This window comes from Ruegeria sp. BJ5 (assembly GCF_056537865.1).
The window spans coordinates 171,740-287,082 of record NZ_JBQFSH010000004.1; the positions used below are offsets into that span (position 1 = coordinate 171,740).

The 115,343-nt window shown below is 60.2% G+C and carries 90 protein-coding genes, 1 tRNA gene and 1 pseudogene (2 of these 92 running past the window's edge); 47 read left to right on the forward strand and 45 right to left on the reverse strand.

The features are described from left to right. The 5 genes in view from ACR0NY_RS14470 to ACR0NY_RS14490 are tightly spaced (at most 13 nt apart) and all read left to right on the forward strand, a layout consistent with a single transcriptional unit that may run on beyond the window. Window positions 1–58, forward strand: partial view of a carbohydrate ABC transporter permease gene (locus ACR0NY_RS14470; protein WP_093963211.1) — the 3' portion only. The gene continues 809 nt to the left of window position 1, outside the view; the window shows 58 of its 867 coding nt (coding positions 810–867); its start codon lies off the left edge, out of view; the stop codon is at window positions 56–58. A gap of 13 nt (window positions 59–71) precedes the next feature. After that, on the forward strand, window positions 72–902 hold the full coding sequence (locus ACR0NY_RS14475; RefSeq protein ID WP_093963212.1) for a carbohydrate ABC transporter permease: 831 nt from the start codon (window positions 72–74) through the stop codon (window positions 900–902). A 10-nt stretch (window positions 903–912) separates the two neighbouring features. Continuing rightward, on the forward strand, window positions 913–1,917 hold the full coding sequence (locus tag ACR0NY_RS14480; protein WP_170369496.1) for an ABC transporter ATP-binding protein: 1,005 nt from the start codon (window positions 913–915) through the stop codon (window positions 1,915–1,917). Further along, window positions 1,914–2,687, forward strand: a complete 774-nt coding sequence (locus ACR0NY_RS14485; protein WP_170369498.1) for an L-iditol 2-dehydrogenase — start codon at window positions 1,914–1,916, stop codon at window positions 2,685–2,687. Before ACR0NY_RS14480 ends, ACR0NY_RS14485 begins: the two co-directional genes overlap by 4 nt. After that, complete coding sequence (locus ACR0NY_RS14490; RefSeq protein WP_170369499.1) at window positions 2,687–4,189, forward strand: mannitol dehydrogenase family protein; 1,503 nt, start codon at window positions 2,687–2,689, stop codon at window positions 4,187–4,189. Before ACR0NY_RS14485 ends, ACR0NY_RS14490 begins: the two co-directional genes overlap by 1 nt. 12 nt (window positions 4,190–4,201) lie before the next feature. On the opposite strand, the gene ACR0NY_RS14495 is transcribed toward ACR0NY_RS14490, so the two are convergent. Further along, the gene (locus ACR0NY_RS14495) at window positions 4,202–4,903 is read right to left on the reverse strand and encodes a GntR family transcriptional regulator (protein WP_170341735.1); all 702 of its coding nucleotides are present in this window, start codon (window positions 4,901–4,903) and stop codon (window positions 4,202–4,204) included. A 102-nt stretch (window positions 4,904–5,005) separates the two neighbouring features. Here ACR0NY_RS14495 and ACR0NY_RS14500 point away from each other — a divergent pair, with 102 nt between their 5' ends. The 6 genes and pseudogenes from ACR0NY_RS14500 to queF all read left to right on the forward strand — a co-directional run. After that, a complete protein-coding gene (locus tag ACR0NY_RS14500; protein WP_170341733.1) occupies window positions 5,006–5,608 on the forward strand; it encodes an amino acid synthesis family protein in 603 nt (200 codons plus the stop codon). Next, window positions 5,580–6,395: an alpha/beta fold hydrolase gene (locus ACR0NY_RS14505; RefSeq protein ID WP_170369501.1), complete on the forward strand. Its 816-nt coding sequence runs from the start codon at window positions 5,580–5,582 to the stop codon at window positions 6,393–6,395. The genes ACR0NY_RS14500 and ACR0NY_RS14505 overlap by 29 nt, the downstream gene beginning before the upstream one ends. Beyond that, on the forward strand, window positions 6,392–7,306 hold the full coding sequence (locus ACR0NY_RS14510; RefSeq protein WP_170369503.1) for a flavin reductase family protein: 915 nt from the start codon (window positions 6,392–6,394) through the stop codon (window positions 7,304–7,306). The genes ACR0NY_RS14505 and ACR0NY_RS14510 overlap by 4 nt, the downstream gene beginning before the upstream one ends. Before the next feature lies 1 nt (window position 7,307). Further along, window positions 7,308–8,345, forward strand: a complete 1,038-nt coding sequence (locus ACR0NY_RS14515; RefSeq protein WP_170369505.1) for an LLM class flavin-dependent oxidoreductase — start codon at window positions 7,308–7,310, stop codon at window positions 8,343–8,345. Window positions 8,346–8,356: 11 nt separating this feature from the next. Beyond that, window positions 8,357–9,820: an aldehyde dehydrogenase gene (locus ACR0NY_RS14520; RefSeq protein WP_170369507.1), complete on the forward strand. Its 1,464-nt coding sequence runs from the start codon at window positions 8,357–8,359 to the stop codon at window positions 9,818–9,820. Window positions 9,821–9,996: 176 nt separating this feature from the next. Beyond that, window positions 9,997–10,365, forward strand: a pseudogene (queF, locus tag ACR0NY_RS14525) (preQ(1) synthase); the annotation flags it as partial. 62 nt (window positions 10,366–10,427) lie between these two features. On the opposite strand, the gene ACR0NY_RS14530 reads toward queF, so the two are convergent. The 4 genes from ACR0NY_RS14530 to ACR0NY_RS14545 all read right to left on the reverse strand — a co-directional run bounded on the left by ACR0NY_RS14530 (window position 10,428) and on the right by ACR0NY_RS14545 (window position 17,605). Beyond that, window positions 10,428–11,348: a hypothetical protein gene (locus ACR0NY_RS14530; protein ID WP_170369511.1), complete on the reverse strand. Its 921-nt coding sequence runs from the start codon at window positions 11,346–11,348 to the stop codon at window positions 10,428–10,430. A 155-nt stretch (window positions 11,349–11,503) separates the two neighbouring features. Then, on the reverse strand, window positions 11,504–14,650 hold the full coding sequence (locus tag ACR0NY_RS14535; RefSeq protein WP_170369513.1) for an adenylate/guanylate cyclase domain-containing protein: 3,147 nt from the start codon (window positions 14,648–14,650) through the stop codon (window positions 11,504–11,506). Between the two features lie 509 nt (window positions 14,651–15,159). After that, window positions 15,160–16,227 (reverse strand): ParB/RepB/Spo0J family partition protein, encoded by a 1,068-nt coding sequence (locus ACR0NY_RS14540; RefSeq protein WP_170369514.1) that lies wholly within the window; start codon window positions 16,225–16,227, stop codon window positions 15,160–15,162. Next, window positions 16,220–17,605: an AAA family ATPase gene (locus tag ACR0NY_RS14545; protein ID WP_170341760.1), complete on the reverse strand. Its 1,386-nt coding sequence runs from the start codon at window positions 17,603–17,605 to the stop codon at window positions 16,220–16,222. Before ACR0NY_RS14545 ends, ACR0NY_RS14540 begins: the two co-directional genes overlap by 8 nt. A gap of 582 nt (window positions 17,606–18,187) precedes the next feature. Here ACR0NY_RS14545 and ACR0NY_RS14550 point away from each other — a divergent pair. Then, window positions 18,188–19,462 carry a replication initiation protein gene (locus ACR0NY_RS14550; protein WP_170341716.1) on the forward strand — a complete coding sequence of 425 codons (1,275 nt, stop codon included), beginning with the start codon at window positions 18,188–18,190 and terminating at the stop codon, window positions 19,460–19,462. Window positions 19,463–19,483: 21 nt separating this feature from the next. Here ACR0NY_RS14550 and ACR0NY_RS14555 read toward each other — a convergent pair whose 3' ends face one another. Further along, on the reverse strand, window positions 19,484–21,790 hold the full coding sequence (locus ACR0NY_RS14555) for a Tex family protein (protein WP_170369516.1): 2,307 nt from the start codon (window positions 21,788–21,790) through the stop codon (window positions 19,484–19,486). Window positions 21,791–22,087: 297 nt separating this feature from the next. Here ACR0NY_RS14555 and ACR0NY_RS14560 point away from each other — a divergent pair, with 297 nt between their 5' ends. The 5 genes from ACR0NY_RS14560 (at window position 22,088) to ACR0NY_RS14580 (ending at window position 28,686) form a co-directional block, all read left to right on the forward strand. After that, entirely contained in the window at window positions 22,088–24,301 is a 2,214-nt protein-coding gene (locus ACR0NY_RS14560; protein ID WP_170369519.1) for an NADP-dependent isocitrate dehydrogenase, read from the forward strand. A 318-nt stretch (window positions 24,302–24,619) separates the two neighbouring features. Continuing rightward, window positions 24,620–25,405, forward strand: a complete 786-nt coding sequence (locus tag ACR0NY_RS14565) for a metallophosphoesterase family protein (RefSeq protein ID WP_170341711.1) — start codon at window positions 24,620–24,622, stop codon at window positions 25,403–25,405. A gap of 1 nt (window position 25,406) precedes the next feature. Further along, window positions 25,407–26,441 carry an ATP-grasp domain-containing protein gene (locus ACR0NY_RS14570; protein ID WP_170369521.1) on the forward strand — a complete coding sequence of 345 codons (1,035 nt, stop codon included), beginning with the start codon at window positions 25,407–25,409 and terminating at the stop codon, window positions 26,439–26,441. Next, window positions 26,438–27,325, forward strand: a complete 888-nt coding sequence (locus ACR0NY_RS14575; protein WP_170341707.1) for an NAD-dependent epimerase/dehydratase family protein — start codon at window positions 26,438–26,440, stop codon at window positions 27,323–27,325. The genes ACR0NY_RS14570 and ACR0NY_RS14575 overlap by 4 nt, the downstream gene beginning before the upstream one ends. Window positions 27,326–27,516: 191 nt before the next feature. Beyond that, the gene (locus tag ACR0NY_RS14580) at window positions 27,517–28,686 is read left to right on the forward strand and encodes an O-antigen ligase family protein (RefSeq protein ID WP_217358652.1); all 1,170 of its coding nucleotides are present in this window, start codon (window positions 27,517–27,519) and stop codon (window positions 28,684–28,686) included. 9 nt (window positions 28,687–28,695) lie between these two features. Here the strand turns inward: ACR0NY_RS14580 and ACR0NY_RS14585 are convergent, their stop codons facing one another. From ACR0NY_RS14585 to ACR0NY_RS14650, 14 genes are all read right to left on the reverse strand, one after another. Next, entirely contained in the window at window positions 28,696–30,138 is a 1,443-nt protein-coding gene (locus ACR0NY_RS14585; protein WP_217354954.1) for a hypothetical protein, read from the reverse strand. Window positions 30,139–30,180: 42 nt separating this feature from the next. Continuing rightward, the gene (locus ACR0NY_RS14590; protein WP_170341703.1) at window positions 30,181–30,900 is read right to left on the reverse strand and encodes a class I SAM-dependent methyltransferase; all 720 of its coding nucleotides are present in this window, start codon (window positions 30,898–30,900) and stop codon (window positions 30,181–30,183) included. 252 nt (window positions 30,901–31,152) lie between these two features. Then, window positions 31,153–32,091 (reverse strand): UbiA family prenyltransferase, encoded by a 939-nt coding sequence (locus ACR0NY_RS14595; protein WP_170341701.1) that lies wholly within the window; start codon window positions 32,089–32,091, stop codon window positions 31,153–31,155. Between the two features lie 75 nt (window positions 32,092–32,166). Beyond that, complete coding sequence (locus tag ACR0NY_RS14600; RefSeq protein ID WP_170369525.1) at window positions 32,167–33,339, reverse strand: hypothetical protein; 1,173 nt, start codon at window positions 33,337–33,339, stop codon at window positions 32,167–32,169. Window positions 33,340–33,740: 401 nt separating this feature from the next. Beyond that, entirely contained in the window at window positions 33,741–35,582 is a 1,842-nt protein-coding gene (locus ACR0NY_RS14605; RefSeq protein ID WP_170341697.1) for a GumC family protein, read from the reverse strand. Window positions 35,583–35,891: 309 nt separating this feature from the next. Continuing rightward, window positions 35,892–36,332 carry a GtrA family protein gene (locus tag ACR0NY_RS14610; protein ID WP_093963237.1) on the reverse strand — a complete coding sequence of 147 codons (441 nt, stop codon included), beginning with the start codon at window positions 36,330–36,332 and terminating at the stop codon, window positions 35,892–35,894. Between the two features lie 106 nt (window positions 36,333–36,438). After that, window positions 36,439–37,854 (reverse strand): ArnT family glycosyltransferase, encoded by a 1,416-nt coding sequence (locus ACR0NY_RS14615; RefSeq protein ID WP_170341693.1) that lies wholly within the window; start codon window positions 37,852–37,854, stop codon window positions 36,439–36,441. A 271-nt stretch (window positions 37,855–38,125) separates the two neighbouring features. Beyond that, the gene (locus tag ACR0NY_RS14620) at window positions 38,126–39,469 is read right to left on the reverse strand and encodes a hypothetical protein (protein WP_170369527.1); all 1,344 of its coding nucleotides are present in this window, start codon (window positions 39,467–39,469) and stop codon (window positions 38,126–38,128) included. Window positions 39,470–39,598: 129 nt separating this feature from the next. Next, window positions 39,599–41,545 carry an asparagine synthase (glutamine-hydrolyzing) gene (gene asnB / locus ACR0NY_RS14625; protein ID WP_170341690.1) on the reverse strand — a complete coding sequence of 649 codons (1,947 nt, stop codon included), beginning with the start codon at window positions 41,543–41,545 and terminating at the stop codon, window positions 39,599–39,601. Window positions 41,546–41,557: 12 nt separating this feature from the next. Continuing rightward, the gene (locus tag ACR0NY_RS14630; RefSeq protein WP_170341688.1) at window positions 41,558–42,676 is read right to left on the reverse strand and encodes a glycosyltransferase; all 1,119 of its coding nucleotides are present in this window, start codon (window positions 42,674–42,676) and stop codon (window positions 41,558–41,560) included. Between the two features lie 78 nt (window positions 42,677–42,754). After that, window positions 42,755–43,936 carry a DegT/DnrJ/EryC1/StrS family aminotransferase gene (locus ACR0NY_RS14635; RefSeq protein WP_170369529.1) on the reverse strand — a complete coding sequence of 394 codons (1,182 nt, stop codon included), beginning with the start codon at window positions 43,934–43,936 and terminating at the stop codon, window positions 42,755–42,757. A 13-nt stretch (window positions 43,937–43,949) separates the two neighbouring features. After that, a complete protein-coding gene (locus ACR0NY_RS14640; RefSeq protein WP_170369531.1) occupies window positions 43,950–44,645 on the reverse strand; it encodes a PIG-L deacetylase family protein in 696 nt (231 codons plus the stop codon). Beyond that, entirely contained in the window at window positions 44,642–45,556 is a 915-nt protein-coding gene (locus ACR0NY_RS14645; RefSeq protein ID WP_170369533.1) for a methionyl-tRNA formyltransferase, read from the reverse strand. Before ACR0NY_RS14645 ends, ACR0NY_RS14640 begins: the two co-directional genes overlap by 4 nt. Continuing rightward, a complete protein-coding gene (locus ACR0NY_RS14650; RefSeq protein WP_217354955.1) occupies window positions 45,553–46,179 on the reverse strand; it encodes a sugar transferase in 627 nt (208 codons plus the stop codon). The genes ACR0NY_RS14645 and ACR0NY_RS14650 overlap by 4 nt, the downstream gene beginning before the upstream one ends. Before the next feature lie 667 nt (window positions 46,180–46,846). On the opposite strand from ACR0NY_RS14650, the gene ACR0NY_RS14655 reads away from it, so the two are divergent. The 11 genes from ACR0NY_RS14655 to ACR0NY_RS14705 all read left to right on the forward strand — a co-directional run bounded on the left by ACR0NY_RS14655 (window position 46,847) and on the right by ACR0NY_RS14705 (window position 61,209). After that, on the forward strand, window positions 46,847–48,067 hold the full coding sequence (locus ACR0NY_RS14655; protein WP_170369535.1) for a polysaccharide biosynthesis/export family protein: 1,221 nt from the start codon (window positions 46,847–46,849) through the stop codon (window positions 48,065–48,067). A 63-nt stretch (window positions 48,068–48,130) separates the two neighbouring features. After that, window positions 48,131–48,997: a sulfotransferase family protein gene (locus ACR0NY_RS14660; protein ID WP_170341719.1), complete on the forward strand. Its 867-nt coding sequence runs from the start codon at window positions 48,131–48,133 to the stop codon at window positions 48,995–48,997. A 474-nt stretch (window positions 48,998–49,471) separates the two neighbouring features. Beyond that, window positions 49,472–51,595 (forward strand): polysaccharide biosynthesis protein, encoded by a 2,124-nt coding sequence (locus ACR0NY_RS14665; RefSeq protein WP_170369537.1) that lies wholly within the window; start codon window positions 49,472–49,474, stop codon window positions 51,593–51,595. Between the two features lie 164 nt (window positions 51,596–51,759). Further along, window positions 51,760–53,382 (forward strand): hypothetical protein, encoded by a 1,623-nt coding sequence (locus ACR0NY_RS14670; RefSeq protein WP_170341674.1) that lies wholly within the window; start codon window positions 51,760–51,762, stop codon window positions 53,380–53,382. 106 nt (window positions 53,383–53,488) lie between these two features. After that, entirely contained in the window at window positions 53,489–54,298 is an 810-nt protein-coding gene (gene rfbF, locus ACR0NY_RS14675) for a glucose-1-phosphate cytidylyltransferase (RefSeq protein WP_093963249.1), read from the forward strand. A gap of 7 nt (window positions 54,299–54,305) precedes the next feature. Continuing rightward, entirely contained in the window at window positions 54,306–55,433 is a 1,128-nt protein-coding gene (rfbG, locus tag ACR0NY_RS14680; RefSeq protein WP_170369539.1) for a CDP-glucose 4,6-dehydratase, read from the forward strand. Between the two features lie 19 nt (window positions 55,434–55,452). After that, window positions 55,453–56,667, forward strand: coding sequence for a DegT/DnrJ/EryC1/StrS family aminotransferase (locus ACR0NY_RS14685; protein WP_170369541.1), 1,215 nt, complete (start codon window positions 55,453–55,455; stop codon window positions 56,665–56,667). Window positions 56,668–56,882: 215 nt separating this feature from the next. Beyond that, window positions 56,883–57,836: an NAD-dependent epimerase/dehydratase family protein gene (locus ACR0NY_RS14690; protein WP_170341668.1), complete on the forward strand. Its 954-nt coding sequence runs from the start codon at window positions 56,883–56,885 to the stop codon at window positions 57,834–57,836. Next, window positions 57,833–58,834, forward strand: coding sequence for a glycosyltransferase family 2 protein (locus tag ACR0NY_RS14695; protein ID WP_170369542.1), 1,002 nt, complete (start codon window positions 57,833–57,835; stop codon window positions 58,832–58,834). The genes ACR0NY_RS14690 and ACR0NY_RS14695 overlap by 4 nt, the downstream gene beginning before the upstream one ends. After that, complete coding sequence (locus ACR0NY_RS14700) at window positions 58,831–59,964, forward strand: glycosyltransferase family 4 protein (RefSeq protein WP_170369544.1); 1,134 nt, start codon at window positions 58,831–58,833, stop codon at window positions 59,962–59,964. The genes ACR0NY_RS14695 and ACR0NY_RS14700 overlap by 4 nt, the downstream gene beginning before the upstream one ends. 51 nt (window positions 59,965–60,015) lie before the next feature. Next, window positions 60,016–61,209, forward strand: coding sequence for a glycosyltransferase family 4 protein (locus ACR0NY_RS14705; RefSeq protein ID WP_217354956.1), 1,194 nt, complete (start codon window positions 60,016–60,018; stop codon window positions 61,207–61,209). Window positions 61,210–61,438: 229 nt separating this feature from the next. Here the strand turns inward: ACR0NY_RS14705 and ACR0NY_RS14710 are convergent, their stop codons facing one another. Next, complete coding sequence (locus ACR0NY_RS14710) at window positions 61,439–62,452, reverse strand: sulfotransferase (RefSeq protein ID WP_170369546.1); 1,014 nt, start codon at window positions 62,450–62,452, stop codon at window positions 61,439–61,441. Window positions 62,453–62,741: 289 nt separating this feature from the next. Here ACR0NY_RS14710 and ACR0NY_RS14715 point away from each other — a divergent pair, with 289 nt between their 5' ends. Together ACR0NY_RS14715 and ACR0NY_RS14720 are read left to right on the forward strand one after the other, a co-directional pair. Next, window positions 62,742–64,058, forward strand: coding sequence for a lipopolysaccharide biosynthesis protein (locus tag ACR0NY_RS14715; protein ID WP_170369548.1), 1,317 nt, complete (start codon window positions 62,742–62,744; stop codon window positions 64,056–64,058). A 64-nt stretch (window positions 64,059–64,122) separates the two neighbouring features. Then, the gene (locus ACR0NY_RS14720) at window positions 64,123–65,283 is read left to right on the forward strand and encodes a glycosyltransferase (protein WP_170369550.1); all 1,161 of its coding nucleotides are present in this window, start codon (window positions 64,123–64,125) and stop codon (window positions 65,281–65,283) included. A gap of 12 nt (window positions 65,284–65,295) precedes the next feature. Here ACR0NY_RS14720 and ACR0NY_RS14725 read toward each other — a convergent pair whose 3' ends face one another. After that, the gene (locus ACR0NY_RS14725) at window positions 65,296–66,873 is read right to left on the reverse strand and encodes a carbamoyltransferase C-terminal domain-containing protein (RefSeq protein WP_170369552.1); all 1,578 of its coding nucleotides are present in this window, start codon (window positions 66,871–66,873) and stop codon (window positions 65,296–65,298) included. A gap of 476 nt (window positions 66,874–67,349) precedes the next feature. Here ACR0NY_RS14725 and ACR0NY_RS14730 point away from each other — a divergent pair, with 476 nt between their 5' ends. After that, window positions 67,350–69,125, forward strand: a complete 1,776-nt coding sequence (locus ACR0NY_RS14730; protein WP_280525658.1) for a carbamoyltransferase family protein — start codon at window positions 67,350–67,352, stop codon at window positions 69,123–69,125. Then, on the forward strand, window positions 69,122–69,985 hold the full coding sequence (locus ACR0NY_RS14735) for a polysaccharide deacetylase family protein (protein WP_170369554.1): 864 nt from the start codon (window positions 69,122–69,124) through the stop codon (window positions 69,983–69,985). Before ACR0NY_RS14730 ends, ACR0NY_RS14735 begins: the two co-directional genes overlap by 4 nt. Window positions 69,986–70,035: 50 nt before the next feature. On the opposite strand, the gene ACR0NY_RS14740 is transcribed toward ACR0NY_RS14735, so the two are convergent. The 12 genes from ACR0NY_RS14740 to ACR0NY_RS14795 form a co-directional block, all read right to left on the reverse strand. Beyond that, the gene (locus ACR0NY_RS14740; RefSeq protein ID WP_170341645.1) at window positions 70,036–71,145 is read right to left on the reverse strand and encodes a transporter substrate-binding domain-containing protein; all 1,110 of its coding nucleotides are present in this window, start codon (window positions 71,143–71,145) and stop codon (window positions 70,036–70,038) included. Between the two features lie 44 nt (window positions 71,146–71,189). Continuing rightward, window positions 71,190–72,440: a transporter substrate-binding domain-containing protein gene (locus ACR0NY_RS14745; protein ID WP_170369556.1), complete on the reverse strand. Its 1,251-nt coding sequence runs from the start codon at window positions 72,438–72,440 to the stop codon at window positions 71,190–71,192. A 22-nt stretch (window positions 72,441–72,462) separates the two neighbouring features. Continuing rightward, window positions 72,463–73,248 carry a PP2C family protein-serine/threonine phosphatase gene (locus ACR0NY_RS14750; protein ID WP_170341641.1) on the reverse strand — a complete coding sequence of 262 codons (786 nt, stop codon included), beginning with the start codon at window positions 73,246–73,248 and terminating at the stop codon, window positions 72,463–72,465. Window positions 73,249–73,251: 3 nt separating this feature from the next. Further along, window positions 73,252–74,259, reverse strand: a complete 1,008-nt coding sequence (locus ACR0NY_RS14755) for an FHA domain-containing protein (RefSeq protein ID WP_170369557.1) — start codon at window positions 74,257–74,259, stop codon at window positions 73,252–73,254. 207 nt (window positions 74,260–74,466) lie between these two features. Next, window positions 74,467–76,608: a serine/threonine-protein kinase gene (locus ACR0NY_RS14760; RefSeq protein WP_170369559.1), complete on the reverse strand. Its 2,142-nt coding sequence runs from the start codon at window positions 76,606–76,608 to the stop codon at window positions 74,467–74,469. Window positions 76,609–76,948: 340 nt separating this feature from the next. After that, entirely contained in the window at window positions 76,949–78,232 is a 1,284-nt protein-coding gene (locus ACR0NY_RS14765; RefSeq protein ID WP_170369561.1) for a dynamin family protein, read from the reverse strand. Beyond that, the gene (locus tag ACR0NY_RS14770; protein WP_170367236.1) at window positions 78,229–80,271 is read right to left on the reverse strand and encodes a dynamin family protein; all 2,043 of its coding nucleotides are present in this window, start codon (window positions 80,269–80,271) and stop codon (window positions 78,229–78,231) included. The genes ACR0NY_RS14765 and ACR0NY_RS14770 overlap by 4 nt, the downstream gene beginning before the upstream one ends. A gap of 71 nt (window positions 80,272–80,342) precedes the next feature. Beyond that, window positions 80,343–81,197, reverse strand: a complete 855-nt coding sequence (locus tag ACR0NY_RS14775; RefSeq protein ID WP_254432961.1) for a hypothetical protein — start codon at window positions 81,195–81,197, stop codon at window positions 80,343–80,345. A gap of 26 nt (window positions 81,198–81,223) precedes the next feature. Continuing rightward, complete coding sequence (locus ACR0NY_RS14780) at window positions 81,224–81,625, reverse strand: hypothetical protein (protein ID WP_170341629.1); 402 nt, start codon at window positions 81,623–81,625, stop codon at window positions 81,224–81,226. A gap of 126 nt (window positions 81,626–81,751) precedes the next feature. Then, window positions 81,752–83,470, reverse strand: coding sequence for a dynamin family protein (locus ACR0NY_RS14785; RefSeq protein WP_170369565.1), 1,719 nt, complete (start codon window positions 83,468–83,470; stop codon window positions 81,752–81,754). Between the two features lie 7 nt (window positions 83,471–83,477). Further along, a complete protein-coding gene (locus ACR0NY_RS14790) occupies window positions 83,478–85,490 on the reverse strand; it encodes a dynamin family protein (protein ID WP_170341625.1) in 2,013 nt (670 codons plus the stop codon). A gap of 2 nt (window positions 85,491–85,492) precedes the next feature. After that, entirely contained in the window at window positions 85,493–85,921 is a 429-nt protein-coding gene (locus ACR0NY_RS14795) for a hypothetical protein (RefSeq protein WP_170341997.1), read from the reverse strand. Between the two features lie 739 nt (window positions 85,922–86,660). On the opposite strand from ACR0NY_RS14795, the gene ACR0NY_RS14800 reads away from it, so the two are divergent. After that, window positions 86,661–86,745, forward strand: a tRNA-Leu gene (locus ACR0NY_RS14800). A 44-nt stretch (window positions 86,746–86,789) separates the two neighbouring features. Here ACR0NY_RS14800 and ACR0NY_RS14805 read toward each other — a convergent pair. Beyond that, window positions 86,790–87,311, reverse strand: coding sequence for a winged helix DNA-binding protein (locus ACR0NY_RS14805; RefSeq protein ID WP_170341622.1), 522 nt, complete (start codon window positions 87,309–87,311; stop codon window positions 86,790–86,792). A 180-nt stretch (window positions 87,312–87,491) separates the two neighbouring features. Here ACR0NY_RS14805 and ACR0NY_RS14810 point away from each other — a divergent pair, with 180 nt between their 5' ends. From ACR0NY_RS14810 to ACR0NY_RS14835, 6 genes are all read left to right on the forward strand, one after another. Next, complete coding sequence (locus tag ACR0NY_RS14810) at window positions 87,492–88,463, forward strand: TRAP transporter substrate-binding protein (protein WP_170369567.1); 972 nt, start codon at window positions 87,492–87,494, stop codon at window positions 88,461–88,463. A 64-nt stretch (window positions 88,464–88,527) separates the two neighbouring features. Then, window positions 88,528–89,079 (forward strand): TRAP transporter small permease, encoded by a 552-nt coding sequence (locus ACR0NY_RS14815; RefSeq protein WP_367646363.1) that lies wholly within the window; start codon window positions 88,528–88,530, stop codon window positions 89,077–89,079. 9 nt (window positions 89,080–89,088) lie between these two features. Continuing rightward, on the forward strand, window positions 89,089–90,384 hold the full coding sequence (locus ACR0NY_RS14820) for a TRAP transporter large permease (RefSeq protein WP_170369569.1): 1,296 nt from the start codon (window positions 89,089–89,091) through the stop codon (window positions 90,382–90,384). Window positions 90,385–90,392: 8 nt separating this feature from the next. Next, on the forward strand, window positions 90,393–91,121 hold the full coding sequence (locus ACR0NY_RS14825) for a 5-oxoprolinase subunit B family protein (RefSeq protein WP_170369571.1): 729 nt from the start codon (window positions 90,393–90,395) through the stop codon (window positions 91,119–91,121). Further along, complete coding sequence (locus ACR0NY_RS14830) at window positions 91,118–92,134, forward strand: 5-oxoprolinase subunit C family protein (RefSeq protein ID WP_170369573.1); 1,017 nt, start codon at window positions 91,118–91,120, stop codon at window positions 92,132–92,134. Before ACR0NY_RS14825 ends, ACR0NY_RS14830 begins: the two co-directional genes overlap by 4 nt. 16 nt (window positions 92,135–92,150) lie before the next feature. Then, window positions 92,151–92,924: a LamB/YcsF family protein gene (locus ACR0NY_RS14835; protein WP_170369575.1), complete on the forward strand. Its 774-nt coding sequence runs from the start codon at window positions 92,151–92,153 to the stop codon at window positions 92,922–92,924. 22 nt (window positions 92,925–92,946) lie between these two features. Here the strand turns inward: ACR0NY_RS14835 and ACR0NY_RS14840 are convergent, their stop codons facing one another. Further along, entirely contained in the window at window positions 92,947–93,960 is a 1,014-nt protein-coding gene (locus ACR0NY_RS14840) for a LacI family DNA-binding transcriptional regulator (protein ID WP_093963281.1), read from the reverse strand. Between the two features lie 219 nt (window positions 93,961–94,179). Between ACR0NY_RS14840 and ACR0NY_RS14845 the strand changes: the two genes are divergently transcribed. From ACR0NY_RS14845 to nadC, 8 genes are all read left to right on the forward strand, one after another. After that, window positions 94,180–95,487 carry an extracellular solute-binding protein gene (locus ACR0NY_RS14845; protein WP_480771289.1) on the forward strand — a complete coding sequence of 436 codons (1,308 nt, stop codon included), beginning with the start codon at window positions 94,180–94,182 and terminating at the stop codon, window positions 95,485–95,487. Window positions 95,488–95,550: 63 nt separating this feature from the next. Continuing rightward, entirely contained in the window at window positions 95,551–96,432 is an 882-nt protein-coding gene (locus ACR0NY_RS14850; RefSeq protein ID WP_093963282.1) for an ABC transporter permease subunit, read from the forward strand. 36 nt (window positions 96,433–96,468) lie between these two features. Further along, window positions 96,469–97,353, forward strand: coding sequence for an ABC transporter permease subunit (locus ACR0NY_RS14855; RefSeq protein WP_093963283.1), 885 nt, complete (start codon window positions 96,469–96,471; stop codon window positions 97,351–97,353). Window positions 97,354–97,363: 10 nt separating this feature from the next. Continuing rightward, entirely contained in the window at window positions 97,364–98,404 is a 1,041-nt protein-coding gene (locus ACR0NY_RS14860) for an ABC transporter ATP-binding protein (protein ID WP_170341612.1), read from the forward strand. After that, window positions 98,404–99,414, forward strand: coding sequence for an endonuclease/exonuclease/phosphatase family protein (locus tag ACR0NY_RS14865; protein WP_170369615.1), 1,011 nt, complete (start codon window positions 98,404–98,406; stop codon window positions 99,412–99,414). Before ACR0NY_RS14860 ends, ACR0NY_RS14865 begins: the two co-directional genes overlap by 1 nt. 143 nt (window positions 99,415–99,557) lie before the next feature. Beyond that, on the forward strand, window positions 99,558–100,610 hold the full coding sequence (gene nadA / locus ACR0NY_RS14870) for a quinolinate synthase NadA (RefSeq protein ID WP_170369577.1): 1,053 nt from the start codon (window positions 99,558–99,560) through the stop codon (window positions 100,608–100,610). A gap of 8 nt (window positions 100,611–100,618) precedes the next feature. Further along, window positions 100,619–102,211, forward strand: a complete 1,593-nt coding sequence (locus tag ACR0NY_RS14875; protein WP_170369579.1) for an L-aspartate oxidase — start codon at window positions 100,619–100,621, stop codon at window positions 102,209–102,211. Further along, window positions 102,184–103,032, forward strand: a complete 849-nt coding sequence (gene nadC, locus ACR0NY_RS14880; protein ID WP_170341608.1) for a carboxylating nicotinate-nucleotide diphosphorylase — start codon at window positions 102,184–102,186, stop codon at window positions 103,030–103,032. Before ACR0NY_RS14875 ends, nadC begins: the two co-directional genes overlap by 28 nt. Window positions 103,033–103,039: 7 nt before the next feature. On the opposite strand, the gene ACR0NY_RS14885 is transcribed toward nadC, so the two are convergent. The 9 genes from ACR0NY_RS14885 to ACR0NY_RS14925 all read right to left on the reverse strand — a co-directional run. Next, window positions 103,040–103,858 carry a M90 family metallopeptidase gene (locus ACR0NY_RS14885; RefSeq protein WP_170341607.1) on the reverse strand — a complete coding sequence of 273 codons (819 nt, stop codon included), beginning with the start codon at window positions 103,856–103,858 and terminating at the stop codon, window positions 103,040–103,042. Between the two features lie 41 nt (window positions 103,859–103,899). Continuing rightward, window positions 103,900–105,744, reverse strand: a complete 1,845-nt coding sequence (locus ACR0NY_RS14890) for an amidohydrolase (RefSeq protein WP_170369580.1) — start codon at window positions 105,742–105,744, stop codon at window positions 103,900–103,902. A 96-nt stretch (window positions 105,745–105,840) separates the two neighbouring features. Next, window positions 105,841–106,572: an amino acid ABC transporter ATP-binding protein gene (locus ACR0NY_RS14895; RefSeq protein ID WP_170359545.1), complete on the reverse strand. Its 732-nt coding sequence runs from the start codon at window positions 106,570–106,572 to the stop codon at window positions 105,841–105,843. Next, a complete protein-coding gene (locus tag ACR0NY_RS14900) occupies window positions 106,572–107,405 on the reverse strand; it encodes an amino acid ABC transporter permease (protein WP_170369582.1) in 834 nt (277 codons plus the stop codon). Before ACR0NY_RS14900 ends, ACR0NY_RS14895 begins: the two co-directional genes overlap by 1 nt. A 1-nt stretch (window position 107,406) precedes the next feature. Beyond that, entirely contained in the window at window positions 107,407–108,222 is an 816-nt protein-coding gene (locus ACR0NY_RS14905) for an ABC transporter substrate-binding protein (protein ID WP_170369584.1), read from the reverse strand. 105 nt (window positions 108,223–108,327) lie between these two features. After that, on the reverse strand, window positions 108,328–109,743 hold the full coding sequence (locus ACR0NY_RS14910) for an FAD-binding oxidoreductase (protein ID WP_170369586.1): 1,416 nt from the start codon (window positions 109,741–109,743) through the stop codon (window positions 108,328–108,330). Window positions 109,744–109,848: 105 nt separating this feature from the next. Next, window positions 109,849–110,106: a DUF4242 domain-containing protein gene (locus ACR0NY_RS14915; RefSeq protein ID WP_093963294.1), complete on the reverse strand. Its 258-nt coding sequence runs from the start codon at window positions 110,104–110,106 to the stop codon at window positions 109,849–109,851. A gap of 30 nt (window positions 110,107–110,136) precedes the next feature. Beyond that, window positions 110,137–113,697: an AAA family ATPase gene (locus tag ACR0NY_RS14920; RefSeq protein WP_170369588.1), complete on the reverse strand. Its 3,561-nt coding sequence runs from the start codon at window positions 113,695–113,697 to the stop codon at window positions 110,137–110,139. 88 nt (window positions 113,698–113,785) lie between these two features. Further along, window positions 113,786–115,343, reverse strand: the 3' portion of a protein-coding gene (locus ACR0NY_RS14925; RefSeq protein ID WP_170341597.1) for a SulP family inorganic anion transporter. Its footprint extends 179 nt past the window's final position; 1,558 of the gene's 1,737 nt are visible here — the last part of the coding sequence; its start codon lies beyond the right edge, outside the window — the gene reads right to left on this strand; its stop codon occupies window positions 113,786–113,788.

Here is a 115,343-nt window from a genome sequence, read left to right on the forward strand (position 1 = left end):
TGCCAATATCGTCGCCATCTTCCTGATGCGCATCGTCGGCAAAAACCTGGACGCGTGAGGAGGACGACATCATGGCCCGCACCGTCACCACACAACGCAAGCTGATCAATACCGCCTTTGCTTGGGCTGTCGGCCTGCTGATCTTCTTTCCGATCCTCTGGACGATCCTGACCAGCTTCAAGACCGAGGCCCAGGCCATCGCCAGCCCGCCGATCTTTCTGAACTTCGACTGGACGCTGGAAAACTATGCGGTGGTTCAGGAACGGTCGAACTACACGCGGTTTCTGTGGAACTCGATCATCATCGCGGGCGGGTCCACCCTGCTGGGCGTGATCGTCGCGGTGCCCGCCGCCTGGGCCATGGCCTTCGTGCCCTCGGCGCGCACCAAAGACATCCTGCTGTGGATGCTGTCCACCAAGATGCTGCCAGCGGTGGGGGTTCTGTACCCGATCTACCTGCTGTTCATCCAGCTGGGCCTGCTGGACAGCCGCGCCGGGCTGGTGGTGGTGCTGATGCTGATCAACCTGCCGATCATCGTCTGGATGCTGTACACCTATTTCCGCGAAATCCCCGGCGACATTCTGGAAGCCGCGCGCATGGACGGCGCCACGCTGAAAGAGGAAATCCTCTACATCCTGACGCCGATGGCGGTCCCGGGCATCGCCTCGACCGTGCTGCTGAATTTCATCCTGGCCTGGAACGAGGCGTTCTGGACCCTGAACCTGACCGCCGTCGACGCGGCCCCGCTGACCGCGTTCATCGCCAGCTATTCCAGCCCCGAGGGCCTGTTCTTCGCCAAGCTCAGCGCGGCATCGACCATGGCCATCGCCCCGATCCTGATCCTTGGGTGGTTCAGTCAGAAACAACTGGTCCGCGGCCTGACCTTCGGCGCCGTGAAGTAAGGAAAGACACATGGGACGCATCGTACTTGAGAAAGTCAGCAAGAGCTTTGGCGACGTGGAAGTCATTCCCCCGCTGAATCTCGAAATCAACGACGGCGAATTCGTGGTGTTCGTGGGCCCCTCGGGCTGCGGGAAATCCACCCTGCTGCGCCTGATCGCGGGGCTTGAGGACGTCAGTGGCGGCCGAATCCTGATCGACGATCAGGACGCCACCGCGGTGCCGCCGGCCAAGCGGGGCCTGGCCATGGTGTTCCAGTCCTATGCACTGTATCCGCACATGACCGTGCGCAAGAACATCGCCTTTCCGCTGCGGATGGCCGGGCTGGACAAGGCCGAGCAGGACCGCCGCGTGGAACAGGCGGCCGAGGTTCTGAACCTGACCGACTATCTGGACCGCCGCCCCGGCCAGCTGTCGGGCGGCCAGCGCCAGCGGGTCGCCATCGGCCGCGCCATCGTGCGCGAACCGGCGGCCTTCCTGTTCGACGAGCCGCTGTCGAACCTGGACGCCGCACTGCGCGTGGGCATGCGGCTGGAGATATCCGAGCTGCACAACCGGCTGGAAACCACGATGATCTACGTCACGCATGACCAGGTCGAGGCCATGACCATGGCCGACAAGATCGTGGTCCTTCAGGCGGGGGTGATTGAACAGGTGGGCTCGCCGCTCGAACTGTACCGCGCGCCGCGCAACAAGTTCGTGGCCGGCTTCATCGGCTCGCCCAAGATGAATTTCATCGAAGGCCCCGAGGCCGACAAACACGGCGCCCACACGATCGGCGTCCGCCCCGAGCACATTGCCGCCTCGCCCAGCGAGGGCCTGTGGAAAGGCACGGTCGGGGTGTCCGAACATCTGGGCTCGGACACGTTCTTTCACGTCCATGTGGACGGCTTCGCCGAGCCAATGACCGTACGCGCCGGCGGCGAGGTCGGCCTGCGCCACGGCGACACAATCCATCTGACGCCGGAGGAGGACAAGATCCACCGGTTCGACGCGGCGGGGCTGCGGATCGCATGAACCGGCTGGTGGGAAAACGGGCCCTGATCACCGGGGCGGCGCGGGGCATCGGGCTGGCCTTTGCCCGGGCCTATGCCGCCGAGGGCGCGCAGGTGGCGCTGGCCGACATCGACGTGCAGCAGGCGCGCAAAGCCACGCGCGAGATCGGGCCTCAGGCGATTGCGGTCGAAATGGATGTCTCGCAGCAGGACAGCATCGAGGCGGGCGTGGCCGACGCCGCGGCGCGGATGGGCGGGATCGACATCCTGATCAACAACGCCGCGATCTTCACCGCCGCCCCGATCGTGGAAATCACCCGCGCGGATTACCAGCGCGTGTTCGACATCAACGTCGCCGGCACCCTGTTCACGATGCAGGCAGTCGCGCGCCAGATGATCGAGCAGGGTACCGGCGGCAAGATCATCAACATGGCCAGCCAGGCCGGCCGCCGGGGCGAGCCGCTCGTGGCGGTCTATTGCGCCAGCAAGGCGGCGGTGATCAGCCTGACCCAATCGGCGGGGCTGAACCTGATCAAACACGGGATCAACGTGAATGCCATCGCCCCCGGCGTGGTGGATGGCGAGCACTGGGACGGCGTCGATGCCTTCTTTGCCAAATACGAGGGCAAGGCGCCGGGTCAGAAAAAGAAGGAAGTGGGCGAAGCGGTGCCCTTCGGCCGGATGGGCCGGGCCGAGGACCTGACCGGAATGGCGGTCTTTCTGGCCTCGTCCGAGGCCGATTACATCGTGGCCCAGACATACAACGTGGATGGTGGAAATTGGATGAGCTGATGGTGGAGCGCCCTGCGGATACCCGACCGGTCCGGTTGTGTCAGGCCAATTTGGACGCGTTGCCCAAGGGCGTGCTGCGGCCCGAATACGATCGCGCGGCACTGACGCCGGGGATCGTGCATATCGGGGTGGGCAATTTTCATCGCGCGCATCAGGCTTGGTACCTGCACCGGCTGATGCAACAGGGCGCGGCGCAGGATTGGGCCATCATCGGCGCCGGCGTGCGCGCCTATGACGCCGAGATGCGGCGCAAGCTGCTGGCGCAGGACTGTCTGACCACGCTGGTCGAGCTGACCGAGGGCCAGCGTCGTGCCGAGGTGACGGGCGCGATGATCGATTACCTGCCCCCGCAAGAGGACAACGGCCCGCTGATCGCGCAACTGGCCGATCCGGCGATCCGCATCGTCTCGCTGACCGTGACCGAGGGCGGCTATTTCGTGCACCCTGTGACCAAAGGGCTGGACACCGACCACCCCGACATCCGCCACGATGCCGCCAACCCCGACCGTCCGCGCACCGCCTTCGGTGCCATCGTCGCGGGCCTGCGACGGCGGCGCGATGCAGGCGTTGGTCCGCTGACCGGGCTGAGCTGCGACAACCTGATCGGCAACGGGCAGGTTCTGCGTCAGGCGGTGGTGGGGCTGGCGCGACTATCGGACGTGGATCTGGCCGACTGGATCAACACGCAATGCACCTTTCCCAATTCGATGGTCGATTGCATAGTGCCCGCCACCGGCCCGACCGAGCTGGAGCTGGTGCGCGCGCTGGGGATCGACGACGCCGCCCCTGTCACCCATGAAAGCTTCCGCCAATGGGTGATCGAGGATGCCTTCTGCGCCGGGCGGCCGGATTGGGACAAGGTCGGCGCCACATTTACCGACCGCGTTCATGACTATGAGGTCATGAAGCTGCGCATTTTGAACGCGGGCCACCAGGTTCTGGCCAATGTCGGCGATATCCTGAATCTGGGCACGATCGCAGACTGCATGGCCGATCCACTGGTTTCAGCATTCTTCCGAAAGGTTTTGGTCGAAGAAATCGCGCCTTTCGTGCGTCCGGTGCCCAATCAGTCGGTTGCGGACTACGTAACCTTGATCGAGGAGCGGTTCCGCAATCCAGCCATCGTCGACACCACGCGTCGCGTTGCTTTTGACGGATCATCCCGGCATGTGGGTTTTGTACTTCCCACCGTCTATGATGCGTTGGCTGCCAGCGCGCCGGTCAATGGGCTGGCCCTGGTCGAGGCGCTGTGGGCCCGCATGTGCGCCGGCACCCGCGAGGATGGAAGTGTCATCGAACCCAACGATCCCAACTGGTCCGATCTGGTCACCTCGGCCAACGCGGCCCGCGACAACCCGACCACCTGGCTTGAGCAGACCCAGTACTATCAGGACCTGTCACAATCCGGCGCGTTTCGCGATGCGTTTGACCGTTGGCTCAGGGTGATCTGGGATCAGGGAGCGCGTCAGGCCCTGACGACGTATCTGGGCGCCCAACTCTGACCGGTGCATGATCTAGCTGTTTGCGGCTTTGCCCAGGCCCTCTTCTGCATCGAACAGGGATTCGGCAACCGACGCCGCATCGTCCAGATGCCGTTCGACGGCTCGGCGCGCGGCGGAAGGGTCGCCTGACTGAATCGCGGAACAGATGGCCTCCATATGCTCGATCCCGGGGCGGTCGCGTTCTGTTGCCGTCAAGGTCATCATCCGCAACCGGCTGATCCGACCGTTCAGGCGCTGGACCACATCCCAGGCCACATTATGCCCTGCCCCCTCAAAAATCTCTGAGTAGAAATCGGAAGTGGCGCGGAAGATCGAGCCCGGCGTCTTGTCCACGAAGCCCTGCTTGAGCCGCACCAGCGCCCCATGCAGGCTACTGGCCCTGTCTGATGTGATGTTGCGCGCGCAGTTCTCGGCGGCCGCGGTTTCCAGCATGCGGCGGATATCGTAGATCTGCCGTGCCTCATCCCGTGTGATCGAAGCCACGATCGGCCCGCGCCCGGGCAGAATTTCGACCAGGCCTTCGGCCTCGAGGTAGCGGATCGTTTCCCGGATGACTGTCCTGCTGACACCAAGCTGATCACATAGCGGACGTTCCACCAGCCGTTCGCCGGGCTGGAAGACACCTTCGATGATGGCCTCGCGCATGCGCTCCTGCACCATGTCGCGCAGGGTTGCCCGTGGATGATCGATCTTGGTCAGTCTTGGCGATGTCATGGACGGGAATCTATCGGTCGCGCGTTGCCTCAGCAAGGTATGATTGACATCCTGTCTTATGGTATACCATCATGCCAGAAACGGAATCACAGGACCTTTGCGATGCCCGCCACCATTCGTAAAACACTGCTGCATGTCGAAAACACGCTGATCGAAGGTGGCAAAACCGCCGAGCGCCCTCTGACCTTGATCGCGGCGGTCGCCGTTGTGACCAACCCCTGGGCCGGCCGCGGCTTTGTCGAAGATCTGCGTCCAGAGATACACGATTGCGCTCCGGGGCTGGGCCACATGCTGACCGAGATGATTCTCGAGGCATCCGGCGGCGGTGACCGGGTTGAAGCCTATGGCAAAGCCGCCGTTGTCGGAGTGAATGGCGAGGTCGAGCACGGGTCGGCCCTGATCCATACCCTGAGGTTTGGAAATGCCTATCGCGAGGCGGTCGGCGCAAAATCCTACCTTGCCTTCACCAACACGCGCGGACCGGCGAATGCGGCCATGCAAATTCCCCTGATGGACAAGAATGATGGTGGGCGGCGCAGCCACTATCTGACCATCCACCTGCAGGTCGCCGACGCTCCGGCCCCGGATGAGATCATGATCGCTTTGGGTGCTTCGATCGGAGGGCGCCCGCATCACCGTATCGGAGATCGTTATCAGGATCTGAAGGATTTGGGACATGACGTCGACAATCCGGCAGCTGTCTGAACCATTCGGGCGCCTAGGCTTGCGCTTCGCCGGCCCCCCCGATGGCGAACCTTTGGTCCTGTTGCACGGGGTCGGTATGCAGTCGGAGGCCTGGGTACCGCAGATCGATGCCTTGTCCGACTTGCACGCGGTCTACGCACTGGATCTGCCAGGGCATGGCCAGTCCGGCCCGATCGCTGCGGGGGCGCAGTTACCAGCATTTGTGGAGTGGCTGCGGGCGGCGCTGGACGCTTTGAACCTGGATTGCGTGAACCTTGCCGGTCATTCGATGGGCGCACTGATTGCCGGCGGGTTTGCGGTCGAACATCCCGATCGGGTCCGGCGCGTCGCCTTGCTGAACGGAGTGTTTCGTCGGGACGATCAGGCCCGGGACTCTGTGCTGGCGCGCGCCGGCTTGATCAGCGCCGGAAGGTTTGATCTGGAAACCCCACTGCAACGCTGGTTCGCAATCGGTCCGGCCGACCGCGCCGCTCGGGACAGAGTCGCCGCATGGTTGGCCGCGGTCGACATAGACGGCTATGCGACGGCCTACGATGCCTTTGCCCGGGGCGACATGGTCTACGCCGATCGCTACCCTCAGATCTCTTGCCCCTTGCTGGCGTTGACGGGTGCTGAGGATCCGAATTCCACACCCGATATGGCCCGCGCCATCGCCGCGGCCGCCAAGGGGCAGGCGGTTGTCGTCGAGGGTCATCGGCACATGGTGAACCTCACTGATCCAAAGACTGTCAACGCGGCCCTTGTTCAATGGCTGAAGACCCCAACGCACGAAAGGTCGCCCGCATGACCGATTTCGACCCTCGCGCCCTGCGCAGCGCGTTCGGAACCTTTCTGACCGGTGTCACGGTGGTCACGACCCATGACAAATCCGGCCGACCGATCGGCTTTACCGCCAATTCCTTTTCCTCGGTTTCGCTGGACCCTCCGCTGGTATCGGTCTGTCTTGCCAATACCTCCAGCAATTTCAACACATTCTCTGAAGCCGCCGGTTTCGCCGTCAACATCCTGTCGGAGGATCAGATCAGCGTTTCGAACGCCTTCGCACGCCCTTCACAGGACCGGTTTGCCGGTGTCGAGTGGAAGCCCGGACCCAACGGCGCACCAATTCTTGCCGGGGTTTCAGCCTGGTTTGACTGCTCGGTTTTCAAGACGGTCGAGGCCGGCGACCACCTGATCCTGATCGGTCGGGTCGAGGCCTTCGACCACTCGATCGCACCGGGCCTGGGCTATGCCCGCGGCGCCTACGTGACGCCTGCCGCCGAAGCCCGGGTGCTGAACCGTCGCGCGGGCGTCGTGGTTTCCGCGCTGATCGAGCGGGACGGCCAGATTCTGCTGCTGGACGATGGCAACGGCGGACTGACCATTCCGGCAACCGAGGACATGGCGAACGGCGCCGATACTGCGCTGGCCCAGCTGATCGCGGGATGTGGGATCAAGGCAGAACCGGGCTTCATCTATTCGGTCTACCAGGACAAGTCGCGACGACAGCATATCTCGTTCCTTTGCCAAGCCGAGGACGGCACCCCAGCTAACGGGGCTTTTACGCAGCTCGTCGTGTCGACGCTGATGGATGTCGCGGACCCGGCCATCTGTACGATGCTGGAACGTTTTGCCCGAGAAAGCCGTTTGGGCAATTTCGGCATATACTACGGAGATGAAACCAGCGGACGGGTCAAACCGTTGGTTCGGGGGAGTTGAAATGAAGTTCTCGCTGTTTGCGCATATGGAGCGGATTTCGCCAGAGCAGGACCAGAAGCAATTGTATGACGAGTTCATCCAACTGTGCAAAATCGCCGACGACGGAGGGATGCATGCCGTCTGGACAGGCGAACACCACGGGATGAACTTTACAATCGCGCCCAACCCTTTCCTCAGCCTGATTGACGTGGCTCGGCACACCCGGAATGTCCGGCTGGGCACCGGCACCGTGATCGCGCCGTTCTGGCATCCGATCCGGTTGGCAGGCGAGGCCGCGATGACGGACATCATAACCGACGGACGGCTGGATCTGGGCATTGCCCGCGGTGCCTACAGTTACGAATACGAACGCATGATGCCTGGCATGGATGCCTGGGAAGCCGGACAGCGCATGCGCGAACTCGTCCCCGCCGTGAAACAGCTCTGGCAGGGAGACTACGCCCATGACGGCGAATTCCACCAATTTCCCAGGACCACCTCGTCGCCCCTGCCCCTGCAACCTGGTGGGCCGCCCATCTGGGTGGCCGCACGCGACCCCAACAGCCACGAATTCGCCGTACGCTCAGGGTGCAACGTACAGGTCACGCCATTGTGGAACGGCGACGACGAGGTCATCGACCTGATGGCCAAGTTCAATGCCGCCTGTGCAAAGTATCCTGACACGCCGCGCCCCAAGATCATGTTGCTGCGCCACACTTATGTGGCCGAAGATCAGAACGACGTGAAACAGGCCGCCATCGAGTTGAACCGGTTCTACTGCTATTTCGGCGCATGGTTCATGAACAAGCGTGACGTTACCCAGGGGCTGATTGCCCCGCTGAGTGATGCCGATATAGCCGAGCATCCGTTCTATTCGCCCCAGAACATGGAGCGCGACCTTGTCATCGGAACAGCCGATACCGTTATCGACCGGCTTCGGAGATGCGAGGAATTGGGGTATGACGAGTATTCATTCTGGATCGACTCCAGCATGCCGTTTGAACGCAAAAAGGCCTCGTTGGAGCGTTTCATCAAGGATGTGATGCCGGCCTTTCAATAGGGGATTTCTGGATGCAACGGTTTCAGAACTATATCGGCGGCACTTTCCGCGATGGCGACACCTGGTTCGAAAGTTTAGATCCATCCACAGGTGAGGCATGGGCGCAGATGCCCGCCGCCAGCCAAGCCGATGTGGACCAGGCCGTGATGGCTGCGGACAAGGCCTTGAATTCCCCGGAATGGGCGTCATTGACCGCAACTGCGCGGGGCAAGCTGCTATTCCGATTGGCAGATCTGATCGCCGAAAACGCGCCCGGACTGGCCGAGCTGGAAACCCGCGATACAGGCAAAATCATCCGCGAAACCTCGGCGCAGATCGCCTATGTCGCGGATTACTATCGTTACTACGCGGGACTCGCGGACAAGATCGAAGGCGCCCACCTGCCCATCGACAAGCTAGATATGGAGGTTTGGCTGCGGCGAGAACCCGTGGGGGTTGTCGCTGCGATCGTGCCCTGGAACTCGCAATTGTTCCTGTCGGCGGTCAAGATCGGCCCGGCCCTGGCGGCCGGTTGCACTGTGGTGCTGAAGGCCTCGGAGGAGGCCCCTGCCCCAATGCTGGAATTCGCGCGGATTTTTCACAAGGCCGGATTTCCCGAAGGCGTTCTGAATGTCCTGACGGGCGGGCCCGATGTCGGCGCTGCCTTGACCCGGCACGAAAAAATTGCCCATGTCGCCTTTACCGGCGGGCCGGAAACGGCACGGCATATCGTGCGGAACTCGGCGGAAAACCTGGCGTCGACCTCGTTGGAGCTGGGTGGAAAGTCACCCTTCATCGTGTTCGAGGATGCGGATCTGGACAGTGCGGTCAACGCTCAGGTCTCCGGAATTTTCGCAGCGTCGGGTCAAAGCTGCGTTGCCGGGTCGCGGCTTGTGGTTCAAGCATCGATCAAGGACGCGGTCCTGGACCGTCTGCGGCAAAAGGCCGAATCGGTCGTGATCGGCGCACCGGATGAGATGGCGACCGAAGTCGGACCTCTGTGCACGCAGCGACAGCAGAATTGGGCCGCCGAACTTGTCACCCGGTCTCAGGCCCAAGGCGCGCAATTGATTACCGGCGGCCAGCCACTTGATCGCGCGGGATTCTACTTTCCACCGACCATTCTGGATTGCAGTCGGGCGCGCGATGCTGATTGCCTGACGCACGAATTCTTCGGCCCCGTCCTGTCGGTCGTTTCTTTCGAAACAGAGGATGAGGCCATCGCGATTGCAAACGATACCCGGTTTGGCCTGGCCTCGGGAGTGTTCACGCAAAACCTCGCACGGGCCCATCGGATGGTTCGGTCAATCCGAGCGGGTATTGTCTGGGTCAACACCTACCGCGCGGTCAGCCCGATCGCTCCTTTTGGGGGGCATGGATTGTCCGGACACGGGCGCGAGGGCGGGTTGCAGGCTGCCCTGGACTACACAAAAATCAAGTCCGTTTGGCTGCGCACCAGCGACGACCCTATTCCTGATCCTTTTGTCATGCGGTGACCCGCCGGACACCGGAAAATGCGCAATATTCAGCAGAAAACTCAGAGACGTTCGAGACTACGAAACGTTTCGGCTTGGCAGTAGATTGCCCACCTTTAAACACTGCGCATCCCGGTTGCAGCCTACCCAGGTTGCAAACAGGGATTCAGAATCCAAAAGCCGATCTCGAATAATGCATGCGCTTCACCGCGCCCGCGTTCACTTCGCTCTGCCCGATGAAGCGACAGTCTGACTTTGCCCATCTGGCGATCGATTACATTCCGGGGGACCGGCTTGTCAGGTCGAAGTCGCTGAAACTGTTTCTGGGATCGATCCGAAACCACGGCGCCTTCCAAGAGGACTGCACCGGTTCCATTGCCCGGCGCCGAGTCAGGTTTCCGACGCAGCGATGGTTGTGGATTGGAGGGTACTGGTATCCACGTGGCGGCATCCCGATCGCCCAGTCCTGGCAAACAGGCGCCATGCCCGAAAATGTCTGGATCTCCGATCAGGGTGTGCCGCCTGATCGCGGACGGGGGAAAATTTTGGGAAACCCTGCGCCTTGATCAGTCGACAAATGTCGCGGGCGCAGGGTCTGCGGTTTGGTCAAGCAGGAACAGAAGCAGCCTTACTTGGTGGCGCTGACATCTCCGGGGATGCACCCACGGGCGCAGAACCTCATGTCGCTGGGCGCAACAGACCAAACGTCAACATCATTCGGCGGCTTGTTCTTGAAGTCGATATCAAGGCAACTTGCGGCCTTCGGAGTGTAGTACTTGTTTCTGGGGTCGACATTGCCGAGTTGGTCAAACCCGGAAATTAGACGCATATCCGGTCCCCATCTTTCGCCATGCAGTGTCAGATTGGAATAATATGCCATCAGCTTGATCGATTTACCCTGCGCGAACATCTTGTAGTTCATTTGGACCCCACCGATTGTCTTGTCGATCGGCCCCTGTTCCAACCCAGAACCAATCGAGATAACCCACCGACGCTTGAGCGGGATGGAAATATCAACTCCGTCTTCACTGCATTCCAGCAACTTGTACGAAAAAATGTTCAGCACGGCGTTTGTTCTAATCGGGTTCGTGTGAAGCCTCAGAACGCTGTACACCGGCTTGATGGTTGCACTTTGGATCGGAGCACCGTTGACGACACAATTTTTCTGCAGCACCGCAAGTTCCGTCAGAACCATGTCCGAAAAGGACGACGCAAAACCGCCTTCCAGGGACTGCGCCATAAGCGCCGACATTCCGGGGGCTTCTAAAACCCGTGTGGAGTCTCCGTATTCCCGGAAAAGTTCAACGGGATCCAAGGAAACCAACTGACGGTCAGCCGAAAACAACAGGTTCTCAGGATCATTTTCATCGACGACTTGATGATACTGAAAAGTAAACAACTCGGTGCCGCCGGAGTACTGCGGTATCCCATCTTCAAATTTTACGGTTCCGTCTTCGGACAAAATCTCCTGTGCCGTTGCTGGTCCGTGGATTGCAAGCGCCATTGCTGCGCCAATAATTGAAACGCCTAAAGCCTTAAGTCTGAACATGATTATCCCCAGTTTTTTGATCTAAAAATCGAAACAATGCCATCAAACACTATCAAATTTTCGTATATGTTTCAATAATTGCACCTTTCGGCGGCCCTGCGGAAGTTATGTCTAGACCATAGATCTGGCGCGAAAAGGGCGTCGAACCGGGTGGCTCACTTCATTGCGACTTCGGACTGTGCATTGCGCAAGGCCGCCTCGACCCGGTCGGTGAACGGGAGCTGATACCGGACACTCCAGGATTTCTCACCCGCTCGCACAAGTTCGATCACCTTCAAGCCCTCGGCAATCTCTCCAGCCATCAAGTGCGCGTCTGCGAGCAATGTCTGAGCGTAGAGAACGATCTGAGTTGAACCTGTTTCAACATAGGCGTCGATCCCGGCCGCGATCTCGGCGATCCCCTCGGCATGGTGGCCTTCTGATGCCTGCGCCCAGCCGTGCAGGATGCGGCCCCAGGCATCCCAGTAGTGGAACTCCCGTTGCCCACTGATTTCGAGAGCCTGGTTGACCATATCCAGCAATGCACCCGTGTCGCCCAAAATCTGATAGATGGTCGCCAGGATGCTCAGCCCGTAGCACCGGGTGAAATCGTGTGGTTCACGACCGATCCGCCCAGCCAGTTCCGCCAGCTCGGCGCGAAACGTTCCGCCGTCTCCGCTTTGCAGCGCCATTGCCCAGCACCGCATCGCCTGATCAACCAAGTATATGTCTGCCTCGTGATAATTCAGCAGATCGTCCGGGCCGGTTGCCCCGCGCAACACAATCGCACGATCGAAAGCAGAGATTGCGACCTCGAGACGCCCAAGCATGAAGTTGCTCATGCCGATATTGTGCGCCGCGAGCGCCTCCATCGTCGGGTTTTCCGCGCGCCGTGCGACCTCCTCCAGGTAATCACACAAAGCCAACGCGCCCATCGGGTCGCCCAGGGTCAACTGAGCACCGAACTGCACATGCACGGCCAGAAACGCATCCGTCACACTGGCGGAAGAACGGTCAAGCAGGTGGCGGAACCGATCCAGATTGGCCAAAACCTCTTTCGACCCGAACGCCCTGGTACTGAGGGCCACGTTCAGCATCTTGCGCAGCGAAATCTCTTCTCGATCCCGTTCGGGGCTTGGGGCGATTTTGTCGTTCTCCGTCAAGGCTTCATCAAGATGGTGGATGGTCTCTTCGTTGGCAAATCGCTCGCCCGAGATGACTGCCGCCCGGCGCCACGCGTCCCGGGCCTGTTTGGGCATGTCCGCGCGGGCATAGTGCTGGGCCAGCAATTCAGGGTTCTGACCCACAAGGTCACTGAACGAAGTGTCGAGGACCTCGGCGATCCGGCTGTGCACCGCCCGCGCCCGACTGGGCAACATCAGGTCATAGGCCGCGTCCCGTATCAAAGCATGGCGGAACGCATAGGCACCTCCCATATTGACCCCGCGCCGCACCAATATTTGCGCTTCGACCAACTCGTCCAACATGCGCAGGGTTGCCTCGTACGATTGACCGCTGACCGAACTGACCATCGCAGGCAGGATGTTGCGGTCAATGGCGGCGCAGACCGGCACGATATCGCGGGCCGTGCTCAGCCGGTCGAACATGGCCCAGAACAGTTCCTTGAGCGTCGATGGCAGTGCCTGTTGCATCTGCATTGCGGACGCGTCCGTCTGGTCGAAGAACCCGTCCTGGATCATTCGTGCCATCTCTTCCGCAAACAGAGGGACGCCATCCGTCCTGTTCGCGATCCGGTCTTTCATGGTCTGTGTCACTTGCTTGGACTGCAAAAGCGCATCCAGCATCTGGTGGACGTGGTCCCGGTCGAGGCGGGAAATCGTCAGCGGGACGACACCCTCCCGGCCTTCCCACGGTGGATGGTAGGACGGGCGGAACGTGCACATGATCATGACGGGCATGGACCTGAAGCGCTCGATCAACAAAGCGATGATTTCCTCAGTCGAGGGATCGATCCAATGCAGGTCTTCAAACAGCAACAGAACCGGTCGATGCCGCGCCAGCGCAGCAACGGTCTGCACCAAGGCCTCCTGAAACTGCTGCTTGAGCCGGTCAAAGGGCAGTTTCAGCAGGTCTTCCTCGGCCTCCACCGGCAACGACATAGCATAGGCAAACAAAGGAAGATAGTCTTCCGGAACCTCCGACCATTCCTGAAACAGTTGCCTGAGTTTGCGCAGCTTCCGCTGGTCGGAGTCGGTTCTGCGGAAATCGGCCATGTGGCTGATCCAGCTGAGAACCGGGAAATGGGCACTTCGCTCGTGGTTGGGCGAGCATTGGAACCCAAGCCGCAGATATTGTTGCTCTTCGAATCCGCGGGTCGCTTCCTCGACAAGACGCGATTTTCCGATGCCGGCCTCACCGGAAACCATAACCGCCTGCCCTTCTCCATTCAGTGCGGCCTGCCAATGCTTCTTGATCGTCGCAACCTCATCGACCCGGTTGACGAAGGGCGAGCCTTGAACTCCGGGACGCGCCTGAAACCGCAGCATCGGCTCTTCCGCACTCAGAACTTTCCAGATGCCGATCGGGTTCTCAAACCCCTTGAGGCTTTGCTTCCCCTTCCACTCGCAGCGAAAGTTGCTCCCGATCAGCAGCTTGGTGTGCTCGCTGATGGCGACCGTCCCAGGGTCCGCCAGTTCCTGGATACGGGCCGCCAAATTCGGCACCTCACCGACCACCAGACCTCCTAAAGTCGAGTGATTGTCAACCACGGCTTCCCCGGAAGAAATCCCGACCCGAACCCCGATGACCTCACCCTTGCCGTGTTTGATGCGACCAATGGAGCCGCAGATTTCCAGTCCGGCGGCAACAGCCCTTTCCGCATCGTTCTCTTCGACCGTCGGATAACCGAAATAAGCAACCACTCCATCTCCGATGAATTGGGCAATGTGCCCCTGGTGCCGGGTCACGACATCAAAACAAAGGGCTTGATAGTCGTGCAGAACGGAGCGGTACTCCTCAAGATCCAGATGACTGGACAATTCAGTCGATCCAACGAGATCGACAAAGACCAAAGTCAGATACCTGCGCTCGGGGACACCCTCCAATGCCGTGGGTTGAGGCGCGTGAGGCCCAGTTTGCGATGACGTGAGAGCATTCTCGGAATGTGAAACGCCACCTTGATCCGAGCGAAGCGCCTCGATCGCCCGCATCATGCGTTTGCGATCCCCGAGGTTCAGTCCAAGCTCGACCAGGTCATTTTCTGTGAGGGTGGCAAGAACATCCAATTCGATCGCGTTCGAGGCGAACACATCATGGTACTTCTCAAGGGAATACTTCTCCAACCACGCCTTGATGTCAGCCATCTTCAGTCCTCGGTCGAAATTACTTCAATGTGCTTTGCCTTTTGTCCAATCGGCGTCAGTCAGAGAGACCTGGTTTCTGACGAAGCTAAAATATGTCCGACCGTATGCCGGCCCTTATAGTCAGCGCGTTGCGTATTAATTGCCAATGCAAGGCGGAACGCCCGCATTGTTGCCCCAACAAGAACCTATCCCAAGTCGGAATTTGCGTCTACTGGCTGGCGAAATGCACCTGCGGGCCAAACGGGATTCAATCAAGAACACATCCAGCCGGAGTTGGCCCAGCCGACGTTCACACTATCCGAGTTTCAGTCTGCCTTTCCGCTATTCATAGCGGAGGCAGTTTGGCGTCAAAAGGGCTTAACGCCGGCTTATTGGAAACAAAACTAGCGCCCGTCATAATGATCATAATTATGCCCTTTTGCACACTACAAGGAAAGTAGCGGAAAGGTACCTGTTTACAGGAAGGTTTGGCCGGTGGAAGCACAGGCCAAACCAATGGTTAATAATCCTCAGCCCAAATGCTCGGCCAGCCGGTCCAACAACAGCGCGGCTTCGTCAACGCTCAGAGTCCGACCGCGAAGATGAATCCGCAATTCGCCCGCCGATACCTCTGCTCGCAACTCTCCGCCTCCGGGCAGCGTCTGAATTGGCAGCCGTTGAATCTGTTTCGGGCGGCCCCCACGCGGCTTTTCCTGAGTCGGTGCGGGCGCTTCCTTCAACGCAGCCTCTATCACGGCCAATTCCGATTTCGGGTCCGTCGCCTCACCCCGAGACAAGGCCTCCCTCAGCTTGGTCTGCGCGCCATCCCGAATAGCCGCGGCAATCCTGAGACCCGCCTTTTCCGACAACGCAACCGGGTACTGCAGTAAGTCGCCCAAGGCTTCGTGAACCACCGCAAAGCTGCGGACCTTGGACCTTTTGGCCTTGGAGGCTGCGGCGAACAGAACATCCACGGCGGCTTCGGTTGACGGGAAGACACCCTGCCCCACGGCGAGGACTGCGATGCGCCCACGTTCATACGGGCTGAGGTTTGATCGAAGTTCGTTCTCCTCGACCATCGAAACATAGGCGCCCTGCCCTGCGCCAGCCTGGCGCACGAACGCAGGAATTTGGGCGAATTTCGGGTCACCGCCAGCCAAGCGGCGGAAGGCGTCCAACCGGCGATAGCCCGAAATCAGGCCATAGCCATCCTCGGTTTTGGTCACCTCGATCGGCGTCCGCAGCCCATTGGAGCGCAGAGATTCCAGCAGCTCGGACATTGCCTCTTCGTCATCGACCATGCGGTCGCGCCGCAAGAAATCGGCGTCGATCTGGTCGATGGGTAACATCTCTGCAACCAGACCGGCGTCTTGGGCATCCCGCCAACGCGCAGCGTCGCCTTGGTCTTTTGCAAGGGTTGCGCGGTCGGTCACTGCTGCCATGCCATTCAGCGTTGCGGCCTCGGCCGCGACCTGCGCGATTGGCGGAGTTGTCGGGTTGGCCTCGAACGGGCTGATCGAGGGTTTCGCGGCGAAACCAGCCTCGAGTTGTTCAAGTTCCGCCGCATCCGGCGCCGTCAGTCTTCTGCGTTTAGCCATCTGCCTGTCCTCCCATCTGGGCGTCGCGCCACCAACACCCGATCAGTACTTCTTTGAATTCCGCGTAGGTCCGATCGAAGGTCTCTCGCCCTCGGACATAGGTGTCGCGGTTAAAGTCACGGTAGTCCGCTTCATAGATTCCGTTCACCTGTTCTCCGGCCTGACCGACCAAGGCGGTGTAATCCTGCCGATAGGCGTTCATGAAGTCACCGAAATACGCCTGTATCACGTTGGCCATGTCCGTCTGCTGGCTGGCGTCGAACCGGGTGATGATCGCGCGCACGACATCCCATTCGAACTTGAGTTCGGGCAACCCGGCTGCCCTTTGTGCCGCGTTCTCGCCATCCTCGATACTGGCGAATGTGGTGTAGAGCATGTCGAAGAAGCGCCCGGTGGAATCAAATTCCAGGAATGAAGCTCCGAGTGGCACCAGCAAAATGTCCGCTGCGGCCAGCGCATTGATCGTTAGGTACCCAAGTGCAGGAGGAGTATCGAGGAACACGATGTCGTAATCATTCAATACGGCCTCGTCCTGCAAGAAGTTGGTGAGCCCGTCCCACAGCGGCCAACTGCGAAGGCCCATCCGCCAGACCGGGATCTGAAATTCAGCCCAATAGAGGTTCAGTTGAGCACCAATGAGATCAATGTTGGGCCAATGGGTCTTCTGGATGACATCCTGAGGTTGGGTCCTCAGTGCCTCTTGCAGAGTTTCATCCAATGGGATTTCGGGTTGACCGGCAGCCGCGCGGACCCTGTTCTCCTCCTGAACCGCGCGCGCATAGTCTTTTGCGATCAAGGGGAAAACCGTCTGCCATTCATCCGCGACGCGACCACCTAGGATGGACGTCATGGATCCCTGGCTATCAAGATCAATCACCAGCACTTTATAACCGTCCAACGCGGCCGACATTGCCAGATGAGCAGCGGTCGACGTCTTGCCAACGCCACCTTTGAAATTGGCAACGGCAACAACTTTTGCCGGCAGATTTTCCGGCCGGTAGGGCAGGTATTCCTTGGTGCTTACACCTTCGGCGGCGAAATGGCGCCTCAAGGTCAGAACTTCTTCGAGGGTGAACCATTTCGATCCTGCTTCGCCTTCGCCTTGCGGGAGGTCAGGATTTGCCTTGAGGACGCGGCGCAGGTGGGCCGGAGCCACCGGGATCAGGTACTTGGTAATCTCCCAAATCGAAAACCGGCGGAGGCGCTTTTCGCCATCGGGCGCATACCCGCGGCGGGCCAGATCTTCGCGCCCTTTGGCACAGAAGGTTGCAGCTTTTGCGAATCGAGATGTCCCGATAGGATCGGGTAACTTTGATGCAGCCTTGGCCGGATCCAGATTGAAGTACGGCGGGAGAGCAGGTTGCTTAGATTTTGTCACTGTCGATGCCTCGAATAATGTTCGCCTTTCCGGCGTATATCAGGAAATGTACCGAACATTTTCCTTCTGCGCTATCCTCGAAAGAGCAGTTTTCCACAGAAGAATGCCGAAGAGCTCGGTTTCGCGACGAAACCTGCATTAATTCATGAAGAGGTGCACACCAAAAAGTTTATTTTCTTTAAGGAATTTAGATTCTTTGCATACAGAAAACTTATATAAAACATATAGTTACGTAAGCTTCGGCACCTGAATACAGGACTTAGGGTTCCTGGCTTCGGGATCAAAGGCACCTGCGTACAGGATCAAAGGTTCCCGAATCCGGGGAGAAGGGCACCGATTCGCGGTTGGGCTCTATCGAGGACTATTTAGGGTCTAATCCGATTGCGATGACCGCCGCCCACGCGGGACACGACTCCAAGTTGGAACCAATTGCCCCCCACTTCTGTGGATAACTGGGTCGCCGATTCGGATGGGTACCTGTCTACGGGATTCACTCCGTCCTGCATATGGGGACCCAAATTCAGTTGATCCACGGGTACCTTTTGTGTCACAAACTTGGGAAACGAGCAGCCGGGCAGAATCATGCCGGATACACAACTGGACATGGATCACCTCTCAGGCGCTTTGCGTCGGGAAACGGTGAAAAAGAATGTGGCCGCGATCCATATCAGCGGCAAGCTGACGCTGTTGCAGCGCAAGCTGTCCAATGTGTTGCTTCTCAATGCCTACGACTCTCTGACCACCGCGCAGACCCATACGATCGATGCTCGCACCCTAGCGATGATGGTAGGCTACAACTCGAACGACTTCGACACACTGCGCGCCAGCCTGAGAGCTCTTGCCGAGACAGTGGCCGAATGGGACATGCTCGATGAAAAAGGTCGGCAAGAGTGGGGCGTGTCGTCGTTGCTGAGTTTCGCCAAGCTCAAGGGCGGGATCTGCGAATACGCCTATTCCCCGGCCTTGGCGCAGAAGCTGTACGATCCGAAGATCTATGCGTTGATCAATGTGCATATCCAGCGCAATTTCAGCTCGGGGCACGGGCTGGCCTTGTATGAAAATTGTTATCGTTTCGTCCGTACCGGGTCGACCGGGTGGTGGGCGCTCGAGGTGTTCCGCAAGTTGATGGGTGTGGACGGCAGTGACTATTACACGAGCTTCAAACACCTGAATGCCAAGATCATCAAACCCGCTGTGGCCGAGGTGAACAAAAGCTCGGATATTCTGATCGAGCCCGAGTTCCGCAAGAAGGGCCGAAGCGTCACCGACATTCGGTTCCTGATCAAGGCGAACCCGCAGAAGGCAATGTTCGAGATCGACGACGGCGATGGGGTGCGCAACCTGGCGGTCTACAAAACCTTGCGCAAACAAGGGGTGTCCGATCGGCTGGCGCGGCAGTGGATCTCTGAGCATGGTGAGGATTACGTTCAGCAGAAGCTGGACTATGTAGCCGGGCAGGGGGACGTGAAATCAACGCTGGGATATCTTTCGGTCGCCCTGCGCGATGACTACAAGGCTCCCGCGGCAGAGACCGTGAAGCCGCCTAGTCCCGAGGCGCTGGCCGCAGCCAAGCAGCGGGAGGAAGAGAAAGCGCGCGAAGATCAAGCTTATGCCGCGCGCGTGGCGGAGCGCGCCGAGCGTGCCCGCAAGCTGGCCATAGTCGAAGACCTGGTTTCGCGGCGAAACCCCACTCAACGGGATGCCGACAAACGCTTGTTCATGTCGACTCTGTCGGACGAGCTAGACCGAGAGAACTTCCGGCAACACGGATGGCGATCAGGTTTGAACGCCAATGCCATTTTTGCCTTTTGGGAGGAGTTGGAGCCCGATGCGTTCCAGACGGAAACCCCCGCCTGAAGTTCAGGCGGGGCAGGGGGCTTATTGATTTTTCAATGCATTTCGCAGCGCATCCCCAATCGCACTGTGCTGCGCATTATGGGGATATTTAGCGCGTTGTGATTTCGGTGTGCCTGTATTCTTTCCGCGCGCGCTCTGGCCTTTGACGTCGCGATCTCGCCGGTCGGAGGCAGCGCCATCCTTGCGCATGCTCAGCCCGATCCGCTTGCGCGGCACGTCGACTTCAACCACACGAACTCGAACAACCTGTCCGGCCTTGACCACCTCGTGCGGGTCTTTCACGAACCGATCGGCCAACTGGCTAACATGCACCAGACCGTCCTGATGCACGCCGATATCGACAAAGGCGCCAAAAGCAGCGACGTTGGTCACGGTGCCTTCCAGCACCATGCCGGGTTTGAGGTCGGTGATCTCTTCGACGCCCTCCTTGAAGCTGGCGGTCACGAAGCTGGGGCGCGGGTCGCGGCCGGGTTTTTCCAACTCGGCAAAGATGTCGCGCACCGTCGGCAGACCGAACCGGTCATCCACGAACTGTTCGGCGCGCAGACCACGCAGCGCACCGTCATTTCCCAAGATCTGACGGATGTCGCGGCCGCAGGCCTGCACGATGCGGCGGGCCACGTCATAGGCCTCGGGGTGAACAGCCGAGGCGTCCAAGGGCTCATCCCCGTCGCGGATGCGCAAAAAGCCAGCGCATTGTTCAAAGGCGCGGGGGCCGAGGCGCGCAACCTTCAGAAGATCCTGCCGTGAACGGAACGCGCCGTTCTGGTCGCGATGCGCCACGATGGCTTCGGCCAGACCGGGGCCCAGGCCCGAGACATGGGCCAGCAGCGGCGCCGAGGCGGTATTCAGATCGACGCCAACGGCGTTCACCACGTCCTCGATCACCGCTTCCAGAGACTGGCTCAGCCGGTGTTGATCGACGTCATGCTGATATTGGCCGACGCCGATGCTCTTGGGTTCGATCTTGACCAGCTCGGCCAGCGGGTCCTGCAGGCGGCGGGCGATCGACACCGCGCCACGTAGCGAGACATCCAGATCGGGAAACTCGCGCGCGGCCAGTTCCGAGGCCGAATAAACCGAGGCCCCGGCCTCGGACACCACGACCTTGGTGGGCGCCTGCACCCCCTTGGGCAGCAGTTTCAGCGTGTCGGCCACCAGCCGCTCGGTCTCGCGGCTGGCGGTGCCGTTGCCGATGGCGATCAGTTCGACCTTGTGGGTGGCGATGAGGTTCAGAATGGTGGCCTGTGCGCCGCGCAGATCGTTCTTAGGTTGGAACGGATACAGCGTGGCGGTCGCCACCAGCTTGCCCGTGGCGTCCACCACCGCGGCCTTGACGCCGGTGCGGATGCCCGGGTCCAGCCCCAATGTGGGGCGGGGGCCCGCGGGGGCCGAAAAAAGCAAGTCTTTGAGATTGCGTGCAAAAACCTGAATGGCCTCCTCCTGCGCGCGGCTGCGGAGATCGGCCATCAGCTCGACCATCATCGACAGCGACAGCTTCACCCGCCAGGTCCAGCCTGCGACCTTGCGCAGCCAGACATCGCCCGGCCCGTCACCGCGCGTGTGCAGATGTGCGGCCACTATCGCCTCGGCCCGGGCGGCGCCGGTTTCGGGGTCGGGCGCGATGTCCAGCGTCACGATCCCCTCTTTCGACGCGCGCAGCATCGCCAGCGCCCGGTGCGAGGGCACCTTGGCCCAAGGCTCGGCATGATCGAAATAGTCGCTGAACTTGGCGCCTTCCTGTTCCTTGCCCTCGATCACCTTCGAGGTCAGCAGCGCCTCGGCCTGCATGAAGCTGCGCAGCTCGCCCAGAAGGGCGGCGTTTTCGGTCAGACGCTCGGTGATGATGTCGCGCGCGCCGTTCAGCGCGTCTTTGGTGGTGGGCACGGCCTCGGTCACAAAGGCCTGGGCCAGCGCCTCGGGCTCGGCGCTGCGGTCGGCCAAGATCGCGTCGGCCAGCGGCTCCAACCCGTTTTCCCGCGCGATCATCGCCTTGGTACGGCGCTTGGGTTTGTAGGGCAGGTAGATGTCTTCCAGCTGCGCCTTGGTCTCGGCCCGGGCGATTGATTTGGCCAGATCGTCCGTCAGCTTGCCCTGATCCTTGATCGAGTTCAGGATCGCCTCGCGCCGCGCCTCAAGCTCGCGCAGGTAAGCCAGCCGGTCGGACAGGGTTCGCAGCTGGCTGTCGTCCAACCCGCCCGTCACTTCTTTGCGGTAGCGCGCCACGAAGGGCACGGTGGTGCCTTCGTCCAGCAGCTTGACCGCCGCTTCGACCTGTTGCGGCCGGGCATTGATTTCGGTGGCGATGGTCTGGGTGATGCGATCCAACGGGGCCTCCTTGATCTTGGGTTGGAGAACCGTCTTAGCCAGCACCCGCGCCAAGGGAAAGGCGTCGCGTATCGTTGGCGGGCTGAAAATACGGGCATATGCGCGGTTTTGCGCAAACTGGGTCAAAATGCGCGTTCGGATGCGATTGATCCCGGGCCCCGGGTGATTTAAGGGAAACCCTGTCAAATCAGAGTCACCCCGGAGCGGAACAGAATTCACGCTCCTCGCACGCCGCGCCGTACGCGGCACAACTCTCGGATCGCACGCCCCTGAAAGGCTTAAAAAAGGTAAGGGAACATGGCAGAAAAATCGAACTTCGACATATTGTATACCATCGTAGACGAAGCGCCGGAGCTGGCCAGTGCCTCGTTCCTGCCCATCATCCGCAAATTCGCCTCGGCCGCGGGCGTCAGCGTCGGAACCAAGGACATTTCGCTGGCCGGGCGCATCATCGCGGCGTTCCCCGAAAACCTGACCGAAGAACAGCGTCAGCCCGACGATCTGGCCGCCCTGGGCGAGTTGGTGAAAACCCCCGAGGCCAACGTGATCAAGCTGCCCAACATCTCGGCCTCGGTGCCGCAGCTGGTCGCTGCCATCAAGGAACTGCAGGGGCAGGGCTATGACATCCCGAACTACCCCGAGGATCCCAAGACCGACGCCGAGAAAGAGATCCGCGCCCGCTTTGACGCGATCAAGGGCTCGGCCGTGAACCCGGTTCTGCGCGAGGGCAACAGCGACCGCCGCGCCGCCAAGGCGGTCAAGCGATATGCCCAGCAGCACCCGCATTCGATGGGCGAATGGTCGGCTGACAGCAAGACCAAGGTGTCGTCGATGCCGGGCAATGATTTCTATGCCAACGAGAAATCGGCCACCGTCACTGCCGATCAGGCCGGTGATGCGCGGATCGAATTCGTGGGCAAGGATGGCAGTGTGACAGTCCTGAAAGACGGCTGGACGCTGGAGGAAGGCACCGTTGCCGATGCCACCTTCATGTCGATCAAGGCGCTGTCGGAGTTCTTGGATGCCGCGATCGAGGATACCAAGAAAGACGGCACCATGTTCTCGCTGCACATGAAGGCGACGATGATGAAGGTCAGCGACCCGATCATCTTCGGCTATGCCGTCAAGGCGTGGCTGGCGCCGGTGTTCGAGAAATTCGGTGACCGCATGGCACAGCTGGGCGTCAACCCGAACTCCGGCTTGGGCGATCTGCTGAACCGCGTCAAGGACGATGCCGAGATCATGGCCGCGATCGAGGCGGTCAAGGCCGATCGACCCTCGATGTACATGGTGGACAGTGACAAGGGCATCACCAACCTGCACGTGCCGTCGGACGTGATCATCGACGCTTCGATGCCCGCCGTGATCCGCGCGGGCGGCAAGGGCTGGGACGAGAGCGGCAAGAAGGGCGACACCAACTGCATGATCCCAGACCGCTGCTATGCGCCGGTCTATGACGAGGCCATCAACTTCTTCAAAGCCAACGGTGCGCTGAACCCGGCCACCGTCGGTTCGGTCGCCAATGTGGGCCTGATGGCGCAGAAGGCAGAAGAATACGGCAGCCACCCGACCACCTTCGAAGCGCCCGCCGACGGCACGATCCGCGTCGTTCTGGCCAATGGCGAAACCCTGCATTCGCATGAGGTCGAAAAGGGTGACATCTGGCGCGCTTGCACCGCCAAGAAAGCCCCGATTGAGAACTGGATCCAGCTGGCAATGGACCGCCAGCGCCTGACCGGGTCCGAGGCGATTTTCTGGCTGGATGCGAACCGCGCCCATGACGCCGAGCTGATCAAATACGTCAAACCGGTGCTGGAGGCCGCGGGCGTGGCCGACAAGTTCCTGATCATGGCCCCGCGTGAGGCGACCCGCAAATCGCTGGAAACCATCACCGCCGGCAAAGACAGCATCGCGATCACGGGCAACGTGCTGCGCGACTATCTGACCGACCTGTTCCCGATCCTCGAACTGGGCACCTCGGCCAAGATGCTGTCGATCGTCAAGCTGATGAATGGCGGCGGCCTGTTCGAAACCGGTGCAGGTGGCTCGGCGCCCAAGCACGTTCAGCAGCTGGTCGAGGAAAACCACCTGCGTTGGGACTCGATGGGCGAATTCTGCGCGCTGGGTGAATCGCTGAACTTCCTGGCCGACAGCCGCGGAAACGCCAAGGCCGCCGTTTTGGGCGCTGCGGCCGAGGCCGCGACGCAGGGGATCCTGGACCATGACCGCTCGCCCAGCCGCAAGGTTGGCGAGCCGGACAACCGCGACAGCCACTATTGGTTCGCCCGCTACTGGGCTGAGGCACTGGCCGCGCAGTCGGATGATGCTGAACTGGCGGCGCATTTTGCACCGATCGCCAAAGAACTGGCGGAAAAGGAAGAGCAGATCCTGTCCGAACTGCTGGCCGCTCAAGGCAAGCCTGCTGATTTGGGCGGCTATTACCATGGCGATCGCGCCAAAACTGCCGCTGTGATGCGTCCCAGTGCGACACTGAACGCGATCATTGGCTGACCACAGAAGGCCGGGCGAATGAGCCCGGCCTTTCTTATTTCGTCCGATCAGGCGACAGTTAGTATTTTCCTGAGCTATTGTTTGCTTTGGCTTGATTGGCCGGACCCGAACTGTTCCAGCGCGACCTGGGTTGGACAAAGGGAGTTGCGGCACGGTTCTCAGCCGGTATCATCCCAGAAAGTTTGCACCGTCGAACGGTTCGGCCGGGCTGTGCAGTTGATTTGTTAAAGGGTGTTTCAGAGCGCCTGTGTTCGCAGTGGTTGGAACCAGGGCCGGCGCTTGATTTGGATTGCCGGACATGGTCGGCGGAGAGTGGTCATGAGTACGCTGAAGATCGCGGTACTGTCCGACATACATGGAAACGCCACGGCGTATGCGACCGCGATCCAAAAGGCCGAAGCTTTTGCGCCGGATGTCGTCGTAATGTTGGGCGATCTGTTGACATATGGTGTGCGCCCTCGGCAGGTGTTGGAACTGACCGACCAACTGATGGCTCGCCAAAACTGCGTGTTCATTCGCGGCAACCACGATCAGTTCTATTTCGATCTGGATAAAGGTAACCCGTCTCTCTACGACAACATTGCAGGATTTGTGTTGGAGTCCGTCGAGTGGACGCATGGTGAGGTCCGGGGCGACCCACCGTTGGCCGACCGATACCCCTGGGCCGACCGCCATAGCATGGGGCCGATCCTGTTCTCACATGCCAACCCTTACGATTATGGGGACTGGTCCTATGTCTCGAAACCGGATCAATGGGCACCAGCCGCAGCGGTCTTGCGACAAATGGGAAAAACGGTCGGGGTCTTTGGGCATTCGCACCGGGCCTTTGCCGTCATGATCGACGAAGCCGGAAGACCAACACCTGCGGATCAACGCAAATGGATAAGGATTCCGAAAGGGTCAGTGCTGCTGCTGAACCCCGGAGCGGTCGGGCAGGGGCGGGGCACGGGCCTGTCTTATCTGACCCTTGAGCTGGATGGCGACCGGGTGAGAATCGACATCCCGTCGATCAGCTTTGATCTGGAACAGATCCGCGCGGATATTCAGGCCACTGACCTCAGTCAGGGGACAAAGGAACGGCTTATTTCATTCATGGAGAAATGAATTGATCACGGTTTTGGTTACAGGTGCGGGTGGCGGAGTGGGCCAGGGCATCATCAAGTCGCTCAGGCTGATTTCTGATCCGCCGCTGCGTATTCTTGGAGCCGACATGTCTGCCCTATCCGCCGGCCTTTATGCCTGCGACAAAGCCTTTCTGGTCGAAGGGTGCCGCTCGCCGGGATACCTCGACTCACTGGCACGGATATTTCAGGCAGAGTCCGTGGATTACTATTTCCCCGGTACGGATATCGAACTGGCATTGTGTGCCGAAAACCGGGATCGCATCGCGGAACAGTTCGGGACAAAGGTCGTGGTCAACAGTCCAGAGACGGTGCGTATTGCCGATGACAAGGGACTGACCTCGGCTTTTTTGGCGAATAACGGGCTGCCCTATCCGCGCACGTGGCCCATGGCCGAGGCCTTGGAAATGGATGATCTGATCTACCCGGTCATTGCCAAACCGGCGGTCGGGTTTCGGTCCATCGGGGTCGAACGGGTGAATTCTCGGGACGAGCTGGCCAACTACCCCGGTGATCCGGCGGCAACCATCGTACAGGAGCTGATCGGCGATGACGCGCGCGAGTTCACGTGCACGATCGTCGGGGCGAAGGGGAGTCTGTCGCCGGTTCTGGCACTGCGTCGAGTGCTTCGGTCGGGCGATACATATCGGGCCGTTCCCGAGCGGAATCCGGTGATCGAAGACTATGTCACAGCTATCGCGCGCAAGCTGGACGTCGAAGGGGCCTGCAATTTTCAGCTGCGCCTTGGCGACGACGGAGTACCCAAGGTGTTCGAAATCAATGCCCGGTTCTCTGGTACTACACCGTTCTGTGCTCAACTGGGTTTCAACCCGGTCGAATTTTACCTCAAGACCGACCGCGGCCTTGCCTATGAGCCAGAAATCGCTTGGGACAGCATGGTTCTGCGGTATTGGAGTGAGCTGGTCGTTCCGCGTTCAATGACAGATACATTGGATCAGGCCGGACAGTCGGAACCTCAGATCCCGGCCCAGTTCAGCCTCTATGGCGGGACGTCATGAAAGTTGCCCTGACAGGGGCGACCGGCTTGCTGGGTCGCCATCTTGTGGCCTGGCTAAGCCGACGTGACATTCCTGTTGCGCGGATCGACCGGTCGGACTGGGATCTGCAGGACGCGATCGCCCATGACAGGCTGGATCAACTGGTGCAAGGTGCGGATGTATTCGTGCACTGCGCGGCCCGGATTGATCTTGCCGGGCCTGCGGGTGACGGCTCGGCTTGGCAGGTGCTGTTTGACAGCAATGTCCGAGCCACGTTGAATGCGGCGCGTTGGGCGGCAGATCGTGACGTGCACTTCATCTTTGTGTCCAGCGGGTCGGTATATCGCGATCCTCATGCCCGCGGAATCGACGAAAGTGCGGAAACCGCCCCGGGGCCGCTTGGCGGTGATTACGCTACAACCAAGCGTCTGGCCGAAGCGGGGCTGGCTGAGCTTGCCCAGACTTCTGGAGCGCGAGTGACCGTGCTCAGACCTTCGGCGCTCTATGGTCATGGGCTGCCTGATGACAAGTTTCTTGTGCGGATGCTGAATGATGCGGCCGCGGGGCAAAACATCACAGTAACCGGTCCAAAGAACAGCATTGATTTCGTGCATGCGCATGACCTGAGCCGGGCGATTTTGCAATCGGCCCAGGCCGCAGCTTGCGGTGTATTCAATATCTCCGGCGGAGATCCGGTTTCCTTGGCGGATTTGGCGCAGGAGGTCATGTCCGTCGCAGGTGGCCAGGGTATGATCGAAACCCGATCCGGAGACAGTCCGCCATTCACGAGGTTCGATCTGTCCTCGAACGCAGCCCGGGCTGCATTCGGCTATGCGCCGGTCGTGGACATTGCAACGGGTCTGGAAATGACGTTGAGGGGCCAATTGCTGCCGGGAGCGGCATGACCCGGTCCGGCAGCCGGGCGATGGGAGCCGGAAACATGTTTTTTGAAGGTATCTTGGGTGTTACCCTTGTATTCCGGGTACCAGTCTGCGGGCCAGGTAACCCACCGCCGTTTGGATTGTAGAATATGGTGCCAGTCAACAGTATCAGCCGGCCTAAGCCGATTTTGGAGCAGATCGAATTCGTGTGTCTGATGACTGCGTTGCTGTTCAGCACGTTCACTGCCTTTCGCCATCCGGCGGTTCTGTTCACGGCCAGCGACATGTTTTTGACGGTTGCCGTGATCCTGCGGTGCAACCGCAGCCTGCCGCTGTTTCCGTTGCAATCCGCGTCTTCGGTCTGGTTCATCGGCATGCTGATGATGGTGGCGGGACTGTCGATCGGCTCTATCGCGCACGGCGATCCGGTGTCGGCCTTCGTGGTCATCGTGCAGTATTTCTTTTCGTTTGTTCTTCTGCCTCTGGCGATCCTGGGTCGCCCATATGAAGAGGCTGTTACTCTTGCAAAGGTCGGCGTGATCTCGATTGCCTTGAACTGTCTTGTCGGGATGATCGCCTATGGCGTGGGCTATTCCGGTGGCGAATCCCGGTATTTCATGCTGGTCAGCGGCAATTACCGCGTGGCGGGACTGGTGGATAATCCAAACGGGTTGGCTGGACTGATCGTGCTTTGGTTCCCGGTATTGTGGTATCTTGGGCTGACGGGTGCGCTAAGAAAACTGCCATTCTTGGCCCTCTTCGGGCTGCTTGCCATCACTTTGATCTACGCAAGTTCGAATTCCAGCCTTGCTGGTGCGGTCATCTGCGGTGCTTTGTTCCTGCTGCTGGTTGGAAATCAGCGCGTGCTGATGATCTGGGGAACAGCTGTGACGACGATGGCTTGGATCAGTATCCAATGGGCTGAGTTCATCTTTCCGCCGACGTTCCGCAACCGGGTATTGTCACCTCTGCTCGAGGGGGACCTGAGTCACGCGGGTACATTCGAGGACCGCGCGGATCTCATGATCGAGGCCTGGCAGTTTCTGCCGGATTACTTTCTGGTCGGTATGGGCGCGGGACAGTATCGCGAACTGAGCAGTCAAGGCATTCCCGTTCACAACCTGTACCTGTTGCTGGCCAACGAAGGGGGTATTCTAGCCTTGCTGGGATTGTGCTTCGTTTTGGGGTCCGCCATCGTCTACGCCGTAATGGCCCGGCATAATGTGCCGAACAGGGTGTACGGGCGCGCGACCGTGGTGACGGTCACGCTGACCTTTGCGGCGCTGTCCATGAACTACACCCATGTTTACCAGCGCGGTATGCTGATCCCGTGGATCGTGGCATTGGGGCTGTTGGCTGCGTCCGATCGGTACCGGCGCCGCTAGCTTTTCACGTCACGGGTTGCTTTGTCCCATCCCGGTCCCGTCGCCAGCCAATTCGTGCAGAAACTCCTCGAGGTTGGTCCAGCCATCTTCGTCCGAATCCGCGGTTGCGTCCATCGGGTCCGTGGGATTCAGGTCCCATTGCGTTTCCCATTCATCAGACATCCCGTCAACATCGCTGTCTGCATAGGGCAGGGCGCTTTCAAGCTCGGGCCAACCGCCGACCTTTTCAGGGTTCTTCTTTAGGATTTTGCCGGATCGGTCACGGACCTCCTGAACAACCCTCTGATCCACCGCGTCGCGAGATGGGCGTGTCGCTCCAGCGTTTTGCAGGACCGTTTCGAACACTGTCGAGACCGGATCGGCCTGGACCAAAGGCGGGGTGACCGGCTCATCAACGACATAGACACGATGTTCTGGGGCAAGGACCAGTTCCTCGGGAAGGTCCAGGCTGTTGCGGTTGTCTTCATCAAGATTGTCCCGAAGGTACAATCGGTAGCCGTTCTTGAAGCCGTCGAACAGGTGCACCAATAGATTGGAATCGATGCTTTCACCGGACAGCTTCAGGTTGCCAATGATATTGGCGTCCAGCTCGGTCCAGCGATTGTCCAGCGAAACGACATATTGCCAGATCGGTGAGTACATCAGGTTGTTTACGATTTCGGTCGTGGTCCCCGGGGTCTGGGGCGCGATTTGCGGGTTTCTGAACATCCCATGAGAGAACAGGTTGTGATGGATGCTGAAGTTGCCGCCCTTTGTCAGCAGCATGTTGCGGGCCCGGTTGCTTTTGCCTGGTCCGCCATGCAAGAGGGGCTCGCTGATGATGCTCCACTGAAAGGTCAGCCGTTCGGCGTTTTCTGAGTCAATCGTCTCGTCGCTGCCCCAACTGGTCGAAATGTGGTCGAAGATCACGTCACGCGCGGCTTTGGTGTAGACGCCAATGGCCCCTGAACAGCAGGATTCTACGTCGTGCGGTCCGGGCCGGAACCGAACATGGCGCACGATGACATCGTGCGTTCGGATTTCCAGTGATGGGCGCAATTGACGTGGGCCGTTTCGGATCGCAATCCCACCGCCCGGAGCGGTTTCTCCGGCGATGGTCAGAAAAGGACTGTTTGCGATCAGAGACGCCTTTTCCAGTGTAATCGTTCCGCTGACCCGAAAAATGCAGGTTCGAGGGCCTTTGGCGTCGATGCATGCACGTAAGGAGCCGGGCCCGTATTCTTCGGTGTTCGTGACATAAATCGCGCGCCCGCCGCGCCCACCTTTGGCGGCGGCGCCATGCCCTTCAGCGCTGGGAAATGCTCTTTGGGAGCCGTCCGGCAGTTGTGCCGAAAAGGACCGGTTCGCGTTCTCGGCCAGCAGCGTGCCAGGGCTGCAGCCAATCGCCAGAACAGTCGCAAAAAGCGATACTTGGAATACGGCGAGCAGTCTTGGCCTTTTTGCAATGGGCATTCTAAAAACCTTGGCTGTTGTCAAAATTCTTCTGCCTTTGGTCTAGGGCGCGGTGTCCCGGGTTTGGGCTTTGGTCGCGCAGACCATCATTGAATCCCGCAGGTGCACTGGGATCACTAGGTCAGCCAGCCGTGCCGGAACCTTGAAGCGCGCCCATCTGGGTAGATAACGATGCACTCTTTCAACCAGATATCCTAACGGAAAATACCAAGTTGGACGATGAAATTCGGTTTGCTGCAAGCCAGCTTTGGCCAAGGCAAAGCGCAGTGTTTCAGGGTCGAAATAGCCGATATGCGCAACACGATAGTGCCACCATTGGTCTCCCATGATACGCGCCAGCAGGGACGAGCGGTCGGGCGTAACGACGACCAGTACTCCGCCATCGGCCAACAACCGTGCAGCCCGGGTGATCAGGTCCAGCGGATCCGAAACATGTTCGACCACGTCTACCAGAGTGACTACATCGTAGGGGCCGGTCAGATCGGGATGTGGAAGAACGCCTTGGACCACCGGCAGGCCATGATGTTTTGCCCGGGCGCAAAACCGTCGCGACGGCTCAACCCCGATCGCGTCGTAACCACAGGCGATGGCCTCCTCGACCAGGATACCGGTTCCGGCCCCCACATCCAGCAGCCGGTTCGCGCCGGCAGTGGGTCTTGGCAGCCTGTTTAGCAGCACCCGTTTCTGCCGCGCCCTTTGGGGGCGCGTCATCTCATAGGCCGGGTCTTCGAGGTCTTCGTAGAATTTAAGGACATCGACCATATCCGTGCATTGGCAAAAACCGCAGCGGACGCATTGGTCGATCGCGGTGGTTGTACCGTAGTCGGCATTCGAAATTTCAAAGTTCCGCGACGTCGGATCCCCGCGCAGGGTGCTTTCCTTTATCCTCCTGAGGCCGCCGGTGCCGCACAGCCAGCATCGCCGGATCGGTGCGGATACAACATCATCTGAAGGCTGGTTCACCATGCGCGCATCACCTCCAGTCTGGCAGCAAGCCGGTCCGTTGCCCGGCACCTATGACCCGACTGGCCGGATTTCAAGCAACTGTTCAAAGAACGGAAGCTTGATCTCGAGCAGAACGAACATGACCACCACCAGCAGAATAACCTGAAAAACAAGGCCGCGTTGTTTGTACAGATTTTCGGGGGCCTGTGCGATCGAGTCCCGGGCCAGCCCGACGGCAAGATAGCGCCCGAACAACATCGCCACGAAGGGCAGAGACAGCAGAAGCTCGACCTTGTACTTTGTCAGGAAAACGCCCAGGAAAGCGGTGGACAAGATTGCGTAGACCAGCGCCGACACCAATAGCTTCGACTCGTCATAGTCTTTGAAAGATGCGCGGTACCGCGCGGCAAGTGCCGGGTCGTCAATGGTACGATATTCGGCAAAGCGCTTGATCGCCATCAGATACGCGCCGCCGAACCAGTACGAGATCAACACGCTGGACGGTGCCACGATCGGCGGAACCATAATGAACCAGCCCGCAAAGAACCGAATGGGGTTGTTGATGGCCTCGCTCAGAACGTCCAAATAGGCGCGGTCCTTGGACCGGATTGGTTTGACGTTGTAGATGATCCCCATGATCAGCAGGGACAGCGCCGTCAGGAAGAACGGCGTATTGATCAGTAGCGCGAGTCCGAGACCGACGATCGCCAGACCCAGCCATTGCAACCAGACGATCCGGCCGTCGATCTCGGTCACGACTGAGGCACGCTCTTTCTTCTTCGGGTGGTGCCGGTCGAATTCGCGGTCCAACCACTCATTTATAGTATAGTTGGCCGACGCGACCAGACAGATCGAAAATATCCCGACGGCGAGGTCGATTGCCGACCGACTGGTGAACTCGGCACCCATGATGACCGCAAGAACGGCACCCGGCAGAATGAAGATGTTCTTGAACCAATGGTCGATGCGCGCAATGGACAAATAGTCTTTGAATCCGGCTCTTACCATTGCAACCACTTTCACCGACACAACAACATTTGCCGGGCCCGAAAAGGCGAGAAACAGAACACTACGGGCGGCATGTCAGATTTCCAGACTGCGCCTTGCGTGCTTCTTCCGGCGATCATAAAGCTTCAAAACCACAAGAAAACTAGCACATATGACCACCGCGACGATAGGCCAAAGTGCTGCAAGATACCTAACCGACGCGATGGATAGTGTTGCAGACAGAAACAATAGCGCGTGCAGGCTCAGCACCCCCAACCCGGCCAGAGTCAGTATTTGACGTCCGGCCCAGTTTTGGCGCAGCCAAAGGATTGAGGCCGCCAGGATCAAGATCGAAGCCAGCCAACCTATCGCAAGCGCGGAATGGATAAGACGTGCATACGGCGGATCAAAAACATCGCGGGTGATATAGCCTAGCGCATTGTCCATCGGGAACGGCCCATTCTGCGCGATGTAGGCGGTGATGTCGTTCGCGGTCACGGCATGGTAGAAGGGCTGCCAGAGGGCGACATAGTGCTGTAGCGGCAACCGCAAAAACCCCGTCGGGTTCGCCAGAATTCGTCTTGAACCGATTTCGGCCATGAGTTCGGTCTTTGGAATGCCAATTCGGTCGGCAATGGACTGCAACCGGTCCTTCTCGTACAGAAAAATCAAGCTGGCTTCGTAGCTGTGCATCAGAAAGAAGGAGACCGGTCCAAATGGCGCCCGGGAAATCGCCTCTCGTGCGTCAGCCGGGCCCTGTTCTTCAAGAATAATCCAGACTTCGGTTCGTGGGTCATCGGGGGCATAGGGGTTTGGGCCTGCAGCGAACATGGCGCTTTTTGCGAATAAGACGTTCCCCAGCACGCTTTCGCGAGGTTCATCGTGGCGAAGGTCGTAAGCGGCGCGGTCTGCAAGCAGCACGAAGGCGACGCCCAGAACCGCCAGAGCCAATCCAGCCCACGGGCGCCTGCCATTGATATAGCTCGCGCAAAGAACCGCCACGATAAGGATGGGCAGAAGAGCAAAACCAACTGGACGGATCGCGATCAAAGCGCCGACTGTCATGCCCAGGGCTGCAAAGTGCCAGGGCTTGGGGCCGTGGATCGCTTGCACCAGACAGGCAAGATAGACGCATGTCGCGCTTTGGAACAGAGACTCGGACAGGATGCTGTAGTTGAAGTAGAACGTCATCGGGTTGATGATCAGAATTCCAAGCAGGACCAGACCGGCACGGGGATGGCCAGTGGCCCGAGCCAGTGTGACCGACAATAGACATGCAGCAGCCGAGAATACCCAGATCTGGCCCACAACAGCGGCGCGCAGCGGGTCCGGGAACCCGTCGAAAAGGTCCAGAAAAAAAGGATATGCAAAGCCGCGATAGGCGGCGGCCTGAACGTAGTCTGCCGAGTCACTGGAGAAGTTTACGTCAACCAAGGGAAAAGCCGTCTGAATCACCGCCAGGACCAGTGCCAGCGCGATGATTATGAGCCCCCCGTTTTCATCTGCCCTTGAAGAAGCTTTCCCCAAAACCCACTCCAAGCAAAGTCCGGTATTTCCGACCGCGCCGCACGTCGATCAGTACCCGCGCGCAGCATCCGGTACTCGCATGGTAGCACAGACTCGGCCACCAGACATCCCCGGTGGCCGGAACGGCGCGGTCGCCGGATTTTCTAGTAGTCGTCGTAAGTACCGTAATACCCTTCGTAGGTGGTCCAGCGGTATTTCTTGGGGTCGACGTCATTCAGAATCGTACCCAGTACATTGAAGCCGGATGACTGAAGCCGTTTTGCCGCGGCTTGCAACGCATGCTGTGGCGTTTTTCCCCAGCGCGCGACTAGCAGAACGGCGTCGGCGAGGATGTCGTTGCGGTACACTTCATCCATCACCAGTGCCGGGGGTGTGTCCACGATAATGATATCGTATTGATCCAGCAGCGTTTCTTTGAGTTGCTTGAGCTTGTTTGACGCGGCATCAGACAGCTCGTGCGTAGGCGAGGCTGCGGTGATCAGATCCAGTGACCCTTTGGTTTCGGTGGTCAGAGCATGTTGCAGGGTTACACTGTCAGAATAGATTTCCGAAAGTTGCACCTCATCCATGTCTGGAATGAACGTCTTCGTCGCGCCGCGACGGTGCGTGTCCAGATCAATCAGCAGAGCGTTCAGTCCGTCAACGGCCGCCGAGGTCGCCAGAACGCTGCTGACGAAGGATTTGCCCTCGTTCGGCAAGCCTGAGGTGATCAGGATCACCTTGGAATGCTGGAACTTGATACAATTGGTCAAGATGCCCCGGGCGGCTTCGGCCAGGGGCGATTTCTGGCTCTGCAACAGGTTTTCGATCGCCTTGTTCTCACCGGCGAACATTTTGCTGCGTCGCTGACGGGCGATATATCCCAGATTGCTGAGGCCGGTCATTCGGAAGATCTGGTTTTCGCTGCGCACCGTTCTGTCCAGGCCCTCGCGCACCAGTGCGATGATGAAGCCAACGATCATTGCGAACAGGCCGGCCAGTACCGTGATCAACGACCTGCTGGGGGCATAGGGTTCAACCGGAATTCGCGCTTTGGAAACCTGAACTGTGCCGTCCTCAAGCTGGCCGATGCGGGTTTCCAGCAAGGTCAGGTTGTCGATCGTGGTTTGATAGCGGGTTCGCAGTAGTTCGACCTCGCGTTCCCGGCGCAGCAACGACAGCTCCAGACGGGTGCGGGCCTCCAGCTCCTGCTCGGATGTGATCAGCTGCTCCTGGAGGGCCAGAATTTCGTCTTCCGGTAGGTTGCGTTCGATGCCGATGCGCAGCTGGGCCTTGCGCCGCTCAACCTCGGCGCGCAGCCGGGTCACGAACTGTTCGTCGTCCAGATTGTCCTCACGTATGAACTCGGCCAAATTCGATTCCGCTTGAGTCAATTCTTCGCCAAGGATACCGACCCGGCGTTTGAGATTGTCGATCGATGTCATCAAGCGATTGACGCGTGCGTCGCGCTCGTTCGCGATATAGACGGCAATGACGGTATTGGGCAGGGCTGCAGCCAGCACCGGCGATGTGGATCGGCCTTCGATGCTGATGGCGAGGCTTTCTCCCGCGCGGGAGACGGAATAAGAGGCCAGTACTTTGTCAGTGACCGCGGCGCGGTGAATCTCTTCATCCGCCTCGCTGTCCGCGCCGGGGGCACGGCGCACAAAGCTGGGGTCGTCGAACAGACCCAAGCGGTCTGCCACCTGCTCGGCAAAGTCGCGAGACCGCAGTCGGGCCAACTCGGTTTCCACGCTCGACCGGTTCAGTTCATAGGTTTCCAGCTGTCCGGTCGACTCGCTGAATCGTGTTTCCGTGAGAGCCAGAACCATCTGCGCGTCCGACCGATACTGGTCGGGGATGGTCGACATGTAGAAGGCTGTTGCCGAGACCGCACCGACGACCAACAGAAAGATGACCAGCAGGTTCCGGCGCAGCAGCAACCAGATATTGATGAAATCGTTGGTTTCATGCTGGCTGGCAATTGCGTCGTCACCGGATTGCACGAGTGTTCTCCATTTTTTTCGGACCGTGAATACGGCTTAAAATCAGCGTCAGAATCGAACTGTTATTTATCATATTGTTTTACCTGTACTTTGATCGGCTCGATAGATTTATCTAGCCATATCAGGCCAAAAGGCCGTCCCTGTGCGTTTGGCGGGCAAAAAAAGCGATGCAAATCCGAGAGCAGAGAGTTTTTAGCCATTCTGGCGTCGGGCGAAGAGCTGCCTTTTCGAAGTCTTAAAATCGTGAACAAAGCGGTTGGTTGTTGGCGTTGTTTCCAAAGCCGACACAGTGGGTTTGGTCCGGCATACCTACCTTCCGGCGTCCTGTGCCTGGGCTTCCGGTGGTTCAGCAGCAGGCTCGCGAAATGTGATTTTCCAGTTCAGGGTAAAATTCAGAAGGAATATGCACCCGGTCACGAACGCCTGAATGATCAAGTAGTGGAAAGGCAACAACGCAAAGAGAAGAGAGAACAGCGCCACGTTTATCGCCGACGTCGTCGCCGTGACCAGAATGAACCTCTGCAGGGCACTGCGATGTGGAACGCTGGACCGAAACACCCATAGTCTTTGGATGCAGTAATTGAATGTGGCCCCCATCAGAAATCCGATTGCTGAAGCGATCGTTTCGTAGATGCCCAAGACTTCGACCGAGAACGCCATCGCCGAGAAATGGATGATGACGGCCGTGCACCCGGTCACGAAATAGCGACCGACCAGAACCGAGACGTGTTTGAGGTCTTCAAACTTCATCAAGCAATCCTTCAGGGCGTGAATGCAGAGCCACCCGATTGAATATCATCGATCCTATCATTGTTCGGCCGCGAGTGTTGGAACAAGCTTCATGATAAACGATCCTTCATTCGATCGGTTTGAAACTGGCGGGAGATCCATAGATCCGCCCGTCGGCCTCCTCATAGAGCAGCGTCAGATCGGCTTCGCGGATCAGCCGTTCCTCATTGACCAGATAGAACCGCCAGTCGACCTCGTTCAGGATGGCGACAACCGCGTTTTGGTTTGCCACGCGTTTGCGGACCTCCTGAATTTCTTTTTCTGGCGACGTACCAGGGTCCGGCCTGCCGGTTCTGCGTTCGAACAACTCAGGGGACTTGAGCGCATCCACGCCCTTGACCAGCCGAATGACATCATAACCGTTGGAATAGACCACGACACCATCCCGCAAATTGTCCAGATGCGCCAAGGTCGGAGAGTTCTTCCAGACCGGTGAGGCATAGAAATTCCCCTCAGTCATGTGGGTGCGGGTCATCGCTGCCGTGCGTACGGCATAGGTTCCGGTCAACGCCAGCGCAAGTATGAGGGCTACGGGACGCAGCCGGTTCATCATATCCGTTCCTGGCTGACCACCAACCAGAGCAAACCCCAGAACCAGAGTCGAAATGAACACTGGCAACAGGTATCGGGCATGGATGGTCAGATTCGCCTCGATAAACAGGGCCAGAACCAGGAAAGGAACGTAGACCAACAAAAAGAACGAGATCGGACGCGCAACTGGCAGACCGGGAAGGTCATCAGGGTTGGTCTGAACCTTCAAAGCCGTGGCGATCAGAGCAACGACGAACCCCAAAACCACCACCAAAGCGGTCAACGTGATGATCGGCGGCAGGGAGCTTGGCAGCACGTAGGCTGAAAGCGTGGTCAGTGCAGCGCGGAAGGTCTCGGCGTCGGGATCCCCAAGGAACGCTGCTTGACGCCCGATGCCGGTCCCGCCAGAGGTTTGATTGTACAGGTACCACCCGATGATGACTGCGGATGCGATCAGGCCGAACACAATCGCCGAAACCAGTCGACGGCGCAGGTCGCCGTGACCATAAACAAGGATTGTCAGCGAGCAGGCCGCGATCAGAGGGACCAGTGCGAACCGGGTCAGCACGCACAGGGCGGCCAGACAGCTTGCCAACACAAAGGCGGACACGTTGTCGCCGCGCAGGTAACGGGACATGAAGAAATAGGTGCCCAGCAAGCAGTTTGTCGTGAGCGGTTCCGACAGTATTGTGACATGCGCGTACATGAACTGGGGACTCAGGACCATGATCAGTGCTGCCAGAAAGATCATCCGTGGCCGAACCTTGCAGTCGTGCAGGATCAAGAACATCAAAGCGATGTTCAGGATCAGGCTGAGGATATTCAGTACAGTGGCCGCAAGCACGGGCTGGACACCCATTCCGGCCAGCAGATTAATCAGCGCGGTATAGGTTGGCGCCTGTTGAAACCGGTCGGGGGACAGCCCCAGATAGGCCATAGAATCCGGACGCATTCCGATTCCGTGCCATGTGCCGGCCGCAAATAGCCCGGCTGCACAGGCAACGAGGAAAAAGAAAAAGACCTTCAGTTCGGTGGACTGCCGCATGAATTCAACCCAAAAAACACTTTTACAACCAACAGCGTGAAACACTTCCGAACGGCGCAAGTAGCAGTTTGCGAATTCGGCGTATCCTTAATTTTTCACCGGCGGAGACGATGACCCAAAACGCTAAGTAGGGTCACTTTTGTTGTCAAGTTTATCCACAGCCGCCGCTCTGTCCGGCCTAGTTTCGACCTCCGTGCGGACAGCATTGCACCGGATCGAACGAAGCCGGATCCGCAAGAGGCGGTACATTCACATACAGGCTGAGTGCCACAATTCCACTCAACAGCAAGACTAGTCCCGGCTTTTCTTTTAGCAGAATGACCGAACCCAGGATAAGGGCCGTGGTCCAGTGAGAGCTGTAAAGCAGTACTTCGGGCGGGTTGAAAAACAGGTAGAACACAAAGAACGTGCCCACCAACGCCCACACTGCCAGCACAAGCGGGGCGCGGCCAGCTGTTCTTGCGCCTGAAACAATTGCCCATCCGACCAGGATTGTCGCCAGAATTGTCAGGGCCAAGCGGCTTGGATCGCGGAGAATCTCCCATAGTCGATCCAGCAAAAAGCGGCATTGAACCGTTTCGGCTGGAGCAACCCAGGAAAACAGGAAGAAGCCAGCGGCATAGTCTTTGATGATTTTGGGGTTGGTGAAGTTCGCGGCGTCCGCGTAGCGGCCAACCATCTCGGTCGGTTCCATGAAAGGATCACCGTCCAGAACGATGCCGAGAAAAACGACCGGAGCCATCATGCAGATTACGGCGATCACCGACGGAACCGCCACTCCGAACGTCAGTTTCCGCCCGACACCTCCGTCGAGAAAAGCCCATGAAAATCCGGCATAAACCAATGAGAATGCGGCCGCCGGCAAATGGGACCATCCGGCCAGCACACCGCAAGCCAGGCCAGCGATCACGCTGGTAAGGGCCGGGTACTTGGCGCAGTGTCTGGCCATCTCGGCCATGATCAACAATGACATGGCGATCGCCCAGAGTGAGACGCTGTAGGTCTCGACAACGCTGAGCGTGGTGACGGTTCCGAAGGTCAGGAGAACAGCAAGCGTCGCCAGAATGGAAACGGAGAGCGACAGGTGTTGGCGCAGTAGGAATAGTGCAATCGTGACAGACGAAATGGCGGCCCAGAATGCGAGACTGATCGAAATCGCGATAGGCTGCCGGATGCCCAGCCAGGTCAACGGCTCGGCGATGGCGGCGTTCAGCATCACGACCAGCGGGTGGCGCGCAAGGTGGAAAGCCAGGTAGTGCCCCTGAAACAAGCCATGCGAGTAACGGCCAGGGTCCGAGGCAAGGATGCAGTCGTCGTTGTAGAACGGTTTGCCCGGCGGTGCGGGCATGTCCAGAAACTGCCGCGCGAATTCCAGCCGGAAATAGAAAAAAGCAAAGACCACGCCAAACAGAAGCAGTAGCGCGAGGCCCGCCTGCCGTCTCATTGCAGGGGGGTGTGGAGACCGAAATTCGGACCGGATATCGCGCCAAAGGCCCGAGCAGGATGCAATCAGTTCAGTCATGAACAGACTTAGGCACGCCGGTACGGCGCGTGACAAACGATACGGGCGTGCACCTCTGTTTCACATGACAATCGGCTGAATTGTGTCCTTTTGTGCGAATTTGGTGAACAGAAGTCCGCGGTTCGAGGATCAGGCCAGCCATTTTTTCTGCCAGAAATGATACATCAGAACCGTCCACAGATGGGGCCCCCAATTGCGACGCCCGCTGAGATGCTCGCGCCATCGTCGCGCCAAGGTGGCTGTGTCGAATACGTCCTCGACCCCCTGTCCTGTTGAAAATACCTCGTTTGCCACAGGCTTCAGCGGGCCACGCAGCCAGTCGTTGACGGGAATCCCGAACCCTTGTTTCGGGCGGTCATACAAGGCCTTTGGTACGCGCTTGTCCACTAGGCGCCTTAGGGCCACCTTGCCCTGTTTACCGTCGAAACGCAGGGATCGGGGCGCCTGCCAAGCGGCGGCGACAACGCGGTCATCCAACAAGGGCGCGCGCGCCTCAAGACCGACGGCCATCGACGCTCGATCGACTTTCACAAGAATGCCTTCGGGCAAATACAGGCAGGAATCCAGCAGCAGCATCGTGTCAACTTCATCAAGACCGTTGGGCAATCCGAGTGTTTGATAGACCCCGCCGTCATTCACGTCCTTCAGCGCTGCTGCCGGGTCCCAAAGACTGAACAGGGTATTGTATCGGCTTCTGAAATCAGGCTGCGCGATGACCGAGGCGACTTTGGAGATCCTGTCGGCTGTGATCTGGTCGCGCATAGTGCCTGAAACGAATTTACGCAGGATCGGCGCAACGGCTGCACGCAGGGCATCAGGCGATGCTGCCAAAATCGACGCAGCCGGCCGAGGAAGCTTTCGGCCCAAGCGTTCCATCGCCATCATTCGGGCATAGCGTTCGTACCCGCCAAAGGACTCGTCGCCGCCATCACCCGACAGCACGACGGTCAGTTGGTCGCGGGCCAGTTTGGAAACCAGCAGGGTTGGAACGCCGGACGGGTCGGCAAAAGGTTCGTCATAAACGTGTGGTAGGTCATCGAGCAATTCGAACGCCATGGATGGTGTTGCAGTGACCTCGTGATGGTCCGTGCCCAGATGTGCAGCGATTGCGGCGGCATGGTCTGCTTCGTTCAGGCCTTCTTCCTCGAAACGGACTGTAAAGCTTGTTACCTTGCCGTTGGTTTGTTCCTGCATCATGGCAGTGATCAGGGTTGAATCTATCCCGCCGGACAGGAAGGACCCCACCGAGACGTCCGCGACCATGCGCTCCTGCACGGCACGCTGCAGTTCCTCTTCAATACGAGCCAGCGCCCGTTCTTCGTCGTGGATCGGTGCGGCAAGTCCCCGTTTCGCGCAGTCGCGAAGGTCCCAGAACGTCCGGATGGCATCTACCAGGTCCTGAGCCGTCGCGGGCGGCTGGTCCAGGCGGACTTCGACCATTGATCCGGCGGGCAACTTCATAACTTCGCGATAGATCGAGAGTGGTGCCGGCACATATCCGTAGCGGGCGTATTGCGCCTGGGCCCGCCGGTCGGCTTCCGGCGAGCCAAATGCGGGGTTCGCGCGCAGCGCCTTGAGTTCGGAACCAAACAAAAGCTGGCCGGATTTGAGGCCTAGATACAGGGGTTTCTTGCCCAACCGATCGCGCGCAAAAACCACCCGGTTCAGCTTGCGATCCAAGACCGCGAAGGCGAACATGCCGTGCGCCTGTTCCAATGTCTTGCGGATGCCCCAGAGGTCCATAGCCGCCAGTAGCACCTCGGTATCTGATGTGCCGCGAAACGTGACGCCCTTGTCCAGCAACGTTTGCCGCAGGGCCAGAAAGCCGTAGATTTCCCCATTGTAGACGATGGTGAACCGGCCGCTGGGCGAGGTCATTGGCTGCGCCCCGGTCTCCGACAGGTCGACGATCGAAAGGCGGCGATGGCCCAGAGCTACACCGGCGTCTGGATCGACAAACAATCCGTCGGCATCGGGACCCCGGTGCTGAATAGCGTCGCACATGGCCTGCAGCGTGGTGCGGCCCGAGTCGGCGCCCATGGGCTGAAAAGTCAGAAATCCGGCGATACCGCACATGGGTCAGGTCCTTTATTCGACTTGAGGCGCTGTGGGTGGCGCCGGGTTGGCAGCTTGGTTCAGGGCCTGATCATAGGCGCGGGCAATCGCGTCGAGGGAGTAGTGTGTGGCGATGCGGTCGCGGGCAGCATTGCTATGGGCCTTGTAGGTTTCGGGCGGCCAGTTGGCAGCTTGGACCAGTGCCTCTGCCAATGCCTGCGGATCACGTGGCGGCACGACATAGCCGCACGAGTCCACCACTCTGGCGCTGTCGCCGACATGAGTCGTCACGACCGGGCGGCCGTGGCTCATGGCTTCGGCGATCACATTCGGAAAGCCTTCGGTGCGCGAGGCCAAAACCAGCAGGTCAATGCTCGCGTAGAACTCGGACATATCGTGCAGGTCGCCGCACAACGTCACGCTGTCTTCGGGCAGATCGTTGTCGGCCAGCATCGCGCGGATCTCAGGGTTCTCCAGCGTTACGCCGTCTCCGGCCAGACGGGCATGCAGGTCCGGGACGGACTGGCGCGCAATCGAGAAGGCGCGGAAGAAGGTTTCGAAGTCTTTCTGCGGGTGAAACCTTGCCGCCACTCCAAGCACGCGGGCGGGCCCCGGCCGCGACGTTGGATTGGGCGGAAGGATAAACCCGTTTGGAATCACCGTGGAATGGTCCCCGGCAAAGCCGTATTTCTCGTGCTGAGTTTGAGCGCGGGTCGAGTTGTAGAGGATCCCCTGACAGAATCTGGAAAGCACCTTCGACAGCGCCACCGCAGCGCGGGTGCTGCGGGTGAAGGCAGCCGGGTCGTCCAGCGCTTGCCGCACGGTCCAAACGACTGGAACGCGCCGCCCGGCAAGTTTGCCGGCGATCAGGCCCAGGACCATTGCATGGTACATCCAGCACAGAACCACATCCGGCTGATGGGTCCGGATCAAACGTCGGATCTGCCAAACCGCGCGAAACAGGGCCAACGGCGATCTGGCACGCAGCGAAACGTATTCGACCTTGTCATTCGCCGCCATTGCGCGGCAGCGGTCCGAAACCTCGGTCAGGGCGACGACGCAGGCCCGTTCGCCCGAATGGGCCAAAAGTCGGGCCAACATGGCTTGTGCGCCACCTTGGCCCGAGAAATCAGTGGTGACATGCAAGATCATCGGGTCACCCTCCGCAGCTCACCGGTGGGCGTTCGACACAAGCTGTATGTTGATCGGCCACACATCACCAATTCGCGCTCAGCCCTGTGCCATGTGGCGGGCCGTCGCCTTTTGGCCCACATCAACGATGACCTGCGCCAGACGAGCGACGTTCTCGGCGGACCAGGCCGGGTCGACCAGGAAGGCAAGGCTGGTTTCGCCCAGCTCGCGCGCCACGGGCAACGGTTCCTTGGGTCCCAGGCCTCGGCTGGTGAAGGTTTTCTCGAGGTAAATCTCAGAGCAGCTGCCAGAAAAGGCGGGAAAGCCGGCCTCGGCGATCTCGGCGATGATGCGGTCCCGGCTCCAGCCGGGCGCAAGTGTTTCCGGCCGCACAAATGCGTAGAACCTATAAAATGCGTGGGTAACGCCGTCGGGTGGCATTGGCACGCGAAAGGCCGGGCAGGTCGCAAGGGCATTGTGCAGGATATCCGCATTTGCCGTCCGGTGCGCGCGCCATGCGTCCAAGCGTTTCAGCTGTATTCGACCAAGTGCCGCCGAAGGGCCGTTCATCCGCAGATTGGTGCCGGGTCCTGAGTCGTGCAGCCAGCGAAAGCCGGGTGGGTGTTCCGTGTTGAACACGGTGTCATAACCTTTGCCGTGATCCTTGTAGCTCCAGATGCGACCCCAGAGATCAGAGTCGTTGGTCACCAGCAGACCGCCTTCGCCGCCTGTGGTCATGATCTTGTCCTGGCAGAAGGAAAACGATCCCAAGGTCCCGATGGTTCCGACATGGCGGTCGCCAATCATCGCGCCGTGGGCCTGGGCGCAGTCTTCGATGACCCAAAGGTCGTGGGCGCGGGCCAGATCCATGATGCCGTCCATGTCACAGGGCCAACCGCCCAGATGCACGGGTATGATCCCCCGGGTGCGCGGCGTAATCGCCTGGGCGATGGTGTCGGGCGTGATATTCTGGGTGTCAGGATCGACATCGACAAAGACCGGAACACCGCCCGCCAGCATCACCGAGCTGGCCGAGGCGATGAAGCTGCGCGGGGTTACGATGACCTCGTCACCCGGTTGCAGGTCTAGCCCGAGCATCGCGGCGTCCAGCGTCACTGTCCCGTTGGCCATGGCGATCGAGTGTTTGGCTCCGGTATATGCGCAGTATTCGGCCTCGAATGCGCGAACATCAGTGCCGGTCCAAGCGTTGACTTTGCCAGAGGCCAGAACTTGCGCTACCGCGTCGATCTGTTCCTGGTCATAGATGGGCCACATCTGCATTTCGCACCTCCTGTCAAATCACCGATCGGACCAGAACAAAGCCTTCCGCCGCCGACCGGTGCACCGTCGCGCCACGCAGGGTGGCCAAGGCGCGCAAGCTGTCGACCGAGCGTTCGTGCGGCGCCTGCTTGACCTGGCTTTCGAACTTGCCGAACGCCTGAAGCTTCCGTTCGATCGTGTCCGAGATGTCGACAAACACGTTTGGCACGAAGGCCGGGGTCAGATAGGGGGCGTTCCAATTGGTTTCGGAAAGGGTTTCGTAGGCCAGAATATTGGCTGGATAGTCATGTTGATGCGGGCGGCTTGCCACCAGCGTGGACAGAAAACTCAGCTGGTGATCCATATGAATGTCGCCCGGATGCGGAGCGAGGATCAGGCTGGGGGCGATGTCGCGGACCAGCTTTCCTAGTGCACCGTTCAGGTCCGAATGGGCATGTTCTGACAACTCCGCCGCATTGAAATCCATCCAATGTGTCTCGGTGACGCCCAGCAGATCATGCGCATTGCGTGCCTCGCGCCGTGTGGTTGCGACCTGTTCATCGGTAAACTTCGGGGGTTTGCCGCGAGTGACGACAACCACATGCACTTCGCGCCCAGCATCGGCCATGCGGGCCATCGTGCCGCCGGCGCCCAGAACCTCATCATCGGGATGCGGAGCGACGATCAGCGCGGGGCCGGCGTGGCCAGTGTTCAGGTCGGAAGCGATCATGGATGTGTCCTCAGTTTCGCGTGAAGGGCAGGGGGGGTGTCGGCCCCTGACCATTCGGTTATGTCCAGACAGCGCCCGTCGCCGCAGGCCACCGTGAAGCCGCCATTGCCGATGGCTTGGATCTGGCCGGGCAGACCGATGAAGTAGCCCTCCGGCTCGGTATACGTGACCCCTGTCAGAACCAGTTTCACGCCATCGGGGCCAAAGGTGTAGGCGCCGGGGTAGGGCGGACCCGATGCACGGATCAGGCGGTGAATGTCCGCGGCAGGATTGGTCCAGTCAATCAGGCCGTCTTCGGGGCGGCGGCGGGCGCACAGGCTGATTCCGTCGGTGCGTTGCGGTTCGGCCGGGATGTCGCCATTGGAGATCTGGTTCAACAGAGGCGGCAGCAGTCCTGAGACGGCACGCAAGGCTCGATTGTACAACTCGCGTGCGGTGACGGTTTCGGGATCGACCGCATAGATGGCCTGAGCGGCAATAGGGCCGTCATCTGCGCCTTCGCCCAACCAGAAAAGCGAGGACCCGACGTTTCGTTCCTGCAACAGGATCGTCCAGGGGATAACACCGCGCCCCCGCAGGCTGGGCAGGGCCGACGGATGAAACCCGATGCAGCCAATCCGCGCCAATGCCCGGAACTCGGGGCCGCAGATCTGTGACCAACCGAGCACAAGGATCAGGTCGGGTTTGACCTTGGCAATCTGTTCAAGGGTCTCGGGGTCGTCGGTTTTTTCGATATGCAGAACCGGGACGCCATACTTCTCGGCCGTCGGTGACAGGTCGACGAAATCCGAATGCCGCGCGGACAGGCGCGGCGACAGGGTTACCAGAAGGGCCGGCACATGCCCGGCGCCGCACATCGACATCAGGGCTGCAAGCGTGGTCTCGACGGCGCCGACAAGTACGATATTCACGCGTTCATCTCCTGCATGTCCTGGGACAGCGAGCCATTCGAGTCCATCCATTTCCGCGCCGCCTCGATCCGGTCGTCGCGGCGGGGTTCGTTGTGCAGGGCCGCTCCGACCGTTTCGCCCAAGATCTGCAGGTCCAGCGCCAGTGACCGATGCGCCACGTACCATAGATCAAGGCTCAGCTTTTCACTGTTGCTGAGGTTGGTGTTGCCGCTGACCTGCGCCCACCCGGTCAGCCCCGGCCGAACGGAACATCGGTATTGTCCGGCGGGTCCGAAGTCTTCGATCGTCTCAGGCAGCAAGGGGCGTGGCCCAACCAGGGCCATTTTGTTCTGCAGGATCAGGACAAGTTGCGGGATCTCGTCGAGGCGTAGGCGCCGGATCATTGCCGTGGCGCGCGTCTGGCGATCCGCATCGGAGTGCAACGAGCCATCCGCCGCGAGTGTCTCTTTCATGCTGCGCAGTTTGTAGAGCCGGAAATTGCGACCCTGGCGTCCAGCTCGGATCTGCGAAAACAACAATGGACGGCCGATGGACAAAAAAACCACGACGCACGCAATGACAAAGAAGGGAAGCGCGAGCAGGCCCAGCAGCAGGCAGATCAGGATTTCAAGCAACCGATTCACAAATCAAATCCAACTCGCAACACGCGGGGTCCCGCGACACACAAAAAATCAACCAATACAAAGGGACGCGACACGCCACCCGAGCAACCGCGACTGAAATACCGACAACCCGGGTCGACAAGCGGCGATGCAGCAAGATTGGTCGAAACGGATTCTGTTTGCAAGCCGTCGATGCCGCCGCGGGATGCGGGGGCTGAGAATGCAGGGCTGACTAGACGCTGATGCTGATTTGGCTGCTATATTGCGTCAACGATTCGAACTATAGCCGTGAATTGTTGCCAGTCAGGAAAAGCAGGAGCCCAAGCCGCGCCGTGATTGCCGCGAAACAAGGCGGGGTGTTCTGATCGGGTGTTTCGCGCAAAGGACCCAGCCTTGGGGCTGCATTCACAGGGGGTTGCGAACGCGGCCGAGGCGGCGGCCCAGGCGCTGACAGGTCAGTGTCGACAGGAAAGCCAGCGCCAAAGGCGAAGCGCCATTGGCTTTGCTTGTCAGCCTGAGGCCAAGCGCCTATGATTTGCCGAGCGGGATCGTTTCTGTTCCGTCGATGACCGAAATTGCTTTTGACGACCGACTTGCGCTGTGGGTGCGGTTTGTGTTTTCGAGATTTGAGTATCGTGCCGGCACCCACGCCCGGCTTGTTGGTATTTAAGAGTTGGGAGGCCAGGTTTTGCGCAGCTTCTTTCAAGTAATTCTGGCGACGCTGTTGTTTGTGCTGGCCGCTGTGCCGGCCCTGGCCGAAAGCTATCGCCTGCTGCCGCAGGACCGCCTGTCGGTTCGTGCCATGCGTTGGGACCCACTGTCCGCAAGTTACATGATTTGGGATGGCGTGTCCGGCGAGTTCGCTCTGGCCGGTGACGGAACGCTGATGTTTCCGCTGGTGGGGCAGGTTGAGGCGGCCGGACTGACTACTTTGGAACTGTCGCAGATGTTGGAGCTTGAGCTCAGCAGCCAGACCGGCATGGCCGAGCCGCCAAAGGTCGCGCTGGAAGTGATCAGCCACCTTCCGGTCTTTGTTCTTGGAGACGTCAATTCGCCGGGCGCTTACGCCTACCATCCCGGGATGACCGCCCAGCAGGTTCTGGCCCTTGCAGGTGGCCCGATCCGTCCTCCGATCCAGTTTGGGGCAAACAATGATTTCCAGATCATGCGGATGGGCGGCGAAATGCGGCTCCTATCCACTCAGATCGATGAGTTGGAAGATGAGAGGCAGCGGCTGAAAGCTGACCTTGCGAGCCTGCAGGAAGAAGGGATTGAGACCGGCACCGACGCGGCGCCTGACGCTCCCGGAGGGCTCGAGGGGGAAATCCTCGAGGCGACAATGAACGCCCGCGAGGGTTTGGGTGAACGAATTCGGGATCTGCAGGAGATGCTCAAAGAGCAGATCTCGAGCCTGACCATCCAGTTGGAACTTCGCAAAACGCAGATCGAGAATGTCAGCCGGGAGTTGGAAAACCTGAACCAGCTCAAGGAAAAAGGTCTGACCGTATCGAACCGGGTGACGACTATGACCAATCTTCTGAACGATCTGGAATCCAAGCGACTGGATCAGGAGGTTGCGCTGATGCTGGCCCGTCAGGAGCTGAACCGCGCCGAGCGCGACGAGCTGGAACTGGATGACAAGGCGCGCTCTGATGCTCTGGTCCAGTTGAACGCGGTCGAACGCGAGTTGGCCGCGCTGCGGACGCGCCTGGATACCGCGGCGAGCCTGCACGGAGAACTGGCCGCCGCCGGTTTGCTCAGCGAAGATGACATCGCAAGTGAAGTCGTGATTGAATACATCGTCACACGGGCGGGTGGCACGGCGCCACGCAAGATCGACGGGACCGAGGCGGTTCAGCCCGGGGACACCATAGAAGTCGTACGAAGAACCATTGTTACGTCGAATTGAGTTTTCCGGCGCGAGGTTTGCCGGGTTTGTTTTTAGTTTGTTCGCAAGGTCACGAGTATTCCAATGTCTCTCCCTGACGGTCGTCCGGTCGACTTTCTGATTTTCGGTGCCGCGAAATGTGCAACCACCTGGTTGCAAAAGTCGCTGATGCAGACGCCGGCCATCCATATGCCGGGTCCCGAGTTGCATTTCTTTTCTCGGAATTATGCAAACGGACTGGACTGGTATCGTGACCAGTTCGGAGACTGCGATGGCGCAGATCTGATCGGTGAAAAATCGAATTCGTACCTGACCGAACCCCTGGCTGCGCAACGCATTCGGGAGCATTTCCCTGAAACTCGGTTGATCCTGCAGATGCGGGACCCGGTTCAGCGCGCCTATTCCGACTATTGCATGTTGTTCCGCCGCGGCGAGGTCTCGGGGAGGATCGAAGATTATCTGGATCCGGCGGTCGCGGCCGACCAGCGTTTTCTGTCCGATGGGCGATATGGCCACCATCTGAAGCGGTTCTACGACTTGTTCCCAGAGGACCAGATCCTGCTGTTGGCCTATGAGGATGTCCGCGTGAACCCTCATGGGAACCTGAAGAAGGTGGCCGGCCATATTGGATATGACGGACAGCTGGAGCCGCCGGTGCAGCAGAAAGTCAAAGATAAGAATACACCCATGGTGCCACTGTCGCTGCGTCGTATGCTGAAGCCGGTTCGAGCTGTTCTGGACCCTGTACGTCACACCTGGCCGGTACAGTCCATCCGAAACGCTGTCGCTCGAAAGGTGACCTACCCGGCCCTGTCGCCCGAGTTAGAGGCGAAGATGGCCGAGTTCTATGCGGCCGACGTGGAATGGCTTGCCCGCCGCAATCCGGGACTCTGCCGGAATTGGACGGTTTCGGATGCAGTTCACAGAAGCGAATCGCAGGCTATGTCATGATCGCAGGCGAAATTTGGTTTCCATTCAGGAAACAAAAGCACCTTAGGGCTTTCTGCGTGCACGATGAACCGAGGCTATCGGGCCCTGAGGATACAACAATTGAAACTGCGACGGCGGTCGTCTGCTGCAAAAAAAGGCATTTCTGTGATTTTATGGTGTCCAAGTGGTGGAAAGGGGATTTTGATACCCTTGTTGGTGTGGTAGCGTTGAAGACGTGGGTTCTTGGTCGGGACCGTGTGATGGGCCAGACCACGCGTAGTGTAACGAGTTGACGAGTTAACAGGGGGTTTAGTTCAGGGCGGAGGTTTCTAGGCGCCCGGAATCACGTGGGGGACTTTTAGCGAAGCAATGTGTTTGCCGGCCGGCGCCATGTGGTGTCGATCGGGAATTGAGGCTTTTTAGTGGTGGAGCGGGTGTGTTTGGCCCGTCTCATTTCAGTCGAGTGGTAAGTGGCAATTTTTGCCGGGGGTTCTTATGAGTATGTACGAGCAAGAGTTGGTTAAGCTCAAAAGTGGACCGGATGCAGACAGCACGATCGAACAGGATCGCGCCTTTGGAGACGTCCAGTCGAAGCTGCGACAGAAGCTGACCGAAATGAGCGCCAACCGGCGCTTGCTGATCGGAGATGTATTCGCATCCGCCGGAGCCGTGGCCGTGGCTGTCGTTCTGGCCAATGGTGGCATCGTTCCTGAACAGTTCGGGTCCGTTCTGTTGCCGTTGGTGGTGATGACCTGCCTAGTGGCATTGGCGGTTTTGCCGCTTTCCGGCATCTACAAACGCCACACGCGGTCGACTTCGCTGCGCGATGTCACGTTGATCGTCCGGGCTGCGGGTCTGTCGGTTGTTTTGCTTGCATTGCTGGGCGCTGCCCTGCCGGTTACCGCGCAAGTGCCGCTGGCGGTCTATGTCATTCAGTTCCTGCTGCTGGTGCCCGCCTTTGGTACCCTGCGCGTTCTGGCGCGCAGCACCGAGTTGACGAGCGATCCGGCGCGCCGTTGCCCGGATGCGTCCAACGGGAAAATCCCGGTTATTCTGGTCGGTACCGGCGCCAGCTGCGACCTGTTCGTGCGGTCTTTGCACAATCAGGAATCCAAGTATGAACCCGTCGGCATCATCGATGATGCGCGGAACACGCAAGGCCTGTATTTCCACGATGTGAAGATCATCGGATCACTGTTGGATGCAGACGCCGTCATCGAGCGTCTGAAGTACTATGACCAACTGCCGCAGCGCGTTCTATTGACCGAGCCCGTTACCCATTTTGAAAGTGATGGCATTCGCAAGCTGACTCGTTGGGCTGAAGCCAACAGCATTCCGGTATCGCGTCTGGCGGGACTCGAAGAACTTGGCACCGACAGCAACGGCATCCGGACCGTCAATCCTGAAGACATCCTGGACCGTCCGCAGAAAGCGGTCGAACGTTCGATGCTGCGCGAGATGTTCAAGGGCCGCCGCGTCCTGATCACCGGCGCCGGAGGGTCGATCGGTAGCGAGCTGACACGCCAGATCGCCTCGTTCGAGCCGGCCGAGCTGGTGATGATCGAGAACACGGAATATAACGCCTATTCCATCGATATGGATCTGGGTCAAAACTTCCCGGATGTCGCACGCCGCATCTACGTGGCCGACATTCGCAACGCGTCCCGCGTGAACGCGATCTTTGAACGTCACCGCCCCGAGTTGGTATTCAATGCTGCTGCACTGAAGCATGTGCCGATGGTTGAGCTGAACCCCTGCGAAGGCGTTCTGACCAACGTGATCGGAACCCGGAATGTGGCGGACGCGGCCCGCAATGTGGGTGCAATCGCCATGGTTCAGGTCTCGACGGACAAGGCGGTGAACAGCACCAGCGTCATGGGCGCCACCAAGCGCGTGGCCGAGTTCTACGTTCAGGCGCAGGACCGTGTAACCAACGAAACCGACGAGAAGACCCGCTTCTTCTCGGTTCGGTTCGGTAACGTGCTGGGGTCGTCCGGTTCGCTGATCCCGCTGTTCCAGCGCCAGATCTCGGAAGGTGGCCCGCTGACGGTGACTGATCCGAAAATGGAGCGGTACTTCATGACCATCCGTGAAGCCGTGCAGCTGACACTGGTTGCCGCCGCGCGGGGTTTGAACCTTGAAGACAGCCACGGCGAGATTTTCGTTCTGGATATGGGTCGGCCGGTCAAGATCGTGGACCTCGCCGAGCGCATGATCCGTCTGGCCGGCCTTGAGCCCTATCAGGACATCGACATCAAATTCATCGGTATCCGTCAGGGTGAAAAGCTGTACGAAGAGCTTTTCGACGTGACCGAAGAGCGTCGCGAAAGCGGTATCCCTGGCGTTTCCTCGGCTATTCCCGAAGGCGTCTCTGCCGCGCGTTTGCGGGCGCTGATTCTCAAGCTGGAACAGGCTGCTCAGGACGGCAGTGATCTTGGGGTCAAAAAGCTGCTCAAGGATCTGGTGCCGGGTTACGGCGCAAACGGTCTGCGCCCGATCGATGGCAAAGAGCTGGCCGCGCGCACCGGTAAGCCGCAGATCAAACCTGTGCCGACGCCCAAGCGGATTGCAAACTTCGCACCGCAGAAAAATCTGGAGACGATCAACGCCGGTCGCTAAAATTTTGTCAAAAGTACATTTAAGTGAGCGGCATTTTCGGCCGCGGGTTACGATTTCAGAAGGGCTCTTCGGAGCATATTGTTGATGATTATTTGCGACCCTGGCGGTTCACGGCAACCTGCAGATTTTGGCGGGCCCGTCCGAACGGGCAAAGCGAGAACGATATGACGGCTGAGGCCGAACATATGCGTGACCGGGCCGTTTCTCAGGCCGGGTCTGGTCGTCGTCGGGCGGTGCTGTGGCTCCTGTTTGGAGGGCTGCTGGCCGTGATATTGGCGGCCCTGTTTGGCCGGATCATGTCCTTTGGTTTGCGTCGGGACGAACTGATGTTCGTGGCACCGGCAGAATTGTTGGGCCAGTGGCGCCTGTACCAGGACTTCTTCTACAATCACGTTCCGGATTCGGCGTGGTATTTCCGCGGTTTCTATTTGATCACCGGTCAGGAGGGTCTGTTGGGCTCAGCGCGCCTTGGTGTGTTCTTTGGCTGGATTGCGTTGATCGTCGGTACCGGTTGGGTGACCTGGCGCCTGTCCGGATCGGCTCTGCTGGCGGCATTCTTCATCGCGGTCTTGATGGTAGACGGAACACTTCTGGCGCAGGCCGGAATGGCTGCTAGCAACAACCTGCTGCCGTTGCCCTTCGTTGTATGGGGTGTCGGGGGTTTTCTGCTGGAAATCCAGCGCGACCATCCGCGGCCAGTTGTTTTCGTGCTGATCGGGGTCTGCCTGTCGATCGCAGCGGGGATGAAAGTCAGCGCAGTGGTCTTCATTCCGCCCGTCGCGATTGCCACTTTTCTGATGCCCGGACATATGGCGTTTGCAGAACGTGTTCGACGGGTGACCCTGCCGATGCTGGCGGGCGGGCTTCTGGGTGCCTTGCCGTTGTTCTGGTACATGGCCGTTGATCCCGCGGTTTTCATCGCACATGTCCTCAAGTTCCATACGGGTCCGCACGTGGCCTACTGGCAGGCCAACGCCGCCTCTGAACCCGATCTGGCTCTGGGCCTTGGGGGCAAAGTGCAGTTGGCCTATTCAGTCTGGTTGGGTGGAGCGGCACTGGTTTGCCTGTTCGTTGTTGCCTATCTGACCGTTTTAGCCAGATCGGGCGGCATGCTGCTCTCCGAGCTCGGCGCGGTTCTGTTGGTTTTGGTTCTGATCGCCGTGACAGCCGCGTTCAGCTTTGTACCGTCGCCCGGGTTTCCGCAGTACTACATTCAGCCCTTGGTCATGATCCCCCTACTGGGCGCGTTGGTTTTCCGAAAGGTCGGGCCAGAGCAGCGTTCGCAGGTTACCCCGGTCGTTGCCGCCGGTTTCGTTCTGCTGGCAGTGCTGGGTGCGCCGCGCCTCGTTCCCGGTCTGGCAGCGCTGAGCGATCGCAGCGGCTTTACGACTACCCGAGTGGCGCAGGGTGGCGAAGCGTTGAAGGCCGCGCTTGAATCGAGTGCCCATCCAGACGGACCCGTGGCGACGATCATGCCGATCTACCCGCTTGAAGCGCAACTGCCGGTCTATCCGGAACTGTCTACTGGCCCTTTTGCCTATCGGATCGCGCCTTATACGGAACCTGACTTGGCCGCGAAATACGTGATGGCGGATGCGGCCGGGTTGCAGGCAGTGTTTGATTCCAACCCTCCCTCCGCTTTCCTGCTGGGATATGATCCGGCTCTTGAGCAGCCATTGTTGCGCTATGCGGAAACAAACGGCTACCAGCCCGTGGAAATTTCGGGATTGGGCAACCGCTACGGGCAAGGTGTGGTATACTTGAAGCCATCGGGAGCAACGGAATGAGCCCAACCCGATCCGCGGTCTCTGGTGGCCGGTTCGTCAAGCGGCCGGTGTGAGGCCCACGCAGACATGCAGATTTTAGTAACAAGTATTTGAGGGAGTGGCACGAATGAAAACGATACTGCTTGCTGGCGGTCTGGGGTCTCGGCTGGCCGAGGAAACAGTCTCGATCCCCAAGCCGATGGTCGAAATCGGCGGCCGGCCGATCATCGCGCGCGTCATGGATATCTACAGCCATTTCGGGCATCGCGATTTCGTCGTAGCCGCCGGATACAAGGCGCTTTTGCTCAAGCAGTTCTTCGCGAATTACCACCTCATCGCCAACAATATCTCGGTCGCTCTGGATACGGGAGAGCTCAAGCTGGTGCCTTCGGCGCCCGGCGGTTGGAACGTGTCGGTCGTCGATACCGGGGCTCATACCATGACAAGCGGGCGCATTCGGCGTCTCAAGGAATGGCTGGATCCGGGAGAGACCTTCATGTGCACCTATTCTGATGGCTTGGGGAACATCGACATCAACGCGTTGATCGATTTTCACAAGTCGCACGGCAAGCTGGCGACGGTCACGGCGGTTCAGCCGCCCGCGCGTTTCGGCAACATCGAGTTGAAGGGCGACCGCGTGGACGCGTTCACCGAAAAGGTGCGTCGCCGCGAGACCTGGATCAACGGTGGGTATTTCGTATTCGAGCCGGGGGTCATGGATTACATGGTCGACGATATGGAACCGCTGGAACAGTCACCGCTGTCTCAGATGGCCCGCGACGGTGAGCTGATGGCCTATCGCCATGAGGGTTTCTGGCATCCGATGGATACCATCCGCGACCGCAACGCGTTGGAGGCCCTCTGCGAGGATGATACGCCGCCTTGGCTGCAATTTGATGCCAAGCCCTCGTCTGATTACCCCGCCATAGCGATCTGAGGAACCAATGACTGGTCAGTCCGATCAGATTTTCGGCGGTCAATTCACCGACCGTCGGGTGCTTGTGACTGGGCATAGCGGGTTCAAGGGCGGATGGATTTCGACCTGGCTGAACCGGCTGGGCGCGCAGGTCACAGGCATTGCCTTGCCGCCCGAGCCCGGGCCTTCCTTCTATCAGGCGTGCGGACTTGATCGGACAATGGACAGCCGTTTTGCCGATATTCGCGATCCGGCGGCCTTGGCACGGGCGACCGGGGGTCTGGATGCCGAAGTGGTGTTTCACATGGCTGCGCAACCTCTGGTGCGCAAATCCTATCGCGAACCGGCCGAGACATTTGCGACCAATGTCCAAGGTACGGTCAACGTTCTGGAGGCCGTGCGACGAATGCCATCGCTGAAGGCCGTGGTCGTGATTACCAGCGACAAATGTTATGATAATCGGGAATGGCTGTGGGGTTATCGCGAAAACGACCCTTTGGGCGGCAAGGATCCGTACAGTGCCTCCAAGGCGGCAACCGAGCTTGTGGCCCAGTCGTATGCGCATACTTTCTTTTCTGACACGAGTGGCCCTCAGCTTTCGACGGTTCGGGCGGGCAATGTCTTCGGCGGAGGAGACTGGGGTGAAGACCGGTTGATACCGGACATCATTCGAGCCTGGCATGATGGCCAGCCGGTAACCATCAGAAACCCGGATAGCATTCGGCCATGGCAGCATGTGCTGGAGCCTGTCGCAGGGTATTTGCTGCTGGCCCAGAAGATTCTGAGCGACGGACAGCGTTTTGCCGGGGCATGGAATTTCGGGCCAGACGTATCGGGCACCGTCAATGTCCGGGATCTGGCGGATATGATGTGGCGCGCCTGGGGGGCAGGCGCGCCCGGGTTCCGTTTCCCGGATGAGTCCGCAACGGCGCCCCACGAAGCTGGCATACTTCGGTTGGACAGCACCAAGGCGCAGACCCGTTTGGGCTGGCGGCCTCGGCTTGAACTGTCTCAAGCCGTTGAACTTACAACCGACTGGTACAAGGCCCACGCTGCGGGCGACGACATGGGCAAGGTCACCCAATCGCAGATCACCGCGTACCAAGACCTCATGTCCGGCACGGGTTGCGACCAAACCGGGCTGGCCGCACAGTAGATTTTCAGGAGATTTTTTGATGAGAGTGAATTACGGACAGACAGTCCACGGCCAGGAAGAGATCAACGCCGTCGTCGAGGTTCTGAAAACATCCACCCAAATGGGACCCAAAGTCCGGGAGATGCAGCAGAAAGTCGCTGCACTGTTTTCGAAGGCACATGGGATCATGGTCAATTCCGGGTCCTCGGCGAACTATCTGGCCGTCGAAATCCTGGATCTTCCCAAGGGATCCGAGGTGATCACCCCGGCTTTGACATTTGCCACCACGGTCGCTCCGCTGGTGCGGCAAGGGCTTGTGCCCGCATTCGTCGATGCGGCCGAGGGAACCTACAACATAGATGTCGAACAAATCGAGCGGATGATTTCGCCCAAAACCTCGGCGATGATGATCCCCTCGTTGATTGGCAACCTCCCGGACTGGCGTCGGATCCGGGAACTGGCCGATGCACATGGCCTGAAAGTCATCGAAGACAGTGCCGACACATTGGGTGCCACGATCGACGGTACCAGCACGGGCGTCTGGTCGGATGTTTCGACCACCAGCTTCTACGGCAGCCATGTCATCAACGGCGCAGGAAATGGCGGAATGCTGTGCGTCAATGATGACGAGTTGGCACGCAAGGCATTGCTGATGCGGTCGTGGGGCCGCAGCTCGTCGCTGTTCGTCGAATCCGAGGCCATCGAGAACCGCTTCAACGTTCAGCTGGATGGGATCGAATACGATGCAAAGTTCCTGTTTGAGGCGCTCGGCTACAATCTTGAACCCTCCGAGATCAGCGCCGCTTTCGGCCTGGTGCAACTGGGCAAGCTTGAGAACAACATTCGGGTCCGCGAGGAAGCCTTTGCTGCCCATCGCGCGTTTTTCGCGCAGTATGAGGAATGGTTCATTCTGCCTGAACAGCTGCCGGGCGCACGCACCGGTTGGCTGGCGTTCCCGCTGACTCTGCGAGAAGGTGCTCCGTTTACCCGTCGCGAGATGCAGATTTTCCTGGAGAAGGCCGACATCCAGACCCGGCCGGTCTTTACCGGCAACATTTTGCGCCAGCCGGCCATGAAAGATGTTGAGTATCGCGCGGATACCGCAGGTTATCCTGTGTCTGATGCCGTGATGCGCGGGGGCATTCTGTTGGCATGCCATCACGGGCTGACTCAGGCTCATATCGACTATATGCATGAAAAGACGCAGGAATTCCTCAAGCCGTATATGACCGGGATGCCGCGCAAGGCATCTTGATCCGAGGTCTTCCAGCGGTCGCTTTCCGTCTGCGGTTCGTGGGTGCGGAATGATCGGTGTTGGCGAAACTATCCCAAGGGGTCCAAATTCCATAGTATCGAAGGGACCGGCCAGGGCGCAGGAATGAAACTGATGGCAACTGATCATGATACGGGTAACCCGCAAAGCGCGGGTTTCACCAATCTGGCCCAGAACATGGCCGGCGGCGGGTTGTCATGACGAGGCGCGTTCTGATCACCGGGGCCGGAGGGTTCATCGGACAGCATCTGCTCCGAGCCTGTATGGACAGGGGGGATCAGGTCGTGGCCTTGGTCCGACCCGGATTCCTCTCTGATGGAATACCAGATGTCGAATTGCAGCGTGTCGACCTGGGCGACAAGGATGCTTTGCGCCGCGTGTTTGACGCGTCCCAGCCAGAGGTTGTATTTCATGCGGCGGCAAACACCCGGGCTGTAACGCGGCCTGACCTCAAAGATGCCGAAGCCAGCGTGGGCGACAATCTTGTGCCGTTGATGACCGTGTTGGGTGCCGCTGCGACCTGCGACGCACCTCCGGATGCGTTCATCCGCCTTGGAACCATTGCCGAATACGGTGAGGTTCCTTCACCTTACACTGAAACCCAATGCGAAATGCCGCGCGACAGCTATGGGGCATCTATGCTGGCAGGGACCAAGTACTTGACCATGCTGCGGCCGCGCCTGCCATTCACGGCAATGACGGCCCGGCTTTCACTGACTTATGGTCCGGGTCAGACCGGGCCTCAGTTGGTCCCGTATCTGATCCGCACTTTGCTGAACGGGGAGGCCGCACGCATCGGACGCCCCGATGATAGCCGGGATTTTCTGCATGTCGGCGATGCCGTGCGCGCCCTTTTGATGTTGGCGGATGCAGCGCGGGATGACGTTCCGGTGGTGAATGTCAGTACCGGAGTGGCTACTCGAGTCCGTGATGCGGCCGCGATTCTGGCTGAGCTGACCGGTTCCGGACCCGGGAAGCTCGACTATGCCGACCCGTCAGGTAAGCCGATGCACCTGGTCAACAATCCCGGACTTATCCATTCCCTTTATCCCTGGACCGCGCGGGTCGGGGTGGAGGACGGCCTGCGGGATACAGTCGATTGGGCCACCTCTTCGGATGCGCAGAAGAACATGGCAGGACAAAACGCATGACGGTCATTTCCATTCTGATCCCCGCCTACAACGAGGAAGACAACGTCCGTACGGCCTATGAGCGCGTGCTGGCGGTGTTCGACAAACTGGATGGGTACGAGCCTGAAATCATCTTCACCGACAATCATTCCGAGGATCGGACGTTTGAAATCCTGTCTGAAATCGCGGGGAAGGACCCTCGGGTCCGAGTGATCCGCTTTGCGCGGAACATGGGGTACCAGGCTTCGGTTCTGACAGCATACAGGTCAGCGACCGGTGCCTGCGCGGTGCAACTCGATTGCGATATGCAGGACCCGCCCGAGTTGATCCCTCAGATGTTGGACCTGTGGCGGCAGGGGAATCATGTCGTCTATGGTATTCGCCGCAGCCTGCCCGATGGCCCTGTTGTTGCCGCTGCACGGCGGGGGTTCTATGCACTGATCGACATGATCAGCAACGATAATCTTCCGCGCAACGCGGGTGAGTTTCGTCTGACTGACAGACGGATATTGGACGAATTGCGCCGGGTCGATGACCGCTCGCCCTATGTTCGTGGATTGATCAGCGGCATGGGGTTTTCGCAGGTCGGGTTCGAGTATGATCGCGCGGCCCGGACAGCGGGGGAATCCAAGTTTCCGGTCCGGGCGATGGTGGCGCTGGCTGTGGACGGGTTGATCAACCATTCTCTGCTCCCGCTGCGCCTGGCTTCGCTGATCAGCCTGACAGTAGGGCTGTCGATGTTCCTGTTGATGATCGGCTACCTCATCGGCAAGCTGTTCTTTGGCCAGGATTGGCCCGCAGGTTTTGCAACCACGACCATCCTGCTGCTCTTGTCGATGACCCTGAATGCGATGTTCCTTGGCATCCTTGGGGAATACGTCGGCCGGATCTTTCTGCAGGCCAAAAACCTCAACCAGCCCGTGGTTGAAGCCGAGCTGAATGGCCCGGTGGAACAACTGAACACGTCTGGGAAACAGAACCGCGCCGACAGCGCGCAAATGGTGGAGCGGGCGCAGTGAAGATACTGATCGTTCAGGGTGGGTTCGGAGCTGGCGGTGCCGAAAAGATCGTCTCGGTTCTTGCAGCCCATCGGATCGGGCTTGGCGATCAGGTCTCGGTTGCGGGCATGACCATGCCCGAGGACGGGTCGTATTTTTCTTTCCCTGACGGCGTCAGCCTGCTGGTGGCCGAAGGCGGAAACGACGGGTTCAGGAGGCTGAAACAGCTGGCCCGCCTGCGCCGGATTCGTCGCTTCATCCAGGACGAGAACCCCGACGTGGTGGTATCCTTTCTGACTAAAATCAATGTCCTGACGCTCGCTGCAGCTCTGAGGCGGGATGTTCCGGTGATCGTTTCAGAACGGAACAACCCGATTGTGCAAAACGCCAACCCTGTCTGGCGCCACGCTCAAAACATCCTTGGACATCGAGCCAGCACCGTGGTCATGCAGACTGAGCGGGTACGCCAGGACCTGCCGCCGTCATTGCGGAGCAAGGCGCAGGTCATTCCAAACCCCTGTGCGCCAATCGAAGGTGCAGCCCAGCTCCTTGGTTCGGGTGGCAATCGGCTGGTCGCGGTGGGGCGGCTGGATCCGCAAAAGGGGTTCGATCTGTTGATCGATGCAATGTCGGAAATCATCCAGAAAAACCCGGACGCGCGCCTGACGATTTTCGGGGAAGGCCCGGAACGTGCCGCGCTCGAGGCTCAGCGGGACCGGCTGGGTCTGCAGGGCGTCATCTCCTTGCCCGGCGCGAGCGACACACCCGGAGCGTGGATGAAGGGCGCGGACATACTGGTGTTTTCCTCCCGCTTCGAGGGGTTTCCCAATGTGGTGGCAGAGGCGACCGTCGCAGGCTTGCCGGTTGTGTCTTTTGATTGCCCCTACGGACCGAAAGAGTTGATCCGACACGGTGAGAATGGATTGCTTGTTGCGCCCGAAAACACGGCGGAACTGGCCCGCGCAGTGCTGCAGCTGAGCGACGATCCTGAATTGCTGGACAAGATGCGTCAGGGATACCAACACAACAGGGACTGGCTGGCCCCAGACAGTATTCTTGAGAAATGGGACCGGATCATTGCCGATGCTGCTCATCGCAGGGTTGGAGCGGGGGTCGAACATGGCCATAGCACCTGCCGCCCGGAGAGTTGAACCAAAGCAGGCGGGCCGCAGCGCCTGCTCTGCCATCAGGAGTTGGCATTGTTGCAAAAGTTGAAACCGCAGGTCTCCCTCCCCGCACGGGCGCGACCACGGATCGTGGTTGTCGCCAATCTGACTGCGTCTTTGCTGAATTTTCGCTATGACCTGCTGAAGGAGCTGTCAGAGCGGGCTGAGGTCGTCGCCTGCGGTCCCGAGCGCCACGAGGCGACGGAAACTGCGCTTGCAAAAATCCGTGTGAAGTTCGTGCAGTTTCCGCTATCACGTGCTGGGATGAACCCGGTTGAGGACATGCGCACGCTGCGTGCTCTTGTGCGCGTTTTCAAGGAATTCAAACCCGACATAGTCTTTGCCTACACCATGAAGCCAATCATCTATGGTTGCCTGGCCGCAAAATGGGCGGGAGTGGACCGGATCTATGCCATGAACACCGGGTTGGGCTATGTCTACAGCACCCATGGCCTGACTTTTCGGAGGCGGGCGGTTCGTGCCGTGTCATCGGTTCTTTATCGTATTGCGCTGAGAGGCGTGGACGAAGTGCTCGTCTACAACCGCGCAGATGCCGAAGAGTTCCGAGAAAGGCGTCTTGTTGCACCAGATGCCAAGCTCAGCATCGTGCCCGGGTCTGGCGTAAATCTGGATCGCTACGGATATACCGATCCCCCAGCTGGACCACCTGTATTTCTGATGATCTCGCGCCTACTGCGCGAGAAGGGCGTGTTTGATTTCGTTCAGGCTGCCCGTTTACTGAAAGAAACGCACCCCCAAGCAAGATGCCAATTGCTTGGTCCGATGGACGCCAACCCGGATTCCATCGGCCAACGCGAGATCGACGAATGGACGCGCGAAGGCGTGATCGAATACTTGGGGGAAACTTCGGACGTCCGGCCCTATCTGGCGGCGTGTTCGGTCTTTGTACTGCCGTCGGCCTACCGCGAAGGGATACCGCGCACGATCCTCGAGGCGATGTCCTCGGGGCGGGCTGTCATCACGTCGGATGCGCCGGGTTGCGCTGATCCGGTCATCAATGGCGAGACTGGTTACGTCGTGCCGGTCCGGAACCCCGAGGCCCTGAGCCGCGCCATGGCCTCGTTCGTCGAGAGTCCTGATCTGGTGGCCCGAATGGGTCAGGCATCGCGTAAACGTGCCGAGGATTCGTTCGACGTCCGACGGATCAATGCGATCCTTCTCGTCAAGATGGGATTTTCGACCAATACCCGAGAGGATGAGGCAGTTTGAGGGGTGGCGGCTCTTCCAAGAACTTGTTATTTAACGATAAATGGGAGTATTTGAAAGAATTCGCGGAAACTACGGGAAACCCCTAATTCCCTGACCGCCTGAGACCGGCTAACCTTATATCAACAACGAAATTCGACCGGTGGGGCCGTTGGCCCGACCACTCACTCGACAAATGACCAGCATATGGGGTGCTGGTCATTTTGTTTTTTGGGGGACAGAAAAGCGCAGTTCAGTCTGTGGTTGTGGTCGAAGGCAGCTGATACCCGAACTGACCTAGATCGAGGCCAGTCAAGGATTGGAGTTCGGCGTTTGACTCAGCAAAGGCACCGTCAAATCGGGACTGAATTCTGCCGACCAGCCGGTCTTTGAGCATCTGATCCAACTTGCCGGGAAAGATGCGTCCGATCGGCCGGCTCAATTTTCCGAATCTGCGCGTTGCGTTCGGAAACGGCAACAATGCGCCTTTGCTCAGCTGGTTGTCGCTGAGCGTGAAATTAACAAATCGCTGCAGAATCTGAAAACACTCCGATCTCTTCTCGTTCGTGACTTCAAATTCGCGCTTCTTGTGCTCGACGCCGACGAAATTGCACAGGGTTTCCACAAAGGAATCCGGCTCGGAAATGAACTGTTCGTAGGCCAATCCAAGCACACGATCCTTGCCAAACTTGTCCTGGTAAAATTTGAACAAGCGGTGGTACCGGTAGAACTCCTCCGAGAACATCGGCGCGCGCCGCAGATTCGGTTCAGGTTCGGACAGATATGTCTTTAGCGATCCGTGGCCGCCATCGGTAATGTACTGGCTGTACATCGACAGGATCGACGACAGCTGCTCGCGGAATACGACCAGGATGTAGGCGTCGGGAAAAGTGCGTTGCAGACGGTCGGCAATAATGGTGCTGTCGAACCCGCCGCTGGCCGGGTAACCCGAGAATCTCTCGTGAGAGAACACCGGAACCTGCTCGTTATCCTGCGATTTTCTAAGGAAACTCTCGTACATCTTGCGAGTTTCTCCGGGATCATAGGTCATCGGCTGCGGCAGCACGATCCGGTTCGAAAGAATGTATTTGCGATCGCCATGCGGAGTGGCGAACGGTGCGTCCGGCGCCGAGAACAGCTGCTGTTGCAGGGACGACGTAGCGGTTTTGTGATAGCCGATATGGACAAGAACGGGTGCACGGGTCATGACGGGATATTCAGCCTTCGGACCGGGTATTTTCAGTCTGGCTTCGGGCGCGGTCGGCATCCGAGCCGCACCTGTTGGCACCCCGACAGGTGCTCCGAACAAGAATTGGTTTCTGTCGCAACTTCAAAAGCCCTTTCAACAATCAGTACTGGATTCAATCGGCAAACTGCGCTTTCGTAAAACGATATAATCCAAGACAACTAAATGATAGGAACGGAAACAACCGGAAACATGACTTAACCCGCCACAAATTTTGGAAACGTATTGAATTGTACCGAGTGCATGGGTGAATTGATGACCCGCTTCCTGAACACCGCGTGGATAGCGCCGCGTGGTTTCGCGTGAACCGATGAGTGAGCCAAGCTCGAAGCCGCTGCTGAAGCGGCTGGCCAAGAACATGTCATGGATGTTCTTGTCGCAGATCTTGGTTGGTCTGTTCGGTTTGGCCAGCCTCATCTTTACGGCTCGCGCGATCGGGCCGGCTGCGGTCGGGATTCTGGCGCTGGTGGATGCGTACATTCAGGTGATGGATAGGTTGTTCCGGCTCGAGCCGTGGCAGGCAACCATCAAATACGGCAGCGAGGCTCTGATCGAAGAGGATCAGAACAGATTTCGACAATTGATCAAGATGTCTGTGGTGACCGATTGCCTTGGCGGATTGCTGGCTGGTTCGGTGGCGATAATGCTGGCGCCAAAGCTTGCGCCGTTCATCGGGCTGTCTGAACCTGAAGGCGCGTCCTATGTCACGCTGGTTGCCCTTGGCTTGTTTCTATCGCTCCGACCAACCGGCATCGGGGTTCTTCGAATTTTCGACCGGTTCGATGTGCTGGCGATCTCGGACATGGTAATTGCCGGCCTTCGGCTTGTTGGAGTCATCATCGCCTTTCTGCTGGATCTGGGGATCTGGGCATTTGTGGCTCTGTTGCTGATGCATCAGATCCTGACCGGGCTGGTTGCGTTCTTTCTGGCTCTGGCCGAATTGAAAAAACGCAACCTGCACAGGTTTTTGTCCCAGCCGCTGCGGCGGGCTTTTGCCCATAATCCCGGGTATCTGCGGTTCCTTTGGAACTCGAATTTCAACGTGATCCTGCGACAATCGACTCAGCGGCTGGACATTCTTGTCGTCGGCGCCTTGCTGGACGTGACATCGGTGGGCTTCTATCAGGTGGGCAAGCGCATCATGGCCAATGTTGTTCGGATTGGCGGCCCCGTCAGGCAAGTCCTGTACCCCGAGATGACCCGCCTATGGGCCGTCGGCGATTTCGGCCGGTTCTGGCGTCTTGTGCGGCTGGTGTCGCTCTCGGTTTGCGGGGTGTCGATCCTGGTCTCCATTCCGTTGGCGTTGAAGATGCCTGAATTGGCCGTTCTGCTGTTCGGGCCAGAGTTCCGTGGCGCCGCGCCCGTCATGACGATCTTGATGTATGCCGCGATCGTGTATCTGGGGGGCTTGGTGTTGAACCCCGCCTTGCTGAGCATGGGGTTGGACAGCGCGCTGGTGCGCACGACGATTGTTGCCACGGTGATCTTTGCCGCCTCATTTCTGCCGTTGCTATATTGGATGGGGATTGAAGGCATTGCCCTAGCCCATTTGTTGTTCAATCTGGTCTGGACGGTGGGCTGCATATTCGCCATCCGGTCTTATCTGGCCAGAAAACACGAAACATGATGGGTTGGTGTTCTTCCTGCCCTGTCCCTTAATCCCTTAAGTAACGAGTATTTTGAGACCATCTATGCCAAGACGTATTCTATTTCCCTTCGAAGGTGACACCGTTATTGGCGGCAGTCACGTGTCAGCCTTGAAACTTGCGGCGGCGTTGGACCGGTCGAAATATGTGCCCCACATCCTGGTCCACTACGAGGCCGGCCCGGCGGCGGAGTATGCCCGATCGCTGGGACTTGACGTCGAAATCCTGCGCGATCCCAGCCTGATGTCTCCGGGCGGGCTCAGCTATCCGCGCGACTGTGGTCCGGGGCGATACCTGACTTCCAGCGCATGGAGGCTGGCGAGTGTCCTAAAGCGCATCGATGCCGACATCGTTCACACAAACGAAGGTCGCATGCATGCCAACTGGGTGCTGCCGGCCCGCCTGGCGGGCAGGAAACACATCTGGCACCACCGGCAGGATCCGACCGCGTTCGGGATCAACAAACTGGCGCCGCTTTTTTCCGACCACATCATCAGCGTTTCGCATTTTTCGAAGCCCAGCAACCCGGTGCGGTCAGTCGACAACAAGTTCACCGTGATCCGCAGCCCATTTGATTTCAACCCGCACCCACCGGAAAGGTCCGAAGCCCGAGCAGCCGTAATCGCCGAGATGGGATTGCCCGATGACGCGCTGCTTCTCGGGTATTTTGGGAATTTCGTCACGCGCAAGCGTCCCGACCATTTTGTGAGGGTCATCGCGGCTGTGCAAAACGCGATGCCCGACACTCCGGTGCATGGTCTTCTGTTCGGCAGCGCGGCCGAGCGGGACGAACCGTTGCGCCAGACCTGCCTTCGCATCGCAGAAGAGGCGGGGATCAGCGAGCATATCCATATGATGGGGTTCCGTCAGCCGATCGATGGGTACATGGCGGCGATGGATGCCAATCTGGTGACCGCTCTGGACGAACCGTTTGGCCGTACGTTGATCGAAGCGATGTATTTGGGAACTCCGGTCATCGCGACCCGTCACGGCGGCAACATCGAAGCGATCACGGACTGGGAGACCGGTGTGCTGGTTGACCCGGACGATCCGCAGGCATTCGTGGAACCTGTGCGCAAGTTGCATCAGGACAGAGCGTTGTTCGAGAAGATTTCACAAGCGTCAAAGAACTATGCTCGTGCAAATTTCGGCTTGGATATTCATGTGAACGGGGTTTGCGAGATCTATGATCGGTTGCTCGCTTGATAGCTTGTTCGGTCAACGACGCGGGTTGTCGAATGCGTAATAAGTATTGCCCGCGACGAATCCATCCAACCCGACCTGGCGGGCATAATGTGCCAGATCCCGGGTTGTATTAATGAAGCCGGAGTTCTTGAAATTGAGCGAGGTGTTGCAGAGCACGCCCACCCCCGACACCGCCTTGAACGCGGCCAGAAGGTCGTAAAAATAGGGGTTCTGATTGCGGTTGACCGTCTGTACCCGCGCCGATCCGTCGACATGGGTTACCGCGGCCAGGTCCGGATTGGTAACGCGGTGAAAGTCCATCATGTATGGTGAGGGTGCGCTGATGTCGAAGTGCAGTGCTGCATCCTCTTCCAGGCAAGACGGCGCCACTGGACTTTTGTTGGCCCGTCCCTTGATCCGATTCAGTCGCGTACGTGTCTCCGGGGAAAACGGCGCGGCCAGGATTGACCGGTTTCCCAAAGCGCGCGGCCCAATCTCGCAATTGCCGCGGGTCCAGCCAATGATCTTTCCGTCCAGTAGGTCTTTGGCGATCGTGTTGAGGTTCAGTTCGGTTGCGGTCATGCCCAGCGTGTCGATGCGGTCGTCGCAGAAGGACTGGCCGGAATAGACCGACCATTCCAGTTTGGCTTGGCCGGTATAGTGGCGCATCGCGTCCACGGCGGTTCCGATAGCACATCCCGAGTCGCCGGTCGTCGGCGGAACGAAGACCTCGCGGAACAGCCCGCTTTGCTTCCACGCGGTGTTCCAGTGTCCATTCAGGCCACACCCGCCGGCGATCAGCAGCGGATGCTTTTCAGGCAGGTTCTGTTCCGCATAATCGCGAAACTTCTGGAATATCGCTTTGGACAGCTTGGTGGCCATGTTCTTCAACTTTTGGCTATCCGTTCCAATGTTGAAGAAAGGTGAGGTTACAAAATCGCTTTTGCGAAGTGCGTCGCCGCCCAAGTCCGAGGAAAGCAACCGGTTGATCAGTTCCGTCTCGTCCGCATCGGGTGGACCGTCTTCGCCAAATGCGCAGGCTGCCATCAGGCGGCCGGGATCCTGTGGCCGGGGTGATTTGCCCGTGACCGGAAAGTCGGGGTCGGCGAGGGAATTAAGAAACGCAAAGCGCGAGCCCGGTGCCGTCATCACCTGCCCTCGGTGATAAATTGTCAGGTCGCTGTCGATCTCGTAGAAATCTCCCAATGCGCCTTCCCACAGAAGCACATAACAGGGCTCGCCCTGACGAAAGGGGGACATGGCATAGCTGCACCAGATATGCGCCCGTTCGTGAGTTGAAGAGTAATAATCGACCGACTTGCCAAAAAAGGTTCGTTTGCCAACTGTTTCAGACCCCGCGCCGATGCCGAAGTATCCGGCTCCCGAAGTTGTAACGTGGTCGGCCCCGTTGCTTGACCACCCGCTGAGGGCCAGGACATCAGGCAAATCCTTGAACCATAGACCCGCGTCAATGAACGTGTCAGGCGTAACCGGCGTATACCGGGGGAAGCTGTTCTTTTCCGCCTCGTAGGAAAACAGCAGACGCCCGTCGGTGCTGTCGACTCCCGCAACTGTGCCGTCATGTCCGGATTTGAAAGACAGGATTTTCATGAATAGCCCTTCCTTCGACAAGTCACGGTCCAAAGACCAAGTGCCTCGCAAACAGATGTGACAGTCCGTCGGGTCAAAAATGCCGGGGCGCTGACGGATCGAATTAACCGCAAATTCATTCCACGAATACCAAAACAAATGCCACGATTAAGCCTAGCAGAAGCTCGGTGTTTGGGGGAACCCAAGTTCGCAACCGGCTGCCGTCGGGCTTAACGCAGTGGCTATTCGTGAACGAAAGAGCACTTTTGGCGCGATTGTTCACTGGGTGGGTGTTGCGTACTCTGCGCAGTGCCCGGCACCAGACCTGTGCAACAGGCTGACAAGTCCGGTGAATCACACTTTCAAGGCTTCCGGTTGGCCGTGAAAGGCTGAAATTTGATCGAGCGGTACCTTCATCCGGGTTGCACCTACCAGCCTCTGACCGTTAACGTGGCCGCGTTATCAGGCAAGTTTTTTGGCCAAGGGTGTTTTAGGTTATGTCAGTAATTTTGGGTTTGGCTACAATGAGCAACAGCGCTGCCGCGCTGTTCAAGGACGGCAAGCTGGTTGCCGCAATCGAAGAAGAGCGGCTGACGCGGGTCAAGAATGACGGGGCATTTCCCCATCAGGCGATCGCCGAAGTTCTGCGCATTGCTGGGCTGAAGTTCTCGGACATCGACGAGGTTGCGGTCTATTGGCAGCCTTGGCGTATGGTCGGCCGAGGTATGGGCACGATGCGCAAGATTTTGCAGCGACCCTCGGCCGCCAAAAGCGTAACGGCGCGGATCGGGGCACTGTTCGTCTCCGATGCCTCGTCGGACGAGTCACAGGACAGCGGCTGGATGGACCTGTTCCGCATCCGCAAGATCCTGACGGCCGAGCATGGTCCGGCCGATTTCAAGTTGCACTACATCAACCACCATCTGACCCATCAATTGTACGCCGAAGCGATGCGTGACTGGGACAGCTTCGTTTCCCTGTCCTATGACGGTGGCGGCGAGGAAAGCTCGACCATCGTGTCAGTTGTGCGGAACGGCAAGCGGGAAGGTCTGGCGGACCATCGCTGGCCAAACTCGCTGGGTCATTTCTACTCGACCTTCACCGGTTTTCTTGGCTTCAAGATGCTCGAAGGTGAATACAAGATGATGGGCTTGGCGCCGTACGGCAAACCCATCTATCGCGACGCCATCCTGCGCGAAATTCTGATCCTGGACGATGACGGCGGCTACCGCGTGAACACCGCGCTGTGCGACTATCACTCAGCCCTGCGCGGCGAGTTCCATCCACGTATGGAAGAACTGTTCGGCACCCGGCGCGAGCCTGGCACCGCGCCGAACGAACGCCACGTGGACCTGGCGGCATCCGTGCAAGCCGCGTTCGAGGCAGCCCTGCACCATATTCTGGAGCCGGTCCGCAAAGCCAATCCGGACCTGCGCAAATTGGTAATTTCCGGCGGCTGCGCGTTGAATGTCACGGCGAACGGAACACTGATCGCGGACGGCACGTTTGACGAGGTCATCATTCCACCGGCCCCACATGATGCTGGCTGTGCAGTTGGCGCAGCGCTGGCCTGCATTCCGAGCGAGCAGGTCGATCTGCCCTCGGTCCGCAGCCCATATCAGGGTGCCGATTGGGCAGATGCCGACATCACCGCTGCCTTGGATCAGTATTGTGCGGAACCGCAGCAGGCCCTGCCTGTCGACCAGTTCCTGGACCGTGTGTCCGACCTGCTGGCCGAAGGCAAGATCATCGCCTGGTTCCAGGGGCGGGCAGAGTTTGGCCCGCGTGCTTTGGGTGCCCGATCCTTCCTTGCAGACCCACGCAAGGACAGCATTCGCGACGATCTGAACGTCAAGATCAAGAAGCGCGAGCATTTCCGGCCCTTTGCGCCCAGCGTTGCGGAGGAGGCGGCCTCGACCTTTTTCGAGATCGATCAGACCAGCCCCTACATGAACATCGTTGCTCGTGTGCGTGACGATCGGGCGGCAGACATCCCGGCAATCACCCATACTGACCAGACGGCACGCGTACATACGGTGTCGCAGTCGGCGAACCCGCTGTACCACGCCTTGTTGACCCGGTTCGGCGAAAAGACTGGAGTGCCTGTGTTGTTGAACACCTCGTTCAATATCCAGGAGCCCATCGTCTATTCGCCTCTGGATGCTTGCGCGACATTTGCGGCATCGGGAGTGGATGCGTTAGTGATCGGTGACTACGTCGTTCTGCGCGAAGCGCTGAAGGATGACAGCGCCCGGGCCCAAGCTGTCGCGTGACCCGGCTGTTTCTCAGCGTCGATTTCGAAGACTTTGCGCATGATCTGAAACGCCTTCTCGGGGTCTGGGAAACCGGACCCCTCAGAGTTGAGGAGCTGTGGCAAAGCTTTGAAACCATTGATGGCTTCCTTCGCTCACATGGTGGATCGACGGGTTGCGCCGCAACGTTCTTCTGCACGGGGGTCGTGGCACGCGACGCGCCTGATCTGGTGGCCGAAATCGCAAAGCGGGGCCACGAGGTTGCCTGCCACTACTATTTTCATGACAGCATGGACCTGCAGTCTGCGGAGACCATAGACCGTATGCTGGGTCAGGCGCGGCAAGCTTTGGAAGAGGCCGGGAACACCCCTGTTCGAGGGTTTCGCGCCCCGCGCTTTCGATTGAACCGCGCAACGCCTGAACAGTACCGACTGATTGAACGTCATTTCGACTGCGACTGTTCGTCATTCTTCGCCTCGGCGCAGGAATGTGATCGGTTTTCCCGGGAAATGGGGCTGACCACGCTCCGGATCTTGCCGTTGTTCATGACGCCATTGGCGGTCAAGGGGCCGATGGTGCGTCTGGGAGGCAGTTATCTGAAGTTCATGACTTCCAATCTGGCGGGGAAACTGATCGAACGGTCTGAACAGGCCGGTATCGCGCCGCAAGTCTATCTGCATCCCTACGAGATCGTGGAACCTCAGTCATTCATGGTTTCAAGGGACGAGCTCGCGGCCTTGGGATCTGCCAAAGCCGCTTACTGGGCGTTGCGGCAGTCACAGTGGCTGAACTTTGGCGGCGCGCGACTTCTGCGCAAGGTCGAGGGTTTGATACCCGCAGGCGGCCTTGCGGGTCGGCTGGATCAGTTGATCGGAGAATAAAAAAGGGGCCGGTCAGTCGACCAGCCCCAGTCATTCGCGGAACCGAGGGATCAGTTCGACGCGGCCATCAGTTTGTCGTTGTGCTCGCGCAGCGAGTCCGAAACGATCGCGTACCATTCGCCGGATTCACGCATTTCGTTCAGGCCCTTGTTCAGCATGGCCAGGTACTGCTTGCCGAACGGGTTCGAACGGTGCGCAATGAAACGCAGCGACGACAGCGAGGTCACGAAGGGGTTCTCGATCAGGTCGTTCTGGTTCAGACCCATTTCAACCATGGTGTCCGAGAACAGCTGAACCTCGAAGGTTGCAACATCTGCAGTGCCGGTCAACACGGCATCCAGACACTCCCGCGCGGTGATCGGCTGCATCAAGGTGATAGTGTCGCCATTGATCAGACCTTGCTGTTCCAGATCGTGGATGAACCAGCCGTCCATGCGGCAGATGGTCGACCCTTTTAGCTCGTCAAAAGTGGTCGCATTGGCAAACTGGCTTTCGGGCAGGGTGTAGAAACCGACCACGATGTCATAGACCGGGACCGACGAGTCGAACTGCGTGCAGCGCACCTCGGTTTCCCAGGACCATTCGTAGCTGCGGTTGGTGCAGTCCGGCATGTTCCATGCCATCGACACGTCGAACGCGCCCAGCGGCAGCAGGGTTTCCAGGTGCGAGTTCCAGTCGTCAACAAAGCTGACTGAATAGTCGCGGGCGTTGCCGCCCCGCTGCAACGAGGTGGTTGCCAGACGCGGGATGATACCACCGCCATTCAGCGATTCATCTGCGAAGGGCGCCCAGCCGTTACCGGTGACCAGTTTGATCGGCGGCTCATAGACGCTCGAGCGTTTCACGCTTGCAGCGCGTTGCTCTTCCGCGGCGATGATTTCCTGCGCGCTGCGGCCGTTCGGCAGGCTGCCGTCTTCACAGGGCAGGGCCAGAACGATGCCCGGCTCAAGCGAGTTCGGGTTGGTGATGACGTTGCGGTTTGCGTTGAAGATCGGCTGGTAGTTCGATGTGCCGTAGGCCGCGATGGCGATGGTTGCCATCGTGTCACCGTCCTGAACCGTATAGTTGGTACAGGCCTCCTGAGCGGCGGCGGCGCCGGCGCTGAGGGCGGTTACTGCGGTGGCTGCCGCCACCAGTTTCTTCAGATTGATTTCAAACATGTCCACTTCCTCCAGACTTTTGTTTTGTCAGACCTTTCCGGCCCTTATCCGTTTTCCATTTGGTACCGCAGGGCGGTCGAGACGATGTCGCGCCATTCGCCCGATTGCTGCATGATCGCCAGACCCTGATTGAGCGTCTCGAGGATCGCTTCCCCATCCGGATTGTCCTTGTGGGTCATGACGTTGAGCGACTTGATCGCCGCCAGGTTGGGGTTTTCGATGATCTTGTGTTCATAGCCCAGCCGACCGATGGCCTCGACGGCCAGATGCGCTTCGATGGCGACCAGGTCAGCCCGCCCGTCCATGACTGCGTGGAAACACTCGTCCGGATCGACGGGGCGCAAGATGGTGATCGCAGGCTCGTAAAGACCCACAGCGTCCATGTGCGAGGTTGACCAACCCTCGGGGCGGCAGATCGTGGTGCCGACGAATTCCGCGTAGCTGAGCGAGGTTTCGTAGCCTGAGCCATCCTTCGCGAAGAACGTATCGACCACTTCATAGAACGGGTTCGAGAAGTTGTAGGTCTCGCACCGGTTCCGGTCACTCTCCGAAAGTGTCTCGGCTTCTTCGCAGTTGGGGCGCGACCAAGGGAACGTGGCATCGAAGGCCAGGGTGGGCATCAGCAGGTCCAGATGCGACGACCAGTCGTTAACGAACTGGATCTTGTAGGCCTGTTCCGGCGCCGCCCGCAGCATCGCGGTTTCGACAAGGTTCGTGTACAGACCGCGATTGGGCAGGGCTTCGTCGGTAAACGGCGCGTAGTTGCCCCCGGTGATCAACAGCAACTGGCGGTCGCGGATCTCGGGGCGGGTGCCGTCACCGGCGTTGCGGATCAACGCGGCACCTTCCGCGCGGGCGGCCTCGATTTCCTTCTTCGCGGCTGCCTTGGCTTCGATGACAGCCTCGTCGCTGACCTGCTGGGCCTCCGCAACGCGGGCTTCGGCGTCGGCGATGGCCTTGGCGGCACGCTCTTCCGCGGCCTTGACCAGTTCGGCTGCCATCTCGGCGGCCATGCGCTCGGCCTCGGTTTCCGGTTCAGGTGCGGCGCGGCCGACATCCTCGAGGCAGGGGAAGGTCAGAACGTCGCCGACGCGGATGATGTTGGGGTTGGACCCGATCGTGTCGCGGTTGGCGTCGTAGATGATCCGGTAGTCTTCGGTCGCATAGACCTTAATGGCCAGTTCACGCAGGCTGTCGCCGCGCTGGATCTCGTAGGTCGAGCATGCCTCTTGCGCCGAGGCTGCCCCCGTTGCTGCCGCCAGGGCAATGCTGGATATGATCAGGTGTGTTCTCATGGGTCCTGTTGCTTTGCTTTTGTTATTGTCGGGCCGTTTTGATGACGGCGATTGAAATGTTGTCCTGATCCGGATCACCCTTGGCGATCAGCGCCTTGAGGAGGCTGTCGGCGATGTCCTGGGAGAGGGCCGAAGCGTTGTCCTGAAGGATGGACTGGATGTCGTGGTTGCCCAGATATTGCAGCCCGTCACTGCCGAGGATGAGGATGTCATCGGTCGTCAGTTCCAGCGCGTCTTCGGGGCAGTCGACCTTGGGGATCGCCGCGCCCATGATGACCGAGGTCAGTTGGTTGCGGTCGGGATGAACTTGCGCTTCGGCTTCGGACAGCTCCCCTCGGGATACCTGTGCGTCGATGACCGGTGCCATCGAGTGATCTTCGTTGATCTGGGACAGAACGCCGTTGCGGAACAGGTACAAAGGGCTGTCGCCGATCGAGATCCAGAACACTTTGTTGCCCAGCAGCAGAACTCCCAGCAGGGTCGAGCCCATGTTGAAGCCTTGTTGCTGGTCGTCGCCATACCCCGCCACGGCCGCGTTGGCCTGCATTGCGGCCATGGGCAGCGCATCCAGCAGCGTATTCTCGGTCAATTCCGGATTCTCCAGAACTGCGTCGAGCACTTCGCACCAGGACTTGACCACCAGATCCGAGGCCACTTCGCCCGCGGCGTGACCGCCCATGCCGTCGGCCACCACGACATAACCGGCGTTGGCGGCGTCAAAGACCCGCGAGGCAACCGCGTCTTCCTGCGTGTCGCGCTGACCCTGATCCAGGATCAGTGCAATGTCATATGCCGGAGTAGCCAGCATCCGTTACGCGTCCCGCCAGTCGAAGTTTTCGTCACAGAAGGCCACGAACCGCAGCGACGTTTCGCTGATGCGGATCAGGTCGCCGCTGGACAGCGGCACGGTGCTGAGGACGGGTTTGCCGTTCAGGCGCACAAGATTTGCCTTGCCGCCATGGCCCAGATAGCATTTGCGGTCTTCGGGGTCATAGGCAATCACGGCGTGGTTTGACCGCGAAATCCCGGTGTCGCCAAAATCCAATTGGATCGCCTGGTCATCGTTGCGGCCAATCTGCATCAGTCCTTCGGTCAGTGTTATGCTGGACCCCCGGCCGGGGCCACTGGTCACTGCCAGCCAACCGACCGGGAATGTCGCGCCTGCGGTTTCGGTTTTGGCCACCGGCTCGGCGGTTTCGATAAGTTCCTGCACATGTGTGTCCGGGCGCTCGAACCCGAGGAAGGTGGTCTTGACGCGCGACCGACGATCCGAGGCCGGCGCTTCGGCTGCTTCCGGAGCGGCTTCGGCTTCTTCGGGCTCGCCGGCCACAGGTTCGGCATCTGCCGCTGCTTCGTCCGGGGCGGTTTCGACTGCAATCGGTTCCGGCAGCTCGAACGGGGTCGGTGCCGAGGCCTCTTCCTCTTGGACTTCCTCCAACTGGGGTTCGGCAGTTTCGGCCATGACCGACTGGATGGTCTCTTCTTCTTCGGTTGCCGCGACGTGCAGCGTCACGACCTGTTCGGCTTCTTCCGGCGCTTCAGGCGCGGCTTCGGCCGTTTCTTCGCTCTCTGTTGCCTCTTCCACCGTCGGTTCGGTCTCGGCGAAATCGGGCATCTTCTCTTCCGGAATCAGCTCGTCGGTTTCCTCGTAGCTGTCCGTGCTCAGGTTTCCACCAGCCAGAGCCTGGCGCAGTGCATTGAAGTCCGCAATCGGCTCGGCCTTGTCGGTCGTTTCGACTTCGGGTTCCGACCCTTCGGCTTCTTTGGCTTTGCCGGCACCCTCGAGAAGCCGGCTGAGTGGGCTTTTGTATTTGAACATGGTGTCGACACCTTTTGACTACTTGCACGGGCTTCGGTGACCCGTGGGGCTGCTACGAACCTCTGCGCATGGCGCAGCGGCACTGATGAAGATGGTAACCTGAAACACTCTTACCTTCCGCGGCGGGCCGGTCCCCACCAGGAGGGCCAGAACGCGGCATCCTCCTCAGCAAACACAAACTGGCGGATCAAATACGTACCGGTCTGATCACTCCTGCGCCAAAGGCATCACGGCGGTTGTTTCCGCCCCGTTTCGAAGCACAACCAAACGTGCTTCGGGCTTGTTTTCGGAAACCAACGTGTTCAGCGCGGTATCCAGACTGTCGGCTGAAATCATCTCGGTTCCCGAGACAGTCTCGCGGACAAGAATGTCGCCGCTCTGCAGGCCACCTGCCATTGCGGCCGGTGCTCCGGCAACAACTGTCTGCCATTCGGACAAATCGGCGCCGCGGGCTTCGAAAGAGTAACCGTTGGCCAGCCCGAACTCGCGGATTGCGGGCAGGGCCAGCAGACCATTCTGCGCGCGGGTCTGTCCGATGGGGCGATACCGCGCCGCGACACGGATATAGCCGTCCGGGTCAACCTGAAGGTTGTCCAGAACCTGTGCGGCAAGCGTCGTTCCGGCGCGCACAGGGTTGCCGTTCAGGGTATAGATCGCCGCGCCTCGCTGCACCCATTCACCGATCGTGGACATGTCCTGGTCGGCGTCCACACCGGTGATGGCGATGATGTTTCCGGTCGAGGCGCGCCGTTGCGAGGTTGAGAACGGGATTTTGACATCCCAATGGGCATAGCTGACTTGGGTCTCGGCCAGATTGACAGGAGCGCTTGGTGCGACCGTCGCCACCTCCGCGGGTTCTTCGGGCTGAGCCACTTCTTCCTGTGTTTCCACCGCCGGCGGTGTAACAGCCGCTGCGGCCTGCTCGACAGGCTGGTCTTCTGCCACCTGCTGTTCTGTTTCGGTTGCTGCTGCGGTTTCTTCTGCCTTGGTTGCTTCGGGCGCGATCACTGGTTCGGCCGTCTGCGTTTCGGCAGGTTCGGCCGTCTCGGTGGGCGTCGCGGTCTGGATCGGTGTCGGGTCCGTCTGGGTCGAGCCGCCGGACATCACGAAGAATCCACCAGCGGCCAGAATCGCGATGGCGGCGACACCCGCGATCAACTTGCCGTTGCCGCCCGATCCTTTTTGGACGACCGTATCCACTGCCGCTGCTGGTTCGTCCTTCTGGGCAAAACTTGCCGGACCGTCGTCGTTCTTTTCGCCATGCCCAAGAGCCAGATCGGAATTGCCGGCCAGCAGGGCTGTTACAACCGCTTCGGCATTTTCGCTTTCGGCCTTGATACGGGCCTTTTCGGCCTCTTCGTCCTTGCGGTCCAAGGCCACGATTACCGAAACGGGGCGATAGGCAAAGCTGTCGAATTCGACACCGGGGCCGCGGAACATCCGCAACCAGTCCAGTGCGGATTGAAGGCGGTCGGTCGCGTGGACCTCCATGGCCTTGTCGATCGCCTCAAGGAAGCCGTCCGGGTAACCTTGGAAGCGGCCGGTGAGCGGCTGATAGGGATCCTTCTGTCCGTTGTTGAAGGCATTCAGGCGCGATTGGCCGTCGATCGGGCGCTCGCCGCTGATCGCGTGGTAGAGCGTTGCCGCCAACACATACAAGTCGCTACTGGGACCCTGCTCCGAGCCGCGCACGTAGAACTCGTGCGGCGAGTACCCGTCCTTGATCACCCGAAGCGTCAACAGGGCCGCGGATTGGTTGGCAGCCTGTTCACGCGCGGCGCCGAAGTCGATCAGGATCGGTTCGCCGTTCTCGTCGATTAGGATGTTGTCGGGCGAAATGTCCCGATGAAGCATCCCGCTTTGGTGGATGAACGACACCGCGGACAGCATCTTTTCGGTGACTTGGACGATAAAGTCCGGACCGGTTTCGGTCTTGGGGTCCTCGATGTAATCCAGCAGATCGCATCCGCGGATCAGGTCCATCGCGATATATGCAGTATCGTTGTCTTCAAAGACCTGGTGTACGTCGACGATATTGGGGTGGACCAGGCGGGCATGGTTGCGGGCTTCCTGAATGAACAGGTCGATGATCGCGCGCAGGTCGTCCTTGAAGGCCGGGTCATTGGGTTCGACCAGGTCACCGTTGCGGCGACACAGAGCACCCGGATAGCATTCCTTGATGACTACATCGCGTTCCAGGCTGTCACGCGCCAAATACGTGATGCCGAACCCGCCATTGCTGAGGAAGCGAAGAATTTCGTACTGGCCGCGCAGCAGTTTCGCGCCCGGTTGCAGACCTTGAATTTGAGGTTCGTCGTGCGATGCACCGACAGCCTGGTTGTGGTTCATTTCTTCCCGCCCATCATTCCAAAAACTTGCGGCCAAAATAACCGGGCAATCAGCCCGCGAACACACAACCAACACAACCGCAGGACACTTGAGAACGGTTAGACGTTTCAAATTTGACTTTAATGGGGCCGCCTCGTGGCTTCACTGAGAACGACTTCGGACACAGATCAATATATTGATGTAAGAGCTGATAACGCGAATATATGTAGTGTCGACCGGCGAACGAAAAGGATTCAGTCCGGGCGCCAGACGACCCATGGTCCACGGATTCGAAACAATGGAATCATGATTCCAGTGTTAACGATTCGCCGCACCGCGGCTCAATCTTTGCGGGAATGACTCAGGTTCCGGTCTTCGGAGGGGCCGAAGCGACGGTGCTGCCGGCCCAGGCCAAGTTGTCGCTGAGCTGCGCCAGAATGCTGATCGCATCCTTGAGTGGCCCTTCGCCGCTCTCGAATTGAAGCAGCAGAAGCAGGTCGGTGGCCTTTTCGAACTCGCCCGGAATCCAGTCGGCTTCGGGATCGATCTCGGACCCGTTTTCCAGCCGTTCCGCAAAATCCTCGACAATTTCCTGACAGCTTTGCAGGAAGGCGGCCGGTTCGATGTCCGAACTGTCGCGCAGGTCTACGTAAATGCTGGCGATCGCCGCCAGCCAGTCTTCGAGGATCGGGTTGTCCAACGGCGGCAGCGCAGATTCCAGACTGGGCTGAACCGTTCTGGTGTCCGAGGCTGCGGGTTCGCCCGCGCCGGTCAAGGTCTCCAAGAACGGCAGGAAGTCAGCGGCAAGGTCCTGCCGCGCGGCCTCCAGATCCGTTCGGCGGCGATGCGATGCAATTTCAAGCACCTTCTCCGCAAGGTTCTGGCCGCCGCAGGTTTCCCACAAGGCGAAGTCCGGTTCCGGCTCTTGCGCCATGGCGCGAACGGCAACTGGTGTCCCGATCGGTACGATCGCGCGGAACATGCCCGACTTCTCCTTCTCCAACCGCGACAGAACGCGATCGAGGGCGTCGCGGACAGGGGGCAGGTCCGTGTGAGTGACGGCTAGCAAGCTGTTGTCGCGCAGGTTTTGCGGGACTTGTGCCCACAAATGGCGCTCGGTCTCGCGCCAAGCGTTGGTTCCGTTCGTGCACCAGATGGCGCAATCGACGAATTTCAACAAATCAAGCGTTTGTTTGTAAGTGTCGTCCAGCGCACCGGAGCCGGGCAGGTCGAACAACGAGATTTCGCGCAGGGCAGGGGTGTTCAGCCCCACCGAGATAAAATCAGGATTGTCGGCCGCGGCCTTTTCCAGGGCGATGCCGGAATAAACCTTTGGCTCGCGGTCCCACCACCCAACGGTCGTTTCAGGCGTGTCCGCATAGGTGACAATCACCAGAGGCAATTTCAGATGTTGCGGACCCGTGGGCAGGATGTCAGCTCCGGCGAGCATGTTGGCAAGACTGGACTTCCCGGCGCCGAATTCCCCTGCAAAACCGATTGAGACCGCGTTTGACAACCGCTCGGCGTGGGACTGTGCCCGCGCGCGCATGCCGTCCAACTCGGGCGTGGACGGAAGGCGTTCGGTTGCGGTCAGAAAACGGTCAAGCTGACGCACTTCCGTCTCGGTTCCGGGAAATTCAATCACTCGGCGGCCTCCGCTTGTCGTTCGTCGCTGTGTTCAGCGCCAAAGGTCGATTGCAATTCGTCCGCGATCCGGCGTGCGCGGTCGAAATCGACCTGCGCCTGGGTGCGCTCACATGTCTCGCCCGTCGCGGTGCGGTTTTCAAGATGCCCGGCGAGCAGGGCCAGGAAATGGTCCAGAGCGGTATTCAGGCGCTCCAGCAGGTTCTCACGCGCGGTATCGATCAGATCGTCTCCGATCATCTCGAATTCCTGCACGATCATGCGCTCGGCGCGAGAGACGACGGATTTCCGCGAAATCAGACGCGACAACCAGTTCACCCGCAACTCGACCGTAATCCCTCGGGTCAATGCGGTGGTATCCGGACGGAACCAGCGCACGGCACTGGTGTTCATACGGCTGTCGGTCGGCTCCTGCCAGCCCGGCAGGGACCGCAGAGACGCGTTGGCCTGCATGTCGATGGCATAGAGTTCGCTGAGCATCCGCTGCCGAATGACCTGAGTCGCACCCTGCACCAGTTCGCGCATGCGTTCGCGCAACGGTGTAAAGTTCAGTTCGGTTGCGCCACCTTTGGCAAGCAACGGGGATTGCCCGTCGGGTCCGCGCACAACCGATACGACGGCTTCGGCCACGGTGTCATCCATCACACCACGCAAGTTTGCCAGAACATCATCCATGTCGCGGGTGATTTCTGCGGTTTTGTCCGATACCAGCTTGCGCAACTCGGCGAGGGTCTTGTCATTCTCGCCAGCCGCATCGTCCGAAGGTTGGCCATCTTCTTCCAGCGCGCGGAGGCGGGCCTTGCTGCGTTCCAGCTCGCCCTGAGCAAAGCCGTTCAGGTGTTGCCACGCCATACGCAGTTGTTCGTTGCGCGGGCCGTCAGTCAGCGCGGTGGTGACATGCCGGCGCAGATCGGGCAAGCCCGAGGCGATCATCGCGGCATACCGCAGAACCGCCTCGCGGCTGATGGGGCCGGGGCCGCGTTTGATCTCTTCGACGCCGGCAAGGTACTGCTTCATCTGTTCGGGATGCGCCCGCAGCCAGGCGAGGATGTGATCGTGGTTGACGCCGGTTTCGTCCCCGGTCAGTGCGTAATGCGCCCACTGAGCGCTGCCCATCAGAACGTCGATGCTGGACTTCCCCAGAGCCTTTTCCAACCCGTCCAAAACGTCGGCGCGTACTTTCGCCGCGTCTTCCGCACCGCCGCCCAATTCGTCGACCCGGTTGATGAAAACCACGATCTGACCCAGCTCAAGCGCCTGCATCAGCCGGAACAGTTTCAAATCGGCGCGCGACAGGGCCTGGTGCGCGGACAGAACCACGACGAAAAAGTCGGATTCCTTGAGGTACTGGCGCGAGATCTCTTCGCGGATCAACAGCGGATCATTGACGCCGGGCGTGTCGGTCACGGTCAGCGGGAACGGGAAATGGCCCAGATCAAAATACACCTCGGCCTTGCGGGTGATGTCGCTGTACAAACCCCGGTCCGAGCCCGGATCATGTTCGGCTTCGTCGGTCGGATCATCCCCGGCACAGACATAGCGGGCAAGGTCATCCGACGTCAGTTCTTCGAGGTCGTGATGCTGGCCCATCAGCTGTTCGAAACTGTCACCCAGGCGCAGACGAGCGCGGTTTTTCATCGCCTCGACCTGCTCCTCGATCATCTCGCGCTTATAGCTGTCCTCATCGTCGGGGAACATGTTGCGCAGTTCTTCGCCTTCGGCGATCAGCGCCTGCCATTGGCGGTTGTCGAAGAAATGGAATTCGGCCCCCGATGTGCGCCCGGAGGGATGACCGAAATGCATGTCGGTGATCACGGTCGTCCACGGGTTCACGTCCGACGGCAGAAATTCTGCCTGTCCCGTAAAGCCGTTGATCAGGCGGGACTTCCCGGCCTTGATCTGCCCGACGAATGCAATCGATGGTTTCAGGCCGCTGAGGTCGTCAACGATGCGAGAGATGAACTGACAGGTCTCGTCATTGCTCACCTCTTTCATTTCGCTGGCGATCCGGATCAATTCCCGGCGGTTGGTTTCACTCATAACACTACCCTAAAAACTGGTACCCAAGATTTGCTTCCAACTTAACTTCAACTGTCGCGAAATCGGTGCCATCAGACCGACTCCCGCAGAGATTTCCACAGGTTGACGACGGCACCCAGCTTGCGCGCGTCATGTACGGCGGCGGCTGTATTGCGACCATCCCGGACCAGAGCGACACCCGCGCCCTTGCCACCTGACGGCCGCATGACGATCAGTTGCGGCTGTTCGAGCAGCCCGGCATTGTCGGCATCCCATCCCGCCAGATCCTGTGCGAACCGGGTCAGCAGATCGTCCGAAGGGTGAAGAGGCTGTCCATCGGCGCACAGGCCATCGAACTGTTGGGTCGCACCCTCCGCACTTGTCAGCAGGCGTCCCATGGCGAACCGCTCGGCGCCGTCGAAGAAAGCCGCGGCTACACTGAGTTCTGTGCCTTCAGCGCTGTCCTGCTCTTTCGTATCCTCGACGGGATCCGGGACAACCGAAACCCGTGGCTCGGACGGTAGAACGATCTCGGCACAGACTTTCTGCATTTCGCTGAACGTGATGCCGACGTCATCCGCCTCCAGCGGCCCGTCCGGTTTCAAAGACACCACTTCGATCGGAGGTGCGGTCGCGGCCAAGTCGGACACGAGCCGCGCCAGCTTTTCGATCAGCGCTTCGCGCGGTTCGGTTTCGAAATCCGGAAGGGCGCCGGTGCTTGCCGAATAAACATCCGTGATCCGTGAGCTGTTCACCTCGATCGCCAGGATCGTTCCGTTCTGGGCGTTGAACTCCAAGCGTCTTGGAAGAACCGTTCCCCGGATCAGGTTCAGTATGCTGGCCCGACGGGCCTCGGCCGTGTCCCCGGTCAACCGAACGGCCGGCGACAAACGGGGCGTCGCAGACCGCCCGATGTTTTCGAGCATGTCGATTATGTCTGTCGCCATCATGCCGTGACCCCCTCTGGTCCCGTCTAAACTGCGGCCGCTACCGGCCCCAGGCTGAGATGTGATTTCGTAAGCGTCAGCCCGATATTCGCGCTGTCGCGGCAGATGTAGCAGACCACGTGTTCCGGATAGGCCCGGGTCCGCATGAAGATGTGCAGCCGGTCGTTCGAAAACACCGAGATTTCCCCAAATCCCGGGTTCTCCGGATCCTGTAGTCCGGCCGAGGCCAACAGCGCTTCGAATGCTTGAACGCCTCGGCCCTGAAACAGGTTTGCCACTGCAACGGCGAGGGTTTCCAAGGCTGTGCCATCCTCGGTCTCGGTTGCCGACATGCCCAGAAGCATGCCCGTTTCCATGTCGACATATCCCGCTGCGATGCAGTCGGGAATGGTCTCCATGGCGGTGGTCAATGCGGCGTCAATCGTCATCTAAAGCTCTATTATCCCTTATTAAGCCCAAAGGCGCAGCGGTTCTAAACCGTCGCGCCGCTGAGTAGCATTGCCGTTCGGGACGGGAAACGGTCTATCGTTTCCCAAGTGTCCCTTGAGGCCCGGTTACAACACATGCCACTCCGCCCTGTCTTTCGGATTTGGCACGGGTTGAATCGTATCCTGTTCGTCGCGCCCGGTGTGCTCGTGAGCGATCTTGTCGAACTCCTCAAGAAAGGCCTGGAACACGGCGTGCAGCCCGTCCACGTCTTGGGGAATATCTTCACTGGCCGCGATTTCCCGCCACATCGCCGCCGCGCTGAGCGGAGCTCCTGCCGGCACGCTCAAAAGGTGTTCCAGCGAGGTTTCGCCTTCACCGACCTGCTCACAGGGCGCTTCGGCTTCCTGGTCTTCAGGGGTTTGTGCCGCGACCAGGCCGTTCGATTCCGGCTCAGGTTCATAGGTCGTGGCATCGTCACCCTGTTGCTGGGACAACAGCGAAGCGATGGACGAGACCGAGTCCTCGACACTGGGTCCCGGGGTCTCGTCCTGTTCGCCCGTTACCGGCGCGGGGGTCTCGCCAACCAAACGTTCGGACAGCGTGGCCAGCAGGTCTTTGTCCTGCGCGCCTTGATCGGTGGTCTGGTCATCGCTGTCTGCGATCAGCATTTCGTCGTCCTCGACATCGAGCGTATCGTCATCGATCTCGTCAAAGTCTTCGTCGTCCAGCTGAGACACCGCTGTCGAAGTTGCCGCGACGCTGAGCCGATCCTCAATTTCGTCTCGGAACAAGGCCCGCAAATCGTCATCGGGCACCGGCGACATTTCGGCGCGCAAACGGTCGGCGTCATCCGGGTTGATCCGCTCACGTTCGGTCGACTCGCCGCGGCGCTCCACCCGGGCCGGTCGAACCGGGAAGGTTGCGATCACATCGTCCGAGTTCCGGACTGCTTCGAATCCATCATCCTGATCCAGCGGGTTGGTCAGCTTGAAAGGTGCGGGTTCCTCGGTCGCGGTCTGGCGATCGGACCGCTCGGGCCGCACCGGTTGGACCGGGGGCGTGCCGGCGAGGCTCTTGTCGATCTGGTAGCGGGCGAGCTTTTCCGCACGGCTGTCCATGATCTGCTCGGTGATCTCGAGAAAGCTGTCAATCATCTTGCCGCCGCCGCTGCGCGACCACAGCTCGGCGTCGCCCGTTTTGTCACGCGCGATGATCGCGTCACGGGCGGAAAACAGGATTGTCCGATTGAACAGGTGCCCCGCTTCGCGGTTGATGCGGCGCAGCACTTTCTGGCGGTCTTTCAGATCCAATGCGTCCGCGCGCGTGACCAACAGAAGCGAGTTGTGCTGAAGCCGTTCCGGCAACGAAACCCACGTGGCGCGTTCGGTCTCGCGCCAGGCTTGGGTCGAGTGGGTACACCACAGCACCCCGTTGGCCTGACCCACCGCACGGCGCCAGACATCGGCCTGGATTTTGGGGTCTGAAATGCCGGGCGTGTCGATCAGGTCGACAGCCTCGAGAATGTCCGCTTCAAGATAGATGCGGATGAACTGCGCGTCGTTGACGCCCACCTTGTCCAATTCGTCCAAACCAATCGGAGAAGTGGTCCCGTCATGGCGCTGGACGTAAGCGGGTTTGTTGCCCCAACTGAACCAGACCGGCGGCAGCTGGGTGGCCGTCACCTGCGTCGGTAGGGCCTGCTTGCGCAGCAGGAAGTTCATGAGCGTGGACTTGCCTGCGCTGAACTCTCCCATCAGCGCAAAAACTGGTTTGCGGCGGGACCACTGCTCGATGCGTTCCCATGCCCGAGGAGAGACGAAGCGGATTTGTGAATCTTTTGCCATGGCTTTCTTACGCTGCTTCGTTGCTGAGGTCTTTGAGGATGTCGCCGAGGATTTCGTCACGAGATTTCTTCGGCTCGAGCCCGGCCATCAGGTCCGGGGAGGTGCCCGGTGCCTTCTCGGCCGATTGCGAGATGCTCAGAAGGGTTTCCTGCTGCTCGCGCATGAAATCCGACAGGACGGCCCGAACATTTTCCAGAACGGCTGCGATCTGCGTTTCTTCAAGGTCCTTGGTGATCGAATTGGCTTCTGATGCGATAAGGCGGGTGTAGTCCGCCGCATAGGCTTCAAACCCTTTGCGGCGTTGCCACCAGCGTCGCCACCATGTGCTTTGAAGGTCCAGGGCGATCGTTCGGCCAATGCCCAATGGAGGCGGTACGCGCGGCACAATGGGTGCCTCGATGCTGAATTCGCCCAAGTGGTTGCCCAGAAGCTTCTGATACAGGGCCTCGACATCCGCGGCGGCTGCGGAATACAGCGCGCCGGCGTCCTTGCGCATTGCGCGGGCAAAGCTGAAATAGGCGGCCTTCTGCAGGGTACGAAGCCCGGCCGGATCGTATTGCCAGGTGCCCTGTTCGCCGTTCTGCTCGAGATGCGCGATCAACGAGTCGGTAGCACGTTTGACGAAGTTTGCCTCGGCCGATGCCAGACGTTCCAACACCTTGTCGCGCAGGGATGTCGTCAGGGCAGCAGCTTTCTTGTCATATTCGGCCGCGACAGTGGCGATCGCATCTTCGGGTGACACGCCGTCCAGATCGCGAACAACACCGCCTCCGCCAGACAGGCTCTTGGCGACCGAGGTGGCGCGAATCTGACTTGCGATGTTGCGGGCGCGGTGACGGACCCGATCCAGAAGACGCGTGCCTGCGCCTTGGGCGATCCGTTCGTTCATGGCCAACAGCAGGTCAGGCAGACCAGAAAGGGCCCAGATCTTGTCCAGCGATGCGGCCTGATCACCAAAACCGGCGGCCAGATAGAACGTGTTGAGGGCCTGGCGGGAATCGTCGGTGAGAATATCGGGGTTGCCGGTCAGCGCGGCCTCGGCCCACAACGCACTTCCGAAAACGACACTGGTGCTTGTGTCGATGCCATTTTGCTTGAGCGTGTCCTGAATGCGGTCGCGAATTTCGGGGACTTGCTTGACCGGGTCGGTCAGTTCGTCGATCCGGTTGACGAACAGGACGATCTGCCGGTTCTCGAACTGCGCGATAATCCGCATCAGCGCCATGTCCATCGTGGTCAGCGCCTGACTTGCCGCCAAGACCACGACGCAGACTTCCGATCCGCGCAGGCTGCGCAGAGTGATCTGTTCGCGCACCATGAACGTGTCGTTGACGCCCGGCGTGTCGCACAGTTTCAGCGCAATCGGGTACTGCGGAATGTCCATATACAATTCCGCGGCTTTGGTCACGTCGGCGAACCGGCCCGTTTTCGGATTGATGTCCGGATCGTCTTCGTCACCCAGGCAGACATAGCGCTGGATCAGCTCTTCGTCGAAATAGTCATACTGGTGGCTTTGGCCCAGGATCAGGTCGAAGTGCTTGCCAAGGCGTTCTTCGGACTTGGCCTTCATCTGCGCGATCTGACGACGGATGTCTTCCATTTCGTCGTCGGCGCCTGCGCGATTGGCCAGTTCGCCCAAACGGCCACCGCCGACCATCAGGTTGTCCCATTCTTCCTGCTCGAAGAAGGTGAACTTGGATCTGTATTCACCGGGCAGGCGGGTGTTGATGTTCAGCGTGGTCACAACGGAGGTCCACGGGTTCACATCCGACGGCAGCAAACCAGGCCGACCGGCCAGAATGTTGACGATCGAAGATTTGCCCGCCTTCACCTGCCCGACGAAAGTGACGCTGGCGGTGAAGTTTTCCATACGGGTCTTGAGCGTGGCCAGCCGCGCAGTCGAGCGCGCATCCGCCACCTCTGTCAGTTGGTCGATCTGTGTCGTCAGTGCGGACATGGCTTCCGACATCGGCGCCAATGCCTCGTTTCCTACGGACAAAAGGTGGTCGTTGCGGGCCATGTTCAGCCTCCGGTTCCGGTTGCAGCGATTTGGGTATGCCCGGATTCCGTCAAACTGGCAGGCGCAATGCCTGAAAAGCTGTCGATCCGGGCGATCAGTTCGAGAGCGTTGCCCAGCATCTCGGCCTCGGTTCCGGGCGAGATGGTATCGAAGGCACGCGAATCGGCCAGCACTTCGATCGAGCTGAAGCGGGTTCCATTGTCCAGGCGCGCGACCCGACGTCCGGTCGGGAACCCATTGGATTTGGCCGATGGAAGGGGCATTCGCGCATTAGCCAACAGGTATTCGTTGCCCTCATGTGTCTTCAGGGCGATGCCGAAACCCGTGTTCGGGAATTGCTGGTTGAGGTTTTTGAGCTCGCCGACAAAGCTTTCTCTTGCAAGAAAGACGACGTCTTGCTCGGTGGCAGCGGAGTTGATCTGTTCGGTCACGACTGAGACCCTTGTACTGGAGTTGAGCAAAAAAACTCGTACGGTGCCGAAAAGGCGAAAAAGACTCATTAACTCCTTGGTAGACAGAATTACCTTCATCACGGTGTTATTTTGACGTGATTGAGATATTTTGGCGTTTGAAATGTGGCGCAATTATGGTGACCGTTGCATGACAATGCCGCAACTTCAGGATGTATTAGTCAAAATAGGCAGGACCGCCGGGTTTGAAACCGGGGTGTGTTTCGGCGTGCGATTGGGTTAGTCGTGATGAATTCGACTGATGGTTATTGTTCTGTAAAATAGGTGAAAAATGGAAAACCAGATCAGAGGTTGAGTGCACGCCACGGCAGAAGGCGGAGGGACCGCATTGCTATGGGTTCAGTGTGGGGTTGATGAGGGTGGTCGAGACGTCCCCATGCGATCCACAACGTCAGCGAGAATTTGGTAATTTTCGAAAATTTGGGAATGTGTCCAAAAACAGAACAATTATGGCGTTTTGTTTCGTTCCGAAAACGACGGGTCTCAGCGTTATGAATTCCATTTGGCGTTAAAAATAAACCGGGAAGCCGGATGCCACACATTCTTGCGCCGTTGCGCGGGTCGATCTTCCCCTCGCCTTGGTCATTTCCATTGTTTCCCAACGGGGGTCAATATTCCGCCGCAGACGGCAAGATTCCCTCTCGCGCTTGTCCAAAAGGTTTGTTATCAGCCCTTCCATTCGGCGCGTCGGCGCCGTGTTGCGGGTGTGGCGAAATTGGTAGACGCACCAGATTTAGGTTCTGGCGCCGCAAGGCGTGGGGGTTCAAGTCCCTCCACCCGCACCATTTTCTTTCTTGCCGATCATGCTGCGTGGGCGGATGCTGAGGCGCTACAAAGATGCCGCTGCGCGGCTGGCTTGATCATATTGGCCGGACAGGGCGCGCAGGTCGCGGGCCAGGTCCCTCAGATCCGGGCCCGACAGGTCGGTGGCTGACAGCCCTTCCAGCAGGCACTGTTGGCGAACTTTCCGGTAGGCGTCGCATAGCTCCACGCCCTCGGGTGAGGTGCGGTAGAACACCTCTTTACCGCGCTTTTCCGACGTCAGAAGACCGGCCTTCAGCAGTTTCCGCAGGGCGTAGTTCACGGTGTGGCTGTCCTCGATGTTCAGAAGAAAGCAGATGTCCGTCAAGCGCTTGTCGCGGCCGCGGTGATTGACATTGTGCAGGATCAGGATGTCGAGCGGTCCCAGATCGGCCTGCCCGGCCGCGGCCATGCAGCGGGTCATCCAGCGTGAGAATGCATTGTAGACAATGATCAGGCCGAATTCGAGTTCGGACAGTTCCCATCCTTCGCCCTCGGCCAGGTGGCGAGAGGAAACGATGCGTCGCGTGTCGGGGGAAGAATCGGTCATGTTGCGGCCTTTTGATCTGCAAGACGCTGAGAAATTATCAGTGTTTTGGCATGGAGTGCGTGTGTTTTCAACGTGCTGACCTTTGGACCCTGCAGCGTTTCGGTCAAAACGATAACAAAACGTTGACAAATCGCAAACGTTGAGTCAGCTTCTGCGAGTACTCAAGCAGGGAGAGCCAAAATGAAACTGATGAAGATTGCCGGTGGCGCCGTTGCCGCGCTGGCCGGGTTGGCCATGCAGGTGCAGGCCGAGACCTGGGACATGCCGACGCCCTATCCGGATGCCACCTTCCATACCGTAAACATCCACGACTTCGCCAAGGACGTAGCCGCGGCCACCGACGGCGCCCTTGAAATCAAGGTCCATTCCGCAGGGTCGCTGTTCAAGCACCCCGAGATCAGCAAGGCAGTCCGCAGCGGCCAGGTGCCCGTCGGAGAGTTCTTCCTGTCGCTGCTGGCCAATGACAACCCGGCCTTCGGCGCGGATTCGCTGCCATTCCTGGCCACCAACTATGACGACGCCCAAAAGCTGTGGGCGGCACAGAAAGACGTGATAAACGGTCTGCTGGACGAGCAGGGCATGATGGTGCTTTACGCCGTGCCGTGGCCACCGCAGGGCTTGTACACGACCAAGGAAATCAACAGCGTGGATGACTTGGCGGGCCTGAAGTTCCGAACCTACAACGCTACGCTGGAAGAATTCGCCAACCTTGCGGGGGCCGCACCCACGCAGGTCGAGGTTCCGGACATTCCGCAGGCCTTCAGCACCGGCCGGGTCGAAGCGATGATCACCTCGCCCTCGACCGGGGTGAACTCGAAGGCGTGGGACTTCCTGACCCATTACACCGACATCCAGGCCTGGATTCCCAAGAACGTGGTCGTGGTGAACAAGCGCGCCTTCCGCCGTCTGGATGACGCGACTCAGACCGCCGTGTTGGAGGCCGCCGCCGCCGCCGAAGCCCGCGGCTGGGAGATGAGCCAGGCCGAGACCGCCAAGCAGACCGCGGTTCTGCAGGAAAACGGCATCACCGTGGTGCAGCCGTCCGAAGAACTGATGGCCGGCCTGCGCGCGATCGGTGCGCAGATGCTCGAGAACTGGACCGCCGAGGCCGGTAACTCGGGCGCTGCGTTGCTGCAGGCCTATCAGCAGTAAACGATCCGACCCGGCCGGGCGCGACACGTCCGGCCGGGTTCGATAACAATGGGAGGGGATGGCGATGCTGCGGCGCAGTCTTGATTTCATCTATCGTGCGGCCGGCGGATTGGCGGCGCTGTTCATTCTGGCCATCGTCGTGCTGGTCTTTGCGCAGGTCGGGCTCAACCTGGCCGACAAGATCTGGGCCGCGTTGACCGGGCAAGGCGTGGGCCTGACCATCCCGTCCTATGCCGATTTCACCGGATTCTTTCTGGCCGCATCCAGCTTTCTGGCGCTGGCCTATGCGCTGCGCGCCGGCGGGCATATCCGGGTGACGCTGCTTATTGGGCGGATGCCCAAGGGGCCGCGCCGCCTGACCGAGATTTGCGTGGTGGCGATTGCCCTCGCCATGAGCGCCTATGCCACCTGGTATCTGGGTCTGCTGGTGTTGGAATCTCTGGAATATGGCGACCGCAGCCCCGGCATGGTGTCGGTGCCGTTGTGGATCGTGCAGATGCCGGTCCTGCTGGGGCTGGCCATCCTGACACTTGCCCTGATCGACGAGCTGGTCGGTCTGCTAGCGGGCCGCGCGCCCAGCTGGGACGGCAAGGGCGAAAACCTTCTGAGCGAATAGGGCCAGCAGATGTCGATTGCCACGCTTTCCATCATTCTTCTTGTTCTGCTGTTCGCCTTTCTGGGGTCTGGCCTTTGGGTGGCGTTTTCGCTGCTGGGGGTCGGGATCGCGGCGATGGCGCTGTTCTCCGATGCGCCGCTGGGGCTGGTCATGGCCACAACCTTGTGGGGGCACAGCAACTCCTGGGCTTTGGCGGCACTGCCGCTGTTCATCTGGATGGGCGAGATCCTGTTCCGCTCGCGCCTGTCCGAAGACATGTTTACAGGCCTGTCGCCCTGGATGAACCGGCTGCCGGGGCAGTTGCTGCATGTGAACGTCTTTGCCTGCGGAATCTTTGCGGCTGTGTCGGGGTCTTCGGCGGCCACCGCAGCCACCATCGGCAAACTGTCGATCCCGGAACTCTCGCGCCGCGGCTATCCCGAGAAGATGATCATCGGCACGCTGGCCGGCTCGGCCACGCTGGGCCTGCTGATCCCGCCGTCGATCATCCTGATCGTCTATGGCGTGGCGACCGAGCAATCCATCGCCCGCCTGTTCGTGGCCGGAGTTCTGCCGGGACTGCTGTTGGTGGGGCTGTTCGTGGGCTATGTCGCAATCTGGGCGCTGATCAACCACGCCAACCTGCCCACCGAGGACATCCGCGCGAGTTTCGTGGAAAAACTGCGCCGTTCGCGCCGACTGGTGCCGGTGATCCTGCTGATCGTCGGTGTGATCGGCTCGATCTATGCCGGGATCGCCTCGCCCACCGATGCGGCCGCCGTGGGCGTGGTGCTGGCGCTGCTGCTGTCCTGGCGCGAGGGCACATTGACCCGCGCAAGCTTCGTCGACGGGCTGATGGGGGCCACCGTGACCTCGTGCATGATCGCCTTCATTCTTGCAGGGGCCTCGTTCCTGACCGTGGCGATGGGCTTTACCGGCATCCCGCGCGTGCTGGCGGAATGGATCGGGTCGCTGGGCCTGTCCACCTTCACGCTGCTGGCGGCGCTGACCGTGTTCTTCGTGATCATGGGATGCTTCCTTGACGGCATCTCGGTTGTGGTGCTGACGGCGTCGGTCATCATGCCGATGGTGATGCAGGCGGGGATCGACCCGCTGTGGTTCGGCATCTTCCTGGTGATCGTGGTCGAGATGTCGCAGATCACCCCGCCCGTGGGCTTCAACCTGTTCGTGCTGCAATCGCTGACCGGGCGCGACATCCTGCGGGTGGCCCATGCGGCGCTGCCGTTCTTCTTCCTGATGATCGTGGCTCTGGTGATCATCGTGGTTTTCCCCGGCATCGTGACCTATCTGCCGAACCAGATGTGACGGGGGCGATGCAGGATTTTCCGATCATACGAACCGCCGGGGTGGACGGGCTGCTGATCAGCTTTGCCGCTGCACTCAGCGAACCGGCCAACCGGGCTGCGCTGGCCTTTCGCGCCGCGCTCGAGGCGGAGGGCTGGGCAGGGGTCCAAGAAACCTCGTCCTCGCTGGTGTCGGCCTTCGTCAGGTTCGATCCGCTGCGCCTGACGCATGCCGCGTTGCACCAGCAAGTGCAGGCGCTGCTGGACCAGCGAGACTGGTACGCGGCCGACTTGCCCGGCGGGCGCAGGTTCTGGCGGATACCCACCGTCTTCGGCACGGATCTGGCGCCGCAGCTGGGGCAGGCAGCGCAGGCGGCGGGCTTGTCCAAGGCCGAGGCGATCCGGTCGCTGTCCGAAGCGCGGGTGCGGGTGCAAACCATCGGCTTTGCCCCCGGCCAGCCTTATCTGGGTGAATTGCCGCCCGCCTGGGACATCCCCAGGCAAAAGGAATTGACCCCGCGCGTGCCCGAAGGCGCGCTGGTGGTGGCGCTGCGGCAGCTTGTGCTGTTCTCGGTCACCACGCCGACCGGCTGGCAGCATGTGGGCCAGACCGCCATCCGTCTGTTCCAGCCCCAAGCGCCCGAGCCCTTCCTATTGCGCCCCGGGGATGAGGTGCAGTTCACGCCCACCGACCCGGAAACGCTGGTGCGGATGCGCAGCAATCCGCGCGGCGGCGCAACTTGCGAGGCGCTGGCATGAGCGCGCATCTGACCATTCTGCACGCCGGGCCCGGGTTGACGGTGCAGGACATGGGGCGGCCCGGATATCTGGACATGGGCCTGTCGCGCGGTGGCGCGGTGGACCGCCTTGCCCTGGCCGAAGGCGCGGCCTTGCTGGGGCAGCCCGACAGTCTTGCCGCCGTGGAAATGGCCGGCATGGGCGGCGAGTTCCAGGCTGATCAGGACCTGCGCATCGCTCTGACAGGCGCCCGGATGCGGGCGCAGATCGATGGCGCGACCGCGGTCTGGAACGCCTCGCACCTGCTGCCTGCGGGTGCCCGGCTCAGCATCGGGCCGGCAGTTGCGGGCAGCTATGGTTATCTCAGCATCGGCGGCGGGGTGCTGGGCGATCCGGTTCTTGCCGCCTGTTCGGCGCATCTGACGGCGGGGATCGGAGCCGTACTGAAGGCGGGGGACCGGCTGGCGATCGGCCCGGACGCGGGCGGTGCAACCGGCATGACCTTCGACCCTGACGACCGGTTCTCGGGCGGAGAAATCCGCATCGTGGCCAGTTTCCAGACCGACCTGTTCGCCCCAGACGTTCTGGAGCGGCTGCAAGCCACCGCGTTCCGTCGGGACGCGCGCGCCAACCGCATGGGCGTGCGGCTGGAAAGCGACGGACCGAGCTTTCATGTCTCGGGCGGACGCAGCGTGCTGTCGGAAACCATCGTGCCCGGTGACATCCAGGTCACCGGCGACGGCACGCCCTTCGTGCTGTTGGCCGAGTGCCAGACCACCGGCGGCTATCCCCGCATCGGCACCGTTCTGCCCTGCGACCTGCCCAAGGTGGCGCAGGCCCCGGCCGGGGCTGACTTGCGGTTCCGCTTCGTGACGCTGGACGAAGCGGTGGCGGCCGAGCGGGCCGCTGTTCAGGCCCGGGCCGCGCTGCCCCGGGCGCTGCGCCCACTGATCCGCGATCCGCGCAGCATGTCCGACCTGCTATCCTATCAACTGATCAGCGGCGCCATCGCCCGCGAAGAGGACGTTTTGTAGAAAAGGAGCCTGTGCCATGGCACATCAAGTCGATCTGAACGCCGATATGGGCGAAAGCTTTGGCCCCTGGAAAATGGGCGATGACGCGGCGCTGCTGAAGATCGTTACGTCGGCCAACGTGGCCTGCGGGTTTCATGCGGGCGACTGGGACGTGATGGCCACGACGATGGCGCAGGCGGTCGAAAACGGCGTGGGCATCGGCGCGCATCCCGGCTTTGCCGATCTGCACGGCTTTGGGCGTCAGCGGATGCACTATCCTCTGCCGTCGCTGCAAAACCTGATCCGCTATCAGGTCGGCGCGGCGCAGGCGATGGCGCGGGCGGCCGGCGGACAGGTGCGTCATCTAAAATTGCACGGCGCGCTGGCCAACATGGCGTCCGAAGATCAGGCGATGGCGCGGGCCTGCTACGAGGCTGCGCTGTCGGTGGCTCCGGATCTTATCATCATGGTTCTGGCCGGAACCGCCCAGCAACGCGCTGCGCGCGAACTGGGCTGTCCGGTGGCCTGCGAGATCTTTGCCGATCGCGCCTACAACGATGACGCCACGCTGGTCGACCGCAGCCTGCCCGGCGCGGTGATCCATGACCCCGACCGGGCTGCCGCGCGTATGGTCGAGATGGTCAAGGCCGGGGCGATCATCACCGAAAGCGGTAAGCATATCCCGACCCGCATCGACACGATCTGCCTGCACGGAGACACGCCAACGGCCGTTTCAATTGCGGCCGATGTCCGCCGTGCCCTGCAGGAGAGCGGAGTGGAACTCAAGCAGTTCGCCGGTGGCCCTGCCTAGGCTTCTCGATTGACGCAGCTGTTCAATGCGTCTCGCGTTCGATGACGCTGGGGTCCAAAAAGATACTCTCTTCGGGACGGCCGGGATCGACCAGCCTACGCTCCAGCAGCGCGATGATCGCGTCAACGGCGGCGTCGATGGGGTTCCGGACTGTCGTGAGGCGGAATGTCGGCCATTTCGCCATGGCGATGTCGTCGAAACCAACAATCGCCAAATCGCCGGGAACGTTCAGAGACAGATCGCGCGCAGCCGATAGCGCCCCGATCGCCGTGGCGTCATTGGCGCAGACAAGCGCATCCAGAGAGGCGCGGGACAGCAGGCTGCGCGCGGCGCCGTATCCGCTGTCGACCGAGTAATCAGTCGGGTGTTCGGCCACGAGGTCAAGCCCCGCCCGATCCAGCGCCTGGAGAACCCCGGCGCGGCGCCGCGAAGACGAATAGAACTCCTCGGGCCCGCTGAGAAACCCAAACCGGCGCCGTCCCCTGCTGATCAGCAAGTCGGTGATCATGGTCATGCCATCGGCATTGCGGCAGCAGACATTGTCGACACGGGGCCCTTGGACGGGACGGCCTGACGAGATCATCGGGATGCCGAACCGCGCACATCTGTCCACGATTTCTTCGGACATGCTGCCGCCGCGCAGAATCAATGCGTCCAACGGATAGCGCAGCAGCTCTCGCAGCGCCTGATCCGTGTTGGCGCCGGTTCGGTCGATCAGAATGGGCCATTTCTTCAACCCGCTCAGGGCTTGGGCCAGTTCACCGACAAAGGCCGAGTCGTAGGGGCTGCGCATGTTGCCGACGAAGACGGCGACCAAATTTGATTGCCCCGCCTTGAGGCCAGCGGCCAGTGCATTCGGTTGATACCCTGTATCGGCCGCGATCTTCAGGATACGTCGACGCTTCTCGGAATCGACGTAGGCTCCGGGCGTGAAAGCGCGCGAAACAGCTGAACGCGAGACGCCCGCAAGGTCCGCAACGGTCTGGGCCGTTGCGCGCCGGGGGCGTTTTGCGTCCTTGTTTCTATCGCTACACATGCGGTTGGCGTTTCACCTTTTCAGAGGGTTTCAACATTCTTGCAATGAATCGAATCTTTCATCAAACTGTCACGGCTGGAAGCTAGTGAACACGTGTGCACATTTTGCGAAAGGTGTCAGCCTTTTTCTGGATGTGAAATACGTCATCGGGGAAAATACCCCATAGTTTCCAGGGCTTTGGCCCGCCCGTAGGGGCGCAACATGAATCGGAGGAACTACATGATAAACGTCAAAACAGGTGCTGCTGCTGCCGCGTTCGCGATGATGGCGAATACGGTCTCGGCCGAAGTCGAGATTACGTGGTGGCACGCCATGGGAGGAGCCCTGGGTGACACCGTCAACCAGATTGCCGAGGATTTCAACGCGTCCCAGGACGACTACAAAATCACGCCGGTTTTCAAGGGTACGTATGAAGAGACTCTGACTGCCGGCATCGCCGCATTCCGTGCGGGTGAACAGCCCAACGTCCTGCAGGTATTCGACGCCGGCGCCGCCACCGTGATTGGTGCCAAGGGCGCGACTGTTCCGGTTCAGGACCTGCTGGAACAGAACGGCGTTACGTTCGACATCGAGGACTATATCTCGGGCGTTCGCTACTTCTATGCCGACAGCGATGGCAAGATGATCGGGATGCCGTTCAACTCGTCCTCGCCCATCATGTATTACAACGTCGATGCGCTGGAAAAAGCGGGTGTGACTCCGCCGAAAACCTGGGAAGAGTTCCAGACCGTGACGGCCCCCGCGCTGAAAGAGGCCGGCTATATCGGCCTGTCGCAGTCGCATCTGCCCTGGATCTTCACCGAGAACTTCCATTCGCGCCACGACCTGCCGTTCGCCACCAACGACAACGGCTATGAAGGCGCTGACGGCACCAAGATTCTTGTCAACAACGACGCGATCAAGGCACACTTCAGCGCCGTCAAAGACTGGAAGGACAACGGGTTCTTCGAATGGTACGGCACCGGCTGGAGCGACAACCAGACCCCGTTCGAAGAAGGCAAGGTTGCCATCTGGCTGGGTTCGTCCGGTTCGTTCGGCGGCCTGTCCAAGAAGGATCTGCCGTTCGAGTTCTCGGCCACCTTCCTGCCCTATTGGGAGGCGGTGACCAAAGAGCCCAAGCAGACCTTCATCGGCGGCGCGGCCCTGTTCGCGATGGCCGGCAAGAGCGACGAGGAAAACAAAGCGACCGCGGCGTTCTTCGAGTTCCTGACCAAGCCCGAAACCCAGTACATGTGGCACCGCGAGACCGGCTATGTTCCGATCACCACCGCCGCCTATGAAATGGCGAAGGGCGATGGTCACTATGACCGTGCTCCGGCGGCCGAGGTCGGCATCAAGCAGCTGTCGCTGCCTGCGGGTGAGAACACCAAGGGTTATCGCATGGGCTTTTACGTCCAGATCCGCGACGTGATGAACCGCGAATATGGCCGGATCCTGACCGGTGAAACCTCGGTCGAGGACGCCTTCAAGGCAATCGAGGACGAAGCCAACGGTCTGCTCGAACGTTTCGCAAAAACCCAGGGCTGATCCCACTCGCCAAGAAACGGGCGGTCGCAGAAGTGCGACCGTCCTCCCTTTTTCGGAGTTTTCATGAAACGCGCTGGTTTTTCCACTCGCTGGCTGCCGGTTCTACTGCTGTTGCCGCAGCTGTTGATCATCGCGGTCTTTTTCTACTGGCCTGCCGCTCACGCGGTGCAGTCTTCGTTCTTCCTACAGGATCCGTTCGGGTTTGGGTCGACCTTCGTCGGGCTGGACAACTACAGCGACCTTGCCGGGAATTCCGAATACCTCAGCATTGCCTGGTTCACGGTGATCTTCACCGTTCTGGTGACCTTCTTTTCGCTGTCGATTGCGTTGTTGCTGGCGGTGAAGGCCGACAATGTGCTGCGCGGCGCCAAGACCTATCGCACGCTGCTGATGTGGGTCTATGCTGTGGCGCCGCCGGTGGCGGGTTTCATCGGCCTGATCCTGTTCAACCAGAGCTGGGGACCATTGACCGAACTGGCGCGTTCGATCGGGTGGGATTTCAAACTGGGCGTGAATTTCAATGACACCGCCACGGCGATGGTTATCGTTTCGGTCTGGAAACAGGTTCCGGTGAACTTCATCTTCTTTCTGTCTGGCCTGCAATCGATTCCGCGATCGGTGCGTGAGGCGGCTCTGATCGACAACCGCTCGTCCACGGGCCGGTTCTGGGACGTGACTTTCCCCCTTTTGGCGCCGACCGGGTTTTTCCTGCTGATCATCAATATCACCTACGCATTGTTTGATACTTTCGGTGTGATCGACACGATGGTGAAGGGTGAGCCGGGCAACAACCCGATGACGCTGGTCTACAAGGTTTACGTGGACGGCTTCCGAGGCAACGATCTGGGTGGCAGCTCGGCGCAGTCGGTTGTTCTGATGGTGCTGGTTCTGGCCCTGACGGTGTTCCAGTTCCGGCTGGTCGAACGCCGCATCCACTACACGTAAGGAGGGCAGACAATGACCGAAGCACATACCCCTGCGATGGCGTCCGCCACTTCACCCACCCAAACGCGAAAGCGCGGCATCCGACTGTCCACGATCCTTGATCACACGATCCTGATCGTCGGCTCGTTGTTCATGATGCTGCCGCTGCTGATGATCTTCCAAATGACGACCGTTCCGGATGTCGAGGTTATCAAGACCGGACCCAGCCTGACGATCGGGGACCAACTTGCCCCCAACTTCCAGAAGGCAATGTTCGAGGCCTCGGGATTTTCCGGCCAGAACACGGGCATGAACATGCTCAAGAACTCGTTCATCCTGGGCATCGGTTTTGCCCTCGGCAAGATCATCATCGGCATGATGGCGGCCTATGCGATCGTGTATTTCCGGCTGCGCTTCGCCACGCTGGCTTTCTGGGTGATCTTCACCACGTTGTTGCTGCCGCTCGAGGTGCGCATTCTGCCTTCGTACGAAGTGGTGCAGAAACTAGGGATGCTGAACACCTATCAGGGCCTCATCATCCCGCTGATCGCCTCGGCCACGGCCACGTTCTTCTTCCGGCAATTCTTCCGCTCGGTCCCCGAAGAACTGGTCGAGGCCGCGCGTATCGATGGCGCCGGCCCGGTGAAATTCTTCATCGACATCCTGGTGCCGCTGTCGCGTACGATGATTGCGGCGATGTTCATCATCATGTTCGTGTTCGGGTGGAACCAGTATCTGTGGCCCACCATGATCACCACCGAAGAGGACATGTTCACCCTGGTGCGCGGGATCAAGCAGATCACGCAGGTGCTGGAGGGCAACCGCATTCCCGAATACGGCCGGGCCAACTTGCTGGCGATCATCGCCATCATCCCCCCGGTCATGGTCGTCATCTTTTTCCAAAGCTGGTTCGTCAAGGGCCTGACGGAATCCGACAAGTAAGGCAGAATCAATGGCTCAGGTATCCCTGAAGAACATCCGAAAAATCTATCCCAACGGCGCCGAGGCGCTGACCCCGTCCAGTTTCGACATCGGTGACGGCGAATTCGTGGTTCTTGTCGGCCCGTCGGGCTGCGGCAAGTCCACACTGCTGCGCATGGTGGCCGGGTTGGAAGAAATCACCGAAGGCGAATTGACGATCAATGGCCGCGTCATGAATGACGTTGACCCGGCCGATCGCGACATCGCCATGGTGTTCCAGAACTATGCGCTGTACCCGCATATGACCGTGCGCAAGAACATCGCCTATGGTCTGAAAAATCGAAAGACGCCCAAGGACGAAATCGACCGCAAGGTGGCCGAAGCCGCTTCGATGCTGAACCTGAACGAGTTTCTGGATCGGAAGCCCTCGCAGCTGTCGGGCGGTCAGCGCCAGCGGGTCGCCATGGGGCGGGCCATCGTGCGCGATCCGGCGCTGTTCCTGTTCGACGAGCCGCTTTCGAACCTCGATGCCAAGCTGCGCAACCAGATGCGCATCGAGATCAAGGCGTTGCAGAGGCGTCTGGGCGTGACCTCGATCTACGTCACCCATGACCAGGTCGAGGCGATGACCATGGCTGACCGCATCATCGTGATGAACGCGGGCCGGATCGAACAGATCGGCACCCCGGCCGAGATCTATCACCGCCCGGCCTCGACCTTCGTGGCCAGCTTCATGGGCGCTCCGCCGATGAACCTGATCGGCGCACGTCTGGAGGGCGGCCGCGTGATGATCAACGGCGATACGGTGCTTGCCACGGCCGAAGGGTCTGGCGCGGTGACTGTAGGTGTGCGGCCCGAAGATGTTCTGATCGGGGCGGAGGGCTCGATCGCCTTTCACGTCGAAATCATCGAAGAGCTTGGCGCGCACCGCCTGCTGCACGGGCGTCTGGCCGATCAGGAGTTCACGATCCACGTGGGCAAGGATGTCGAAGCTGCGCCCGGAGAAACGCGGATCTCACTCAAGCCTGACGCGATAAGCCTGTTCCATCCGGAAACCGGAAAAGCCCTGTGATCACGGAGATCGTGTCGTCTTTGCCGCCGGTCTCGGATGATGTCCGAAACCGCATATTGGCGGCGCCGCGAACGGCAAAGGCGCACCGCGCCCTGATGGCGCAGACACCGGCGATGAACGCGGTGCAACTGGGCGGAAACGCAACCCGGGACGTTTTGGGCGCGCGTTTCTCGGCTGCAGCTTGGAATGTGGAACGCTGCCTGTTCCCCGAAGAAAGTGCAGCCCACTTGGCGGCTGTGACCCCGGACATCGTTCTGCTGTCCGAGGTGGACCATGGTATGTCCCGTACCGGTCAACGTCACACGACGGCAGAAATGGCCGACAAGCTGGGTATGGCCTACGCTTTTGGGGTCGAGTTCCACGAACTGGATCTGGGCGGTCCGACCGAGCGCGCCTTTTGCAAGGATGATTTCAACACCCTCGGGTGGCATGGGAACGCGATTCTGTCCTCGGTTCCGTTCAAACGCGTGGCCATGATCCGTCTTGACGACCATGGCCACTGGTTTGCGGCCGAGTCCGGGGCGTCGGATCCGCAACAACCGCGGCTGGGTGGCCGAATGGCGATTGCAGCAGAAGTCGCGACCCAGAACGGGCCTGTATGCGTGGTCTCCACCCATCTGGAAAGCAACGCCGCGGCCGCGCATCGCCATACGCAGTTTCAGCTTCTGCTGGATGCGCTCGATGAGTTTGCGCCCGGGATGCCGGTGCTGATCGGTGGCGATCTGAATACCGGCAACCACCTGCCACCGGATTTCGACTGGCGCCGGGAAACCCTGTTTGCTCTGGCCGAGCAGCGCGGCTTTTCCTGGGAGTTCACGACCGAAGGCCACACTACCCGGCCCAGCCTGATCACGCCGCACCCGGACCGGGTGATGAAGCTGGACTGGTTCGCCGGCAAGGGGCTGATCTGCCGCGACCGGGGTCTGCTGTCGTCGCTGACCGCCGACGCCAAGCCGCTCTCGGATCATGACTGCGTCTGGTGCGCGGTTGAGGTGCCTGACGCCGGGTGACTCCGGCCTGTCCGCGATATTTGGTCACGTGGCCCAACGTCCCGTTGAGTTTCGGGGCGTTTTTTCGCGGTTCGACTGTGGAAAACGGTTTGGAAACCCCATAAGAACGAGGCCACCTATTCAACAGGCGGAAAACCAGTCCAGTGTTTGACCTCCCCGCGCAGCGCGCGCATCTTGCCGAGAAATTCGATCTGACCCCGTCGCCCGAGCTGGCCGCCAGCATGAGCGACATCTACGCCCGCATGTCGCGAGTCGTCACGCCAGCGGATTGGGCGATCTACGCGCCCTATGTCAAGGCGATCAACGATCTGAAAGCCGAACGCAACGCGGTGATCCTGGGCCACAACTACATGACGCCCGAAATCTATCACGGCATTTCGGACTTCGTCGGCGACAGCCTGCAGCTGGCCATCAAGGCGACCGAGGTCGAGGCCGAGGTGATCGTGCAATGCGGTGTGCATTTCATGGCCGAGACCTCGAAGATCCTCAGCCCCGAAAAGACGGTTCTGATGCCAGACATGGAGGCCGGCTGTTCGCTGGCCGAGTCGATCACCGCCGAAGGCATTGCCGAGATGCGCCGCCGCTATCCCGGCGCGCCGGTCGTGACCTATGTGAACACCACGGCCGAGGTGAAGGCGGCATCCGACATCTGCTGCACCTCGTCCAACGCGGCGCAGATCGTGGCGGCGATGGACAGCGACACGGTCATCATGACCCCCGACCAGTACCTGGCGCAGAACGTGGCCCGCGACGTGCCGCAGAAGAACGTGGTCTGGTGGGAAGGCTCGTGCATCGTGCACGAACAATACACGGCGCAGGACCTGCGTGAGTTCCGCGAATGGAACCCGGGCACCCGCCTGATTGCGCATCCCGAATGCCCGCCCGATGTTGTGGCCGAGGCCGATTTCTCGGGGTCGACCAGCGGTATCATCAAATATGTCACCGAAGAACAGCCCGAAAAGGCGATGCTGATCACCGAGTGTTCGATGGCGTCGAACATCGCCGACGCGCTGCCGCAGGTCGATTTCGTCGGCCCCTGCAACATGTGCCCCTACATGAAGAAGATCACGCTGGAAAAGGTTCTGTATGCGCTCGATACCATGACCGGTCAGGTCGAGGTTGACCCCGACGTTGCGGAAAAAGCGCGCCTTTCGGTTCAGCGGATGATCGACCTATCGCGCAAGCTGGGAGTTTGATCGGGGCGATGCAGACGGTCTCGACCCCTCGGGTGGTCATCATCGGCGGCGGTCTGGCGGCTGTCTATACCGCGCTCAAGCTTGCTCCGCATCCGGTGGTGATGATTTCGCCCGAGCCGCTGGGTTCGGGTGCCAGCTCGGCCTGGGCGCAGGGCGGGGTGGCGGCGGCGATGGACCCGTCCGACAGCCCCGAAGCCCATGCCCGCGACACGATGCGCGCCGGTGCGGGGTCGGTCCTGCAGGAAGTGGCCGAGTTCGTCACCCGTGCGGCCCGGGATCACATTCTGGACCTGTCCGATCTGGGCACCGGGTTCGACCGGGACGCCGATGGCGGGTTCATCCAATCGCAGGAAGCGGCCCATTCGGTGGCCCGTGTGGTGCGCGTCAAGGGCGACCAAGCCGGTGCCGAGATCATGCGCGCCCTGATAGCCGAGCTAAGGCGGCGTGCTTCGGTCCAGGTGATCGAAGGGGCGCTGGCGGTGGGGCTGGAAAGCGACGGGGCCAAGGTCTCGGGCGTGTACTTGGCGCCGACCGATGCGCCAGGGGCCGAACCGGTGCTACTGCGTGGGGCGGCGCATGTACTGGCCACGGGCGGGTCGGCAGGGCTCTATGCTCGCACCACCAACCCGGCACGGATCCGCGGGCAGGGGATCGGCATGGCCGCACGGGCTGGGGCCCGGATCGCCGATGCCGAGTTCATCCAGTTTCACCCCACCGCGATCGACGTGGGCGAGGACCCGATGCCTCTGGCTACCGAGGCTTTGCGTGGCGAGGGCGCAATACTGATCAACCGCCATGGCGAACGGTTCATGCAAGGCATCCACCCCGATGCCGAGCTGGCCCCGCGCGATGTCGTGGCGCGCGCCGTCTATCTGGAAACTAAGGCCGGCAACCGGCCCGCGCTGGATACCCGCGCGGCGATCGGCGCGGCGATCCGCAGTCAGTTTCCGGCGGTGACCGAGGCCTGCCTGCGCAACGGTGTCGACCCCGTGACCCAACCGATCCCGGTGACCGCGGCGGCGCATTACCACATGGGCGGCGTGGCCACCGACCTGAACGGCCGCAGCTCTCTGACCGAGCTCTGGGCCTGTGGCGAGGCGGCCTCGACCGGGTTGCACGGGGCGAACCGACTGGCCTCGAACGGTCTGCTCGAGGCGCTGGTCTTTGCCCGCGCCTGCGCCCGTGACATTGCCGGTACTCTGACGGTGGTCGACGCGCCCGAGGTGCGGCTGGGCCTGCCATCGGGCGGCACTGAGCCCGACCCCCTAGCCGTGGCCGAACTGCGTCAGGTCATGACCGATGGTGTGGGCGTGGTGCGCGACGCGGACGGGCTGCGCCGCGCCTTGGGTCGGATTGCCGTGTTGGAGTCGCTGCACGGCCAGTCGCACCTATTCCGTAACATGACCGCAACCGCCACGCTGATCGCGGCGGCTGCGCTGATGCGCACCGAAAGCCGCGGTGCGCACTACCGATCCGATTGTCCTGATACGGCCACGGGGCCGGGGCGGCGGTCTGATCTGACACTGGACGAGGCCGTGGCGCTGCGGTCGAAAATCTTAAAGGAAACGGCAACATGCATCATGCCACTGTCCCCGACCTGATCCTCGAGCCGATGGTCCGCGCCGCGCTGACCGAGGATCTGGGCACCTGCGGCGACATCACCACCCGCACCGTAATCCCGGCGGGCGTGACCTATGCCGCGCGGCTGAACGCGCGTGAGGATGCGGTGGTGTCGGGCATGCAGGTGGCGGCCTTGGCGTTCCGGCTGGTGGACCCGACGTTGAAGATCAAGCCGCTTGTGGCCGACGGGGACCGTTGCACCAAGGGCCAGACCCTGATGGAGATCACCGGCAGCGCGGCTTCGATCCTGTCGGGGGAACGCGTGGCGCTTAACTTTGCCGGTCGTCTGACCGGGGTGGCGACCCTGACCGCCAAACTGGTGGCGCAGACCGCCGGGACCACGGCGCGCATCACCTGCACCCGCAAGACCACCCCGGGCCTGCGCATCGTCGAGAAACTGGCCGTACTGCATGGCGGCGGGTTCAATCACCGCCATTCGCTGTCGGATGCGATCCTGATCAAGGACAACCACATCGCCGCCGCCGGCGGAGTGCGCGCGGCGCTGAGGGCGGTCAAGGCGCGTGCGTCGCACATGACCAAGGTTGAGATCGAAGTGGACCGGCTGGACCAGCTGGCCGAGGTTCTGGAAACCGGCGGCGCCGATGTCGTGTTGCTGGACAACATGACGCCCGACATGCTGGCCGAGGCCGTGGCGATGGTGGACGGACGTCTTGTGACCGAGGCGTCAGGCAATGTCACCGTGGGGACGGTCGCAGCGATCGCGGCCACCGGGGTCGATTATATCTCGTCCGGGGCTCTGACCCATTCCTATCGCACAGTCGATCTGGGTCTGGATTTCTGATCACGGATCACGATGGTTTCGGCCATTTGATTGGATCCAGCCGGAAGTATTTGGACAGCTGCCCGTAGAATTCGGGCGCGGTATCCCTGAGGGCCTCGGGGCGTTCGAAGAACAGCTCGACCGTGACGGCAAAGAACTCTTCGTGTCCGGTGGCGCCATAGGGGTCGATCACCGTGCGCCGGCCTGTCTCGACCGCGTGCAGATGCGCGTCATACGCGGCCAGAAAAACACGTTCCCACTCGGCATAGCTTTGATCTCTGGCCAGAACTGGCACGCCGTTGGTGCCGCCGGACAGATCATCCAGCTGATGCGCGAATTCATGAAACACGACGTTGTGCCCGTCATGATCGTTTGCCGCGCCCTGTTGGCTGTGCGCCCAAGACAGGATCACCGGCCCCCGATCCCAGCTTTCGCCGGTACGGATGATCTCCTGTTCGGTCACGACATAGCCGCTGTGCCGCTGTTGGCGGGACTTGAAGGCATTGGGATAGATCAGTACCGTCGTCAGATTGTCGTACCATTGGTCCGAGTTGACGACCAAAAGGCAAGCTTGTGCGGCGATCGACAGACGCATCTCGTCCGTGACCTCCAGCCCGTCGCAGCCGATGAAACCGACCTGATTCAGGAACAGGTTGATCTTGCCTTCCAAAGTGGCGCGCAACTTGGCAGGCAACCGCTCGAGGATCGGCACCATCGCATGGATGGTTCGCCGCTCCTCATCGCTCAGCGGTGTTAGCAGCAGCGCGGCCTTGGCCCTGGACTTCGACCAGAAATACCAGACCACCAGACCGGCGATTGCCGCAAAAAGGCTCAGAAACAGCACCATGTGGCGACGGTATCTCTATTGCCCCACCTCGGAAAGCCGATTCATTCGGTCGAGGGTCGCGTGAAGTTCGCCAGCCAAGGCCGTTCGACATCCATGCCCTGATACAGCGCATGCAGCAGCAGATGTGCCGTCACCGGGTCCGGAGCAAGGGGGCGTCGGTCTAGTCGCCCCTCCTTGACCGCCGTATCGGCGTCGAAGATCACCGCATCCTCTTTGATGGTGGTCAGCACCCGCAGCTGGGCCAGCGTTTCGGGGTCGACCGCGGTCGGGTCATCCGAGAGGATCACGAAATCGGCCAGCTTGCCCACCTCGATCGAGCCCTTCTGATCTTCCTCGAAATGCTGCCATGCCGGCCAGATCGTCATGGCCTTGAGCGCCGTCATCACGTCGACCCGCTGGTGCGGGCCAAGGATGTCGCCCGACCGGGTGCGCCGGGTGACCGTTGCGGCCAGAACCCGCATGCTGTCGGGAAACGCCACGGGCGCGTCGTGGTGGGTGCCGAACATCATGCCGCGTTCGGTCACCCAGCCGGTTGGCGAGATGTTGTCGGCATTGACCGGCCCGACCGTGTGGTCGCGGTGCCAATCGCCCCAGTAGAAGGTGTGCATCGGAAACAGCGACGGGAACACGCCCAATCGTTTGAGGCTGGCCACCTGATCCTCGCGCAGGAACTGACCGTGCACCAGAACCGGCCGGTTGCCCGGATCGCCATAGGTCAAACGCGCCTCGTCGATGGCGGCGATCAACATATCCGTGGCCCCCTCGCCATTGGAATGGGTCAGGATCTGGAGATCGTTCTCGAAACACCAGTTCACCGCATCCTGCAACTGTTCGCGCGTGATGGCGGCGTATCCGGCATAGCCGGGCGGGTAATCCCCGACCGGATCGTAGTAGGGCCGATCCCGCAGCGCAGTAAATCCTTGCGGCGAACCGTCGATTGTCAGCTTGCACCCGCCGACTCGCACCCGGTCGGCATAGGTGCGCGAGGCGTCCGACGCGATGAAATCGCGCGATTCCAGAACGTCGGGAAAGGCCACGACGTCGATCGGAAGGTCGCCGTCTGCGGCCACCCGGCGCAGGGCCTGAACCACCGCGCCCGAGGAGCGCCCCTCTTGCGCGGTGGTGTAGCCAAAGCGCGCCCACATCCGGCTGCCGGCGCGCGCGAAAGTCTGCAGCCCGTCTTCGCCGACATTGCCAAGCAGAGGCACCAAGGCGCCGAAGAATGCGTATTCCTCCAGCACGCCGTTCGGCTCGCCAGCTTCGTCTCTTCGGATCACGCCTCCGGGCGGGTTCTCGGTTTCTGCGGTGATCCCGGCCAGTTCAAGCGCCTTGGAATTGCCCACCCCCAGATGGCCCGATTGGTGGATGATCATGATCGGAACGTCGCGCGATACCGCGTCCAGTTCGGAACGGGTGGGGTGGCGCAGCTCGGCCAGTTGCGCGTTGTCATAGCCAAAGCCGATCATCATCCCCATCGTTTCGACCGTGTCGCTATTGGCCTCGGCCCACGCGGACAACGCCGCCTGCAGGCTGGCAATGTCGGTGACCTTGCCATCCGGTGGGGCCAGCAGGTTCGCCGACAAGGCTTGCAAACCGCCCATGACCACGTGGCCGTGGCTGTCGACAAAACCGGGCAGCATTGCGCGCCCGTCCAGATCAAAGATCGTCGTGTCGTCGCCCTGGTGGCTGCGCATCTCGGCCAGTTCACCTACCGCGATGATCCGCCCATCCCTGACCGCGACCGCCTGTACCGTGGGCCTGGCGTCATCGATCGTCAGTATCGGACCACCGGTATAGATCGTGTCCGCGATCTGTTGGGCCAAAGCCATGTTGCCGAGGGTCAGACCGGCAGCAACGCTCACGGCAGACAGGGACAAAAGACGCATTCCGAACCTCCAGCAGCATATGGCAATGCGCTGGAGTCTAGCACGAAGTTGGCGTCCGGCCCGTGCAATGTTCAGTTTTCGATCCGACGTCGGCGTTCACTTGAGCGCGCGCGCCAGGAATTGCCGTGTGGCGTCCTGCTGCGGGTGGTCGAACAGCTGCTCGGGCGGGCCTTCCTCGACGATGCGGCCGTTCTGCAGGAAACACACCTTGTCGGCGGCCTGCCGGGCAAAGCCCATCTCGTGCGTGGCCATAACCATCGTCATGCCTTGCTGCTTGAGCATCAGCAAAACGTCCAGAACCTCGCCCACCAGTTGCGGGTCCAGGGCCGAGGTGATCTCGTCGAACAGCATCACTTCGGGCTGCATGGCCAATGCCCGCACGATGGCGACGCGCTGCTGCTGTCCGCCCGACAGTTGGTCGGGATAGTTGTGCATCCGGTCGGCGAGCCCGAAGCGTTCGAACATCTCCTCGATCTGGGGCAGCAGCTCGGCGCGCGTGCGGCCGCGCACGCGGCGCGGCGCCAGCATCACGTTGTCCAGCGCCGTCATGTGCGGGAACAGGTTGAAGCTCTGGAACACGATGCCGATGCGGGCGCGCACCGATTGCGGATCCAGCCCGGGCACCGAGATGTCGACCCCGTCCAGCAGGATCTCACCATCCTCGATCGGTTCGAGCAGGTTGATGCAGCGCAGAACGGTGGATTTGCCTGCCCCCGAAGCGCCGATCAGGCAGACCATCTGCCCCTCGTCCACGGTCAGGTCGATGCCGTCGCAGACGGTGCGGTCGCCAAAGCGTTTGACGACGTTTCGCAGGTTCAGTTTCGACATCAGCGCCGCTCCCTCATCTGCTTGGCCATGAGGTGGTCGGCATAGCGCGTCGCCGGGATGGTCACGATCAGGAAGATGATCGCCGCGCCCACGTAAGGCGTGAAATTGGCCAGCAGCGATTTGAACACGCCCGCCTGGCGGAAGATCTCGACCGGGCCGATGAAGCTGAGCAGCGACACGTCCTTTTGCAGCGCGATCAGCATGTTCATCTGCGAGGGCACGACGTTGCGGACGGCCTGCGGCAGCACCACGTCGCGCATCACCTGGCCTTCGGTCAGGCCCAGCGACAGGGCGGCGGCGCGCTGGCTGTGATGCACGCTGTCGATGCCCGAGCGGAAAATCTCGGCCACATAGGCCGAATAGGTCAGGATCAGCGCCAGCGACCCCCAGATATAGGGTGAGTTCCACGGTCGGGTCAGGCCCAGCCCGGGAATGCCGAAGCCGATCAGATAGACGGTCAGGATCACAGGCACGCCGCGGAAGATGTCGGTGAAAGCCGCGCCGAAGATGCGCAATGGGAACAGCGCGGGCGATTTGGTGTCGCGAGCCAGCGCGATCAGCAGCCCCAGCACCGCGATGGCCGGTGCCGACCAGGCAAAGATCATCACGTTGATCTTAAAGGCTTCGAGCAGTTTCGGGAAGGTCTTGACCAAAACCTCGCCGTTGAAAAAGCTCTGCTGGACCTTTGCCCAGCCCGGCGCCAGCGGCACCAGCACGATCAGCGCCACGACGACCAGAACGGTGCTGGTCGCGGCGATCCGGATCGACCGCCGCCGCTGCTGCGCCTCAAAAAGTTCGCGGCGGGTCGGGCCCGCCGTTCTGTTTCGTGTCATGTCACTTGATCAGCGGAACGCCCGTCGTGTCCTGCAGCCATTTGGCTTCGATCTCGGCCAGCTTGCCGCTTTCGGTCAGCGCGGCGATGGCCGCATCCACACAGGATTTCAGTGGGTTGCCTTCCTCCATCAACATGCCGAACTGATCGGGGTTGTCGCCTTGATCGGCAGGGAACTGGCCAATCACCTTCGACCCTTCGATCATCACCGCGCTCAGGAACAGGGCGGTGGGCAGGTCGAACAGCGCGGCGTCGATCTGGTTCGCGGTCATGGCCGCGTTCACGTCGGCATTGTCGCCATAGAGCAGCGGGTCGGCATCCGGCTGGATCACGCTGGCCAGTTTCGGCACTGCGGTGGTCGACCCGACCGCGCCCCATTGCAGGCCCTTCAGCGCCTCGAGCGTGGGCGGGGTTTCAACGGCGTTTGCGCTGACCAGAACCGCCATCGGCGCGGTGTAATAGGGGGCCGAGAAATCAACGACCTGATCGCGCTCGGGCGTGATCGAGTATTGCTGGATGTTCACGTCGAAATTCTTGGCGCCGGGCTGGATCGCCTCGTCAAAGGATGATCGGGCCCAGACCACGTCATCCGCGGCAAAGCCCATCTCTTCGGCCACGGCATAGGCGACGGCGGCTTCGAAGCCCTGGCCGGATTCGGGCGCGTCGTCCATCACCCACGGGTAATAGGCCGGGTTTCCGGTGGCCACGGTGAACTTGCCCTCTGTCAGGGTCTTGCCCGCGGCGCAATGCCCGTCCGCAAGGGCCGAAGTTGCGGTGAACGCAAGGGTTGCGGCCGCGATCGAAAGCATCTTGGACATGAGTCTGGGTCTCCTGTTGGGAATGTCGGGCCCACGGTAGTGTTGCCCGCCGACCCTGTCCAGTTGGTCGCGGTCTATGCCAGACACCGCAAGAAGTTCAAGTCGTCACGCGGGTGGAATGTTGTGGTTCACTCGGAACAGGTTGCCGGGATCGTACCGGCCTTTGATCCGGGACAATTGGGCCGCGTTCGCACCATAGGCCGATGACAGGGCGGTGGCCTCGTCCGCTGGCATGAAATTGACATAAGCGCTGCCGGTTGCATGCGGCGACATGCGGTCATAGAGCGCACGCGCCCAGGCGATGCAGGTGTCATCCTTGGCCGGATCTTCCCAACGGGTGTGCACGTTCATGATGAAATGGGCCGAGCGTTGGGGATAGGCCGTAGCCGCAGCCTCGACCCGGGCCATCGCACCGCCGACATGGGCAATGAACACTTCGCAGGACGGGTCCGGAAGGGTCGAGATACTGTCCAGAAGCCCTGCGATTGCATCCGTGGGCAGGGCATCAAAATCGTGACTTTTCCAATAGTTCCGCGCGCCGGGGGTCAGCAGCGGGTCAAAAGCGGCCTGCCAGTCGACGAACGCGTGCGGCGAGATCACGTCCACGATCGGGTCTCCGAGGGCGCGCAGCGGCTCCATCACGGCTTCGCCGTTTTCGATGGGACCTGCATAGCAGGCGGCAAAGATCAGCACCTCGCGCCCGTGCCATTTCTCGGGAAGGAAGGGCAGGGGAGGGGCCTTGCGCATCACCGTCCAGACCGTCAGCTCGTCAGGCGCAGTGTCAGCGATCCGTGCGTATTCGGGCAGCAGGGCGGGGCCCTGCTCGATCGGATGCACCACAAGGCCGGACAGCACCTGCGGCCCGAGCGGATGCAGGCGGAACTCGAACGAGGTAACCACGCCGAAATTGCCGCCACCGCCGCGAATGGCCCAGAACAGGTCCGGGTGGCTGTTTTCCGATGCGGTCACGATTGAACCATCGGCCAGCACCACCTCGGCCGAGATCAGGTTGTCGATGGTCATACCGAACTTGCGCGTCGTCCAGCCAAAGCCGCCACCCAGTGTCAGCCCGGCGATCCCGGTGGTCGAGTTGATGCCCGTCGGAACCACCAACCCGTGCGCCTGCGTTTCGCGGTCCACGTCACCCAGTACCGCGCCCGGCGCGACACGCGCGGTGCGGGCCTTCGGGTCGACATGCACCGATTTCATCTGCGACAGGTCCAGCATCACCGCATCATCGGCCACCGCATGCCCTGCAATCTGGTGCCCGCCTGAGCGGACGGACATGATCAGCCCCGCCTCGCGCACGAAATTGACGGCCTTCTGCACATCGCTGGCCCCTAACGCCCGTATCACAAAGCCGGGTTTGCGGTCGACGATGCTGTTCCAGGTCGTCCGGGCTTCATCGTATTCCGGGCTGCCGGGAAGAAAGACGGATCCACGCAGCGACGCGTCCAAAGCGTCCAGCCCGTCTTGGTCCACGGTTTTGGTGCTGCCGTTCAGTGTTATCAGGTCAAACATGATCAGTCCTCCAGATCAGGTGGACAGGTTTCCTGCGGTGCTGCCTCGGGCAATGGGTCGCGCGCCCCATTCGAGCGAAGGGCGCTCAATGCAAATTGGGTCGTTTCAGGCGAAGATGCCGGGATCGATCCGATCAACTGGTGTGATGACGTCAGCCGGAATGTTCAGACGCTTGGCCGCCTTGCGCAGGCTTTCTGCGTCCGGCGCCTCGTACAGGCAATAGGTTTTTCGCTTGTCCGCGCTCAGGAACGAGAAAATCCACTCGATCCCTTCTTCGTCGTTGATTTCCTTGATCTTTACCTTGTCATCGTCGCCAAGCTCAAGCTGTTCGGCGAAGTTCCGTTCGATGATGTACCTTGGCATTATGCACCCCCCTGCGCATGTGCTCGGAGTCTAAGACGCGGATCCTTCAAGTTTTGACCTAAGGGAAACCATACCCAATTCCCGGGCAGTTGCCAACGCTTCGGCCTCAAGCGACAGGGCCGAGCGCAGATCCTGAGCGCGACCGCGACGGCGAAGAGCCCAGGCGCGCGCGGCTTGGCTGTGGGCGATCCACGGCGGAGCGGCCATCGCTGTGTCCACTTGGATCGCGGTTTCGAACAGCTCGTCGGCGGTGTCCCAATCACCCAACACGGCGGACAGAGCTCCCAGCCGCCGGGCCGCGGATCCGGTGCAGACGGTTGTCGCGCCGGCCGTGATCGTCAGGTCCCTATAGGGCAGCAGCTTGTCGATCAGCGTTTGGGCATGGTGCGTGTTCTCGACTGCCACGCAGATATCCGCCAGATAGGACAGGGTGGTCGAGTACATCGCGTCCTGAGGCAGGTCAAAACCGGTGTCCGCGATCTCATTGAGAATTCGCTCGGCGGGCTCGCGAAACCCCAGTTCGGCGGCTATCAGGCCGAATCCGGGTTTCCAGCTGGTTTCGCCGGGGCTGTCGGACATGAGCCGTTTGATCACAGGGGCCACCTCATGCAGCCGGGCCTGCTCGCGCCGGATGGTGAACATCTGAACGCCGTAGACACCCTCGACATGGGCGCCGTGTGTCTGACGCCCAATTTTGACCGCTTCGTCTGCATAGGTCTCGGCGCGTTCGAAATCACCATTCAGGATGGCCACCATTGCACGGGCGTGGATCTGGACCCAATACAGCTGTCGGTGGTTGTCCTTGTCCGAAATCTCGGTCAGCAGTTTCAACGAGGTGTCGACCAACTGGCGGTCCGCCATTTCGGCACCGACAAACAGGCTCAGGGTACGGTCGCGACCCTGATCGATGTTTCCAAGCTTTTCCGCAACTTCGTGCATGGATTCGAGGTTCTTGCGCCAGTTCCGCCGATCTTCGCCCTGTCGCGCCACGAAGGGAGCGCCGAAGCGGGTCATCATGACGGCGAACTGGGATTTGTGATCCCCCAGCCGGGCGGCCAGTTCCATGCATAGCTGGCCATATTTGGCGCCCTCGGAAAAGTCGCCGATGAACATGTAGGCGCGGGCGATCTGGGCCATCAGACGACACCGCCGAACTTCATCTGTTGGCGGCAGGTTGTCTAATGCCTCAAGGCAAAGGCTGATCGCCTGGCCGTGCCGTTGACCGGCCATCATGCATGAATCGGCGAAGTGATGTGCCGCGTCGGCAGCAAGGTCCGTCCGGCCTGAGTGCCGGGCCGCGTCCGAAGCTTCCTTCAGTTTGGCGATTCCTTCCGGCAACCTGCCTGCGCTGTCATAGCTGCGCCCAAGCAGCAGGTTTCCAACGATCGTCTGAGGGCTTTTTTCGTCGCCGAGTTTTTGCGCGGCTTTCAGGGTTTCCGTCGCATTGGCCAGGGCCTCCTGGCTGGCCGACCGTGACAGGGCCATTTCCGTCGCAGCGCGCCATCGGTCATAGGCGGCAGCCCAGTCTTCGGCCTCGGTCAGGTGCCGGGCGGCCAACTCGGGGCGCCGTTCAATCTCGGCCGACCGCAACTGCATCAGCGCGCGGGCGACATTGGCGTGTTGGGCCTTGCGCGTGCTACTGAGCATGGACTGATAGGCGGTGTCCCTTATCAACGCATGGCGGAATACATAGTGCCCTTTGTGGTGTCCGCTTTCAAAGACCAGACCAGCACGACATAGCTCAGCCAGACAAGTGTCGAGCTCTGCCGGGGCTTCCGGCATCGACGCGGCAAGCAGAGCCGGTTCGAACTCGCGACCGATAACGGACGCGGCAAGAGCCGTTTGCTTGGCGTCGGGCGATACGGCGTCCAACCGGGCCATCAATGCTCCGCTGAGGGACGAGGGCACGTTCACACCTACCCCGCCGGTTTCGTGTATCGCGCGGGTCAGTTCCTCGACAAAAAGGGGCACGCCGTCGGTTTTGTCGACAATCAGGTCGACCAATTCCGGATCCGGATCGCGGCCCGAGACACGTTGCACCAGATGGGCGACCTGCTCGGCATCAAGCCGCCCCAGATGCAGGGTTTGGACATGGCTGTCCCCTTCGGTCTTCTGCATTTCCCAGCCGGGGCGATGCGTGATCACGATCAGAAGGGGAAGGTCGACGCACAACGCTTTGAAACGGTCCAGCAGCGCGTGGGTCGAGGCGTCGATCCAATGGGCGTCCTCGACAAACAGGATGACCGGACGTTGGACGGCCCGGGCCTTTACCGTGGTGATCAGCGCTTGGATCGTCAGGTCTCGCTGTTCCTGGGGCGACAGTTGCAGGACCTGCTGGGCCAAGGTGCTTCGCGGGGCGACCAAGGCGGCGAAGGCAGGAAGAACTAGGTCCAGATCCAGTCCCTGCCGTTGGGCCAGCATGTCGTGAACACTCTCCTGCACCCTGTCGTCGTCAAAATCCGGGTCGACGCCCGCATCCTGCGAGATCCGTTCGGCAACCGGGTGAAACGGACTGCTGGTCAGGTAGGGTGAGCAGTTCAGTCTGATGATGTCGGCCTGATGGACCACGCTTTCGTCCTGCAGAAACTCCTCGATCAGGCGCGACTTGCCGATTCCCGCTTCACCTGACAGCAGGACCACCTCGCCTTTGCCGTCCTGCGCGTGTTTCCAGGATTGCAGAAGGATGCCCTTTTCAAAACTACGGCCGATCAGGAATCCGTGGGCACCATCCCCGCGAACCGCGTGGAACCGGCTTTCGGCGTTGCGTTCAGCCATGACCTGAACCAGGTCGTGCGCGGCATCGAAGCCTTTCAGAGGCACGCGGCCCAAGGATGAAACCTCGAACACGCCATCCAACGACCCTGTCAGGTCTGCATGGGGCATGACGACGGCGTTTGCCGGGGCTTTTTCCTGCAACCTGGCGGCCAAGTTCAACACCGGCCCGGTCATGGCGCCTTCTTCGAACGAGTTTTCACCGATCGCGTCACCGACAACCACGTCACCGTTGGCGATGCCGATGCGGACGGCGAGCGGGGTTCCGTCGGGCGTCGTCATCTGCCGGACCCTTCGCACGGCTTCGAGACCGGCTTTGACGGCCCGAATGGCGTGATCCTCATAGGCGCGGGGCCACCCGAAAAAGACCAGCAGCCCGTCGCCAAGGTATTTTGCGACATATCCTCCATACCGGCTGACAGCACCTGCGACGGAATCCTGGTATCTCTGCAACAGGATCCGCATGTCTTCGGGGTCGATCCGGTTGGTCAATTCGGTCGAGCCGACGAGGTCGGCAAAAAAGACCGTCAGATGGCGCCGCTCGGCCGGAGCGCGCGACGGTTGCCCATCCGTGTCGGGCCGTATTTCGGCTGCGGCCGCTGCGATGTCAGATGTGGGTTGCTCGGGCGCGTGTTCATCAGACAGGACGCGGGCGGCAGCCAGAATGACCTTGCGATGCCCGAGGCTGACTCCAAGCTCTCGGAGATCGTCATTGGTCAGCAGAGGCAATACGCGTGCATCAACGTCATTCTCCGCAAAGGTCTCTGCGTATTGGCCCAGACCAAGATCGTTCAGCCATGTTTTGACCGTGAACCCCATTGACGGATCATGCGTGGTTGCAATTCGTCAATCAAGCGTGAGGAGTAAAATTTACATAATCATGATTACGCGGCTCAGGGATCAGAACTCATTCCGCGGCCCACGTGATCCGGTCAGGCGCGGTCAGTCTTTGCCAAGCGTCATATTGCGACAGGAACACCTGCCCGTTCAGTTCGTCGAGGAAATGCGACTGCTTCAGACGGTCCATGACCGGGCCTTTGACCTCGCTCAGGTGCAGCCCGACACCCATGTCGCGCAGGCGGTGGTTGATCGCCTCAAGGCTTTCGAGCGCCGAGAAGTCGACCTCGTTCACCGCCGAGAACATCAGCACCACGTTGCGGATCTCGCAGCCCTCGGTCACGCGCGACTGGATCAGGTCCTCGAGGAAGCGGGCATTCACGAAGTACAGGCTTTCATCCACCCGCAGCGTGACCAGCGTGGGGTCGGTCTGGACCTTGTGGCGCAGGATGTTGCGGAAGTGTTGAGTGCCCGGCACCAGCCCCAGTTCGGCCACATGTGGACGTGAAGTCTTGTAAAGATGCAGAAGGATCGAGATTGCCACGCCGCTGGCAACACCCGCTTCGACGCCGGCCATCAGGGTCAGGACGATTGTAGCGGCGACGGCGGTGAAATCGGCCCGTGAATAGCCCCAGGTCTTTTTGAGGATTGAAAAATCCACCAGGCTAAGCACCGCCACGATGATCGTCGCGGCCAGCGTCGCCTTGGGCAAGAAATAGACAAGCGGGGTCAGGAAGAGTGCGGCAACCGCCAGCCCAACGGCGGTGAAGGCACCGGCCGCCGGGGTCTCGGCGCCCGCGTCGAAGTTCACCACCGAGCGCGAGAATCCGCCGGTGACCGGAAAGCCCCCGGTGAAGGCGGCGCCCAGATTGGCCGCGCCCAGGCCGATCAGTTCCTGGTCGGGATCGACGCGCTGACGTTTCTTGGCCGCCAGCGTCTGCGCGACCGAGATGCTTTCGACGAAGCCGATGATCGAGATCAGGATGGCGGGCACCAGCAGCGCGCCGATCAGGTCCGAGGACAGCCCCGGCAGGGTCAGCGGAGGCAGGCTTTGGGGCACCTCGCCCACGATCTTGACGCCGCGCGCGTCCAGCCCGAAGGCCCAGACCGCCATCGTGGTTGCCACTACCGCCACCACAGGCCCGGCCTTGGTCAGCAAATCGGCCAAAAGCGGCGGTACGCCCATGCGCCGCAGCGCGGGTTTGAGGTTCTTGCGCACCCAGAACAGGAAGGCCGTGGCCAGTGCGCCGATCACCACCGTAATCCCGCTGGTCTGGTCCAGATGCGCCAAGATAGAGCCCAGCATCTCGGGCAGGGTATGGCCATGCGCGCTGACCCCCAGGATGTGTTTCAACTGGCTGGTGGCGATCAGAATGCCCGAGGCGGTGATGAAACCCGCGATCACCGGATGAGACAGGAAGTTGGCCAGAAAGCCCAGCCGGAACACACCCAGCAACACCAGGAACCCGCCCGACAGAAAGGCCAGTGTCAGCGCCGCCACCGCATATCCGGCGGTGCCCTGTTCAGCCACCTGCCCCACCGCGCTTGCCGTCAGCAGCGACACCACCGCCACCGGACCCACCGCCAGCGCCCGGCTGGTGCCGAAGATCGCATAGAGGATGATCGGC

Excerpts from the sequence above, each read along its gene's own strand:
- ACR0NY_RS14475 (WP_093963212.1), top strand. The coding sequence starts at position 72 with ATGGCCCGCACCGTCACCACACAACGCAAGCTGATCAATACCGCCTTT.
- ACR0NY_RS14480 (WP_170369496.1), top strand. The coding sequence starts at position 913 with ATGGGACGCATCGTACTTGAGAAAGTCAGCAAGAGCTTTGGCGACGTG.
- ACR0NY_RS14485 (WP_170369498.1), top strand. The coding sequence starts at position 1,914 with ATGAACCGGCTGGTGGGAAAACGGGCCCTGATCACCGGGGCGGCGCGG.
- ACR0NY_RS14490 (WP_170369499.1), top strand. The coding sequence starts at position 2,687 with ATGGTGGAGCGCCCTGCGGATACCCGACCGGTCCGGTTGTGTCAGGCC.
- ACR0NY_RS14495 (WP_170341735.1), bottom strand. The coding sequence starts at position 4,903 with ATGACATCGCCAAGACTGACCAAGATCGATCATCCACGGGCAACCCTG.
- ACR0NY_RS14500 (WP_170341733.1), top strand. The coding sequence starts at position 5,006 with ATGCCCGCCACCATTCGTAAAACACTGCTGCATGTCGAAAACACGCTG.
- ACR0NY_RS14505 (WP_170369501.1), top strand. The coding sequence starts at position 5,580 with ATGACGTCGACAATCCGGCAGCTGTCTGAACCATTCGGGCGCCTAGGC.
- ACR0NY_RS14510 (WP_170369503.1), top strand. The coding sequence starts at position 6,392 with ATGACCGATTTCGACCCTCGCGCCCTGCGCAGCGCGTTCGGAACCTTT.
- ACR0NY_RS14515 (WP_170369505.1), top strand. The coding sequence starts at position 7,308 with ATGAAGTTCTCGCTGTTTGCGCATATGGAGCGGATTTCGCCAGAGCAG.
- ACR0NY_RS14520 (WP_170369507.1), top strand. The coding sequence starts at position 8,357 with ATGCAACGGTTTCAGAACTATATCGGCGGCACTTTCCGCGATGGCGAC.
- ACR0NY_RS14530 (WP_170369511.1), bottom strand. The coding sequence starts at position 11,348 with ATGTTCAGACTTAAGGCTTTAGGCGTTTCAATTATTGGCGCAGCAATG.
- ACR0NY_RS14535 (WP_170369513.1), bottom strand. The coding sequence starts at position 14,650 with ATGGCTGACATCAAGGCGTGGTTGGAGAAGTATTCCCTTGAGAAGTAC.
- ACR0NY_RS14540 (WP_170369514.1), bottom strand. The coding sequence starts at position 16,227 with ATGGCTAAACGCAGAAGACTGACGGCGCCGGATGCGGCGGAACTTGAA.
- ACR0NY_RS14550 (WP_170341716.1), top strand. The coding sequence starts at position 18,188 with ATGCCGGATACACAACTGGACATGGATCACCTCTCAGGCGCTTTGCGT.
- ACR0NY_RS14560 (WP_170369519.1), top strand. The coding sequence starts at position 22,088 with ATGGCAGAAAAATCGAACTTCGACATATTGTATACCATCGTAGACGAA.
- ACR0NY_RS14565 (WP_170341711.1), top strand. The coding sequence starts at position 24,620 with ATGAGTACGCTGAAGATCGCGGTACTGTCCGACATACATGGAAACGCC.
- ACR0NY_RS14575 (WP_170341707.1), top strand. The coding sequence starts at position 26,438 with ATGAAAGTTGCCCTGACAGGGGCGACCGGCTTGCTGGGTCGCCATCTT.
- ACR0NY_RS14580 (WP_217358652.1), top strand. The coding sequence starts at position 27,517 with ATGACTGCGTTGCTGTTCAGCACGTTCACTGCCTTTCGCCATCCGGCG.
- ACR0NY_RS14585 (WP_217354954.1), bottom strand. The coding sequence starts at position 30,138 with ATGCCCATTGCAAAAAGGCCAAGACTGCTCGCCGTATTCCAAGTATCG.
- ACR0NY_RS14590 (WP_170341703.1), bottom strand. The coding sequence starts at position 30,900 with ATGGTCGATGTCCTTAAATTCTACGAAGACCTCGAAGACCCGGCCTAT.
- ACR0NY_RS14595 (WP_170341701.1), bottom strand. The coding sequence starts at position 32,091 with ATGGTAAGAGCCGGATTCAAAGACTATTTGTCCATTGCGCGCATCGAC.
- ACR0NY_RS14610 (WP_093963237.1), bottom strand. The coding sequence starts at position 36,332 with ATGAAGTTTGAAGACCTCAAACACGTCTCGGTTCTGGTCGGTCGCTAT.
- ACR0NY_RS14615 (WP_170341693.1), bottom strand. The coding sequence starts at position 37,854 with ATGCGTCCGGATTCTATGGCCTATCTGGGGCTGTCCCCCGACCGGTTT.
- ACR0NY_RS14620 (WP_170369527.1), bottom strand. The coding sequence starts at position 39,469 with ATGACTGAACTGATTGCATCCTGCTCGGGCCTTTGGCGCGATATCCGG.
- asnB (WP_170341690.1), bottom strand. The coding sequence starts at position 41,545 with ATGTGCGGTATCGCCGGATTTCTGACTTTTCAGCCCATGGGCGCCGAC.
- ACR0NY_RS14630 (WP_170341688.1), bottom strand. The coding sequence starts at position 42,676 with ATGATCTTGCATGTCACCACTGATTTCTCGGGCCAAGGTGGCGCACAA.
- ACR0NY_RS14635 (WP_170369529.1), bottom strand. The coding sequence starts at position 43,936 with ATGCAGATGTGGCCCATCTATGACCAGGAACAGATCGACGCGGTAGCG.
- ACR0NY_RS14640 (WP_170369531.1), bottom strand. The coding sequence starts at position 44,645 with ATGATCGCTTCCGACCTGAACACTGGCCACGCCGGCCCCGCGCTGATC.
- ACR0NY_RS14660 (WP_170341719.1), top strand. The coding sequence starts at position 48,131 with ATGTCTCTCCCTGACGGTCGTCCGGTCGACTTTCTGATTTTCGGTGCC.
- ACR0NY_RS14665 (WP_170369537.1), top strand. The coding sequence starts at position 49,472 with ATGAGTATGTACGAGCAAGAGTTGGTTAAGCTCAAAAGTGGACCGGAT.
- ACR0NY_RS14670 (WP_170341674.1), top strand. The coding sequence starts at position 51,760 with ATGACGGCTGAGGCCGAACATATGCGTGACCGGGCCGTTTCTCAGGCC.
- rfbF (WP_093963249.1), top strand. The coding sequence starts at position 53,489 with ATGAAAACGATACTGCTTGCTGGCGGTCTGGGGTCTCGGCTGGCCGAG.
- rfbG (WP_170369539.1), top strand. The coding sequence starts at position 54,306 with ATGACTGGTCAGTCCGATCAGATTTTCGGCGGTCAATTCACCGACCGT.
- ACR0NY_RS14685 (WP_170369541.1), top strand. The coding sequence starts at position 55,453 with ATGAGAGTGAATTACGGACAGACAGTCCACGGCCAGGAAGAGATCAAC.
- ACR0NY_RS14690 (WP_170341668.1), top strand. The coding sequence starts at position 56,883 with ATGACGAGGCGCGTTCTGATCACCGGGGCCGGAGGGTTCATCGGACAG.
- ACR0NY_RS14695 (WP_170369542.1), top strand. The coding sequence starts at position 57,833 with ATGACGGTCATTTCCATTCTGATCCCCGCCTACAACGAGGAAGACAAC.
- ACR0NY_RS14710 (WP_170369546.1), bottom strand. The coding sequence starts at position 62,452 with ATGCCGACCGCGCCCGAAGCCAGACTGAAAATACCCGGTCCGAAGGCT.
- ACR0NY_RS14715 (WP_170369548.1), top strand. The coding sequence starts at position 62,742 with ATGAGTGAGCCAAGCTCGAAGCCGCTGCTGAAGCGGCTGGCCAAGAAC.
- ACR0NY_RS14720 (WP_170369550.1), top strand. The coding sequence starts at position 64,123 with ATGCCAAGACGTATTCTATTTCCCTTCGAAGGTGACACCGTTATTGGC.
- ACR0NY_RS14725 (WP_170369552.1), bottom strand. The coding sequence starts at position 66,873 with ATGAAAATCCTGTCTTTCAAATCCGGACATGACGGCACAGTTGCGGGA.
- ACR0NY_RS14730 (WP_280525658.1), top strand. The coding sequence starts at position 67,350 with ATGTCAGTAATTTTGGGTTTGGCTACAATGAGCAACAGCGCTGCCGCG.
- ACR0NY_RS14740 (WP_170341645.1), bottom strand. The coding sequence starts at position 71,145 with ATGTTTGAAATCAATCTGAAGAAACTGGTGGCGGCAGCCACCGCAGTA.
- ACR0NY_RS14745 (WP_170369556.1), bottom strand. The coding sequence starts at position 72,440 with ATGAGAACACACCTGATCATATCCAGCATTGCCCTGGCGGCAGCAACG.
- ACR0NY_RS14750 (WP_170341641.1), bottom strand. The coding sequence starts at position 73,248 with ATGCTGGCTACTCCGGCATATGACATTGCACTGATCCTGGATCAGGGT.
- ACR0NY_RS14755 (WP_170369557.1), bottom strand. The coding sequence starts at position 74,259 with ATGTTCAAATACAAAAGCCCACTCAGCCGGCTTCTCGAGGGTGCCGGC.
- ACR0NY_RS14760 (WP_170369559.1), bottom strand. The coding sequence starts at position 76,608 with ATGAACCACAACCAGGCTGTCGGTGCATCGCACGACGAACCTCAAATT.
- ACR0NY_RS14770 (WP_170367236.1), bottom strand. The coding sequence starts at position 80,271 with ATGAGTGAAACCAACCGCCGGGAATTGATCCGGATCGCCAGCGAAATG.
- ACR0NY_RS14775 (WP_254432961.1), bottom strand. The coding sequence starts at position 81,197 with ATGGCGACAGACATAATCGACATGCTCGAAAACATCGGGCGGTCTGCG.
- ACR0NY_RS14780 (WP_170341629.1), bottom strand. The coding sequence starts at position 81,625 with ATGACGATTGACGCCGCATTGACCACCGCCATGGAGACCATTCCCGAC.
- ACR0NY_RS14785 (WP_170369565.1), bottom strand. The coding sequence starts at position 83,470 with ATGGCAAAAGATTCACAAATCCGCTTCGTCTCTCCTCGGGCATGGGAA.
- ACR0NY_RS14790 (WP_170341625.1), bottom strand. The coding sequence starts at position 85,490 with ATGGCCCGCAACGACCACCTTTTGTCCGTAGGAAACGAGGCATTGGCG.
- ACR0NY_RS14805 (WP_170341622.1), bottom strand. The coding sequence starts at position 87,311 with ATGACCGATTCTTCCCCCGACACGCGACGCATCGTTTCCTCTCGCCAC.
- ACR0NY_RS14810 (WP_170369567.1), top strand. The coding sequence starts at position 87,492 with ATGAAACTGATGAAGATTGCCGGTGGCGCCGTTGCCGCGCTGGCCGGG.
- ACR0NY_RS14815 (WP_367646363.1), top strand. The coding sequence starts at position 88,528 with ATGCTGCGGCGCAGTCTTGATTTCATCTATCGTGCGGCCGGCGGATTG.
- ACR0NY_RS14820 (WP_170369569.1), top strand. The coding sequence starts at position 89,089 with ATGTCGATTGCCACGCTTTCCATCATTCTTCTTGTTCTGCTGTTCGCC.
- ACR0NY_RS14825 (WP_170369571.1), top strand. The coding sequence starts at position 90,393 with ATGCAGGATTTTCCGATCATACGAACCGCCGGGGTGGACGGGCTGCTG.
- ACR0NY_RS14830 (WP_170369573.1), top strand. The coding sequence starts at position 91,118 with ATGAGCGCGCATCTGACCATTCTGCACGCCGGGCCCGGGTTGACGGTG.
- ACR0NY_RS14835 (WP_170369575.1), top strand. The coding sequence starts at position 92,151 with ATGGCACATCAAGTCGATCTGAACGCCGATATGGGCGAAAGCTTTGGC.
- ACR0NY_RS14840 (WP_093963281.1), bottom strand. The coding sequence starts at position 93,960 with ATGTGTAGCGATAGAAACAAGGACGCAAAACGCCCCCGGCGCGCAACG.
- ACR0NY_RS14845 (WP_480771289.1), top strand. The coding sequence starts at position 94,180 with ATGATAAACGTCAAAACAGGTGCTGCTGCTGCCGCGTTCGCGATGATG.
- ACR0NY_RS14850 (WP_093963282.1), top strand. The coding sequence starts at position 95,551 with ATGAAACGCGCTGGTTTTTCCACTCGCTGGCTGCCGGTTCTACTGCTG.
- ACR0NY_RS14855 (WP_093963283.1), top strand. The coding sequence starts at position 96,469 with ATGGCGTCCGCCACTTCACCCACCCAAACGCGAAAGCGCGGCATCCGA.
- ACR0NY_RS14860 (WP_170341612.1), top strand. The coding sequence starts at position 97,364 with ATGGCTCAGGTATCCCTGAAGAACATCCGAAAAATCTATCCCAACGGC.
- ACR0NY_RS14875 (WP_170369579.1), top strand. The coding sequence starts at position 100,619 with ATGCAGACGGTCTCGACCCCTCGGGTGGTCATCATCGGCGGCGGTCTG.
- nadC (WP_170341608.1), top strand. The coding sequence starts at position 102,184 with ATGCATCATGCCACTGTCCCCGACCTGATCCTCGAGCCGATGGTCCGC.
- ACR0NY_RS14885 (WP_170341607.1), bottom strand. The coding sequence starts at position 103,858 with ATGGTGCTGTTTCTGAGCCTTTTTGCGGCAATCGCCGGTCTGGTGGTC.
- ACR0NY_RS14890 (WP_170369580.1), bottom strand. The coding sequence starts at position 105,744 with ATGCGTCTTTTGTCCCTGTCTGCCGTGAGCGTTGCTGCCGGTCTGACC.
- ACR0NY_RS14895 (WP_170359545.1), bottom strand. The coding sequence starts at position 106,572 with ATGTCGAAACTGAACCTGCGAAACGTCGTCAAACGCTTTGGCGACCGC.
- ACR0NY_RS14900 (WP_170369582.1), bottom strand. The coding sequence starts at position 107,405 with ATGACACGAAACAGAACGGCGGGCCCGACCCGCCGCGAACTTTTTGAG.
- ACR0NY_RS14905 (WP_170369584.1), bottom strand. The coding sequence starts at position 108,222 with ATGTCCAAGATGCTTTCGATCGCGGCCGCAACCCTTGCGTTCACCGCA.
- ACR0NY_RS14910 (WP_170369586.1), bottom strand. The coding sequence starts at position 109,743 with ATGTTTGACCTGATAACACTGAACGGCAGCACCAAAACCGTGGACCAA.
- ACR0NY_RS14915 (WP_093963294.1), bottom strand. The coding sequence starts at position 110,106 with ATGCCAAGGTACATCATCGAACGGAACTTCGCCGAACAGCTTGAGCTT.
- ACR0NY_RS14920 (WP_170369588.1), bottom strand. The coding sequence starts at position 113,697 with ATGGGGTTCACGGTCAAAACATGGCTGAACGATCTTGGTCTGGGCCAA.